102 protein-coding genes and 1 tRNA gene (2 of these 103 running past the window's edge) are annotated in these 115,343 nt (G+C 66.5%); 50 read left to right on the top strand and 53 right to left on the bottom strand.

All coding sequences use genetic code 11. The features are described 5' to 3' along the window. A protein-coding gene (locus BMZ21_RS04855; protein ID WP_091830232.1) for a methyl-accepting chemotaxis protein crosses the window boundary here: on the top strand, positions 1-1,482 show its 3' portion. It extends 1,074 nt beyond the left edge of the window; 1,482 of the gene's 2,556 nt are visible here — the last part of the coding sequence; the start codon falls outside the window, past its left edge; its stop codon occupies positions 1,480-1,482. Between the two features lie 212 nt (positions 1,483-1,694). Continuing rightward, on the top strand, positions 1,695-2,330 hold the full coding sequence (locus BMZ21_RS04860; RefSeq protein ID WP_167561524.1) for a helix-turn-helix domain-containing protein: 636 nt from the start codon (positions 1,695-1,697) through the stop codon (positions 2,328-2,330). Positions 2,331-2,482: 152 nt separating this feature from the next. Here the strand turns inward: BMZ21_RS04860 and BMZ21_RS04865 are convergent, their stop codons facing one another. The 3 genes from BMZ21_RS04865 to BMZ21_RS04875 all read right to left on the bottom strand — a co-directional run bounded on the left by BMZ21_RS04865 (position 2,483) and on the right by BMZ21_RS04875 (position 7,851). Beyond that, entirely contained in the window at positions 2,483-5,665 is a 3,183-nt protein-coding gene (locus tag BMZ21_RS04865) for an efflux RND transporter permease subunit (protein ID WP_091830236.1), read from the bottom strand. Between the two features lie 81 nt (positions 5,666-5,746). Next, positions 5,747-6,964, bottom strand: a complete 1,218-nt coding sequence (locus tag BMZ21_RS04870; RefSeq protein ID WP_091830238.1) for an efflux RND transporter periplasmic adaptor subunit — start codon at positions 6,962-6,964, stop codon at positions 5,747-5,749. A gap of 50 nt (positions 6,965-7,014) precedes the next feature. After that, positions 7,015-7,851: an alpha/beta hydrolase fold domain-containing protein gene (locus BMZ21_RS04875; protein WP_091830240.1), complete on the bottom strand. Its 837-nt coding sequence runs from the start codon at positions 7,849-7,851 to the stop codon at positions 7,015-7,017. Between the two features lie 128 nt (positions 7,852-7,979). Here BMZ21_RS04875 and BMZ21_RS04880 point away from each other — a divergent pair, with 128 nt between their 5' ends. Next, entirely contained in the window at positions 7,980-8,960 is a 981-nt protein-coding gene (locus tag BMZ21_RS04880; RefSeq protein WP_091830242.1) for a LysR family transcriptional regulator, read from the top strand. Between the two features lie 106 nt (positions 8,961-9,066). Beyond that, positions 9,067-10,353, top strand: coding sequence for an amidase (locus BMZ21_RS04885; protein ID WP_091830244.1), 1,287 nt, complete (start codon positions 9,067-9,069; stop codon positions 10,351-10,353). Between the two features lie 9 nt (positions 10,354-10,362). Here BMZ21_RS04885 and pyrC read toward each other — a convergent pair whose 3' ends face one another. Continuing rightward, complete coding sequence (pyrC, locus tag BMZ21_RS04890; protein ID WP_091830246.1) at positions 10,363-11,457, bottom strand: dihydroorotase; 1,095 nt, start codon at positions 11,455-11,457, stop codon at positions 10,363-10,365. A 402-nt stretch (positions 11,458-11,859) separates the two neighbouring features. Between pyrC and BMZ21_RS04895 the strand changes: the two genes are divergently transcribed. After that, positions 11,860-12,570: an orotate phosphoribosyltransferase gene (locus BMZ21_RS04895; protein ID WP_091830248.1), complete on the top strand. Its 711-nt coding sequence runs from the start codon at positions 11,860-11,862 to the stop codon at positions 12,568-12,570. Between the two features lie 31 nt (positions 12,571-12,601). Here BMZ21_RS04895 and BMZ21_RS04900 read toward each other — a convergent pair whose 3' ends face one another. From BMZ21_RS04900 to BMZ21_RS04945, 10 genes are all read right to left on the bottom strand, one after another. Then, a complete protein-coding gene (locus BMZ21_RS04900; RefSeq protein WP_091830250.1) occupies positions 12,602-13,675 on the bottom strand; it encodes an ABC transporter substrate-binding protein in 1,074 nt (357 codons plus the stop codon). Positions 13,676-13,767: 92 nt separating this feature from the next. After that, complete coding sequence (locus tag BMZ21_RS04905; protein ID WP_091830252.1) at positions 13,768-14,556, bottom strand: enoyl-CoA hydratase/isomerase family protein; 789 nt, start codon at positions 14,554-14,556, stop codon at positions 13,768-13,770. A gap of 32 nt (positions 14,557-14,588) precedes the next feature. Next, positions 14,589-15,821, bottom strand: coding sequence for a phenylacetate--CoA ligase family protein (locus BMZ21_RS04910; RefSeq protein WP_091830254.1), 1,233 nt, complete (start codon positions 15,819-15,821; stop codon positions 14,589-14,591). A gap of 7 nt (positions 15,822-15,828) precedes the next feature. Continuing rightward, entirely contained in the window at positions 15,829-16,620 is a 792-nt protein-coding gene (locus BMZ21_RS04915; RefSeq protein ID WP_091830257.1) for an ABC transporter ATP-binding protein, read from the bottom strand. A 52-nt stretch (positions 16,621-16,672) separates the two neighbouring features. Further along, positions 16,673-17,935, bottom strand: a complete 1,263-nt coding sequence (locus tag BMZ21_RS04920; RefSeq protein WP_158673510.1) for an ABC transporter substrate-binding protein — start codon at positions 17,933-17,935, stop codon at positions 16,673-16,675. Positions 17,936-17,972: 37 nt separating this feature from the next. Next, positions 17,973-19,046, bottom strand: coding sequence for a branched-chain amino acid ABC transporter permease (locus BMZ21_RS04925; protein ID WP_091830261.1), 1,074 nt, complete (start codon positions 19,044-19,046; stop codon positions 17,973-17,975). Positions 19,047-19,050: 4 nt separating this feature from the next. Beyond that, on the bottom strand, positions 19,051-19,938 hold the full coding sequence (locus tag BMZ21_RS04930) for a branched-chain amino acid ABC transporter permease (protein WP_091830263.1): 888 nt from the start codon (positions 19,936-19,938) through the stop codon (positions 19,051-19,053). Beyond that, positions 19,938-21,890 carry an AMP-dependent synthetase/ligase gene (locus BMZ21_RS04935; protein WP_091830265.1) on the bottom strand — a complete coding sequence of 651 codons (1,953 nt, stop codon included), beginning with the start codon at positions 21,888-21,890 and terminating at the stop codon, positions 19,938-19,940. Before BMZ21_RS04935 ends, BMZ21_RS04930 begins: the two co-directional genes overlap by 1 nt. Continuing rightward, entirely contained in the window at positions 21,887-22,726 is an 840-nt protein-coding gene (locus BMZ21_RS04940; protein ID WP_091830267.1) for an ABC transporter ATP-binding protein, read from the bottom strand. The genes BMZ21_RS04935 and BMZ21_RS04940 overlap by 4 nt, the downstream gene beginning before the upstream one ends. A 333-nt stretch (positions 22,727-23,059) precedes the next feature. Next, positions 23,060-24,016, bottom strand: a complete 957-nt coding sequence (locus BMZ21_RS04945; protein ID WP_342029021.1) for an NAD(P)H-dependent flavin oxidoreductase — start codon at positions 24,014-24,016, stop codon at positions 23,060-23,062. Positions 24,017-24,347: 331 nt separating this feature from the next. Between BMZ21_RS04945 and BMZ21_RS04950 the strand changes: the two genes are divergently transcribed. Then, positions 24,348-25,082: a TetR/AcrR family transcriptional regulator gene (locus BMZ21_RS04950; RefSeq protein WP_091830271.1), complete on the top strand. Its 735-nt coding sequence runs from the start codon at positions 24,348-24,350 to the stop codon at positions 25,080-25,082. A 9-nt stretch (positions 25,083-25,091) separates the two neighbouring features. Here BMZ21_RS04950 and BMZ21_RS04955 read toward each other — a convergent pair whose 3' ends face one another. Continuing rightward, positions 25,092-25,970 carry an SDR family oxidoreductase gene (locus BMZ21_RS04955; RefSeq protein ID WP_091830273.1) on the bottom strand — a complete coding sequence of 293 codons (879 nt, stop codon included), beginning with the start codon at positions 25,968-25,970 and terminating at the stop codon, positions 25,092-25,094. Next, complete coding sequence (locus BMZ21_RS04960; protein ID WP_091830275.1) at positions 25,963-27,216, bottom strand: acyl-CoA dehydrogenase family protein; 1,254 nt, start codon at positions 27,214-27,216, stop codon at positions 25,963-25,965. The genes BMZ21_RS04955 and BMZ21_RS04960 overlap by 8 nt, the downstream gene beginning before the upstream one ends. 207 nt (positions 27,217-27,423) lie before the next feature. Here BMZ21_RS04960 and BMZ21_RS04965 point away from each other — a divergent pair, with 207 nt between their 5' ends. The 12 genes from BMZ21_RS04965 to BMZ21_RS05020 all read left to right on the top strand — a co-directional run bounded on the left by BMZ21_RS04965 (position 27,424) and on the right by BMZ21_RS05020 (position 40,335). Next, entirely contained in the window at positions 27,424-28,206 is a 783-nt protein-coding gene (locus BMZ21_RS04965) for an enoyl-CoA hydratase-related protein (RefSeq protein WP_091830277.1), read from the top strand. Between the two features lie 5 nt (positions 28,207-28,211). Then, on the top strand, positions 28,212-30,050 hold the full coding sequence (locus BMZ21_RS04970; protein ID WP_091830280.1) for an acyclic terpene utilization AtuA family protein: 1,839 nt from the start codon (positions 28,212-28,214) through the stop codon (positions 30,048-30,050). Continuing rightward, positions 30,047-31,543 carry an acetyl-CoA carboxylase biotin carboxylase subunit gene (locus BMZ21_RS04975; protein WP_208862217.1) on the top strand — a complete coding sequence of 499 codons (1,497 nt, stop codon included), beginning with the start codon at positions 30,047-30,049 and terminating at the stop codon, positions 31,541-31,543. The genes BMZ21_RS04970 and BMZ21_RS04975 overlap by 4 nt, the downstream gene beginning before the upstream one ends. A gap of 2 nt (positions 31,544-31,545) precedes the next feature. Beyond that, positions 31,546-32,046 carry an acyl-CoA carboxylase biotin carboxyl carrier protein subunit gene (locus BMZ21_RS04980; RefSeq protein WP_091830284.1) on the top strand — a complete coding sequence of 167 codons (501 nt, stop codon included), beginning with the start codon at positions 31,546-31,548 and terminating at the stop codon, positions 32,044-32,046. A gap of 4 nt (positions 32,047-32,050) precedes the next feature. Next, positions 32,051-33,658, top strand: a complete 1,608-nt coding sequence (locus BMZ21_RS04985; protein ID WP_091830286.1) for an acyl-CoA carboxylase subunit beta — start codon at positions 32,051-32,053, stop codon at positions 33,656-33,658. A 5-nt stretch (positions 33,659-33,663) separates the two neighbouring features. Continuing rightward, entirely contained in the window at positions 33,664-34,269 is a 606-nt protein-coding gene (locus BMZ21_RS04990) for a 2-hydroxychromene-2-carboxylate isomerase (RefSeq protein WP_091830288.1), read from the top strand. Positions 34,270-34,282: 13 nt separating this feature from the next. Beyond that, entirely contained in the window at positions 34,283-34,966 is a 684-nt protein-coding gene (locus BMZ21_RS04995) for a transglutaminase-like domain-containing protein (protein WP_091830290.1), read from the top strand. Positions 34,967-35,269: 303 nt separating this feature from the next. Next, on the top strand, positions 35,270-37,006 hold the full coding sequence (locus BMZ21_RS05000; RefSeq protein WP_091830292.1) for a Na/Pi cotransporter family protein: 1,737 nt from the start codon (positions 35,270-35,272) through the stop codon (positions 37,004-37,006). Positions 37,007-37,091: 85 nt separating this feature from the next. Next, entirely contained in the window at positions 37,092-38,027 is a 936-nt protein-coding gene (locus BMZ21_RS05005; RefSeq protein WP_091830294.1) for a LysR family transcriptional regulator, read from the top strand. A 145-nt stretch (positions 38,028-38,172) separates the two neighbouring features. Then, complete coding sequence (locus BMZ21_RS05010; RefSeq protein WP_091830632.1) at positions 38,173-38,883, top strand: SDR family NAD(P)-dependent oxidoreductase; 711 nt, start codon at positions 38,173-38,175, stop codon at positions 38,881-38,883. A 29-nt stretch (positions 38,884-38,912) separates the two neighbouring features. Beyond that, positions 38,913-39,143, top strand: coding sequence for a tautomerase family protein (locus BMZ21_RS05015; RefSeq protein ID WP_091830296.1), 231 nt, complete (start codon positions 38,913-38,915; stop codon positions 39,141-39,143). A gap of 130 nt (positions 39,144-39,273) precedes the next feature. Further along, positions 39,274-40,335 (top strand): NAD(P)H-dependent flavin oxidoreductase, encoded by a 1,062-nt coding sequence (locus tag BMZ21_RS05020; protein WP_091830298.1) that lies wholly within the window; start codon positions 39,274-39,276, stop codon positions 40,333-40,335. A gap of 20 nt (positions 40,336-40,355) precedes the next feature. Here the strand turns inward: BMZ21_RS05020 and BMZ21_RS05025 are convergent, their stop codons facing one another. From BMZ21_RS05025 to BMZ21_RS05060, 8 genes are all read right to left on the bottom strand, one after another. Continuing rightward, complete coding sequence (locus tag BMZ21_RS05025; RefSeq protein WP_091830300.1) at positions 40,356-41,045, bottom strand: DUF2161 domain-containing phosphodiesterase; 690 nt, start codon at positions 41,043-41,045, stop codon at positions 40,356-40,358. 78 nt (positions 41,046-41,123) lie between these two features. Beyond that, on the bottom strand, positions 41,124-42,290 hold the full coding sequence (locus BMZ21_RS05030; protein ID WP_091830302.1) for an NAD(P)/FAD-dependent oxidoreductase: 1,167 nt from the start codon (positions 42,288-42,290) through the stop codon (positions 41,124-41,126). A gap of 5 nt (positions 42,291-42,295) precedes the next feature. After that, positions 42,296-43,906, bottom strand: coding sequence for an NAD(P)/FAD-dependent oxidoreductase (locus BMZ21_RS05035; protein WP_091830303.1), 1,611 nt, complete (start codon positions 43,904-43,906; stop codon positions 42,296-42,298). A 114-nt stretch (positions 43,907-44,020) separates the two neighbouring features. Continuing rightward, entirely contained in the window at positions 44,021-44,779 is a 759-nt protein-coding gene (locus BMZ21_RS05040; protein ID WP_425285404.1) for an amino acid ABC transporter ATP-binding protein, read from the bottom strand. Next, complete coding sequence (locus BMZ21_RS05045) at positions 44,776-45,627, bottom strand: amino acid ABC transporter permease (RefSeq protein ID WP_091830307.1); 852 nt, start codon at positions 45,625-45,627, stop codon at positions 44,776-44,778. Before BMZ21_RS05045 ends, BMZ21_RS05040 begins: the two co-directional genes overlap by 4 nt. After that, positions 45,624-46,373, bottom strand: a complete 750-nt coding sequence (locus BMZ21_RS05050) for an amino acid ABC transporter permease (RefSeq protein WP_091830309.1) — start codon at positions 46,371-46,373, stop codon at positions 45,624-45,626. The genes BMZ21_RS05045 and BMZ21_RS05050 overlap by 4 nt, the downstream gene beginning before the upstream one ends. 108 nt (positions 46,374-46,481) lie before the next feature. Next, the gene (locus BMZ21_RS05055) at positions 46,482-47,303 is read right to left on the bottom strand and encodes a transporter substrate-binding domain-containing protein (protein WP_091830311.1); all 822 of its coding nucleotides are present in this window, start codon (positions 47,301-47,303) and stop codon (positions 46,482-46,484) included. An 88-nt stretch (positions 47,304-47,391) separates the two neighbouring features. After that, positions 47,392-48,393, bottom strand: a complete 1,002-nt coding sequence (locus tag BMZ21_RS05060; RefSeq protein ID WP_091830313.1) for a GlxA family transcriptional regulator — start codon at positions 48,391-48,393, stop codon at positions 47,392-47,394. Between the two features lie 55 nt (positions 48,394-48,448). Between BMZ21_RS05060 and BMZ21_RS05065 the strand changes: the two genes are divergently transcribed. The 9 genes from BMZ21_RS05065 (at position 48,449) to BMZ21_RS05105 (ending at position 61,030) form a co-directional block, all read left to right on the top strand. Continuing rightward, positions 48,449-49,699, top strand: a complete 1,251-nt coding sequence (locus tag BMZ21_RS05065; RefSeq protein ID WP_091830635.1) for a sarcosine oxidase subunit beta family protein — start codon at positions 48,449-48,451, stop codon at positions 49,697-49,699. A 21-nt stretch (positions 49,700-49,720) separates the two neighbouring features. Further along, positions 49,721-49,996, top strand: coding sequence for a sarcosine oxidase subunit delta (locus BMZ21_RS05070; protein ID WP_091830315.1), 276 nt, complete (start codon positions 49,721-49,723; stop codon positions 49,994-49,996). Further along, positions 49,993-52,974 carry a sarcosine oxidase subunit alpha family protein gene (locus tag BMZ21_RS05075; RefSeq protein ID WP_091830317.1) on the top strand — a complete coding sequence of 994 codons (2,982 nt, stop codon included), beginning with the start codon at positions 49,993-49,995 and terminating at the stop codon, positions 52,972-52,974. Before BMZ21_RS05070 ends, BMZ21_RS05075 begins: the two co-directional genes overlap by 4 nt. Continuing rightward, on the top strand, positions 52,967-53,599 hold the full coding sequence (locus BMZ21_RS05080) for a sarcosine oxidase subunit gamma (protein ID WP_091830319.1): 633 nt from the start codon (positions 52,967-52,969) through the stop codon (positions 53,597-53,599). The genes BMZ21_RS05075 and BMZ21_RS05080 overlap by 8 nt, the downstream gene beginning before the upstream one ends. 86 nt (positions 53,600-53,685) lie before the next feature. Next, positions 53,686-54,549, top strand: coding sequence for a formyltetrahydrofolate deformylase (purU, locus tag BMZ21_RS05085; protein WP_208862218.1), 864 nt, complete (start codon positions 53,686-53,688; stop codon positions 54,547-54,549). Between the two features lie 253 nt (positions 54,550-54,802). Beyond that, positions 54,803-55,819: an amino acid ABC transporter substrate-binding protein gene (locus BMZ21_RS05090; protein WP_091830639.1), complete on the top strand. Its 1,017-nt coding sequence runs from the start codon at positions 54,803-54,805 to the stop codon at positions 55,817-55,819. Positions 55,820-55,964: 145 nt separating this feature from the next. Next, positions 55,965-56,882, top strand: a complete 918-nt coding sequence (locus BMZ21_RS05095; RefSeq protein WP_091830321.1) for a LysR family transcriptional regulator — start codon at positions 55,965-55,967, stop codon at positions 56,880-56,882. 90 nt (positions 56,883-56,972) lie between these two features. Next, on the top strand, positions 56,973-59,024 hold the full coding sequence (locus tag BMZ21_RS05100) for a hydantoinase/oxoprolinase family protein (protein ID WP_091830324.1): 2,052 nt from the start codon (positions 56,973-56,975) through the stop codon (positions 59,022-59,024). Between the two features lie 2 nt (positions 59,025-59,026). Further along, positions 59,027-61,030 (top strand): hydantoinase B/oxoprolinase family protein, encoded by a 2,004-nt coding sequence (locus BMZ21_RS05105; protein WP_091830326.1) that lies wholly within the window; start codon positions 59,027-59,029, stop codon positions 61,028-61,030. Between the two features lie 9 nt (positions 61,031-61,039). Here BMZ21_RS05105 and BMZ21_RS05110 read toward each other — a convergent pair whose 3' ends face one another. The 4 genes from BMZ21_RS05110 to BMZ21_RS05125 all read right to left on the bottom strand — a co-directional run bounded on the left by BMZ21_RS05110 (position 61,040) and on the right by BMZ21_RS05125 (position 65,351). Further along, complete coding sequence (locus BMZ21_RS05110; protein WP_091830328.1) at positions 61,040-61,753, bottom strand: MOSC domain-containing protein; 714 nt, start codon at positions 61,751-61,753, stop codon at positions 61,040-61,042. Beyond that, on the bottom strand, positions 61,750-62,625 hold the full coding sequence (locus BMZ21_RS05115; RefSeq protein ID WP_091830641.1) for an ABC transporter permease: 876 nt from the start codon (positions 62,623-62,625) through the stop codon (positions 61,750-61,752). The genes BMZ21_RS05110 and BMZ21_RS05115 overlap by 4 nt, the downstream gene beginning before the upstream one ends. Positions 62,626-62,639: 14 nt before the next feature. Beyond that, positions 62,640-63,596 (bottom strand): ABC transporter permease, encoded by a 957-nt coding sequence (locus BMZ21_RS05120; protein WP_091830330.1) that lies wholly within the window; start codon positions 63,594-63,596, stop codon positions 62,640-62,642. Between the two features lie 72 nt (positions 63,597-63,668). Continuing rightward, positions 63,669-65,351 (bottom strand): peptide ABC transporter substrate-binding protein, encoded by a 1,683-nt coding sequence (locus tag BMZ21_RS05125; RefSeq protein WP_091830331.1) that lies wholly within the window; start codon positions 65,349-65,351, stop codon positions 63,669-63,671. Between the two features lie 278 nt (positions 65,352-65,629). On the opposite strand from BMZ21_RS05125, the gene BMZ21_RS05130 reads away from it, so the two are divergent. Together BMZ21_RS05130 and BMZ21_RS05135 are read left to right on the top strand one after the other, a co-directional pair. Continuing rightward, positions 65,630-66,958: an NAD(P)/FAD-dependent oxidoreductase gene (locus tag BMZ21_RS05130; RefSeq protein WP_091830333.1), complete on the top strand. Its 1,329-nt coding sequence runs from the start codon at positions 65,630-65,632 to the stop codon at positions 66,956-66,958. 90 nt (positions 66,959-67,048) lie between these two features. Then, entirely contained in the window at positions 67,049-68,371 is a 1,323-nt protein-coding gene (locus BMZ21_RS05135; RefSeq protein WP_091830335.1) for an NAD(P)/FAD-dependent oxidoreductase, read from the top strand. 143 nt (positions 68,372-68,514) lie between these two features. Here the strand turns inward: BMZ21_RS05135 and argE are convergent, their stop codons facing one another. Next, positions 68,515-69,657: an acetylornithine deacetylase gene (gene argE / locus BMZ21_RS05140; RefSeq protein WP_091830337.1), complete on the bottom strand. Its 1,143-nt coding sequence runs from the start codon at positions 69,655-69,657 to the stop codon at positions 68,515-68,517. A 212-nt stretch (positions 69,658-69,869) separates the two neighbouring features. Here argE and BMZ21_RS05145 point away from each other — a divergent pair, with 212 nt between their 5' ends. Together BMZ21_RS05145 and BMZ21_RS05150 are read left to right on the top strand one after the other, a co-directional pair. Next, positions 69,870-70,538, top strand: coding sequence for a haloacid dehalogenase type II (locus tag BMZ21_RS05145; protein ID WP_091830339.1), 669 nt, complete (start codon positions 69,870-69,872; stop codon positions 70,536-70,538). A 1-nt stretch (position 70,539) separates the two neighbouring features. Next, complete coding sequence (locus tag BMZ21_RS05150) at positions 70,540-72,009, top strand: aldehyde dehydrogenase family protein (RefSeq protein WP_091830341.1); 1,470 nt, start codon at positions 70,540-70,542, stop codon at positions 72,007-72,009. Positions 72,010-72,027: 18 nt separating this feature from the next. On the opposite strand, the gene BMZ21_RS05155 is transcribed toward BMZ21_RS05150, so the two are convergent. Then, positions 72,028-72,981: a LysR family transcriptional regulator gene (locus BMZ21_RS05155; protein WP_091830343.1), complete on the bottom strand. Its 954-nt coding sequence runs from the start codon at positions 72,979-72,981 to the stop codon at positions 72,028-72,030. Between the two features lie 230 nt (positions 72,982-73,211). On the opposite strand from BMZ21_RS05155, the gene BMZ21_RS05160 reads away from it, so the two are divergent. From BMZ21_RS05160 to BMZ21_RS05185, 6 genes are all read left to right on the top strand, one after another. Then, a complete protein-coding gene (locus tag BMZ21_RS05160) occupies positions 73,212-74,297 on the top strand; it encodes an ABC transporter ATP-binding protein (RefSeq protein ID WP_091830345.1) in 1,086 nt (361 codons plus the stop codon). Positions 74,298-74,325: 28 nt separating this feature from the next. Next, positions 74,326-75,030, top strand: a complete 705-nt coding sequence (locus BMZ21_RS05165) for an HAD-IA family hydrolase (RefSeq protein WP_091830348.1) — start codon at positions 74,326-74,328, stop codon at positions 75,028-75,030. Between the two features lie 5 nt (positions 75,031-75,035). Then, the gene (locus BMZ21_RS05170; protein WP_091830350.1) at positions 75,036-76,352 is read left to right on the top strand and encodes an NAD(P)/FAD-dependent oxidoreductase; all 1,317 of its coding nucleotides are present in this window, start codon (positions 75,036-75,038) and stop codon (positions 76,350-76,352) included. Positions 76,353-76,391: 39 nt separating this feature from the next. Beyond that, a complete protein-coding gene (locus BMZ21_RS05175; protein WP_091830352.1) occupies positions 76,392-77,447 on the top strand; it encodes an ABC transporter substrate-binding protein in 1,056 nt (351 codons plus the stop codon). A gap of 105 nt (positions 77,448-77,552) precedes the next feature. Then, positions 77,553-78,422 carry an ABC transporter permease gene (locus BMZ21_RS05180; protein ID WP_244543693.1) on the top strand — a complete coding sequence of 290 codons (870 nt, stop codon included), beginning with the start codon at positions 77,553-77,555 and terminating at the stop codon, positions 78,420-78,422. After that, positions 78,419-79,204, top strand: a complete 786-nt coding sequence (locus BMZ21_RS05185) for an ABC transporter permease (protein WP_091830354.1) — start codon at positions 78,419-78,421, stop codon at positions 79,202-79,204. Before BMZ21_RS05180 ends, BMZ21_RS05185 begins: the two co-directional genes overlap by 4 nt. A gap of 129 nt (positions 79,205-79,333) precedes the next feature. On the opposite strand, the gene BMZ21_RS05190 is transcribed toward BMZ21_RS05185, so the two are convergent. Further along, the gene (locus BMZ21_RS05190; protein WP_091830357.1) at positions 79,334-80,611 is read right to left on the bottom strand and encodes an NAD(P)/FAD-dependent oxidoreductase; all 1,278 of its coding nucleotides are present in this window, start codon (positions 80,609-80,611) and stop codon (positions 79,334-79,336) included. Between the two features lie 179 nt (positions 80,612-80,790). Here BMZ21_RS05190 and BMZ21_RS05195 point away from each other — a divergent pair, with 179 nt between their 5' ends. Continuing rightward, positions 80,791-81,666, top strand: coding sequence for a GNAT family N-acetyltransferase (locus BMZ21_RS05195; protein WP_244543694.1), 876 nt, complete (start codon positions 80,791-80,793; stop codon positions 81,664-81,666). A 6-nt stretch (positions 81,667-81,672) separates the two neighbouring features. Here BMZ21_RS05195 and BMZ21_RS05200 read toward each other — a convergent pair whose 3' ends face one another. The 7 genes from BMZ21_RS05200 to BMZ21_RS05230 form a co-directional block, all read right to left on the bottom strand. Continuing rightward, positions 81,673-82,149, bottom strand: coding sequence for an Lrp/AsnC family transcriptional regulator (locus tag BMZ21_RS05200; protein WP_199777522.1), 477 nt, complete (start codon positions 82,147-82,149; stop codon positions 81,673-81,675). A 117-nt stretch (positions 82,150-82,266) separates the two neighbouring features. Then, positions 82,267-83,661, bottom strand: coding sequence for an aminotransferase class III-fold pyridoxal phosphate-dependent enzyme (locus BMZ21_RS05205; protein WP_091830363.1), 1,395 nt, complete (start codon positions 83,659-83,661; stop codon positions 82,267-82,269). A gap of 9 nt (positions 83,662-83,670) precedes the next feature. Then, positions 83,671-84,114, bottom strand: a complete 444-nt coding sequence (locus tag BMZ21_RS05210; protein ID WP_091830365.1) for a helix-turn-helix domain-containing protein — start codon at positions 84,112-84,114, stop codon at positions 83,671-83,673. Positions 84,115-84,263: 149 nt separating this feature from the next. After that, positions 84,264-85,733, bottom strand: a complete 1,470-nt coding sequence (locus BMZ21_RS05215; RefSeq protein WP_091830367.1) for an NAD-dependent succinate-semialdehyde dehydrogenase — start codon at positions 85,731-85,733, stop codon at positions 84,264-84,266. Positions 85,734-85,745: 12 nt separating this feature from the next. After that, the gene (locus BMZ21_RS05220; protein WP_091830369.1) at positions 85,746-86,672 is read right to left on the bottom strand and encodes a 2-hydroxyacid dehydrogenase; all 927 of its coding nucleotides are present in this window, start codon (positions 86,670-86,672) and stop codon (positions 85,746-85,748) included. 19 nt (positions 86,673-86,691) lie between these two features. Next, complete coding sequence (locus tag BMZ21_RS05225) at positions 86,692-87,588, bottom strand: GNAT family N-acetyltransferase (protein WP_167561525.1); 897 nt, start codon at positions 87,586-87,588, stop codon at positions 86,692-86,694. After that, on the bottom strand, positions 87,585-88,235 hold the full coding sequence (locus tag BMZ21_RS05230) for a cupin domain-containing protein (RefSeq protein ID WP_167561526.1): 651 nt from the start codon (positions 88,233-88,235) through the stop codon (positions 87,585-87,587). The genes BMZ21_RS05225 and BMZ21_RS05230 overlap by 4 nt, the downstream gene beginning before the upstream one ends. 24 nt (positions 88,236-88,259) lie before the next feature. On the opposite strand from BMZ21_RS05230, the gene BMZ21_RS30240 reads away from it, so the two are divergent. Continuing rightward, entirely contained in the window at positions 88,260-88,574 is a 315-nt protein-coding gene (locus BMZ21_RS30240; RefSeq protein WP_167561527.1) for a hypothetical protein, read from the top strand. Positions 88,575-88,675: 101 nt separating this feature from the next. After that, positions 88,676-89,806: an FkbM family methyltransferase gene (locus tag BMZ21_RS05235; protein WP_091830375.1), complete on the top strand. Its 1,131-nt coding sequence runs from the start codon at positions 88,676-88,678 to the stop codon at positions 89,804-89,806. On the opposite strand, the gene BMZ21_RS29840 is transcribed toward BMZ21_RS05235, so the two are convergent. From BMZ21_RS29840 to BMZ21_RS05280, 10 genes are all read right to left on the bottom strand, one after another. Further along, on the bottom strand, positions 89,781-90,230 hold the full coding sequence (locus BMZ21_RS29840) for a hypothetical protein (protein WP_143079650.1): 450 nt from the start codon (positions 90,228-90,230) through the stop codon (positions 89,781-89,783). The two genes, BMZ21_RS05235 and BMZ21_RS29840, sit on opposite strands and share 26 nt — an antisense overlap. 166 nt (positions 90,231-90,396) lie before the next feature. Beyond that, the gene (locus BMZ21_RS05245; RefSeq protein ID WP_167561528.1) at positions 90,397-91,140 is read right to left on the bottom strand and encodes a WbqC family protein; all 744 of its coding nucleotides are present in this window, start codon (positions 91,138-91,140) and stop codon (positions 90,397-90,399) included. Positions 91,141-91,157: 17 nt separating this feature from the next. Then, positions 91,158-92,345: a dTDP-4-amino-4,6-dideoxygalactose transaminase gene (rffA, locus tag BMZ21_RS05250; protein WP_091830381.1), complete on the bottom strand. Its 1,188-nt coding sequence runs from the start codon at positions 92,343-92,345 to the stop codon at positions 91,158-91,160. Between the two features lie 259 nt (positions 92,346-92,604). After that, positions 92,605-92,766: a hypothetical protein gene (locus BMZ21_RS30245; protein WP_167561529.1), complete on the bottom strand. Its 162-nt coding sequence runs from the start codon at positions 92,764-92,766 to the stop codon at positions 92,605-92,607. 303 nt (positions 92,767-93,069) lie between these two features. After that, entirely contained in the window at positions 93,070-94,350 is a 1,281-nt protein-coding gene (locus BMZ21_RS05255; protein ID WP_167561530.1) for a glycosyltransferase, read from the bottom strand. Next, entirely contained in the window at positions 94,347-95,678 is a 1,332-nt protein-coding gene (locus tag BMZ21_RS05260; RefSeq protein ID WP_091830385.1) for a glycosyltransferase family protein, read from the bottom strand. Before BMZ21_RS05260 ends, BMZ21_RS05255 begins: the two co-directional genes overlap by 4 nt. Before the next feature lie 116 nt (positions 95,679-95,794). Beyond that, on the bottom strand, positions 95,795-96,460 hold the full coding sequence (locus BMZ21_RS05265; RefSeq protein ID WP_167561531.1) for a D-glycero-alpha-D-manno-heptose-1,7-bisphosphate 7-phosphatase: 666 nt from the start codon (positions 96,458-96,460) through the stop codon (positions 95,795-95,797). Positions 96,461-96,525: 65 nt separating this feature from the next. Beyond that, entirely contained in the window at positions 96,526-97,581 is a 1,056-nt protein-coding gene (locus BMZ21_RS05270) for a glycosyltransferase family 4 protein (protein WP_167561532.1), read from the bottom strand. 100 nt (positions 97,582-97,681) lie between these two features. After that, on the bottom strand, positions 97,682-98,398 hold the full coding sequence (locus tag BMZ21_RS05275) for a sugar phosphate nucleotidyltransferase (RefSeq protein ID WP_167561533.1): 717 nt from the start codon (positions 98,396-98,398) through the stop codon (positions 97,682-97,684). Between the two features lie 53 nt (positions 98,399-98,451). Beyond that, the gene (locus tag BMZ21_RS05280; RefSeq protein ID WP_244543695.1) at positions 98,452-99,012 is read right to left on the bottom strand and encodes a D-sedoheptulose-7-phosphate isomerase; all 561 of its coding nucleotides are present in this window, start codon (positions 99,010-99,012) and stop codon (positions 98,452-98,454) included. 24 nt (positions 99,013-99,036) lie between these two features. Between BMZ21_RS05280 and BMZ21_RS05285 the strand changes: the two genes are divergently transcribed. From BMZ21_RS05285 to BMZ21_RS05330, 10 genes are all read left to right on the top strand, one after another. Further along, on the top strand, positions 99,037-100,170 hold the full coding sequence (locus BMZ21_RS05285) for an NAD-dependent epimerase/dehydratase family protein (protein ID WP_244543696.1): 1,134 nt from the start codon (positions 99,037-99,039) through the stop codon (positions 100,168-100,170). A gap of 63 nt (positions 100,171-100,233) precedes the next feature. After that, entirely contained in the window at positions 100,234-101,226 is a 993-nt protein-coding gene (locus tag BMZ21_RS05290) for a GHMP family kinase ATP-binding protein (RefSeq protein ID WP_091830397.1), read from the top strand. Between the two features lie 198 nt (positions 101,227-101,424). Continuing rightward, positions 101,425-104,514 carry a glycosyltransferase gene (locus tag BMZ21_RS05295; RefSeq protein WP_091830400.1) on the top strand — a complete coding sequence of 1,030 codons (3,090 nt, stop codon included), beginning with the start codon at positions 101,425-101,427 and terminating at the stop codon, positions 104,512-104,514. A gap of 58 nt (positions 104,515-104,572) precedes the next feature. Beyond that, on the top strand, positions 104,573-105,829 hold the full coding sequence (locus BMZ21_RS05300) for a class I SAM-dependent methyltransferase (protein ID WP_244543697.1): 1,257 nt from the start codon (positions 104,573-104,575) through the stop codon (positions 105,827-105,829). Beyond that, positions 105,826-106,782, top strand: coding sequence for an NAD-dependent epimerase/dehydratase family protein (locus BMZ21_RS05305; RefSeq protein ID WP_091830402.1), 957 nt, complete (start codon positions 105,826-105,828; stop codon positions 106,780-106,782). Before BMZ21_RS05300 ends, BMZ21_RS05305 begins: the two co-directional genes overlap by 4 nt. Continuing rightward, positions 106,766-107,701 (top strand): NAD-dependent epimerase/dehydratase family protein, encoded by a 936-nt coding sequence (locus tag BMZ21_RS05310; protein ID WP_091830404.1) that lies wholly within the window; start codon positions 106,766-106,768, stop codon positions 107,699-107,701. Before BMZ21_RS05305 ends, BMZ21_RS05310 begins: the two co-directional genes overlap by 17 nt. 165 nt (positions 107,702-107,866) lie before the next feature. Continuing rightward, entirely contained in the window at positions 107,867-108,673 is an 807-nt protein-coding gene (locus tag BMZ21_RS05315; protein ID WP_091830406.1) for an ABC transporter permease, read from the top strand. A 3-nt stretch (positions 108,674-108,676) separates the two neighbouring features. Further along, complete coding sequence (locus BMZ21_RS05320) at positions 108,677-109,447, top strand: ABC transporter ATP-binding protein (RefSeq protein ID WP_091830408.1); 771 nt, start codon at positions 108,677-108,679, stop codon at positions 109,445-109,447. Between the two features lie 86 nt (positions 109,448-109,533). After that, the gene (locus tag BMZ21_RS30955; RefSeq protein WP_143079651.1) at positions 109,534-110,253 is read left to right on the top strand and encodes a CatB-related O-acetyltransferase; all 720 of its coding nucleotides are present in this window, start codon (positions 109,534-109,536) and stop codon (positions 110,251-110,253) included. Between the two features lie 163 nt (positions 110,254-110,416). Beyond that, complete coding sequence (locus BMZ21_RS05330; protein WP_091830412.1) at positions 110,417-111,427, top strand: class I SAM-dependent methyltransferase; 1,011 nt, start codon at positions 110,417-110,419, stop codon at positions 111,425-111,427. A 64-nt stretch (positions 111,428-111,491) separates the two neighbouring features. Here BMZ21_RS05330 and BMZ21_RS05335 read toward each other — a convergent pair whose 3' ends face one another. From BMZ21_RS05335 to BMZ21_RS05355, 5 genes are all read right to left on the bottom strand, one after another. Then, positions 111,492-112,607 carry a class I SAM-dependent methyltransferase gene (locus BMZ21_RS05335; protein WP_167561534.1) on the bottom strand — a complete coding sequence of 372 codons (1,116 nt, stop codon included), beginning with the start codon at positions 112,605-112,607 and terminating at the stop codon, positions 111,492-111,494. Positions 112,608-112,884: 277 nt separating this feature from the next. Next, positions 112,885-114,192: an FkbM family methyltransferase gene (locus BMZ21_RS05340; RefSeq protein WP_167561535.1), complete on the bottom strand. Its 1,308-nt coding sequence runs from the start codon at positions 114,190-114,192 to the stop codon at positions 112,885-112,887. A 378-nt stretch (positions 114,193-114,570) separates the two neighbouring features. Then, positions 114,571-114,661 (bottom strand) — tRNA-Ser (locus BMZ21_RS05345). Positions 114,662-114,757: 96 nt separating this feature from the next. Beyond that, a complete protein-coding gene (locus BMZ21_RS05350) occupies positions 114,758-114,958 on the bottom strand; it encodes a hypothetical protein (RefSeq protein WP_091830418.1) in 201 nt (66 codons plus the stop codon). A 156-nt stretch (positions 114,959-115,114) separates the two neighbouring features. Next, on the bottom strand, positions 115,115-115,343 hold the 3' portion of the coding sequence (locus BMZ21_RS05355; RefSeq protein ID WP_091830420.1) for a branched-chain amino acid ABC transporter substrate-binding protein. The gene runs 884 nt beyond the window's last position; only the last 229 of its 1,113 coding nucleotides appear in the window; its start codon lies off the right edge, out of view — the gene reads right to left on this strand; it ends in the stop codon at positions 115,115-115,117.

A 115,343-nucleotide genomic window follows, 5' to 3' on the forward strand; every position in this document is an offset into this window, starting at 1 on the left:
GAGATGGGAGCGCACAGTGCGCTGACCAAGGCGGCCATCGAGACATCGGGAATCAACGTGATGATCACGGATGTCGACGAGCATGTGGCATTCATGAGTCGTGGTTTGCGAACCCTGCTGAGCGAGTTGGAACCCGAATTCCGAGCGGCGGACCCCACTTTTGCGATCGATGGGCTCATCGGTCGCCACATCGATAGCTTCCGTGCGAACGGCAACTTGACGCGCCGATTGCTCACGGAGACGCAAGAAGTGCGGAAGGTCAGCTATTCGGTGGGCGGCCGCTCCATCCATGTCGACATGACATATATCCGCGACAATGTCGGGCAGGTCATCGGGCATACACTCATCTGGTATGACATCACTGCGAACCTTGAGGCCGAGCGGGAGATAGCGGAGCTCGTCGCAGCCGCCGCAACCGGTCATTTCGGCCTGACATTGAGTCTCGATGGCAAGAGCGGGGCCGCCCTCGAGATCGCCCAGGGTCTCAACTCGATCGCAGCCATGATCAATTCCGCAACAGCCGACTTCGCAAGCGCGCTTTCCGCAATGGCAAGGGGCGAACTGACACAGCCGGTCGCGGGGGAATACGCGGGTGTCTTCGGCACGTTGAAATGCGCGATCAACGACACGGTGCAGCGACTAGCTACCATTATCGCAGCCATCCAGGTCAATGCGAACGGAGTCGCCCAGGCTGCCGACGAGATCCGTAACGGCGCCAACGAATTGGCTGCACGAACCGAAGAGCAGGCGGCCGCCCTGGTGGAAACGGCTGCGACGACGGAGGAACTGACGGCCTCGGTCAAGACCAGTTCTACCGCTGCCCACCATGCTGCTGCACGCGCTAGGGAAGCGATGGATCTGGCGCGGAACGGATGGTCGATTGCGGAGGATGCAGTCAACGCGATCGGTCAGATCGAAGCCACGTCTGGGCGGATTACCGACATCACCGCGGTGATAGACCAAATCGCCTTCCAGACCAATCTGCTAGCCTTGAATGCAGCGGTCGAGGCCGCTCGAGCTGGGGATGCCGGCCGCGGGTTCGCCGTCGTGGCGTCGGAAGTACGTAGTTTGGCCCAGCGTTCCAGCGCCGCCGCAAAGGACATAGGCGCACTTCTCAATGCATCGGGCCGCGAAGTCAGTGAAGGAGTGCAACTCGTCAAGGCCGCAGGAGGCGCACTCGACGATATCATGAAGGCGTCCAGCACACTCGCGGATTTGGTTGCATCCATTGCGGACGCAAGCGCCGAGCAGGCAACCGGAATCCATGAAGTAAGCCAGACGATGGAGCACATCGACAGTACGACACAACGGAACGCGGCGCTCGCCGAAGAAAGCCTGGCTGCCGCGACGGAACTATCAGGACAAACGGCCCAATTGCGCCAACTCGTGGCTGGGTTTCGTATCGCCCAGGCACCTGCCTCCCCCAAACAAGCGCAATCGGTGACGACCATGCCAGTCCGCCAACTGCAACGAGTGGTGTGACTCCCCTAACACAAGCGCCATGCAAGCGTAGCGCATTGATGGGATCACGCCGCCTCCTTCACCAATATCAAACTGACTGTTCATTCTGGCATGGACCCTCTATCGTCGTGAGACTCGCATTGCCGGGCACGGTATCGCCCGGCAACATCGACTAAGATGTGGTCCTGCACTCTATGCCTGAAGCAATCATCCCAGTCTTGCGAACGTTTCCGATGTTCGCGGACGCTAAAGAAAGCACTTTACGTGCATTGGTGCCCCACTGCATCTTCCAATCTTTCTCGGCAGGAATAGCGATCAACAAAGTCGGCCAGCCACCGAGCTACATTTATTGCCTGCGCTCCGGATCGGTCGAGGGTTGGGCTAGGCTCAATGCAGCTGAAACCGTGGTCGCTACAGCAAGCGCTCCCATGGTTTTTGAGGTGGCGACCGCGATCCATAATCACCCGACAGTGGTGGCCATCGTGACGAGAGAGCATTGCGAGACGATCGCCATCGAAACGAGCGCCTTCCTGCAAGCGCTCCAAGACGATCAGGCAGTCTGCCATGCCGCACTCGTCCACGCCTCGCGTGTCAGCATGTTGATGATCGATCGTCTATTGGACCACAAGCTTCGCACAGCGGAGGAGCGTCTGGGGCAATGGATCCTGTCCGCCATGAAACCGAACGATAGTTTCACGGTCCAGATCGACTTCTCGAAGCGATCTCTGGCATTGGAGCTCGGCATGTCACCTGCTAACTTGTCGCGGCTCTTCAATGTGCTGCGCGAGCATGGCGTCGAGGTCACCGGTAAGACCATGAAGATCATCGACCTCGCGAAACTGCGCGCCCTCGCCGGAGATTTAAATTAGCCGGGATGCAATTGAGGACCCGCGAACGATGTTCGCCGCACTGCATCAATCGCAGTCCCAAAGCCTCTACCAAATGATATATCGTCTCAATGTCCGGGCGGGTCACGTCCGGGGCAACAACATCGCGCACCCCGCAACCCCGCCCGGCGCCGTTAAGCCGCCTCAGCCATCTCCCCCTTCTCCTCCACCCCATGCTGCCTGAGTGGCTTGTTCCCCGAGAGCTTGCGCATCAGCACGTAGAACACCGGCGTCAGGAAGATGCCGAAGGCGGTGACGCCGATCATGCCGGCGAAGACCGCGATGCCCATGGCCTGGCGCATCTCGGCGCCCGCCCCGGTCGAGAGCACCAACGGCACCACACCCATGACGAAGGCGAGCGAGGTCATCAGGATCGGCCGCAGGCGCAGGCGGCTGGCCTCGATCGCGGCCTCGACCGGCGTGCGCCCCTCGAATTCGAGCTCGCGCGCGAATTCGACGATCAGGATGGCGTTCTTGGCGGATAGTCCGACCAGGACGACGAGGCCGATCTGGGTGAAGACGTTGTTGTCGCCACCGCTCCACCAGACGCCGGCCATCGCCGCGAGCAGGCCCATCGGGATGATCAGCAGGATCGCGACCGGCAGGGTCAGGCTCTCATATTGCGCCGCCAGCACCAGGAAGACGAGCAGGATCGCGACCGGGAAGACCAGGATGGCGGAATTGCCGGCCAGGATCTCCTGATAGGTCAGCTCGGTCCATTCGAAGGCGAAGCCCTTGGGCAGGGTCTCGGCGGCGATCCGGGTGACGGCGTCCTGCGCCTGGCCCGAGGAGAATCCGGGAGCCGGGCCGGCATTGATGTCGGCGCTGAGGAAGCCGTTATAGCGCATGGCGCGTTCGGGGCCGGCATCGGTGCGCACGTTGAGCACGGCCGAGAGCGGGACCATCTCGCCCGAATTCGAGCGGACCTTGAGCTTGCCGATGTCCTCCTGATAGGCGCGGTAAGGGGCGTCGGCCTGGACGCGCACCGTGTAGGTGCGGCCGAACTTGTTGAAGTCGTTCACATAGGACGAGCCCAGATAGATCTGCAGCGTCTCGAAGACATCGGTGACGGGAACGCCGAGCTGGCGCGCCTTGGTGCGGTCGATGTCGGCATAGAGCTGCGGCACGTTGACCTGGAAGCTCGAGAACATGCCGGCGAGCTCGGGCGCCGTCGCGGCCTTGGCCATGAAGGCCTTGGTCGCCTCGTCGAGCGCCTTGTAGCCGAGGCCGGCGCGGTCCTCGATCTGCAGCTTGAAGCCACCGATGGTGCCGAGGCCCTGGACGGGCGGCGGCGGAAACATCGCGATGAACGCCTCCTTGATGCCGGCGAACTCCTTGTTGAGCTGCATGGCGACGGCGTTGCCCGAGAGCGAAGGGTCCTTGCGCTGGTCGAAGGGCTTCAGGCCGACGAAGACGATGCCGGCGTTCGAGGAGTTGGTGAAGCCGTTGATCGACAGGCCGGGGAAGGAGATCGCGTTCTCGACGCCGGGATGCTTCAGCGCGATCGCGTCCATCCTGCGGATGACGTCCTCGGTGCGGTCGAGCGTCGCCGCGTCGGGCAGCTGGGCGAAGCCGACGAGGTACTGCTTGTCCTGGCCCGGCACGAAGCCCGACGGCACCTTCTGGAAGAGCATGACGGTCAGGCCGACGAGGCCGGCGTAGACCACGAGCATCACGGTCTTGCGGCCGAGGATGCGGGTGACGCCGCCGCCATAGGCTTCGGAGCTGCGGTTGAAGAAGCGGTTGAAGCCGCGGAAGAACCAGCCGAACAGGAAGTCCATGCCGCGGGTCAGCGCATCCTTGGGGGCGTCATGGCCGCGCAGCAGCAGCGCCGCGAGCGCCGGCGACAGGGTCAGCGAGTTGATCGCCGAGATCACCGTCGAGATCGCGATGGTGAGCGCGAACTGGCGGTAGAACTGGCCGGTCAGGCCGCTGATAAAGGCGAGCGGGACGAAGACCGCGACGAGGACGAGCGCGATCGCGATGATCGGGCCGGAGACCTCGCGCATCGCCTTGTAGGTGGCTTCGCGCGGCGACAGGCCGTTCTCGATGTTGCGCTCGACATTCTCGACCACGACGATGGCGTCGTCGACGACGATGCCGATCGCCAGCACGAGGCCGAACAGCGAGAGCGCGTTGATCGAGAAGCCGAAGAGGTACATCACCGCGAAGGTGCCGACGACCGAGATCGGCACGGCGACGAGCGGGATGATCGAGGCGCGCCAGGTCTGCAGGAAGACGATGACGACGAGCACGACCAGCGCGATCGCCTCGAGCAGCGTCGAGATCACCGCCTTGATCGAGGCGCGGACGAACTGGGTGGTGTCGTAGACGATCGAGTAGTCCACGCCCTCGGGCATGTTCTGCTTGATCTCGCGCATCGTCTCCTGGACGCGGTCGGCGATGGCGATGGCGTTGGAATTCGGCGCCTGGAAGACCGGCACGGCGACGGCCGACTTGCCGTTGAGCAGCGAGCGCAGCGCGTATTCGGCGGCGCCCAGTTCGATGCGGGAGACGTCCTTCAGGCGCACCACCGCGCCGCTCGCGGCAGTCTTGACGATGATCTCGCCGAACTCCTCCTCGCTGGCGAGGCGGCCCTGCGCATTGACCGAGAGCTGCAAATCGAGCCCCGGCCCGCTCGGCGAAGCGCCGATGACGCCGGCAGCGGCCTGAACGTTCTGGGCCCGGATCTCGCGGACGATGTCGGAGGGCGAGAGGCCGTGCTCGGCAACCTTTTGCGGGTCGAGCCAGACGCGCATCGAATAGTCGCCCGAGCCGAAGAGCTGGACCTGGCCGACGCCGTCGATGCGTGCCAGCCGGTCCTTGACATTGAGGACGGCGTAATTGCGCAGATAGGTCATGTCGTAGCGGCCATTCGGCGAGGTGATGTGCACCACCATCGTCAGGTCCGGCGAGCTCTTGATGGTGGTGACGCCGAGACGGCGCACCTCCTCAGGCAGGCGGGGTTCCGCCTGGGAAACCCGGTTCTGGACCAGCTGCTGGGCCTTGTCCGGATCGGTGCCGAGCTTGAAGGTGACGTTCAGCGTCATCACGCCGTCGGTCGTCGCCTGGCTCGACATATAGAGCATGCCCTCGACGCCGTTGATCTGCTCCTCGATCGGCGTCGCCACGGTCTCGGCGATGACGCGCGGATTGGCGCCGGGATATTGCGCGCGCACCACCACAGTGGGCGGCACGACCTCGGGATATTCCGAGATCGGCAGCGCCCGCAGCGCCAGCAGGCCGGCGAGGAAGATCAGGACGGAGAGGACACCGGCGAAGATAGGCCGGTCGATAAAGAACTTCGAGAGGTTCATGGGGGTGCCCCTTCAAGGCGGCGGCCCCGCCGGTCCCGAAGCGGCCGGCGGGGCGATAGAACTGGGATGGGATCGCGCGCCTTAGCGCTGCGCGAGCTCGGTCGTGGGCTTCTTCAGTTCGGAGCGCTCGGCCATCGGCACCTGCTCGGGGGCGACGGAGGCGCCAGGGCGGATACGCTGCAGGCCGTTGACGACGATCTGCTCGCCCGCTTCCAGCCCGCTGGTGACGATGCGCAGGCCCTCGGCGGCCGTGCCGAGCGTGACCTCGCGCCACTGGGCCTTGTGGTCCTTGCCGACGACGAAGACGAACTTCTTGTTCTGGTCGGTGCCGACAGCCCGCTCGTTGATGACCAGTGCTGGTTCGGACTTGGCCTGGCCCATGCGCAGGCGCACGAACTGGCCGGGCATCAGCGCGCCGTCCTTGTTGTCGAAGATCGCCCGGACGCGGACCGTACCGGTCGCGGCGTCGATGCCGTTGTCGACGAAGTTGAGATGGCCGGAGACCGGCGCGGCCTCGTTCGCCGCAGTCGTCATCTGCACCGGGATGCGCTTGAGGTCGCGCGGCTTGCCGGGCTCGGCCGGCAGCGTCGCCAGCGCCTTCAGCAGCGAGCCCTCATCGGCGTTGAAGCCGGCATAGACCGGATCGACCGAGACCAAAGTCGTCAGCAGCGGCGCATTGGCGCCGGCGGCGACCAAGTTGCCGACGGTGACTTCCAGTCGGCCGATGCGGCCGCCGATGGGGGCGCGGATCTGGGTGTAGTCGAGGTTGAGCCTGGCCGACTGCAGGGCGGCGCGGGCGGCGCGCTCGTTGGCCTGCGCCTCGCGCAGCGCATTCAGCCTGGTGTCGAGGTCGCGCTGCGAGACGTTCTGCGTCGACATCAACTTCTGACCGCGCTCATGCTCGCCCGCGGCAAGCGCGACGCGGGCCTCGGCCGCAAGCAACTGGGCCTGGGCCCGCTCGAATTCGGCCTGGTAGGGCGCCTGGTCGATGCTGACCAGCAGATCGCCCTGCTTGACCAGCGCGCCTTGCGAGAAGTGCACCTGCTCGACGACGCCGGAGACGCGCGAGCGAATCTCGACGCGCTCGATCGCTTCGAGTCGGCCGGAGAACTCGGCCCAGCTGACCAGCGCGCGCTGCTCGACGACCGCGACCGAAACCGGCGTCGCCGGCGGTGCGGCGGGAGCGGTGTCGCCTTGCGCGGTGTTCGAGCCATGGACGGCGGCAGTGAGCGCCGCAAGCGAGACGCCGGCGGTGATGGCAACGCCCAACAGGGCATGACGGACCGTTCCCAGAATCATGGGTTCATTCCTTCGTGGAGAGAGGTTGAAAGAGCGGACGACCGGCGGTTCTAGGACGGTGCGGTCGCGGTGAAGAACTCGCTGACGTGATGACAGGCCGCGCACAGGCAGGAGCCGTCGCGGGGCCCTTCGGCGAAGGCATCCGGCCAGCGGCTCGGGCCGCCGACGATGCGGATGGTGGTGTCGACGCCGGCCGCCTTCAGCCGGTGGGCATAGTTGACGCTCTCGTCGCGCAAGAGGTCGTCTTGGGCGGTGACGATCAGGGCCGGTGCGAGCCCGGTCAGCCTGACGGCATTGACGGGGGCAGCGTAAGGATGCGCCGCCTTTTCGGGCGAGCCGAGATAGGCATGCCAGCCATCGGCCCAGCGGCAGCCGACCGGGCCGGCCTCGGCATTGCGGAAGGAATAGGTGCCGAGGCAGGAATCGAGCATCGGCGAAAACAGGATCTGGCCGGCGAGCGGCGGGCCGTGCCGGTCGCGCGCCATCATGGCGAGGGCTGCGGCCAGGTTGCCGCCGGCCTCCTCGCCCGCCACATAGAGCGGCGCGGTCTTCCCGACCCAGCGCGCCTTGTCGCGGGCGATCTTCTCGAGCGCCGCATAGGAGGCTTCGAGCGCCTGCGGGAAGGGATTGGCGGGTGCGAGCGGATAAGGCAGCGAGATCACGATCGCGCCCGCCTCGGCCAGCGTGGTCGCGACAGCTTCGCCGGACGCAAGCGTGCCGCTGTCGAAGGTACCGCCATGCAGATGGACGACAAGGCCAGCCTCGTCCGGCACGGCAGCCGGCGCATAGAGCCGGCCGGCGAGCTTGTCGCGCCCGACCGCAACGCTCTGCTCGCGCCAGAAGACGGCGCGGCGATAGCGGCTTTCCGGGACGGACGGGACGAGCATGGCGACGGCGCCTGACGAATGTTGCGGTGCATCACGATTTAGGTGATGCTCTCAGCTTAATAAACCGCCGTTCTGCTCCTACATTATTTCCATATGGAAACAATCGACGGACTATCCGGAGCCTCGATATGGACCAGCTCAACGCCATGCGCGCCTTCGTGCGCGTCGTCGAAGTCGGCACCTTCACCCGCGCCGCCGAGCTGCTCGACTTGCCCAAACCGACCGTGACCAAGCTGATCCAGCAGCTCGAAGGGCATCTGCACGCGCAATTGCTCAACCGCACGACGCGGCGCGTCACCGTGACGATGGACGGCGCCGCCTATTACGAACGGGCGCTGCGCGTGCTCGGCGAGATCGACGAGCTCGACCAGAGCATGGCCTCCTCGCAGGCCCGGCCGAGCGGGCGCCTGCGCATCGATGTCAGCGCGTCGTTCGCCACCGACATCATCCTGCCGGCCCTGCCCGGTTTCCTGGCCCGCTATCCCGAAATCCAGGTCGACATGGGCCTGTCCGACCGGCCAGCCGACCTGATCGGCGAGAATCTCGACCTCGCCATCCGTGCCGGCGCGATCGAGGATCAGAGCCTGATCGCCCGCCGCATCGGCGAGATGATGCTGATCACCTGTGCGACGCCGGGCTATCTCGCCAAGCATGGCACGCCGCAGCACCCGCGCGATCTGGAGGACGGCCATCTCGCGATCGGCTATCGCCGGGCCGGCACCAGCCGCATCATGCCCTTCACCTTCGCCAGCCCGAAGGAGACGATCGAGATCCAGGGCGACTATGTCGTCTCCCTGAACGACGGGACCGGCTATGTCGCCGCCGGGCTGGCGGGGCTCGGCGTCATGCAGGTGCCGACGTTCATGGCGATGGCGCACATCGCCTCTGGCCGGCTCGTCCCGATCCTGACCGACTGGTGCACGAAGCCGAAGCCGCTGCACATCATCTATCCGCCGAACCGCCACCTCTCGAACAAGGTCCGCGTCTTTGTCGACTGGCTGGCCGAATTGTTCGCGCGGAACGCGTTGCTTCAGGGCAAGCCGCTGCTGCCCTGCCCTGGCGGCGTCGCCGCGGAGGCGCTCGCTCATCAGTCCGAGCAGGCCGCCTAGCCGCGCAGGTCCGAGATGACGGGCCGGCGGTTCCATCGCATCGCGAACTGGCCTAACCAGAGGCGCCGGCTTTCCGCCGCGTTCCTCAAGCAGCCAGGTCCGCCCGATGTCCCGCAGCGTCCGCGACAAGCTCGAAGCCAATCTCGCCCGCATCGGCGACGGCGCCCCGGTCTTCACAAAGCTTTTGCTCGACACCGCGCGCGCCGAGGCCGACGCCGCCGATCGCCGCCGCGAAGCCGGGCTGCAGTTGAGCGCGATCGACGGCACGATCGTCTCGGTCAAGGACCTGCTCGACGTGAAGGGCGTGACGACCTGGGCCGGCTCCAGCGTGCTGAAGGGCGCAACCGCAGCGGCTCAGGATGCGCCTTCGGTGGCGCGGCTGCGCCGGGCCGGCGCGGTGATCATCGGCAAGACCAACATGACCGAGTTCGCCTTCTCCGGCATCGGCCTCAACACCACCTTCGGCACGCCTGGCAGTGCCGTCGACAAGGCGCGCATCCCGGGCGGCTCCTCGTCCGGCGCGGCGGTCTCGGTGGCGGAAGGCTCGTCGGAGCTGACGGTCGGCACCGATACCGGCGGCTCCTGCCGCATCCCTGCCGCCTTCAACGGCATCACCGGGATGAAGCCGACGCACAAGACGGTTCCCGATGAGGGCTGCTTCCCGCTGGCGCCGAGCCTCGATTCGATAGGCCCGCTGGCCAAGGATGTGGCCGGCTGCGCGCGCCTGCTCTCAGTGCTGGCGGATCGACCCTTCGATCTCGCGGAAGGCCTGTCGCCGGCCCGCATCCGCCTCGGCGTGGCGCGCGGCGGCTTCCTGGCCGAAGCAGCCCCGTCCGTCGCCAAGGCCTATGAGGCGGCGATCGAGCGCGTGACGCGGCTCGGCATCGCGGTCGAGCCGGTCGATCTCGACGGGCTTTGGCAGGAGATGCTGGCAATATGCCCGGTGCCGCTGGTCACGGTCGAGGCAGCGGCGGTGCATCGCGACCTCCTGGAGAGCAAGGCCGAGACTTACGACCGGCGCGTCGCCGCCCGCATCGCCATCGGAGTGCCCTGCAAGGCGACCGACTACATCATCGCCATGGAGAGGCGCCGGGCGCTGATCGGAAGACTCGCCGCCCAGCTCGACGGGCTCGACGGCTTCCTGGCGCCGACCGTGCCGATCGAGGCGCCGACGATCGCCGCGATGGAGGCGGATGACGAGGCCTTCTTCGCGGCCAATCGCCTGATCCTGCGCAACCCGGCCTTCGGCAACCTGTTCGACCTGTGCTCGATCTCGCTGCCGATGCCGCTCGGCGACAAGCTCTCGGGCGGGCTGATGCTGAGCGCCGTCGCAGGCCGGGACCAGCAGCTGCTCAACATCGCCAAGCTGATCGAGCCGGCCGCAGCAGGCTGAGCGGGCGGATCAGCCCCTCACCTCGCCCAGCGACCAGGGCAGCTCCTCGCCGCCTCTGAAAATGACGACGTCCTCCTCGCCGACCGCTACCGTCGGCGAGACCCGGCAGGGCCGCTTCTCCAGCGTGATCGTGCCTTCGTTCAGCGGCAGGCCGTAGAAGCGCGCGCCGTTCTCGGAGGCAAAAGCCTCGAAATGATCGAGCGCGCCCTCCTCGTCGAAGACCTGGACATAGGTCTGCAGGGCGGTGGCGCCGCCGAAGACGCCGGCCGAGCAGCACTCCGCCTGCTTGGCGCTGCGCAGATGCGGGGCCGTGTCGGTGCCGATGAAGAAATTGCCGTCGCCGGCGGTGACCGCCTTGCGCAGAGCGAGACGGTGGCGTTCACGCTTGGCGACCGGCAGGCAATAGAGATGGGGCCTGAGGCCGCCCTGGAAGATCGAGGTGCGGTTGATGATCAGGTGATGCGGCGTCACCGTCGCCGCTGCCCGGCCGGCATGGGCGCGCACCAGTTCGACGGTCTCGGCAGTGGTGACATGCTCGACCACGACCTTCAGGCCCTGATGCCGCTTCAGCAGCGGCAGCATCTCTGTCTCCATGAACACCGCCTCGCGGTCGAAGATGTCGACGGCCGGGTCGGTCGCCTCGCCATGGACGAGGACCGGCATGCCGATCTTTTCCATTCGCTCCAGCACCGGGGCGAGCTTGGGAATGCTGGTGACCCCGTGATGGGAATTGGTCGTCGCGCCCGAGGGATAGAGCTTGGCCGCGGCCCAGACGCCGTCGCGGAAGCCGCGTTCGATCTCATCCGGATGGGTCGAGTCGGTCAGATAGCAGGTCATAAGGGGCGTGAAATCGTTGCCGTCCGGGCGCGCCGCCAGGATGCGCTCGCGATAGGCCGATGCCGCGTCGACCGAGGTGACCGGCGGGACCAGGTTCGGCATGATGATGCCGCGTTTGAACTGCGCGGCGGTGAAGGGCAGCACTGCCTTCAGCATGGCGCCGTCGCGCAGGTGGACATGCCAATCGTCCGGGCGGCGGATTGTCAGTGTCTGCGCCGGGGTGGCAGCCTTGGCCTCGCTGCTGCCGAAGAGTTCCGTGACGCTCATGCCCTGCCCCTGTGCTGACCTGCCCCCAAACGAATCCGCAGGCAGGCCTTACTCTCGTTAAGGACTGCCATAGCCGACGCCATGCCAACTGCGAAGCGCGGGAATCTTCCCGCACCAAAACGCGGGTCGTCCCGGGCGACCGAAGGGAGACCCGGGACCCATTCCGGAGCCTTTCCGATAGAGGTTCCGGAATGGATCCCGGATCTCCGCTTCGCTCCGTCCTGGATGACTCGCGAAGGTGGGATAAGGTCAAGCCCAACGATCTTCCGGGGACAGCGCACGGCAGGGATTGACCTTCACCGGCAACCTGTCGAGAAGAGGCCGTTTGCGAATTCGACACGAGCCGCGCCAACGCCTGCAAACGGCGAAGGCTGGCGCGCGCTGGCCCTGGAGACCAAGACCATGCCCAATCTCTACATGCCGGTCGACCGGGATACCATCGCGCTCGAAGCGGCCAAGATGCTGCTGGAGATCAAGGCAGTCCACTTCTACCAGGACAAGCCCTTCATCTTCACCTCCGGCTGGGCGAGCCCGGTCTATATCGATTGCCGCAAGATCATTTCCTTCCCGCGGCTGCGCTCCTCGCTGATCGACTTCGCCGCGACGACGATCGTGCGTGACATCGGTTATGAATCGATCGACATCGTCGCGGGTGGCGAGACCGCCGGCATTCCCTTCGCCGCCTGGATCTCCGACCGGCTCTCGCTGCCGATGCAGTATGTCCGCAAGAAGCCCAAGGGTTTCGGCCGCAATGCCCAGATCGAGGGCGAGGTTGTCGAGGGCGCGCGCACGCTGCTGGTCGAGGATCTCGCCACCGACGGCGGCAGCAAGGTCAATTTCTGCAAGGCGCTGCGCGACGCCGGCGCCAAGGTCGATCACTGCTTCGTGCTGTTCTACTACGACATCTTCCCGCAGGGGCGCGAGATGATGAAGGAGATCGGCGTCGGCCTGCACTATCTCACCACTTGGTGGGACGTGCTCAAGGTCGCCAAGGCGAGCGGGCATTTCGAGCCCAAGGTGCTGGCCGAGGTCGAGAGCTTCCTGAACGAGCCGGCCAAGTGGTCGGCCGCGCATGGCGGCATCTCGGACTTCAACCAGGCCAAGACCGGCTGATGCACGGCAATTGAGCTGCCTGTACGCGCCCTCAGCCGGCGCTCAGGACGCGAAAACGATCGGGCGCCGCCGGGTCCCGATCGACGACCTGGATCGGCGGCCAGGCCCATTGCCAGACGCTGATGCCCGGCACGCGCGAGAAGCCGATCTGCCCGCGCGTGCCCTCGACCGATACCTCCGACCAGGCCTGCGCCAGACGTCCCGGCTCAGTGCCGTGGGACCGCATCATCGCGGCAAGAACGGCAACCGTGTCGTAGCCCTCGAAGGCGACGAAGGACGGCGCCTGCGCCAGCCGCTGGCGCAGGGCGGCTTCGACTCGCACACCGAGCGGTGGAAGCTGCTCCGGCAGATAGCGTAGGAACGGGATCGCGGCTCCGTCCGTGCCGAGCAGGGCCAGCCATTCGGGCAGCTCGGGCGGCCCTGCCGGCGCACCGATCAGAACGTTGCCGAGGCGCGGATCGCTGCGGATCGCTTTGACGAGCGACACCGCCGGCTCCGGATGGCCGACCAGCAGCAGCAGGCACGTGGCGCCCTGGTCGGCGAGGTGGTCGCAAAGCGCGGCAGGCGTCATCGAGCTCATCTCGAGCTCGATGACGCTCCCCCCGCGTGGCGTGATGCAGTCCTGCAGGATACGTGTTCCGGAGGCCCAGTAGACGCTCGGCACGGTTGCGACGGCGACGTGCCGGTGGCCGGCATCAAGCAGAAAGTCGGCATAGAGCCGCCAGCCGCGCGACTGCGCCGGGGCGATCCGGGCAACCCAGTCCGTCGGCTGCTCGGTGAGCGCATCGAGGACCGCCGAGGAGCAAATGAACGGCAGACACAGCGCATCGGCCCTGGCGGCAGCAGCGCGGGCGACGACGCTGTGGTACTCCCCGACAAGGGCAGAAATCCCCAGGCCAGCCAGTTCATCGACGACGGCCACCGCCTTCTGCGGATCGGCCGCGGTGTCGCGGACCAGCAGCTCGAGCGGCCGTCCGCCGATCCCGCCGGTTGCATTGACGTCGGCGACGGCGAGCTCGAGCCCGGCGAGCAGATGCCGGCCGGCCTCGACCCAGCCGGGCGGCGACAGCGGCGCCAGGGCACCGATCCGGATAGGCATGGTCATGCGGCGGTGTCTCCGGCCAAGGTTTAGGCCGCACTATGCCGGGATCGCGCCCGTGGGCGTCAGTAGCGCAAACGCAGCCCTGTCGCCTGATTTCAGAATTTCGCCGGCCGACGCTCGAAGAAGGCGGCGATGCCCTCGCGAAAGTCCGGCGTGCCGGCATTGGCGACGAAATTCTGTTTCTCCAAATCGAGCTGCGCCTCGAAGGAGCCATGCGTCGCGGCCTGGACCAGCGCCTTGCTCGCGCCTTGCGCACCGACGCTGCCGCGGGCGAGCTTTTCAGCCAGGACGTACGCGGTCTCCATCAGCTCGTCATGCGGCACGATACGGTTGACGAGGCCGAGCTGGAGCGCGGTTTGCGCATTGATCGCCTCGTTGAGCAGCACGAATTCCAGCGCCCGGCGCGGGCCGAGCAACTGCGTCAGCGTCCAGGTGGTGCCGCCATCGGGGCTGGTGCCGAGCTTGGTGTAGGCCGAGAGGAAGCTTGCATCCTCTGCCGCCACCACGAGGTCGCAGGCGAGCGCCAGGCCGACACCACCGCCCGCGACCGGCCCCTGTACCGCGGCGATCACCGGCTGCGGCATCGCCTTGATCAGGCGCATCAGGGTGTGGAAGCGGTCGATCAGCTTCGTTGCTGTCTGCGGCGCGCCAGGCAGATCGGCCTGGAAGCGGGCGAGATCACCGCCTGCCATGAAGGAGCGCCCTGCCCCGGCCAGGATGACGGCGCGGATGGTGCGGTCCGCCGCGAGCCCCGAGAAGGCCGCGACCAGCGCATCGGCCATCGCCTCGTCGAGGACGTTGAGCACCTTGGGACGGTTCATGGTCACGGTCAGGATCGGGCCCTGCCGCTGCGTGATCACAACTTCGCCTGCCGGATCGCTCATCGTCTCATCCTCATCCCTCTGCGCCACCAGCCTCAGCCCGGCGCCCTCGTATCGTCGATGACCTTGCCGTCATTGGGCAATGTCCCTCGTGCCACCAGCTCGACCGTGCCGCTCAGCTTGAACACGTCACGGACGGAGGCCTTCACCGCCTCGGCCAAACCGCCACTCGGTGCGGCAGCCTCGGCCCTGAAGCTCATCGCATCCGTCTCGCCGGCGCGCGACACCACCAGCCGGCAGCGGTCGAGCTCGGGATGCCGCGCCGCGACAGCCGCGACCTGCTCGGGCCGGACGAACATGCCCTTGACCTTGGCCGACTGGTCGGCGCGGCCGAGCCAGCCGCGGATGCGCTGGTTGGTGCGCCCGCAGGGCGATGGTCCCGGCAGCGCCGCAGTGAGATCGCCGACGGCGAAGCGGATCAGTGGTTTCTTCGGATCGAGGATGGTGACGGCGATCTCGCCGACCTCGCCTTCCGCCACCGGCTGCCCGGTGCCCGGCCGCAGGATCTCGACGATGATGTCCTCGTTGAGGACGAGGCCTTCGCGGGCCGGCGTCTCATAGGCGATGATGCCGCATTCGGCAGTGGCATAGCACTGGTAGGCATCGATGCCGCGCGCGCGGACCTCGGCCTGCAGCGAGGGCGGGAAGGCCGCACCGGACACCACCGCCCGTTTCAGGCTGGAAAGGTCGCGCCCGCGCGCCGCGCCGAGATCGAGCAGGATTTTCAGGAAGTCCGGCACGCCGGCATAGAGCGTCGGCCGATAGGCCTCGATCAGGTCGAGCTGCGCGTCGCTGTTGCCCGGCCCGGCCGGGATCACGGCGCAGCCGAGCACGCGCGCCCCGGCATCGAAGCACCAGGCACCGGGCGTCAGGTGATAGGAAAAGGTATTGAGCACAATGTCGCGCCAGCCGGCACCGGTCGCGGCGAGCGCACGGGCGACGCGCCAGGGATCGTCGTCGTGGCTCTCGGGCTCGAAGATCGGTCCCGGCGACATCATCAACCGGCGATAATCGCTCGGGCGGCCAGGCAGAAAACCGCCGAAGGGCGGCTTTGCGCGCTGGGCTGTCGGCAGGTCCGACTTGCGCAGCACCGGCAGGCGGGAGAGCGCCGCCCGATCGGTGACGGCCTTGGGATCGATGCCGCGAAGATGCTTGCGCCAGGCGGGGAGCCGCTGCGCAGCCGCGATCACCTGCGGCAGCCGCCCGAACAGATCGGCCTCGCGGCGTGCGTGCGGGCGGGTCTCCAGGCGATCGTAATGCTTGCCCATGACGGTCTCAGGCGAGCCAGCGCTTGCGGCGCCGGTAGTGCTTGACTGCGTGGTAGTCGACCTTCTGATGGCCGCCGAGATAGGCGTCGGCGACGTCTGGATTGGCGCTCAGCACGGCAGCCTCGCCGCTCATCAGGATGCGGCCGTTCTCGATCAGGTAGCCGTAATGGGCAATCTCCAGCGCTGCCGTGGCGTTCTGCTCGACCAGCAGCACGGCGACGCCGTCGCGCGCGTTGACGTTGCGGACGATGTCGAAGATCTCGTCGACGAGGAAGGGTGCGAGACCAAGGCTCGGCTCGTCGAGCATCAGCAGGCGCGGCTCGGTCATCAGGGCCCGGGCGATCGCCAGCATCTGCTGTTCACCACCGGAAAGGTAGCCGGCCTCGGCCTTGGCCCGCTGGGCAAGGCGCGGGAAGGTCTCGAACATCCGGTCGATGAGCGCCGTGACATGGCCGCGCTCGCGATGCATGGTCGCCGCCGCGATCAGGTTCTCTTTCGGCGTCAGATGGCCGAAGACGCGTCGCCCCTCCAGCACATGGACGATGCCGAGGCGCACGCGATCGGGCGGGTCGACCGACAGGATCGAGCGCCCGTCGAAACTGATCTCGCCGCGCGTGACCGCGCCGCGCTCGGGCTTGAGCAGGCCGGAGATCGACTTCAGCACCGTGCTCTTGCCGGCGCCGTTGGCGCCGAGCACGGCGACAAGCCCCTTCTCGGGCACCTCGATCGAGACGCCGCGCACAGCGAGGAAGACCTGATCGTAGACGATCTCGATATTGTTCAGCGCCAGCAGCGTCATCGGCCCGATCCGAAAAGGGGCGACGCGGAGCGCCCGCGCCGCCCGGACCTCATCATTTCCCGGACTTCTTGAACTCGTCCGAGTTCTTGCGGATCTCCTCCCAGACCACGTCCTGGTTGGCCGAATACCAGTCGGTGATCGGCACGAACTTGGCACCGTCCCATCGCGCGATCCGGCCCATGCCGCCGCCCTGGTGGTCATCCCTGGTGATCGTGGTCGGCGGCAGCAGGCCGTCGGCGGTGAAGTTGGTGATCGAGCGCAGCCCCTCGTTGAGCCAGGGGCCGGTGACCGGCCCGTTCGGCGCCTTCTCGGCCGCCTTGCGCACGCCCTCGACCATCAGCGTCGCCATCTGGACGCCGTAGTTGTAATAGGCCGTGCCGACCTTGTTCTCGGGGCCGGCGCCTTTGCCCTTGCCGACGACGTCCGCGAGGATGTCCTTGATCACCTTGGGCTCGCGGCCGCCGACGCAGGGCTCGACCTTCATCACGCCCTTGGCCGCCTCGCGCCCGACCACGTCCATGTCGGATTCGGACAGCCAGACGCTGCCGGAGACCCGGTCCATCGGCAGGCCGTTGCGGATAGCCTCGGTCAGCGCCACGGTCTGGCCGACGCCGGCGCCCCAGAAGATCACGAAATCGGGCCTGGCCCGGCGCACCTGCGGCCAGATCGCCGACTGGTCGTTGCCCGGCGGCGTATAGGGGAAGGCCGCGAGCTCATAGCCTTCCTTCTTGGCGAGCACGTTGAGGATTGGCAGCGGCTCCTTGCCGAAGGGGGTGTCGATGTGGACGAAGACGATCTTCTTGCCCTTCAGGCTGCCCTTCTCGGTCTTCTTGAACTGCTCGATGATCAGGCCGGCCTGGGTCCAGTAGTTGATCGAGAGCGGCAGCACATAGGGGAAGGCACTGCCGTCGGCCGCGTCGCTGCGGCCGGAATAGGCGGTGATCATGTTGATCTTGTCCTCGAGCGCGCGCGGCACCAGCGCGCGCGCCACCGGGGTCGAGAGCGGGTCGATCAGCACGGCGCCCTCGCGCTTGCCGCGCTCATAGGCCTCGATGGCGCGCGGCAGGTCGTTGGCATGGTCGGTGATGTCAGCGACGATCTTGTAGCCACTGACGCCGCCGCGATCATTGACCAGGGTGAAGTAGTCGCGCTGGCCCTGGTTATATTCCGAGGTCACGAAGGTGTAGATGCGGGTGAAGTCCTGCGGCAGCGAGAAGCGAACGATCTTCTCCTGGGCGAAGACCTGCACCGGCAGGGCGAGCGGCGCGGCCAGCGCGGCCGAGCCGGCGATGAACGAACGGCGATCGAGCGACATCCTGTTTCCTCCAGCCCTGTCGTTGATTGAGGCACCGTCACCGCTGGGCATGGCGGAACGGCCAGACGAGCAAGTAGTTGCGGAAATTGGCGTAGATCTTGGCGAGCCCGAGCGGCTCGTAGAGCAGGAAGCCGATCACCAGCGCGCCATAGGCCATCAGCGGCAGATGGGCGCGCAGGTCGATCGGCAAGGACCAGCCGAAGGTGCCGGCGGCGGCGCCGAGCAGGTTGTTGAGCAGGATTGGCGCGAACAGGATCAGCGCGGTGCCGAAGAACGGGCCGAGCACGCTGCCGAGCCCGCCGACGATGATCATCGCCAGGATCTGGATCGAGAGTTCGATATGGAACTGATCGGGCGAGATCGCGCGCAGATAGGTCACCGCCAGCACCGAGCCGACGACGCCGCCGATGAAGGACGAGACCCAGAAGGCGAGCAGCTTGTAGCGGAAGGTCGAGATGCCGAGGATCTGCGCGGCGTAATCCTTCTCGCGCAGCGCCGCCAGCGCCCGGCCGAAGCTGGTGCGCCGGACATTCAGCATGAACAGCGTGATGACGAAGCAGACGCCGAAAGCGAGGTAATAGGTCGGCAGGTCGCCCTGCAGGGGTATGCCGAGGAAGCTGACCGGCGGCACCTGCAAGGTCGCGAGCGAGCCGCCACTGATCACAGAGGAATGCGAGATGACGAAGTCGACGACGTACTGCATGGCGAGCGTCGCCATGGCCAGGTAGATGCCCTTCATGCGCAGGGCCGCGCCGCCGAACATCGTGCCGATCGTGGCGCTGAGCAGGCCGCCGGCGATCATCGCGATCTCGAGCGGCACGCCGAGACGCACCAGGTGAACCGAGCCATAGGCGCCGATGCCCATCACCGCGCCATAGCCGAGATGGATCTGGCCGGACCAGCCCATCAGCAGGTTGAGGCCGAGCGCGGCCGAGGTCCAGATCAGCCAGGGCAGCAGGTAGCCGGAGACATAGAGCCGGTCGAAGATGAAGGGCGCCGCCAGCAGGATTACGATGACCGCAATGATCAGCCCACGGTCGAAGCCAAGCGGAAAGAGCTGGCGCTCGTCCTGATAGCGCGTATGGCGGATGCCGGCGCGACGATAGAACACGGCGTCAGACCCTCTCGATATGGTGGCGGCCGAACAGGCCGTGCGGCTTGAGCAGCAGCGTCACCAGGATGATCACGGCCGCGACCACGTCGCGCGAGCCGCCGCCGACGAGCGGATCGAGCACGCCGGTCGCGAGGCTCTCGGCGACGCCGACGATGACGCCGGCGACGAGCACACCCGGGATCGAGTCGAGCCCGCCGAGGATGGCGATGGCGAGCGCCTTGATCAGCAGCAGCGAGAGCGACCAGTCGATGCCCTGGGTGCTGCCCCAGAGTACGCCGGCGGCGGTCGCGGATACCGCGGCGAGCCCCCAGGCAACGGCGATCGCCCGCTCGACCCTGATGCCCACCGACCAGGACGCGGTCTGGTCATCGGCGACGGCGCGCATCACCACGCCGAAGCGCGAGTTGAAGAAGAAGAGCGAGAGCAGGATCAGCAGCAGCGAGATCGAGCCGCCGATCATCGTTGAGCGATTGAGCAGGAGCTCGCCGACGAAGAGCGGCTGCTGCGGCAGGCCGATGTCGAGACGCTTCACAGCCGCGCCGAAGATGCCCGGCAATAGGCCACGCAGCATGATCTCGACGCCGAGCGTCAGCATGATCGTCATGATCACCGGCTGGCCGATCATCCGGCGCAGCGCGACGCGCTCCATCAAGAGGCCGAAGCCGAACATGCCGATAAGCGCGGCCGGGATCGCCAGCCACATCGGCAGGCCGACCAGGCTCGCGAGCGCCCAGGTGACGTAGCCGCCGGTCATGGCGATCGCGCCCTGGGCGAGATTGGCGGTGCCGGAGGTCTTGTAGATCAGTACTATGCCGAGCGAGACCAGCGCGTACATCAGGCCGACGAAAACGCCATTGGTCGAGAGTTCCGCGAGCAGGATCCAGTCCATCAGGCGAGGACCTCGCTGATCTTGAGCGTCCGTCGGATCACGCCGCGCTCCCCGTTCTCATAGGCGATGGTGGCGTCGAACACGGTCTCGGTTGCCCCGCTATAGAGCGCCTCGATCAGCGAGGCGTAGGTGGTCTCGATCGTGTTGCGGCGGAGCTTGCGGGTGCGGGTGATCTCGCCGTCGTCGGCGTCGAAATCCTTGTGCAGATTGGAGAAGCGCCGCACGCGCAGGCCATCCGGCTGCGTGCCGTTGACGTGCCGGACCACCTGGCCGATCAGCGCCTGCACCTCGGGCTTCTGCGAGAGCTCCGCATAGGAGGTGTAGGAGATGCCGCGCTCCTCGGCCCAGTGGCCGACCGCGTCGAAATCGATGCAGACGATGGCTGTGAGCTCGTCACGCCCGGCGCCGATCACCGCGACATTGCGAATATAGGGGCTGAACTTCAGCCGGTTCTCGATGAAGTTCGGGATGTAGCGCTCGCCCGAGGCGGTGCGCACGACTTCGCTGACGCGGCCGAGCACGACGAGCTGGCCATCCTCGTCGATGCGCCCGGCATCGCCGGTGTGCAGCCAGCCGTCGGCCAGCGCCTTGGCGCTGCTTTCCGGGTCGTCATAGTAGCCGTCGACCACCGACGAGGAGCGCACCAGGATCTCGCCGCTGTCGTCGATGCGGATCTCGCTGCCCTGCATCGGCCTGCCGACCGTGTGGAGCTTGACCTGCCCTTCCGTCTGCGCCGCCGTCAGCGCGCAGGTCTCGGTCTGGCCGTAGAACTGCTTGAGCTTGATGCCGAGCGCCCGGAAGAACAGGAAGGTGTCCTCGCCCAGCGCCTCGCCGCCGGTGAAGGCCCGCTCGGCGCGTCCTAATCCGAGATGATCGCGCAGCGGCGCATAGACCAATAGGTTGCCGACCGCATCGAGCAGCTTTTCCGACGGCGTCAGCGAACCGCCGGACAGGCGCTTGCGCTCGTAGGCGACGGCGCGCTCCATTACCGTTTCGAACAGCCAGCGCTTGAACGGCGTCGAGTTCTTCATGCCGACCTGGACGCGGGTCAGCATCTGGTCCCAGGCGCGCGGCGCGGCGAGATAGAAGGTCGGCGAGACCTCGCGCAGGTCGCGCATCACCGTCTCTTGCCGCTCGGGGATGTTGATCGTGGCCGCCATCATCATGCCGGCGCCAAGCGTGAAGACGAAATCGCCGACCCAGGCGGTGGGCAGATAGGCGTAGAGCTCCTCGTGCTTGTGGAAATAGCCGCTCGCGCCGGCATTGAGCAGGCCGCCGGTGACGTTGCGGTGGCGCAGCGGGATGCCCTTGGGCAGGCCGGTCGTGCCGGAGGAATGCAGCAGCACCGAGATGTCGTCGGCCTGTGGCTCGTCGACGAAGCGCCGGACGAGACCGGGCTCGCGTGCCAGCCGCTCTCGACCCTTTTTCACGAGCTCATCGAGCGACATCAGCCCGGGCTGATCGTAGCCGTCGAGGCCGCGCTCGTCGTCGTAGAGAATGGTGGCGACGCGCCCGGTCGCATCGCGAAGCTGCAGCAGCTTGTCGACCTGCTCCTGATCCTCGGCGATACCGACCGGCGGCGCGCCATGCCGGGTCGCGACGATCAGTTCCTCGAGCGGCACGTCGGGAAACACCGGCGACGGAAAGGCGCGCAGCATGTTGGCGGCAAGCATGGCGTAGTAGAGCCGCGGGCGGTTGTCGCCGATCACGGTCATCGCGGCACCGGCGACCAGCCCAGCCTCTTCGAGCCCGGCCGCCATGGCGGCGATCTCGTCGAAGACCGCGCGCCAGTCCTGTTCCTGCCAGATGCCATAACGCCGCTCGCGGAAGGCGACCCGGTCGCCGAACTCAGCAGCGTTACGGGCGAGCGCCGCGATCAGCGTCGCCGGCTCGCCATTGGCGGCGACCGGCCAGTGGGCCACTTCACCGATCCTGCCCGATACCGCCGTCATGCCGTGCTCCCGGCCTGGTGGCGCTTGGCGGCGCGCTCGCCGAGATAGGCGCTGACCACGCTCGGATGCGAGATCGCCGCCTGCGGCTCGCCCTCCGAGATCACCTCGCCATAGCTCAGCACGACGACTCGGTCGCAGATCGAGGTCACCACATCCATGTGGTGCTCGATGATCAGGGTGGTGACGCCGCGGGCCTCGCTCGCATCGAGAATGAAGCGGGCGATGTATTCCTTCTCCTCCTGGTTCATGCCGGCCATGGGCTCGTCCAGGATCAGGAGGCGCGGTTCGGCGACGAGGGCGCGCGCCAGTTCGACGCGCTTCTGCAGGCCGAGCGGAATGACCTCGACCGGCTCGTCGCGGATGTCCTGGAGTTGCATGAACTCGATCATCTCTTCGACGACGCGCCGGTGCGCCAGTTCCTCGCGCTCCGCCCACCACCAGTAGAACAGCGCCCCTAGCGCGCTCGGCTTCATATGGGTGTGGCGGCCGATCAGGATGTTGTCGAGGACGCTCATGCCCTTGAACAGGGCCAGATTCTGGAAGGTGCGGGCGACGCCACGGGCGGCGACGCGGTGCGGCTTCAGCGCCGTGATGTCCTCGCCGAACAGGGTCACCTTGCCGGCATTGGGCGGGTAGAAGCCGGTGATCACGTTGACCATGGTGGTCTTGCCCGAGCCGTTCGGACCGACGAGCCCGAGAATCTCGCCCTGGCGAACGTCGAGCGAGACACCCTTCAGCGCCCGCAGGCCGCCGAAGACGCGCTCGATCCCGGTGCAGGACAGCGCGACCGGCGCGCCTGCGGCGCTCGCGGCGTGGCGGTACTGAACCTCATTCATCCGAGGCGCCCGGACCGGCCGGCCGGAAGGCCGCGCGCGACGACCCCAAGCGCGACATCTGCGGGCACCCGGCGCACACAAGGCGCCGCCACGCGAACGGCGTTGACTCCCACGGCATCCTCCCCGGCTGCGCTGGCTTGTTGGCTCGATATGCGTCAGCTCGATACAGCTAATGAATAGAATTCATCTTGTGCTGTCAACTCTTTCGCCGACCGGTGTCCGCTCTGTCGGCAGCTGCGAATTTTCGCACAAGTCCGCCCGAAGTACCCCTTTCGCGCCGACCGACCACACCATTCGACACCTGTCCCCGATCCGCAGCTCAATGAACCCGGCTCAGCCCGCCGGCCGTTCGACCGCCCGGCACGACAGGCGAGCAGCGCCGTCCAGCGCCTCCTCGTATTCATCCGCCAGTCGCCGACAGAGGTCGGCCGCAGCGGGCACATCGCGGATCGTCCCGACACCCTGGCCCGCCGCCCAGATGTCGCGCCAGGCCTTGGCTTCCGTCGTGCCGAAATCATAGCTCGCGGGCTTGCTCAGATCGTCGGGATCGCGCCCGGCCGCCACGATGCTGGGGCGCAGGAAATTGCCGTGCACGCCGCTGATCGCCGGAGTGTAGACGATGTCGGCCGCGGACGCGTCGAGCAGCATGGACCGCAGCGCCGGCGGCGCCATGCTTTCCTGCGTCGCCATGAAACGCGTGCCGAGATAGGCCATGTCCGCCCCCGCCATCCGGGCCGCCGCGACCTGGGCGCCCGTGCTCAGCGCCCCGCCCAGCACCAGCGTGCCGTCAAAGATGCGGCGGATATCGGCCAGCGCCGCGAAGGGATTGAGCGGCCCTGCATGCCCGCCGGCCCCGGCCGAGACGGCGATCAGCCCGTCGACGCCGGCATCAGCCGCCTTGGCGGCAAAGGCGAGGTTGATCACGTCATGGAAGACCAATCCGCCATAGCCATGCACAGCCTTGATCAGGTCGCGGTTGAGACCGAGCGAGGTGATGACCAGCGGCACCTTGCGCTCGATGACGACGGCAAGATCGGCTTCCAGCCGCGGATTGCTGCGGTGGACCACCAGGTTGACGCCGAAAGGTGCGGCATCATCTATGCCGTCGAGCCGGCGCGCGATCTCGTCAAGCCAGTCGGCGAAACCGTGTGTCGTGCGCTGGTTGAGCGCCGGAAAGCTGCCGATGACGCCGTTGCGGCAGCACGAGACGACAAGATCCGGCCCCGAGATCAGGAACATCGGCGCGGCGATGACGGGAACGCGCAGGCGTCCGGCGAAAGCTGCAGGCAAAGGCAAGGATCCCTCCCCTAACAAGGCGACCCTTCCCGGCCCGCGCCCGGTCGCCAATGCAATGAACGCGACTTAGCAGCCCTTCCGCGGGCGTCATCAGCGGCGAAGCCCGGCATGACCATCCAGTCCGGACAGGCAGCAACTACGCCTCGGCCGACCTTCCGGCTTACCTCACGTTCCTGCTTGCGGCGCGATGGTGATGAATGGTATTTATTAGGACAGTATCGGGACGCGACCGAAGCGCCGCGACGAACCGGCGTTGCGCAAACCCCTCGACAGGCTCTACGAGGCCCGCCAGCGCGCTGCCTCTTCGCCTCAGCAAGGATCATCGATGCCGCCCCGCAATGCCCTGAAGCGCCAGGTCAACCGGCTCCCGCCCGAGCGGCGCATCTCCGACATCATGGCCGCGGCCAAGGAGGTCTTCGTCGAGAAAGGCTATAACGACGCGCTGATCACCGACATCGCGCTGCGCGCCGGCGTGGTCGAGGGCAGCATCTACCGCTTCTTCGCCAACAAGCGCGAATTGCTGGTCAAGGTCGTCGAGCACTGGTTCGAGGAGATGCTGCGCGACGATGCCGAGCAGTTCGCCGCGGTGTGCGGCAGCTGGAACCAGATCCGTTTCATCGTCTACACCCACCTCACCTCGATTCACCGCGACCCCGCGCTGTCGCGCCTGATGTTCCAGGAGATCCGGCCGGCACCCGATTATCGCGGCTCGCATCTGTTCGAGCTGAACCGCGCCTACACCAATCGCCTGGTCGACGTGGTCAAGGTCGGCATCGCCGCCGGCGATCTGCGGCCCGAGACCTCGCCGAGCCTGGTGCGCGACCTTGTCTTCGGCTGCATCGAGCATCGCACCTGGGCCTTCCTGCGTGGCGAAGGCGATTTCGACCCGGCCGAGCTGGCTGACGCCATCACCAATCTGGTCCATCACGGCCTCGCGCTCGACGACGAGCCGGCCTCGCCGATAGAGAGCGTGGTCGCCCGGCTGGAGACTGCAACGGCGCGGCTCGAGGCTGCCGCCGGTATCGCTCCGACGAAGCCCTCCTCCGCCTTGCCGCGCTGAGGCCATCACCTAGCTGCCGCTGCTGCCTGGACCATCGAAGAAGGCCGGGCGCGGGATCGTCCAGGTCTCGCCCCAGAGCTGCGCGCCGCCGGCGACATTGAGCACCTCGCCGGTGACATAGGCCGCCGCCGGGCCGCAGAGATATGCACAGGCCTCCGCCACCTCCCAGGTCGTCGCGGTGCGCATCATCGGGTTGGAACGCGGATAGGCCGCGACCTGCGCGGGATCGTAGACGCGCCAGCCCGGCGTCTCGATCGCGCCCGGCGCGATGCAGTTCACCCGGATATCAAGCGGCGCCCATTCCACCGCCAGCGCCTGGGTCAGGCCGACGACGCCGGCGCGCGCCGCGATCGTATGGGCAACGCCATGCAGACCCTGGCGCGTTACCACCACGATCGAGACGATGCTGCCCGGCCGCTTGGCATCGCGCCAGCGCCGCGCCGCCTCCTGCATCATGTACCAGGTACCGTTCAGATTGGTGTCGACGACGGCGTTCCAGCCCTTGGTCGAGAAGTCGATCGCCGCCTGTGGGAACTGGCCGCCGGCGCTGTTGACGAGGATGTCGATGCCCCCGAACTCGGCCGCGATCCAGTCGTGCAGCGCGGTGATCGTGGCGGGATCGCGGACATTCACCGTCCTGCCTGCCGCTTTCAGCCCGGCGGCGCGCATCGCCTGCACCGCCGCCTCCAGCCTGCCCTCGTCACGCCCGGCGATGATGACCTGCGCACCGAGCCGGCCGAGCAGCCAGGCGGTGGCGCGGCCGATGCCGCCGGCGCCGCCGGAGATGAGGACGGTTTTGCCGGCGAAAGCGTCGGGTCCGTAGACCGTCGGCAGCACAGCGAGGTCGGCGTCGTCCAGCCCGAGTTCGCGGGGCTCGGCCTCAGCCATGACGGTCCATCCCCTTCAGCAATTCGCCGGCGATGATCATCTTGCGGACTTCGGTGGTGCCGGCGCCGATCTCCAGCAGCTTGGTGCTGCGGAAGAGACGGTTGATCTCCGATTCCCAGATATAGCCGGCCCCGCCATGGACCTGCACCGCCTTGTCGAGGACATCGTGGCAGGCCTGCGCCGCATACATCACCGAGGCCGCGGTCAGGCGATGGATGTCGCCGCGCCCGCCGCCGCCGACTTCGAGCGGCGCCGCCTCGGCCAAGGTGCGATAGGTGAAGCTGCGCATGGTCTCGACCAGCACATACATCTCGGCCAGCATGGACTGGACCATCTGGAAGGCGCCGATCGGCTTGCCGAACTGCTTGCGCGTCCTGGCGTAGTCGATCGAGAGGTCCAGCGCCCGCTCGGCGACGCCGAGGCAGAGCGGCGAGATCATCGCCCGTTCGAGATCGAGCCCGCTCATCACGATCGCGACGCCCTGGTTCTCGGCGCCGACGAGGTTGGCGGCCGGCACACGGCAATCCTCGAACAGCAGTTCCGCCGTCTGACTGCCGCGATAGCCCATCTTCACCAGCTTCTGCGCCACCTTGAAGCCGGGAAAACCCTTCTCGACGATGAAGGCGGAGATGCCGTGGGCGCCGCGCTCCTTGTCGGTCTTGGCATAGACCAGCAGCACGTCGGCGACCGGGCCGTTGGTGATGTAGATCTTGCTGCCGTCGAGGATGTAATGGTCGCCCTCACGGCGCGCCGTGGTGCGCATCGAGCCGAGCGCGTCCGACCCTGCCCCCGGCTCGGTCAGGCCGAGCGCGCCGATCGTCTTCCCCGAGCAGAGATCGGGCAGATAGCGGCGGCGCTGTTCCTCATTGCCGTTGCGATAGATGTTATTGGCGCAGAGGTTGTCGTGGGCGACGACCGAGAGCGCCATGGCATGGTTCCAGCGGCTGAAGCCCTGCAGGACCAAGCCAGCCTGAAGCAGGTCGAGCCCGGCCCCGCCATATTGCTCGGGGATCGTCGCGCCCAAGAAGCCGTTGGCGCCGATCTGGCGGAAAGCTTCGTCCGGCCACCACTCCTCGTCGTCCATGCGCCGCGACAGCGGATAGAGCTCGGCGCGTGCATAGCGGTCGGCGCCGTCGAGGATGGCGTTCTGCTCCTCGTCGAGGCCGAAGGCGTTGGCGCGGTTGCTACCGGTCACGGCATTCACGTCGATCTCCTCCCTTGCCTCGTCACGCAGCGGTGCGGGCATCGCGCCATTCGGCCGTCGATCTTATTGAGCGCATTTCATCAGCGCCAAACCCAGCTGTCAATGCAGGCCGGATACGGCGAAATCGAATAATCCGTTTGCGCAATTGCTGGCACGATTCAGGTATGGAACGCCTATTGACACAGCAAATGAATTCAAATCATTTATTCAGCGAAGGCTCCTTCAGCGAGCCGCGCAGGGACGGAACCCGTGAGCGAAGAGGTCATCACCCGACGCGAGGGCGCGGCGCTGGTCGTCACGATCAATCGCGAGAGCCGCCGCAACGCCCTGAACGAGGCGGTCGCCGAGGGGATCGTTGCCGCGCTCGACCGGGCCGAGGCCGATTCCGAGGTGCGCGCGGTCATCCTGACCGGCGCTGGCGGCAAGGCCTTCTGCGCTGGCGGCGATCTCAAGCCGAATGCCGACGGAACCCCGTTCACCATCGAGGCCGCCGACCCCCGCCATTACGTCGCCCGCCTGCTGCGCCGGATGGATGCCTGCCGGCTGCCGCTGGTGGCGCGGGTCAACGGCCATGCGCTGGCCGGCGGCTTCGGCCTGATCTGCGCCTGCGATCTGGTGGTGGCGCGCGACGACGCCTTGCTCGGGGTGACCGAGGTCAAGGTCGGGCTCTTCCCGATGATGATCCTGCCCTATCTGATGCGGGTCCTGCCCTATCGCCGGCTGATGGAGTTCTGCCTGACCGGCGAGACCATTCGGGCGGGCGATCCCGAGGCCGGCGCGATCGTCAACTACGCCGTGCCGGCCGATCAGCTCGACGCCAAGACCGCGTGGCTGGTCGGTCGCCTCGTCGACAAGTCGCCGACCGGCATTCGCCTGGGCAAGCAGAGCCTCGCCAAGATCAGGGAGATGTCGACCGACGCGGCGCTCGAATACGCCCAGTTCATGCTGGCGAACATGGCCCGCACCGAGGATGCGCGCGAGGGCTTTGCCGCCTTCGCCGAAAAGCGCCCGCCGGCCTGGACCGGGCGGTGAGCGCCATGGCGGCGACACTGCGCGAGAGCATCCGCATCGGCTGCGGCGCCGGCTTCTGGGGCGACAGCCCGGAAGGGCCGCGACAGCTCGTCCGGCAGGGCGACATCGACTATCTCGTGCTCGACTATCTCGCCGAGATCACCATGTCGCTCCTCGCCCGGATGAAGGCGAAGAACCCGGCGTTCGGCTATGCCACCGACTTCGTCTCTCTGGTGATGAAGCCGCTCGCCCGTGAGATCGCGGAAAAGCGCATCCGCGTCGTCACCAACGCCGGCGGCGTCAACCCGGAAGCCTGCCGGGACGCGCTACTCGCCGCCTTCAGGGAGGTCGGCGTCGAGCTCAAGGTCGCGATCGTCACCGGCGACGATCTCTCGGGCGAAGCCGAGCGGCTGCGCACCCAAGGCATCACCGAGATGTTCTCAGGCGCGCCCTTCCCCGAGCGGACCGCCAGCATCAACGCCTATCTCGGCGCCTTCCCGATCGCGGCGGCGCTGGCAGCCGGCGCCGATATCGTGGTGACGGGGCGCTGCGTCGACTCGGCCGTGGTTCTCGGCCCGCTGATCCATGAATTCGGCTGGGCGCCCGAGGACTACGACAAACTCTCGGCCGGGAGTCTGGCTGGCCACATCCTCGAATGCGGCGCGCAGGCGACCGGCGGCATCGTCACCGACTGGCGCGAGGTCGCCGGCGACTGGGCCGATATGGGCTTTCCCTTCGCCGATTGCCGGGCCGATGGCAGCTTCGAGATCGGCAAGCCCGAGGGAACCGGCGGGCGCGTCGCCCCTTCGACGATCGCCGAGCAGGTCGTCTATGAGGTCGGCGACCCCGCCGCCTATATGCTGCCGGATGTCACTTGCGACTGGTCGCAGGTGCGGCTCGAAGCCGCCGGCCTCGATCGCGTCCGGGTGTCCGGTGCGCGCGGGCGGGCACCGTCCAGCAGCTACAAGGTCAGCGCCACCTATGCCGACGGCTATCGCTGCGCGGCGACGATGATGATCGTCGGCGACGATGCGCCCGAGCGGGCGCAAGCCGTCGCCAAGGCCATTCTCGCCCGCTGCGGCCGCCTGATCCGCGAGGCCGGCTTCCCGGATTTCGCCGAAGCTTCCGTCGAGACGCTCGGCGCCGAGGCGAGCTATGGGGCGCAGAGCCGGGCGCGAGCGACGCGCGAGGTCGTACTCAAGATCGGCGTGCGCCACCCGTCAAAGGAGGCGCTGCAGATCTTCGCCCGCGAAATCTACCCGGCCGCGACCGCGATGGCGCAGAGCCTGACCGGCTTCGCCGGAGGCCGGCCCGAGCCGCAGCCGGTGATCAGGCTGTTCTCCTTCCCGATCGACAAGGCCGAGCTGCAGCCGACGGTGAGTCTCGGCGAGACGCGCCTGCCGGTGCCGGCGCATATCCCCGCGGCGGCCACGAGCGCGCCCTCTCCTGCCAGCGCGAACTCGGACGCCCCGGAGGCACCAACCGGCGAGACCGTCTCCGTCCCGCTCGTCGCCCTCGCCTTCGGCCGCAGCGGCGACAAGGGCGACATCGCCAATATCGGCGTGATCGCGCGCGATGCCGCTTTCCTGCCCTGGCTCCGGCGCGCGCTGACGCCGGAGGCGGTCGGCCAGCATTTCGCGCACTACGTCCAGGGCAAGGTCGAGCGCTTCGACTGGCCGGGCCTGCGCGGATTCAACCTCGTGATGCACCGGGCGCTTGGCGGCGGCGGCATCGCCTCGCTGCGCCATGACCCGCAGGGCAAGGCGATGGCCCAGGTGCTGATGAGCCTGCCGGTGCCCGTCCCTGCCGCCTGGCTCGCGCCAGATGGCCCCCTCCCCGGCTTCACGACCACGGACGACGCATGATGGCTCCGGACGACAACCCGCCGTTCCGCAAGGTGCTGATCGCCAATCGCGGCGAGATCGCCTGCCGGGTGATCCGGACCTTGCGCGAGATGGGCATCGCCTCGGTCGCGATCCACCACCCGGTCGAGGCCCGCGCCCGGCATGCGCGCGAGGCGGATCAGGCGATCGAGATTTCGGGCGAGACGCCGGTCGCCGCCCATCTCGACATCGCCCAGATCGTTGACGCTGCCCGCGCCGTCGGGGCCGATGCGATCCATCCCGGCTATGGCTTCCTCTCCGAGAATGCGCGCTTTGCCAGCGCCGTCGCCGAGGCCGGCCTCACCTTCATCGGCCCGGATGCCGATACGATCGCTCTGATGGGCGACAAGATCTCGGCGCGCCAGTTCGCGGCCGATCATGGCGTGCCTGTCGCGCCGTCGGTGATGCCGACGCAGGATCTCGCCGAATTCACCCGCCAGGCGACAGAAATCGGCTTCCCGCTGTTGATCAAGGCGGCGGCCGGCGGCGGCGGCAAGGGCATGAGCATCGTGCGCTCGGCCGAGGAGCTGGAAGGTGCAGCCCGCCACGCCGCAAGCGAGGCCCAGCGCTATTTTGGCGACGGGCGCGTCTATGCCGAGCTCTTCGTCGAGCAGCCCCGTCATATCGAGGTGCAGGTCTTCGGCGACGGCAAGGGCGGTGCCATCCACCTGTTCGAGCGCGAATGCTCGGTGCAGCGCCGCTTCCAGAAGATCATCGAGGAGGCGCCGGCGGCGAACTTGCCGGCCGGACTGCGGGACGAGATCTGCGCCTCGGCGGTCAGGCTCGCGGCGGCGGCACACTATCGCAATGCCGGCACCGTCGAATACATCCTCGGCGCAGACGGCCGCTTCTTCTTCTTGGAGATGAATACGCGCCTGCAGGTCGAGCATCCCGTCACCGAGATGATCACCGGGCTCGATCTCGTACGCCTGCAGATCGAGATCGCCGCCGGGCACGACCTGTCTTTCGCGCAAGATCAAGTCACTGCCAGCGGCCATGCCATCGAATGCCGGATCTGCGCCGAGGATCCCGAGCGCGACTTCCTGCCGGAGACCGGCACGATCCTGCATCTCGACGCGCCGCAGGCGGCCTATCTGCGATTCGAGAACGCGCTCGATCGCGGCCAGCGCGTCACCGCCGATTTCGACCCGATGCTGGCCAAGCTCGTCGCCCATGGGCCCGACCGGGCCAGCGCGACCCGCCGCAGCATCGCGGCGCTACATGATCTCGCTCTGCTCGGGGTCAAGACCAATATCGACTATCTCGCCCGCGTGCTCGGCCATCCCGCTTTCGCCGCCGGGGAGCTGCATACCGGCTTCGTCACCCAGCACAGGGCGGTGCTCGCCGCCGCCGAGCCGGATGACGCGACGCGCGACAGGGTCCTGATCGCCGCCGCGCTCGGCCTGCGCGATTTCCGCGACCTCATCCTCGGCGTGCCCGAGCCGCACGCCTCGATCGGGCGCTGGAGGAACTGAGCATGGTCCTCAAGCTCGATCTCGCTGGCAGCGTGCATCACGTCACCATCCTCGCGCGCCGGCCGCATCTCGTGCTCTCGATCGACGGTCGCCGGCATGTCGTGGAGCGCCTCGACGAGGCCGGCGACGGCAGCCGGCAATTGACGATCGACGGCGAGCCGATCGCCTTCGTCCGCGCCGGTAGCGCCGACGGCGTCATCGTCCGGCTCGATGGGCGCAGCTTCGCGCTGCGCCGGCTTGATGCGGCGGCCGAAGCCTCGGCAGCCGGCGGCGGTGCCAATGTCGTGCGCGCGCCGATGCCGGGCACGGTCATCGTGATCCACAAGCGCGTCGGCGATCACGTCCAGCGCGGCGAGACCATCGTCACGATCGAAAGCATGAAGCTGCAGATGAAGCTCGATGCGCCGCGCGACGGCGAGATCGCCGAGATCGCGGCGCGCGAGGGCGAAGGCTTCGACAAGGATGCCGTCCTCGCCCGTCTCGCGGCTCCGGCGGAAGGCTGACCCGATGTCCAGACTGCAATCGTCGATCAACACCGCTTCCGCCGATTTCCGCCGCAACGAGGCGCATAACCGCCGCCTCGTCGCCGAGTTCAAGGCGAAGCAGGAGGCGGCGCGTCATAGCCGGCCGCAGCGCGATCTCGATCGGCTCGCCCGCCAGCAGAAGATGCCGCAGCGCAAGCGCATCGAGATGCTGCTCGACCCCGGCACACCCTTCCTGGAGCTGTCCTCGCTCGCGGCCAACATGGCCTATGGCGGGGAATCGCCGTCGGCGAGCTCGATCGTCGGCATCGGCATGGTCTCCGGCCGCGAGGTGATGATCCGCGCCGATGACCCGACGGTGAAGGGCGGCGCCTGGTATCCGCTGACGGTCAAGAAGATCGTCCGCGCCCTCGACATCGCCATGGAGAACCGGCTGCCGGTCGTCCATCTCTGCGATTCCGCCGGCGGCTTCCTCCAGCTCCAGTCGGAGCTGTTTCCGGATCGCTATATGGGCGGACGGATCTTCCGCAATCAGTCGCTGCTGTCGAAGATGGGCGTGAAGCAGCTCGCCCTCGTCTTCGGCCATTGCACCGCCGGAGGCGCCTATATCCCCGGGCTGTCCGACTACAGTGTCATCGTGCGCGGCACCGGCGCGGTCTTCCTCGGTGGCCCGCCTCTGGTGAAGGCGGCGACGGGCGAGGACGTCACGGTCGAGGAGCTCGGCGGCGCCGAGATGCATACCAGCGTCTCCGGCACCTGCGACTACCCCGCCGACAGCGAGGAGCACGCCATCGAGATCGGCCGCGACATCGTCGCGCAATGGGACCGGCTGCCGCGCTGGGAAGCTCAGCGCGAGGCGCCGGAGGAGCCGTTCTACGATCCGGCCGAGATCTACGGGATCGTGCCCGACGACATCAAGAAGGCCTTCGACATGCGCGAGATCATCGCCCGCATCGTCGATGGCAGCCGCTTCCACGAATACAAGCCGAACTACGGGACGACCTTGGTCTGCGGCTTTGCCAATATCTGGGGCTTCAAGGTTGGGATTCTCGCCAATAACGGCGTGCTCTTCAACGATTCTTCGATCAAGGGCGCCCATTTCATCGAGCTCTGCAACCAGAACAGTACGCCGCTGGTCTTCTTGCAGAACATCACCGGCTACATGGTCGGGCGCGAATACGAGCGGCGGGGCATCACCAAGGACGGGGCCAAGATGATCATGGCGCAGAGCTGCTCGCGGGTGCCGAAATTCACGGTGATGTGCAACGGCTCGTTCGGCGCCGGCAATTACGGCATGTGCGGGCGTGCCTTCGACGGGCGCTTCCTGTTCTCCTGGCCGAACCACCAGATCGGCGTGATGGGCGGCGACCAGGCGGCAAACACGCTCGCCGAGGTCAAGGCCAACCAGATGAAGCGCAATGGCGGCGCGGTCGACCAGAGCGAGATCGATCGGCTCTGGGAGGAGACGCGGAGAGCCTATCAGGAGCAGCTCTCGGCCTATCATTCGACCTCGGAACTCTGGGACGATGGCATCATCGACCCGCTCGACACCCGCAATGCGCTCGGCGTGGCGATCTCGGCCTCGCTGAACGCCCCGCTCGGCCCGCCCGGCTACGGCGTCTTCCGGTTCTGATCGCGATGCCGGGAGCGCTACGCCTCTATCTCGATTTCGCCTCGCCCTATTCCTATTTCGCGCTTCGCCCGCTGGCGCGACTGGCGGAAGAGCATGGCCGGGCACTGGAGCTGAGGCCGATCCTGCTCTGGGCGGTGTTCAAGCAGCAGGGCGTCGTCAATCCGCTGGAGAAGCCGGCGCGGCGGCGCTATTTTCTCGAGGACGTGATCCGCTCGGCCGAGTTCTTCGGCCTGCCCTTCCGCATTCCCGAGCCACTGCAGATCTCGGCGCATCTCGCCGGTCGGCTCTACCACGCCTGGACCGCGACAAGGCCGCAGGACGGTTTGCGCCTGGCGAGCGAGATCTTCGAAGCGTTCTTCGCTAAAGGCGAGGAAATCACCGACCCGGCCGTGCTCGCCGCCCTGCCCTGTCTTGCGGACGAGACTCCGGAGACGGTCCGCGCCATGATCGACGGCAGCGAAGGCCGCCAGCGCCTTGGCGAGGCAGTGGATGAAGCGTGCGCGGCCAATATCATCGGCGTGCCGTTCATGACGCTGGACGGCGAAAGCTTCTTCGGCGCCGACCGCCTGCCGCAGATCGCCTGGCGGCTGCAGCATCCGCGCACCGCGTAGACGGGAGAGTGCGATGAGCGACGACAGGCTCGCCGGGGCGCTGAAGGCGACGCCCTTCATCGATGCGAATGCGCCGACGGTCCGCGCCTTTGTCGACCGCCATGCCGGCAGCGGCCCCGATCGCTACCGCGCCGTGCGGCTCTATTACGCCGTCCGCGACGCGATCCCATACGACCTGCGCTATTTCGGGATTGAGCGCGATATCTTCGTCGCCTCGCGCTGCCTGGAGGCGAAGGGCTCGTTCTGCGTGCCCAAGGCGGTGACGCTCGCTGCGGTTTGCCGCGCCGCCTGCATTCCGGCGCGCGTCGGCTTCGCCGATGTGCGCAACCACCTGGCCTCGCCGCGCATCCTCGACCTCATGGGCAGCGACGTCTTCCGCTGGCACGCCTATACGCTGATCCATCTCGAAGGCCGCTGGGTCAAGGCGACGCCGGCCTTCGACCTTGCCTTCAGCGCCCGCTTCGGCGTCGAGCCGCTCGATTTCGACGGCAGCTTGGACTCGATCTTCCAGCCCTTCGATGCGGCCGGCCGGCAGCACATGGACTATGTGCTCGACCGCGGCGATCATGACGAGATGCCGTTCGAAGCCTTTCGCGAGGCGATGCAGGACGCCTATCCGCACCTGATCACGGCGATGGCGGCGGAGCGCGCCGCCCTTGCGGGCAAGGCTCATCCTGAACACGCCCCGGACGCGTGACCATCGCGTCCCGGCCAGCGGGCCCGACCAGTGACCGCAATTCTTCCACACTGACCAGGTAGCCAGACCGCTTCGTCAGCGCGTGTCGTGGACGACCACGCACGCCAATTGCAGGCTCGGTGGATCATAACCGGCCAGCGCGCTTGTGATCGCGCATCGACCGCCTCCTGCTCCGTCGCGCTTGATATGCGTAAGAAGTAGACCATTTCCGCCGTCGACTTTATAAGACGGCTAACGAACTTGGCGGCATAATCAGCCGCTTGACCCTCGCTGATTCCCGCCTGCAGGAGCGCCCACCCCACGATGAACGCCGCAGACAGCACCACGTCCATCCTGATCCACCTCGCCGGCTCGGTGGCGCTGCTGATCTGGGCGGTCAGGCTGGTGCGGACGGGCGCGACGCGGGCTTTCGGCCCCTCGCTGCGGCAAGGCCTCGCCCGCTTCGCCGGCAACCGCGTCTCGGCGATGGCGAGCGGCGCGGTGGTGACGCTGATCCTGCAAAGCTCGACGGCGACGACGCTTTTGCTCTCCTCCTTCGCCGGCCAGGCGCTGATCGGCCTGCCGATGGCCTTCGCCGTGCTGCTCGGCGCCAATGTCGGCACGGCGATGGCCGCCTTTGTGATCTCCTTCGATCTCGGCTGGCTCTGGGGCGCCTGCCTTTCCGTCGGCGTCGCGCTCTACCTCGCCAATGAAGCGATGAACCGCGCCCGCAATATCGGGCGCCTGATCGTCGGTATCGGCCTGATCCTGCTCTCGCTTGCCGAGCTCAAGACCGCCTCGGCGCCGCTGGCGCAATCGCCCGTGTTCCGCTCGGTGTTCGAGGCGCTGGCGAGCGAGCCGCTGCTCGCCGTCGGGATCACCGTCGCGGCGACCTGGCTGACCCATTCCAGTCTCGCGATCGTCCTCCTGATCGCGTCGTTCTGGGCCGGCGGGCTGTTCCCGGCACCGACCGCGCTGATCCTGATCGTGGGTGCCAATCTCGGCAATGCGCTGGTGCCGGTGCTCGACCAGCTCGGCGCGCCCGTGGTGCAGCGCCGCGTCGCGCTCGCCAACCTGCTGACGCGCATGATCATCGCGCTGGTCGTCATCCCTTTCGCCAAGCCGCTCTCCGTCTGGTTCTCGGCGCTGTCGCATGACCCGTCGCGCCTGGCGGTCGAAATCCATCTGGCGCTGAACATCATCGGCGCCATCGCCTTCCTGCCCTTCGTCCAGCCGATCGCGGCACTGGTGACGCGCCTGACCCCGGCCAAGCCCGAAGCCGAGCAGCGCAATCGGCCGCTCTATCTCGACGCCGGCCTGCTCGACAGCCCGCCCGAAGCCCTCGCCAGCGCGATGAGAGAGACGCTGCATCTGGGCGACCGTGTCGGCGCCATGCTGAAGGACCTGCAGGTCCTGCTGGAGCAAGACAAGCTCGCCCTCTCGCGCGAGATCGCGGCCGCCGATGACGGCGTCGACGCGATCCACGAGGCGATCAAGCTCTATCTCGTCAAGCTCTCTCGCCATCCGCTCGGCGAGGAGGACAGCCGACGCCTGTTCGAGATCATTACGGCAACCACCAATCTCGAGCATATCGGCGACATCATCGACAAGAACCTGCGCGAGCTCGCCGAGAAGAAGATCCGCAAGCGCTACCGCTTCTCCGAGGAAGGCCTAGCCGAGATCCGCGATTTCCACAGGCAGGTCAGCCACAGCCTGCAGCTTTCGCTGAACGTGCTGGCCACGCGCGATATCGGCCTCGCCCGCCAGCTCTTCGACGAGAAGAGCGCGATGCGCGTCGCCGAGCGCATGGCGACCGAGAAGCATTACGAACGCCTGCGCAGCGGGGTGACGCAATCGCTCGAGACATCCTCGATCCATCTCGACGTGCTGCGCGACCTGAAGCGCATCCACGGCCACATCACCTCGATCGCCTACCCGATCCTGGAGGCCGCCGACGAGCTCAGGGACACCAGGCTGCGCAGGGCTGGCGAGCAACCGGCCAAGGAGCAGCCCGGCGTGGCTGACGGCTACGGCCTCGCGTTGCCGCAGAAGCCGGCCTGAGACCGGCACGGCCTTGGGCTGGCGCCGCCTGCGCTTGACAGCCTGCCGGTTTGACCGAGCTTAAGGCCCGAGGCTCGGGGGCACCATGGATCGCATCGACGCGATGAAAGTGTTCATCGCCGCTCTGGACGAGGGCAGCCTCGCCGGAGCGGGACGCCTGCTCGGGCGCTCACCGGCCGCCGTCAGCCGGGCCGTCGCTTTTCTCGAACAGCAGGCCGGCGCGCAGCTGTTGCACCGGACGACCCGCTCGATCCGGCTGAGCGAGACCGGCGAGCGTTATGCCAATATCTGCCGCCGCTTGCTTGCGGACCTGCAGGAACTGGAAGCGGTCGGCGCCGGCGAGCAGGCCGCTCCTCGCGGCACCTTGACCATCACCGCGCCGCCGATCAGCGGCGAGGAGATCCTGCGCCCGATCGTCGACGCCTTCATCGCGGCCTTTCCGGCCGTCTCGGTCAACCTCGTCCTGCTCTCGCGTGGCGCGAATCTGGTCGAGGAAGGCATCGATATCGCCTTGCGTATCCTCGACCTGCCGGATTCCGCGATGACCGCCATCCGTGTCGGCGGCGAAGTCCGGACGGTCGTCGCAGCCTCGCCCCGCTATCTCAGCCAGCACCCGCGCATCGACGAGCCGGGAGACCTGGCAAGTCACAGCATCATCGCCTGCACCGATTTCGGGCGCGAGTCCTGGGTCTTCCCGCCGGCGAAGGGGGGCTCCGTATCCCGCTCCGTCCAGTTCAGGCCGCGGCTCACCGTCAACAGCGTCAGGGCGGCTTTGGGCGCTGCGGTCGGCGGGCTCGGCGTCACGCGGCTGTTCACCTACCATGTCGCCGAACGCGTGCAGGACGGCTCGCTCGAGCTCCTGCTGCGGGATGCCGAGCCGCCGCCCCGCCCCGTCAACCTGGTCATGCCGCAGGGCCGCTCGAACGTCCCCAAGGTCCGCGCCTTTCTCGACTTCGCCGTGCCGCGCTTGCGCGCCGACTTCGCGCGGCTCTCGGGCGAATTGGGTGTGAAGCGGTCCTGAACCGCCTATTCTTCCGCGCGGCGGTTGAATGCCTGCCGACCAACGGGCATTCAGCTGCAACGCGAAACACTCCAGATTCCTCGTCATCAGGCCAATGGCCGGGCAGCGGCACATCCGCTCGCTGCCGAAGCAACGAGGATATATCATGAGCAACGAACGGAAGGTCGCCATCGTCACCGGTGCCTCACAGGGCATCGGCGCCGCGCTGGTCAAGGGTTTCCGCGACCGCAATTATCGCGTCGTCGCGACGTCGCGCTCGATCACGCAGGGCAGCGACCCGGACATCCTTGCGGTCCCCGGCGACATCGCCGATCCGGCGACCGCCGAGACAGTCGTCAGGGAGGCGATGGCCCGCTTCGGACGCGTCGACACGCTGGTCAACAATGCCGGCATCTTCATCGCCAAGCCCTTCATCGACTACACGGCCGAGGACTTCCAGGCCAAGATCGCGACCAATCTCGCCGGCTTCTTCCACATCACCCAGCAGGCGGCCCGCGCCATGCTGGCGCAGGGCTCCGGCCACATCGTCAGCATCACCACCAGCCTGACAGACCAGGCCGTCGCGGGCGTCCCGACCGTGCTCGCCAACCTGACCAAGGGCGGCATCAACTCGGCGACCAAGGCGCTGGCGATCGAATACGCCACCCAAGGCATTCGCGTGAACGCAGTCTCGCCGGGCATCATCAAGACGCCGATGCACGCGCCGCAGACGCATGAATTCCTGGCCAATCTGCATCCAGTCAAGCGCTTGGGCGAGGTCAAGGACATCGTCGATGCCGTGCTGTTCCTGGAGAGCGCCCCTTTCGTCACCGGCGAGATCCTGCATGTCGACGGCGGCCAGAGCGCCGGCCACTGACGCAACGCGCAACCCGATAGGAGTTTTCCATGCCGATCGTCACCATCCAGGTCACCCGCGAGGGCTCCGGCCCGGGCCGCACCTCAGTCACGCCTGAGGAGAAGGCCAGGCTCATCGCCGGTGCCAGCCAGCTCCTGCTCGATGTACTGAACAAGCCGCTCGAGGCGACCTTCGTCGTGATCGAGGAGGTCGAGCTCGACAATTGGGGCTGGGGCGGCCTGCCCGTTGCGGACTACCGCAAGCGGCGCGCGGCGCGCTGATCTCGCCGCCAGCGATCTCGAACCCCCTCCGGCCCAATCCTGCACCCCGGATGCGCTGAGCTTCACCTTGCAATCGGCGAGCAGGGCCGGACTCTAGCGCCGACCGGCTCTGCCTCCGCGAGGAACAACCATGACCAGCACCGCACAAGCGCGCCTGCTCGACCTGTTCGGCATCGACCTGCCGATCATCCAGGGACCGATGGCCCTCGCGAGCACGCCCGAAATGGTCATCGCCGTCAGCGAAGCCGGCGGGCTCGGCTCGCTGGCCGGCGCGCAGTACGATGCGGCGGGCCTGCGGGCCGCATTCGACACGGTGCGGGCCGGCACGCGACGGCCGTTCAACGTCAACTTCTTCTGCCACACGCCCCCGGCCGATGACCCGGCCCGTCAGGCTGCCTGGCTCGACCGCCTCGCCGGCCACTATGCCGAGGCCGGGCTCGACCCGAACATGCCGAAGACGCCGAGCGGGCGCACGCCTTTCGACGCAGGCCTGGCGAGCGTGGTGGAAGAGTACCGCCCCGAGATCGTCAGCTTCCATTTCGGCCTGCCAGCGCCCGACCTGTTCGAGCGGGTGAAGCGAACCGGCGCCAGGATCATCGCCTCCGCCACGACCGTGCCCGAGGCGCGCTGGCTCGCGGACCACGGCGTCGACGCGGTCATCGCCATGGGCGCCGAGGCCGGCGGCCATCGCGGCATCTTCCTGAACGACCGGATATCCGAACAGCTCGGGACCTTCGCACTGGTGCCGCAGGTCGTCGATGCCGTGCCGGTCCCGGTCATCGCCGCCGGCGGCGTCACCGACCGGCGCGGGGTGGAGGCTGCTTTTGCGCTCGGAGCGGCGGCCGTCCAGGTCGGCACCGCCTATCTGTTCACGCCCGAGGCCGAGGCCAAGATCTCGCCGATCTACCGCAAGGCGCTCCGCATGACCGAGCGGCCGACCGCGCTCACCAACCTGTTCACCGGCCGGCCGGCGCGCGGCATCGTCAACCGCGCCATGACGGAGCTCGGCCCGATCTCAGAGCTCGCGCCGGCCTTCCCGACCGCCGGCACGGCGCTGGGACCGCTGCGCAGTGCTGCGGAAGCTGCCGGCCGCGACGACTTCACCCTGCTCTGGGCCGGCCAATCCTTCCCGCTCGCCAGGCCGATGTCGGCGGCGGCGCTGACGCGGATGCTCGCGGGGCTGGACGGTTGATGGAGGCCGTTGCGCGCTGCTTAAGCCGATAGCCTACTGCGCTCGGTCTCGACCGGCGGAACGTTCGTGCCCCATAGCGCGAGCGCGCTGCGGCCGGCCTCGGTCAACCCGTAGACGCCGCGCTCGGCACGCTCGAACCAGCCATAGACGTTGCGGTGCAGGATCTTCTGGGCGTCGGGGCATGCCGGCTTGAGGTCGCGCGGGCGCTGGGGCGCCGTGCTCATCGCCGCGGCGCAAGCGAGTGCCTGCTGGCGATAGGCGGTCATGATCGGCCGGCGCGTGCTGCCGCCGGCAGCGGGGTCGCCCTTGCGCCGCCGGTGCTCGTCGACCAGCCGCGAGCGGGCCTTGGCGTTCTTGCGCGGCGTCGGCGCGACCGGCGAGACCAGAACCTCGACGCGCCCCGTGCTGCTGACGCCGAGCAGGCCGAAGCCCAGCCGGCGGCAGAGATTGCGATAGCGCGGATCGCTCTCCCGGCCCTTGCCCCGGGCCGAGAGCTGCGCCGCCAGCCAGATCTCGTCGCCGAGGCGCAGTCGGTCGACGCCCTGCAGGATCAGCTCCAGATTGAAGGCCAGCTTCAGTTCCCCGATCACCACCACCGTTGGATCGCCTTCCCTGAGGCCGACGAGGTCGCAGCGGCCGATCTCACCCTTCACGGCATAGCCGAGTTCCTCGAGGAAGCGCTTGACGGGCGGGTAGAGGGTGGTTTCCACGCGGGGCTCTCCGGACGACTCGCACCATGATGGTAGCAAGACGTTTCGAAGTGCCGAACGCGGACGCCGGAGCCCGTCCTAAGCCGCCACCGCCTCGGTCGCAGCGGTCACCTGCCAGCCCTGCAATTCACGCCAGTTCGGCTCCAGCTCGGCGAAGCGCGCCAGTGCGAAGCTGGAGATGTCGGCGAAGCCGCAGGCCCCGTCGATGACGAGGTCGCGGATCGCCCGCCCGCTCGCGGGCGAGAGGCCGAAGCCGACGCTCGACAGCGTCGCGACCACGACATTGGCCTGCGAGGCGAGCCGGTCGATCACCGGCCGGCCATCCGGCGTGTTCTCGATCACCCCGGCCCAGGAGCGGATGATGCGGGCATGCGACGCCTTCGGCAGTAGTTCGGCAAGCCTCCGGCCCATATGCAGCATCAGCGGCGTGGTTGGCTTAGGCAGCGTGCCCTCCTCCGCCATGGCCAGCCATTCATGCGGCCCGCCACCGTAGGCAAGATTGCCGCGCAGGGTCTGTCGGCCATAGAGCCCGCAGCCGTCGACGCCGCCGAGCGGCATCAGCGGCAGCGGCTCGGTCACGATCATCTCGCAGCGGGCCGACTGCACCGGCACCTCCTGCCCGAGCATGACGGAAAGACGCCCGGTCTGCGGACCGGCGGCGAGCACGAGGCTGTCACAGCCGATCTCACCACGATCGGTCTCGACCGCGACAACCCGGCCGCCCTCGGTCCGGAAGCCGGTGACGGTGGTGTGCTGCAGGATGCGCCCGCCATGGTCCTGCATCGCCCAGGCGTAGCCCTGCAGCGTGCGGTGCGGATTGGCATGACCGCCGAACTTGTAGTGATAGCCGCCGACGACGGTATCGCCTGCCAGCGGCACCAGTTCCTTGGCCTGCTTGACGTCGAGCACCTCGGACTCGAAGCCCTGCCGCGCGGCATTGCGCAAGGCGCGGCCATAGAGCGCCATCTGGTGCTCGCTCGCGGCAAGGCGAACACGCTCGCCCCGGAACTCCGTGGGGTAGCCGAGCAGTTCGTCCATGATCGGCCAGAGCCGCTGCTCCTCGGCGAAGAGCGGCGAATGATGGTGCGAGCAGCCGCCGCCATTGCGGCCGGAGGCCTCCCAGCCGATCAGCCCCTTCTCCAGCACCAGCACGTCGACGCCATCCCGCGCCAGCCACCAGCCTGCGGAGAGGCCGGTGACGCCGCCGCCGACGATGACGACCGAAGCTCCCTTGATCTCGCTCATGACTCTCACTCGCTCGCGACGGGGCCGGTCGCGTCATTGCCAGCGACGGTATAGCGCGCCGGCACCTCCCAGAACGGCACCCATTGCGCATGCATGCCGAACCAGGTGTCCCAGTGCTCGGCCTGCTCGGGCGCCTCGGGAACAAGGGCGGTCATCGCCAGCGGCATCGGCCGGACCGGCGCGCGATAGCCGGCGAGCGGGATCGCCGAGAGCGGCTGCGCCGCGCCGAGCGCCAGCAGGGCTGCGACCTGCTCGCGGCAGCGTCGGCCCTGGCACGGCCCCATGCCGGCGCGGGTCAGGCGCTTGACCTGATCGGGATTGGGCGGGCCCTCGCCGAGCAGCGCCGAGAGCGAGCGGTCATTGCGGCGCTCGTTCTGCCAGTCGAGATAGCGCGGCGGGCGGACTTCCAGGATCTCGCGCGCCGTCACCTCCTCGCATTGGCAGACATGGAACTCGGCCCGGGCCTCGATCACGCTCGCCCTGACCCAGGCGAGACGATAGGCGGAGATGTCATAGTCCGGCACAGGCGGCGCTGCGGCTGCCGTACTGGCGATGTCCTCCCCAAGCGCCACGACAGCGCGGGCCGCCTCCGCCTCTGCGATGGCGCGGTCGCGCGTCTTGGCGGCCCAGAGGCCGGCGCAGTCGCCGACGGCGTAGACATTGGCGAGGCTGGAGCGCTGGCTCGCGTCGAGCACAGGCGCATAGCCGCCGCGCTCGGCCTGGAACGCGACCTTGCAGCCGGCTGCGTCGATCAGGTCGATGACGGGCGTGGCTCCGACCGCCAATACGATGCCGTCGCAGGCGATGGCGCGCTCTTCGCCAACCGGGCGGCCCTCCCCGTCCAGCCTCGCGACGACAGCCGCTTCGACGCCATCGCGGCCGATCGCCTCGCGCACGACATGGCCGGCCAGGATTTCGGTCCCGCCGGCGCGGAGCTTCGCCAGAAAATCCGCGTCGCCGATCGGTTCGGGCGCCTGCTCGACGATGGCGGCGATGGTGACGCCCGCCTCACGCAAGGCGAGCGCGGTGGTCAGGGCCTCCGTGTTCGAACCGAGGACGACGACGGTTCGGGGACCGAAGGCGTCGTAGCGCGTCGCGAGATTGAGCGCGGCGGTGGCGCCCATCACGCCAGGCTTCTCCCAGCCGGGAAAGCCGAGGCCCATGTCGCGGCGGCCGCAGGCAAGGATGACGTGCCGGGCCTGGACGAGGATGCTGCTCTCCTCGTCGGCCAGGCCGGCGACGAGGCCCGGCATCCAGCCGAGCGCCGGACCGTTGGCGTAGAGCCCCCAGCAGGCTGTGCCGAGACGCAGATCGACACCAGCCTCGAAGGCCTCGGCGATCCGCGGCTCGGAGGCGACGAAGGCCTCCATCATGGCGTTGCGGTTGCGGGCGCTGGCGGCCATGCCCTGACCGAAATGCAAGGGGACGTCGTCGCCCATCGTCTTGAACGGCACCGGGTTCTCGTCGACCAGCAAGACGCCAAAGCCCCGCGCCGCCGCGCCGATGGCAGCTTCGAGGCCGGCAGCGCCGGCGCCGACGACGAGGACATCGACACTCTCGGCAATGGCGAGCGGCTTGCCGGTGACGGATTTGGGATCGGGGGCCGGAACGGTCATGGTCTGCGCTTTCGAATGACTGGGCTCATTCTTGGCGCCGGCACCTGGCGGAGCCGGCCGGTTTGCGACATCGACCGGCCGGGACACGACATCCGGGCCGAGGGACCTGCCAGCTCAGAGCACCTGTTCGAGGAAGGCGCGGGTGCGCGTCTCGCGCGGTGCGCCGAAGAACTCGGCCGGCGCCGCATGCTCGACGATGACGCCGCCATCGGTGAAGTAGACGTGATCGGCGACCTCGCGGGCGAAGCCCATCTCATGGGTGACGAGGATGCAGGTCATGCCCTCCGCCGCGAGGTCGCGGATGGTGACGAGCACCTCCTTCTTGGTCTCGGGATCGAGCGCGGCAGTGACCTCGTCGAACAACATCACCTTCGGGTTCATCGCCAGCGAGCGGGCGATGGCGACGCGCTGCTGCTGGCCGCCGGAGAGTTCGCCCGGATAGGCATCGTGCTTGTGCGAGAGCCCGACCTTGGCGAGTAGGCGCCTGGCCCGCTCCCCGACCTCGGCAGGGTCCTGCTTCAGCACATGGATCGGCGCCATCATGACGTTCTGAAGGGCCGTCTTGTGCGGGAAGAGATTGTATTGCTGGAAGACGATGCCGACATCGCGGCGCAGCGCCAGCTTGTCCAAAGCGGGATCGTTGACCTGCCGTCCGGCGACTGTGATCGAGCCCTTGCTGATCGGCACCAGCGCGTTGATGCAGCGCAGCAGCGTCGACTTGCCGGAGCCGGACGGGCCGATGATGCAGACGGTCTCGCCGCGGCGGATGGTGAGGCTGACATCCTTGAGCACCATGAAGGCGCCGAAGGCCTTCTCGACGCCCTCGACGACGACGACCGGCTCGCCGAGTTCATGCCTGGCAGCCATGGTCATCCCTTCACGTTGAAGCGGCGTTCGAGCGCCATGGTCAGGCGCGCGATCGGGTAGCAGTAGGAGAAGAACATCATCAGCAGCATCAGGTACATCGGCAGCATCAGCTCGGGCCGGCTCTCGGCGACGAGGGCCGCACGGGTGATGGTGAGCCCGTCCTGGATGCCGACCACCGAGATCAGCGTCGTCGCCATGGTCAGGATGGCGTAGAGGTTCATCCACGGCGGCAGCATGCGCTTGACCGCCTGCGGCAGGATGATCATCCACATCGTCTGGCGGCGGGTGAAGGCGAGCGCCTCGGCCGATTCCCATTGGCCCGAGGGGATCGAGCGGATGCCGCCGCGCACGATCTCCGAGACATTCGCCGCGACGGGAAGCGCCAGACCGATGATCGCCTTGACCCAGGCCGGGAAGGCGATGGTGACCGGCCCGAGCCTGATCTCGAAGGGCAGTAGGAACATCGCGTAGAACAAGAGCACGAGCCAGGGCGCGTTGCGGAAGAACTGCGTCGCCGCCCATGACGGCTGGCGCATGATGGCCGAGGGCGAGACCTGGCCGATGCCGAACAGCACGCCGACCGCGGTGCCGAGCGCCATGGAGAGGACGCTGATCAGCAGGTTGAACAGGAAGCCCTGGAAGATCAGCGGCGCCCAGCGCAGCAGGATGATGACGGCGCTATCGCGGGCAGTCGGCCCCGTCGTCTGCGCTACCGCGAGCGAGGCGGCGAAGACGATGGCGACGCCGGCTACGAGCCCGGCGCTGAGCATCATCGGTGCAGCGAGCCCGCTCGGCGCGATCGGCGCCGCGCGGAAGGGTTTCAGGACGGGGAGATCGGTCGTGGCGGTCTTCATGGCATGTATCCGGGAATGCGCATGGCCCGCTCCCAGCGATGCATCACCCAGACCAGCACCGCGACGAACAGCACGTAGACCACCAGCAGCACGTTCATCATTTCGCGGACATTGAAGACCTCGGACCATATCTGCGACGCCGCATAGAGCAGCTCGGGCACGCCGATGGCGTAGGCTAGCGTCGTGGTCTTCACGAGGTTGACGAGGTTGTTGTTGAGCGCCGGCAGGCAGATGCGGAAGGCGAGCGGCAGCACTATCTGGCGCCAGAGCTGGAAGCGGGTGTAGCCGAGCGATTCCGCCGCCTCGACCATCGTCTCCGGCACAGCCTCGATGCCGGCGCGGAAGATCTCGACGTTGAAGGCGCCAGCGAAGAGCGAAAAGGCGATGATCGCCCAGCCGGTGCCGCTGACCAGCGGCGACTGCCCGCCGAAACCGTCCGACACCGTCGGCAGCAGGCCGCCGACGGCGAAATAGAAGAAGGAGAGCTGCACCAAGGGCGGCGTATTGCGGAAAAACTGGACGTAACCCCGCACCACGAGCCGGCCGGGCCGCGAATTGCTGCCGGCGACCCAGACGCCGAGCAGTCCGATCGCGAGCGAGGCCAGGATCGAGACGACGCAGATATAGGTCGTCGTCCACAGCCCGGTCAGGAAGCGCGAGCGGTCGAAGGCGTCGTAGAAGATCGAGAAGTTGAGGCCGTGGACCTCGTTCAGGCGCTCGAAGAAAGCGGCGATCATGTCCGACATCTCGGGATGACTAGCAGCGCCATGGTCGAGCCTGACCCGACCATCTCGGAAACCAGAGCACTCTGGTCATGAGATTCTCGGGCCAAGCCCGAGAATGACGCGCCGTGGCTACGAGCCGGCCTTCAGCTTTTTGTTGGTCTCGATCAGATAGGGGCTCTGCTTGATGCCCCATTTGGTCTCGAGCGCCAGTAGCTTGCCGCTCTTGTGCCAGTCGACCGACATGTCCTTGATCAGCTTGCCGAAGGCACCGTCGAGATCGTCGAGGCGCACGCCGATCGCCCAGAGCTGCGGATCCTCCGAGACCAGCGGCATCTCGTAATTCGCCCATTTCGGATCGCCGCCCGAGAGCGTCGAGACGATCAGCGTGTCGTCGAACAGGAAGGCGACGCAGTTGTTGCCGAGCAGCGCATTCAGCCCGTCCGGCACCGAGGGGAACACCACCATCTCCGGCGAATACATCTGCGAGACGCGGCGGTTGTAGTAGGCGCCCTGCACGGCGCAGACCTTGCGGCCCTTGAGGTCTTCCCACTTCTTCAGGCCGGCGCTCTTGGGCGCGAGCACATTGGTGGCCCCCGCATAGTAGTTCGGCTCGATCATGCCGATCTGCTTGCGCCGGTCCTGCGTGTCGCCGAGCGTCGCCAGGATCATGTCGATGCGGCCCTGGCGCAGGAACTCGATGCGGTTGGCGGCGATCACCGGCACCATCTCGAGCTTGACGCCGATCTTGCTCGCGACCTCCTGGGCGAGATCGATCTCGAGGCCGACGATCTTGCCTGACGGATCGAGGAAGCCCCAGGGCTTGTAGTCGTTCTTGACGCCGACGGTGAGGACGCCCTTTTCCTTGATCTTGGCGAGCGTGTCCTGCGCGAAGGCCGGCACGGCGGCAAGCGTGGCGGCGAGTGCGAATGCCAGGGCGGTCAATCGTTTCATCGGTCGCGATCCCCTTGTTTTCTTATGAAGCCCTAGCTTCGGGTGGATCGGCGCATAGATTTGACTGGATGCGACGCTTTCTTGACTCTCAGCGGCGAGCCGGGCGGACCTCCTGCACACGCTCGGCCCGTGGCGGATGGCCGAAGCGCTCGCGATAGCTGCGCGAGAAATGGCTGGCGCTGGCAAAACCACAGGCAAGCGCGGTCTCCAGGATCGAGAGGCTGGTCTGGCGCAGCAGGTCGCGGGCGCGGTCGAGGCGCAAGGCGAGATAGTGCTCGCCGAGCGAGCGGCCGAGATGCTGGCGGAACAGACGCTCGAGCTGGCGTAGCGAGACGTTCGCGAGCCGAGCGAGTCCCTCGCGCGACTCGGGGGTCTCGATGGTCTGCTCCATGCGGGCGATCACGCGCAGGAGCGGCGCATGGGCGATGCCGAGCCGCTCGCGCAGCGGCATGCGCTGCGGCCCCGCCCCTTCCCTGACATGGGTCTGGAGGAACCATTCGCTGACCGCGAGCGCGAGCTCGCTGCCGTGCTCGCGCGCGATCACGGCGTGCAGCATGTCGAGCGGCGCGGTGCCACCGCTGCAGGTCAGGCGGTCGCGGTCGATCTCGTAGAGCGAGCGCCGCAGGTCGAGATCGGGATATTCCTCAAGGAAAGCCGGCGCGTGCTCCCAGTGGATGGTGAAGCGATAGCCGGAGAGCAGATTGGCGCGCGCCAGCAGATAGGGGCCGCCCGAGACGCCGCCGATCTTCACGCCGCGCCGCGCGAGCTGACGCAGCCAGGCGAAGGTCGGCTGGTGATGGAACAAGGCCGGATTGCCGCCGGCGCAGACGAAGAGATAGTCAAGCCTGAGATCGGCGCCGACGCTGGCATCGGCGGCGATGGCGACGCCGTTCGAGGCCGTCGCCGCGGCGCCGTCGATCGAGACATGGCTCCAGCGATAGAGCGGCCGGCCCGAGAGGCGGTTGGCGGCGCGCAGGGGCTCGATCGCCGAGGCGTAAGGCAGCAACGCGAAGTCAGGGATCAGCAGGAAGCCGACATGGGTCGGCGCGCTGTCGTCGCTATCAGGCAATCTGATGTCGCTATCGAGCATGTCGGCGAGCCTATGTCGGTCAATCTCCTGATGACAAGACCGCCCGGACCCAATGATGCGCTATTCCATCTTCTCGCTGCTGTCCCAGACGCTCCGGGGCCACAAGGGCTGGACTCCGGCCTGGCGCGATCCCGCGCCGAAGCCCGAATACGACGTGATCATCATCGGCGGCGGCGGCCATGGCCTGGCGACGGCGCATTACCTCGCCAGCCGGCACGGCATCACCAATGTCGCGGTGCTGGAGAAGGGCTATCTCGGTTCCGGCAATGTCGGCCGCAACACCACGATCATCCGCTCGAACTACCTGCTGCCGGGCAACACCCCGTTCTACGAGCTCTCGATGAAGCTCTGGGAAGGGCTGGAGCAGGACCTCAACTACAACGCCATGGTCAGCCAGCGTGGCGTCTTGAACCTCTACCATTCCGATGCCCAGCGCGACGCCTTCGCCAGGCGCGGCAACGCGATGCGGCTCGCCGGGGTCGATGCCGAACTGCTCGGCACCGAGCAGGTCCGGGCGATGCTGCCCTATCTCGATTTCGACAATGCGCGCTTCCCGATCCAGGGCGGCCTGCTGCAGCGCCGTGGCGGCTCGGCCCGGCACGATGCCGTCGCCTGGGGCTTCGCCCGCGCCGCCGACAGCCGCGGCGTCGACATGATCCAGAACTGCGAGGTCACCGGCATCACCATGTCGGGCGGGCGCGCGATCGGCGTCGAGACCTCGCGCGGGCCGATCCGAGCGAAGAAGATCGCCATGGCGGTCGCCGGGAACTCATCGCGTGTCGCGGCGATGGCGGGAATGCGCCTGCCGATCGAGACCCATGTCCTGCAGGCCTTCGTCTCGGAAGGGCTTAAGCCGCTGATCGACTGCGTCGTCACCTACGGCGCCGGGCATTTCTACATCAGCCAGTCCGACAAGGGCGGCCTCGTCTTCGGCGGCGACATCGACGGGTACAACTCATACGCCCAGCGCGGCAACCTGCCGGTGATCGAGGACGTGATGGAGTCGGCGATGGCGCTGTGGCCCGGCCTCGGCCGGGTGCGGATGCTGCGCCATTGGGGCGGCGTCATGGACATGTCGATGGACGGCTCGCCGATCATCGATACGACGCCGGTCGACGGGCTCTATCTCAATGCGGGCTGGTGCTATGGCGGCTTCAAGGCGACGCCCGCCTCGGGCTTCTGCTTCGCCCATCTGATCGCGACGGGACAGCCGCACGAGGTCGCCACCGCCTACCGGCTCGATCGCTTCGCCACCGGGCGGGTGATCGACGAAAAGGGCGCCGGCGCCCAGCCGAACCTGCACTGACCGCGCGCTGCCGAGGATCCCATGCGCATCACCTGTCCCCATTGCGGCGCGCGCGACGCCCAGGAATTCAGCTATCTCGGCGCCGCCGATCTGCAGCGCCCCGAAGGCATGGCGGCGAGCGAGGCCGCGATGGCCGATTACGTCTACCAGCGCGACAACCCGGCCGGCGTCCATCGCGAGCTCTGGTATCACGGCGCCGGCTGTCATGCCTGGCTGGTGGTGACCCGCGACACCCGCAACCATGCGATCACCGCGGTCGAGCCGGCGAAGGCGCGCAAGGCGGGAGCGGCGGCATGAGCACCCAGCCTTTCCGCCTCGCCTCCGGCGGCCTGATCGATCGCGGTCATCCGCTGGATTTCAGCTTCGACGGCGCCTCCTATCGCGGCTATGCCGGCGACACGCTGGCCTCGGCGCTGCTCGCCAACGGCGTGCGCCTGGTTGGCCGCTCCTTCAAATATCATCGCCCGCGCGGCATCCTCTCGGCCGGGCCAGAGGAGCCGAACGCGCTGGTCGAACTGCGCTCCGGTGCGCGCCGCGAGCCCAACACCCGTGCGACCGTCGTCGAACTGTTCGGCGGGCTGGAGGCGGCGAGCCAGAACCGCTGGCCTTCGCTCGCCTTCGACCTGCTCTCGATCAACGGGCTGATCTCGCCGGCCCTCGTCGCCGGCTTCTACTACAAGACCTTCATGTGGCCGGCCTCCTTCTGGGAAAAGCTCTACGAGCCGCTGATCCGGCGCGCCGCCGGCCTCGGACGCGCCGCCGGAGCGGAAGATCCGGACCATTACGAGAAGGCCTTCGCCTTCTGCGACCTGCTGGTGATCGGCGGCGGGCCGGCCGGTCTCTCCGCTGCGCTGGCAGCCGGGCGCAGCGGCGCCCGCGTGATCCTCTGCGACGAGGATTTCCGGCTCGGTGGACGGCTGCTGGCCGAGCAGCGCGAGATCGACGGCAAGCCAGCCTCCGAATGGCTCGCCGCGACGCTGGCCGAGCTTACAAGCCTGCCGGAGGTGCGGATCATGCCGCGCACCACCGTGTTCGGGCTCTACGATCACGGCATCTACGGCGCGGTCGAGCGCGTCGCCGATCACCTGCCGCAGCCGCCGGCGCATCAGCCACGCCAGCGCGGCTGGCGCATCCATGCCAGGCGGGCGATCCTCGCCGCCGGCGCGCTGGAGCGGCCGATCGTCTTCGCAGGCAATGACCGGCCCGGCGTGATGCTGGCCGGTGCGGTGCGGTCTTACGTCAATCGCCATGGCGTCCTGCCCGGCCGCGAAACCGTGCTGTTCACGGCCGGCGACGATGGCTGGACGACGGCGCGCGATATCGCCGCGGCTGGCGGCAAGGTCGCGGCGATCGTCGATTCCCGCCCCGCCGATCCCGTCCGCAAGGCGCTCGCCGACAAGCTCGGCGCGCGGCTGTTCGCCGGCGGCGCCGTGACGGGCGCGCGTGGCGGGCGGCAGCTCAGCGGCGTCACCATCCGCGATGCCTCGGGCGCGGTGAGCGAATTGTCCTGCGACCTGCTCGCCGTCTCCAATGGCTGGAACCCGACGCTGCACCTGACCTCGCACCAGAACGGCAAGCCGGCCTGGGACGAGAGCCTACAATGTTTCGTGCCGGGAACCGTGCCGGCGGGGCTCACGGTCGCCGGGAGCGCCGCCGGACGCTTCACGCTGGCGCAGGCGCTGGAAGACGGCGCGAGGCTCGGACGCGATGCGGCGACCGAGGTGGGCCTGACCACGCTGCCGGCCGAGCCGACCCCGACGACCGACCCCGAGACAAACGGGCTTTCGCCGGTCTGGCGGGTGTCCGGCGGCAAGGGAAAAGCCTTCGTCGACTACCAGAACGACGTCACCGACAAGGATGTCGAGCTCGCCGCCCGCGAGGGCTTCCGGCCGGTCGAGCATCTCAAGCGCTACATCACGCTTGGCATGGCGACCGACCAGGGCAAGACCTCGAACCTTTCTGGCCTCGCCATCATGGCCGAGCAGACCGGCCGGACGATCCCGCAGACCGGCACCACCACCTTCCGCCCGCCCTATACGCCGGTCGCGATCGGGGCGCTCGCCGGCCATCACCGCGGCAAGGACTTCAGGCCGATCCGGCTCGCGCCGACGCATGACTGGTCGAAGGAGCAAGGTGCCATCTTCGTCGAGAGCGGGCCTTGGCTGCGGGCGCAATACTATCCGCGCTCCGGCGAGACCGACTGGCTGACGACGGTCAACCGCGAGGTCAAAGCGGTGCGCGCCGGCGTCGGCCTCTGCGACGTCTCGACGCTCGGCAAGATCGACATCCAGGGCGCCGACGCCGCCGAGTTTCTGGAACGCGTCTACATCAATGGCTGGAAGGCGCTGCCGGTCGGCAAGGCGCGCTACGGGCTGATGCTGCGCGAGGACGGCTTCGTCATGGACGACGGCACCACCTCGCGCCTCGGCGAGACGCATTTCCTGATGACCACCACCACCGCCAATGCCGGCAAGGTGATGCAGCATCTCGAATTCTGCCATCAGGTGCTGTGGCCGGAGCTGGACGTGCGCATGGTCTCGGTCTCCGAGCAATGGGCGCAGGTCGCCATTGCGGGGCCGAAGGCGCGCGAGACCCTGCGTGGTGTCGTCGACCGCGAGCACGATCTCTCGAACGAGGCCTTCCCCTATCTCGCGGCGCGGGCCGTCACCGTCGGCGGCGGCATCCCGGCGCGGCTCTTTCGCATCTCCTTCTCGGGCGAGCTCGCCTATGAGCTCGCCGTTCCCGCCGACTATGGCGATGCGACGGTGCGGGCGCTGATGCAGGCGGGCGCCCCCTTCGGCATCACGCCCTATGGCACCGAGGCGCTCGGCGTGATGCGCATCGAGAAGGGCCATGTCGCCGGCAACGAGCTCAACGGCCAGACCACGGCGCGCGATCTCGGGCTCGGCAAGATGATGTCGTCGAAGAAGGATTTCGTCGGCCGGCTGATGGCGGGTCGGCAGGCCCTGGTCGAGCCGGACCGGCCTGCCTTCGTCGGCTTCAAGCCGGTCGATCCCTCCCAGCGCCTGCGCGCCGGCGCGCATTTCATCGATATCGGCAAGCCGGGCGTGATGGAGAACGATGAGGGCTACATGACCTCGGTCGCCTACTCCCCGCATCTCGACCACTGGATGGGGCTCGGACTGATCAAGGGCGGAGCTGCCCGCGTCGGCGAGCGCGTGCGCGCCTATGACCCGGTGCGCAATGGCGACGTCGTCGTCGAGATCTGCTCGCCCGTCTTCGTCGATCCCGAAGGAGCCCGCCTCCATGGCTGAGACAGCGCGTTCATGGGCGCCGCGCAGCGCCTGGGCCGGCATCGCGCAGGCCGGGCAGATCGGTGCTGCCGGAGCGGCCGGCGTCACCGCGACCCTGCTCGACGGCTTCGGGCTGGCGACGCTGATCGCCGCGCCGGGCGGGGCCGCGGCCTTGTCGCAAACCGTGGAAGCGCGGCTGGGCATCGCCCTGCCGACGACGCCGAAGATCGTCCCGGGCGCCTCGCATGACGCGATCTGGTCCGGCCCCGATCAATGGCTTCTGCGCGCCAGTACGCGCGAGGGTTCGGGCAGCCTCCTGGAGTCGCTTTCGGCTCAGGCGGCGGTCAGCGACCAGAGCGATGCGCGCGCTGCCCTGCGGCTATCGGGTCCAGATGTGCGCGACGTACTGGCCAAGGGCGTGATGCTCGATCTGCATCCCGCCGCCTTCGCGGTCGGCGATGCCGCCTTGACAAGCATCGCCCATATCGGTGTGCATCTCTGGCGGCTCGCTGACGGGCCGGATGGATCCGCGTTCGAGATCATGGTCGCACGCAGCATGGTGGGAAGCTTCTGGTCCTGGTTCGCCGCCTCCGCGGCCGAATTCGGCTGCCAGATTTCCATCGATCGCTCCACCGGCCGAGGTTGACGGCAGCGCGCCGCGCGCCGTCCCTTCCGCCGACCTTTCCCCATTCTCATTGTTCAGGGACCCGCGCGAGCGGGCCGATCCGTCATATGTCCGATTCTCCGATGATCCTCGCTCTGTCCTGCCCTGATCGGCCGGGCATCGTCGCCGCCGTCTCGACGCTGCTCGCCGAGGCCGGCTGCAACATCCGCGACGCGCAGCAGTTCGACGACCTCGAAATCGGCCGCTTCTTCATGCGGGTGGTGTTCGACCGGCTCGAAGGCGCGCGCAGCGCCGCCGAGATTCAGGGTCTCGTCGACGAACTGGCAGCACGCTTCAAGATGACCGTCTCGCTGCGCGATGCGGCTGCCCGCAAGCGGGTCATGCTGCTGGTCTCGAAATTCGACCATTGCCTGGCCGACCTGATCTACCGCTGGCGCATCGGCGAACTGCCGATGGAGATCACCGCGATCGTCTCGAACCATGCCCGCGAGCACATCGCCTCGACCGATCTCGGCGACCTGCCCTTCCATCACATGCCGGTCAATCGGCAGACCAAGATGGAGCAGGAGGCCGAGCTCTGGCACCTGATCCAGGAGACGCAAAGCGATCTCGTCGTGCTCGCCCGCTACATGCAGGTCCTGTCGGACGGGCTCTCGGCCAAGCTCTCGGGGCGCTGCATCAACATCCACCATTCGTTCCTGCCCGGTTTCAAGGGCGCCAAGCCCTATCATCAGGCGCACGAGCGCGGGGTGAAGCTGATCGGCGCGACCGCGCATTACGTCACCTCCGATCTCGACGAAGGGCCGATCATCGAGCAGGACGTCGAGCGCATCAGCCATCGCGACACGCCGGACGACCTCGTGCGCAAGGGCCGCGACATCGAGCGGCGCGTGCTGGCCCGGGCGGTGCGCTACCACCTGGAAGATCGCGTGCTGCTCAACGGAAAGAAATCCGTCGTCTTCACCGATTGATTTGGAGCCTCGGTGCGGCCGGAGCTTCGCTGTGCGCCAAGCTCCGGCCCAGCCGCTGTCGAAAGCCGGCAGCGGCGCGAGGACCCGCGGCTCATCGAAGCGTTCGCGCAAACCCACGCCCGATACCCTGCCGAGCGGGCACTGCATCACGGCGATTTGTGCGTGTGCGAAGATAGAGAACGGCAGATCGTTCTTGCAGCGAGGCGGCATGTTGGCGGCGGCAGACATCTTCGCCGCAAACAAGGGGACCGCCATGAAGCGCCTACTCGCCGCTGCCCTTCTCTGCGCCTCAGCGACACTCGCGCAGGCCCAGGCTCAGAAATCCACCCTGTCCATCGTCAAGAGCCGCGGCGAACTGATCTGCGGCGTCAGTCCAGGACTCGCCGGCTTCGGCCTGCCGGACGAGAAGGGCGAATGGCATGGCCTCGACGTCGACCTCTGCCGCGCCATCTCGGCTGCCGTCTTCAACGATCCGAAGAAGGTGAAGTTCACGCCGCTCTCGTCCAAGGACCGCTTCACCGCGCTCCAGTCAGGCGAGGTCGACCTCCTGTCGCGCACCAGCACCTGGACGATGGCGCGCGACACCTCGCTCGGCCTGGCCTTCGCCGGCGTCAACTACTATGACGGCCAGGCCTTCCTGGTTCAGAAGAAGCTCGGCGTCGATTCCGCGCTCAAGCTCAACGGCGCGTCGATCTGCCTGCAGCAGGGCACGACGACCGAGCTCAACGTCGCCGACTATTTCCGCCAGAACAACATCAAGTACGAGCCGGTCACCTTCGACAAGGGCGACGAGGCGATCAAGGCCTTCGAATCCGGACGCTGCGACGCCCTCACCGACGATTCCTCGGCGCTCTACGCGCTCAAGCTCAAGCTGGTGAAGCCGGACGATGCGATCGTCCTGCCCGAGCTGATCTCGAAGGAGCCGCTCGGGCCGGTGGTGCGCAGCGCCGACCACGACTGGTTCAACCTGGTGAAATGGGTGCATTTCGCCATGGTGAACGCCGAAGAGCTCGGCGTGACCCAGGCTAATGCCGATCAGCAGCTGAATTCGACCAACCCCGAGATCAGGCGGCTGCTCGGCAAGGACGGCAAGTTCGGCGAGGCGATCGGTCTCACGCCCGACTGGGCCTACCGGATCGTCAAGCAGGTCGGCAATTACGGCGAAGCCTTCGAGCGCAGCGTCGGTGCCGGCTCGGTGCTCAAGATCGCCCGCGGCAAGAACGACCTCTGGAGCAAGGGCGGCCTGCAATACGCCCCGCCGATCCGCTGAGCGGTCACTCCGGCAAAGATCGCGCCGCGCCGGAGCGCCGTGGCGACAGCTGACAGTCGCCGCGGCGGCGCAACTTTCTGATTTTGCGCGAATTCTTGCCGTTCAGCCGATTCCGGCTGAACGGAAAGCGCGCTAGGATCACGCCATGCGTGCCCGCCAGATCGAAGTCTTTCGCATGGTCATGCGCTGCGGCACGCTAACCGGCGCCGCCGAGGCGCTCGCGGTATCGCAGCCGGCGCTCAGCCAGATCCTGCTGCACACCGAGGACGAGCTCGGCTTCAAGCTGTTCCTGCGCGTCAAGGGCCGGCTGATCCCGACGCCGGAAGCCGAGGAGATCTACCCCGAGGTCGAGCGCCTGTTCGGCGACCTTGAAATGCTCAGGCGGCGCACGCGCGATTTGCGCCACGGCAAGGCCGGGCTCGTGCGCCTTGCCGCCTCGGCCCCGCCCTCCCTCTCCTTCGTGCCGGAGGCGCTCCGCCATTTCCGCGCCGCGCATCCGAACACGCGCGTGCGCTCCTATGTCGTGCCGGCCGAGGTCATCCTGACCATGCTCGACCGCGACCAGGCCGGGCTCGGCATCGCCATGATGGACCAGCCGACGCCCTTCATCGAGACCGAGGTGGTCGGCTACACCCGCGTGGTCTGCGTGCTGCCAGCCGGGCATCCTTTGGCCGAGCGCGATGCCGTCGGCCCCGAGGACCTCGATGGCGAGACGCTGATCTCCTATCGCGCCGAGTCGTTGCCGGGACAGCTGCTGCGCGACGCGCTGGCCAAGGAAGGCCTGCCCTTCCGGCCCGAGATGGAGATCGACGTCTCGATCATCGCTCTCGCCTTCGTGCAGCAGGGGCTCGGCGTCGCCGTGGTCGACGGCCTCCTGCCCTGGCACAATTTCCCCGGCCTGGTGACGCGCCCGTTCCGGCCGCATGTCGCCCTGCCGCTCTGCCTGCTCACCAGCACGCGCCGGCCGCTCTCGCGCAGCCATGAGCTGCTGCGCAACCATATCCGTACCGCCTGCCGGCAGCTCGATCTCGACCAGCCTGCGCCCACAGCAACCGAGGCATAAGGCCGGCTTATCCGGCAGCGCGGTTTTGGTGTTGGACCCTCGGGCGCACCGCCGCCAAGACTGGCCTGTCCTTTTACCAACAGGCGCATCATGAGCTGGCGTATCGGCGTCGACATCGGCGGCACCTTCATCGATTTCTGCGCGCTGGAGACCGGCAGCGGCCGCGTCGAAACCATCAAGGTTTTGACGACACCAGACGCCCCGGGCCGTGAGCTCCTCGCCGGGCTCGACCTGCTGAATGAGCGACATGCCGTGCCGCCGCAGGAGATCGTCTCCTTCGTCCACGGCACCACGGTCGGCATCAACACCATCATCCAGCGCAAGGGCAGCCGGCTCGGGCTGATCACCACCGCCGGCTTCGAGGATGTGATCGAGCTCGCGCGCCTGCGCATGCCCGACATGTACTCGCTGTTCTGTGCCCGCCCGGAGCAACTGATCCCCCGCGACCGCGTCTTCGGCGTCGGTGGACGCATCCTCTCCGATGGCAGCATCGCCGAACCGCTCGACCGCGATGCCCTTGCGGAAGCCGTCGCGAAGCTCAGGGCGCGCGGCGTCGATGGCGTGATCGTCTCCTTCCTGCACGCCTATCGCAATCACGCCCATGAAGCCGAAGCCAGGGCGCTGATCGCCGAGCTCGCGCCGGAGCTTTTTGTCTTCAGCACCAGCGAAGTCTGGCCGGTGATCCGTGAATATGAGCGCACCACGACCGCGATCCTGAACGGCTATGTCCATCCGCGTGTCTGCGGCTATCTCGAAGCCCTGGAGGAGGCGCTTTCTTCGCGCGCCGTGCCCGCTGGCCCGATGCTGACCAAGTCGAATGGCGGGGTGATGAACGCCGCCACCGGCAAGCGCGCCTGCGTCAATATGCTGCTCTCAGGCACGGCCTCGGGCGTGATCGGCGCGGCCTATCTCGCCGAGCAGGCCGGCGCCAGGAACATCCTCACCCTCGACATCGGCGGCACCAGCGCCGACCTCGCCCTGATCATCGAGGGCCAGCCGCAATTCGGCACCGGCGAGGTCGTCGGCGACTTCCCGCTCTATGTCCCCAGCGTCTCGGTGACCTCGATCGGCGCCGGCGGCGGCTCGATCGCCTGGGCCGACGCTTTCGGCGTGCTCAAGGTCGGCCCCGAAAGCGCCGGATCGACGCCCGGCCCCGCCTGCTATGGCCGCGGCGGCGCCCGCGCCACCGTCACCGACGCCATGGCGACCTGCGGCTTCCTCGGCCACACCGCCCTCGCCTACGACCAGATCGGCATGCGCCGCGATCTGGCGCAGAAAGTCGTCGGCGAGGTCGCAGCGATGCTCGGCCGCAGCGCCGAGGCCACGGCCGAGGCGATCATCGCCATCGCCGTCTCCGAGATGTTCGTCGAGGTCAACAAGCTCGTCGCCCGCTACGGCGTCGACCTGCGCGACTTCGCGCTGATGCCCTTCGGCGGCGCGGGGCCGATGCTCGGCTGCTTCCTGGCGCGCGAGCTCGGCATTCCGCGCGTGCTCGTGCCGCGCCGCCCCGGCGTCGTCAGCGCGCTCGGCGGGCTGATCGCCGATCTGAAGGGCGATTTCATCCAGAGCGTCTTCGCCGCGGCGGAGCCGGCCTCACTGCCGCAGCTGCGCGCGGCGCTGGCACAGCTCAAGCGCGACGGGCTCGCCTGGATCCGCGAGGACCAGCGCTTTACCGGCCCCGTCGTCGAAGCCTTGAGCGCCGACATGCGCTATCATGGTCAGTCCTTCGAGATCGAGGTGCAACTCGCCGAGGGCTGGCTCGCCGAGGGCGATCTCGCGGCCATATGCGCGGCTTTCCATCGCCAGCACCTTGCCATCTACGACTTCAACGACGAGGCGGCCGAGGTCCAGATCGTCAATCTGCGCCTCGTCGTCACCGGCGCGACGCCGCGGCCGGAACTCGCCCCCGCTAGCGAGGCGGTCGACGAGGTGGCGGTCCCGGCGCGCTCCATCACGGTCTGGCTCGACGGCGCCGAGCGCGAGATCGCGCTCTTCCACCGCGAGGCGCTGCGCTGCGGCCAGCATTTCTCCGGCCCGGCCGTGGTGGCGCAGGAGGACACCACGATCTGCATACCCGCCGGTTTCGAGGCGAAGGTCGATGCCTTCCTCAACCTGCATCTCATCCTGCGCGAGGGAGCCTGATCATGGTCGACAAGGTCACCCTGCAGGTCCTGGCCAATCATTGCCGGGCCGCGGCCGAGAACATGGCCTACACGCTCTACCGCACGGCCCATTCCACCTTCGTCAAGGAGACGGAGGACTTCACGGTGATGGTGATGGACCGCACCGGGCGCGTCGTCGCCGTGCCGATGGACCTCGGCGCGACCTGGTATCCGGGCATGAACTACAACCGCGCCATCGAGATGGTACCGGAGTATCGCCCGGGCGACATCGCCTTCACCAACGACCCCTATAGCGGCTATCTCGCCACCCACGCGCCCGACACGCATCTGTGGAAGCCGATCTTCCACGAAGGCGAGATCGTCTGCTTCGTCGGGGGCCATGTCCACAACACCGACATGGGCGGGGCGGTGCCGGCGAGCCTGTCGCGCTCGCTCACCGAGATCCATCAGGAGGGCATCCGCTTTCCGCCGATGACGCTGATGCGCGACGGCGCCTTCGACGAGACGGTGCTGCGCATCATGATGATGAATGTGCGCAAGCCGGCGCTCAACATGGGCGACCTCAAGGCGCTGGCCGGCGCGCTCAACACCGGCGAGCGCAAGATCCAGGCGATGGTCGCCAAGTTCGGTGCGAAGGGCTTCATGGACGGCCTCGACGGGCTGATGGACTATGCCGAGCATCAGGCCCGCGAGATCCTTCGCTCGATCCCCGACGGCGAGTACGCCTTCTCAGACTATGCCGACGAGGACAGCGTCGACGGCAATCCCTGCCGGCTGGCGCTGACGCTGACGATCAAGGGCGACGAGGCGATCCTCGACTTCACCGGATCGGACCCGCAGCTCGGCTCCTCGCTCAACGTCCCGACCGGCTCCGACCCGCGCCATACGCTGCTGCTCGTCGGCGTCTACTACGTGCTCTACACGCTGAACCCGCAGCTGCTGCTCAATTCCGGCCTGACCCGGCCATTCACCTGCATCGCGCCGGAAGGGACGGTGCTGAACCCGTCCTTTCCGGCGGCGGTCGGCATGCGCAGCCTGACCTGCGCTAGGCTGCGCAGCCTGATCTTCGGGGCGTTCAGCCTCGCCGCGCCGGAGCGCCTGCCGGCAGCGCCGGCCGGCTCCAGCTCGATCGTCAACGTGATGACGACGGACGAGACCACGCATCGCAGCGTCATCGCGGCGATCAATCCGGTGGTCGGTGGCGGTGGCGGCATGCCGCATCGCGACGGGCCGAACGGCTCTGGCGCCGACGCCGCCTATCTCAAGAACACGCCGATCGAGATCACCGAGACCGAGGTGCCGATCCGCTTCATGCGCTACGGGCTGCAGCCGGATTCAGGCGGCGCCGGGCGCTGGCGCGGCGGCCTCGCCACGGTGATGGAGTTCAAGGTCTTCTCGCCGAACTCGCGCATCACCGTGCGCAACCGCGACCGCTCGCATTTCCGGCCGTGGGGCACGCTCGGCGGGCTCTCCGCCGAAACCTCGAACTTCATCATCAATCCCGGCCGCCCAAACGAGCGCATCCTCGGCAATACCGACATCGCCATCGCCGAGCCAGGCGACGTGATCCACATCCATTCGCCAGGCGGCGGCGGGCGCGGCTCGCCCTTGGAGCGCGAGCCGGAACGGGTGCTGCTCGATGTCGAGCGCGGCTATGTCAGCCCAGGCGCGGCGCGGGAGCTCTATGGCGTGGTGATCGAGGGGGACGCCGTCGATCACGAGGCGACGGCGGCCCTGCGGGCAGAGCTGAAGACGCGCGCCCACAGCACGCATTTCCATTTCGGCCCCGAGCGGGACGCGTTCGAGCAGGTCTGGACGGCAGAGAACTATGCCGCGCTGACGCGGCTGCTGGCCGCTTTACCGGTCCACTGGCGCTTCTTCACCAAGACCAAGCTCTTCGCTGTGATGCGCAACGCTGCCGGCAAGCTCGATCTTGCGGCGGCCTTCGCCATCGTCCGGTGGGACTATCCGCAGATCCCGGAGGTCGGGCAGGACGCGCCCGCGATCGCGCAGGCGGCCGAATAGCCGCCGGCCTCAGCCGACGGTGACGGTCGCGCCGGTCGCGATCTCGCCGGGCGTCACCACGTCGCAATAGATGCCGAAATTGCGCTCGTGGCGCTTGACCACCGTCCGAAGGATTTCGACGTCCTGGGGCAGGCCCTCCTGCGCGATCGTGATGAAGCCGCAGCGCCCGCAAGGCTCGCGTCCGCGCAGCACGACGTCCCCGATCCTGATCTCGCGCCCGATCCAGCCATGCTCCGGGATGGCTTCGAGGTCATCGGGCCAATCAACGAGGATGTTCGGCCGGAAGCGGCGGGCATCGATGACGCTGCCGGGCAGTTCCCGTTCGAGGCTGCGGATCGCAGCGCTGGTGACGAGATGGATCGGCGCATGCTCGTAGCGCGGCCTGAATCCGCCTGAACCGAAAGCGTCGAACGGCTTGAGCACCGGCATGAAGCCGAAGGCCTGCGACAGGCCTTCCAGCAGCTCCGCATCCCGCGGCCCCACCCAGCGCTCGCCATCGAGCGACAGGGCGACGCCCTCCTGCACGGCTTTGGCATGAGCGCGCGGCACGCCGATGAAGTGCTTCTCGCGCCCCGGCGAGGCGATGCGGCCGGTGGCTGCGTCGAGCAGTCCCCAGATCCGGTCACCCACAACACCCGCGGCGTGTATGTGGAGCTGGTCCAGCCGCTCGCCGGCCATCGAGCTGACGGGATAGCGCCAGAGTTCGGCAACCTTTCCCGTCACTGACCATCCATCCGCGGATCGAGCGCGTCGCGTAGGCCGTCGCCGATGAAGTTGAAGCTGGTGACGGCAAGCGTGATCGCGGCGCCGGGGATGATGGCGAGCCAGGGCGCGCTGGTGAGATAGCTCTGGGCGCTTTCGAGCATGTTGCCCCAGCTCGGCGTCGGCGGCTGGATGCCGAAGCCGAGGAAGGAGATGTAGCTCTCCGCCAGGATCGCATGGGCGACGTTGAGCGTCGCCGCGACGACGATCGGCGCGATCGCGTTCGGCAGGAGCTCGCGGATCATGATGCGCCGGTTGCTCGCGCCGAAGGAGACGGCGGCCTGCGCGAATTCGCGCGTCTTCAGCGAGCGGATCTGCGCCTCGACCACGCGGGCGACCTCCATCCAGGAGGTCATCGCGATCAGGAGGATGATCGACGGCACCGAAGGCGAGATCAGCGCCGAGATCGCCAGCAGCAGGAAGATCGAGGGGAAGCACAGCATCGCATCGACGAAGCGCATCAGCGCGGCGCCGAGCGCTCCCTCGTAGAAGCCCGCGACCATGCCGACGACGATGCCGATCGCCATCGCGATCGCCATGGCCGAGAAGCCGACCGCCAGCGAGATCCGCCCGGCCATCAGTAGGCGCGCGAGGATGTCGCGCCCGAGCGGGTCGGTGCCGAGCACATGCGGGCCGGAGAAGGGCGCTGCGAAGCGGTTGCGGATGTCGATGAAGGTGTCGGTATAGGGCAGCAGCCAGGGGCCGACGATGCAGGCGAGCGTCAGGAAGATGATCGTCGCCGCGCCGAAAACTGCGAGCTTGTGACGCCTGAAGCGCTTGAAGCCGGGGCGGTGCCACAGTCCAGGCGGAGGCAGGGCGAGCGGTTCCGCCATCGCGTTGAGGTTGCTCATCGCCCGCTCCTCGAAATGCGCGGATCGGCGATGCCGTAGAGCAGGTCGGCGAGCAGGGATCCCAGCAGCACCAGCACGGCGGTGAACATCAGGATGCCCATGACGACCGGGTAGTCGCGATAGCTGATCGAATCGAGGAAGAGCCGGCCCATGCCCGGCCAGGTGAAGACCGTCTCGGTCACCAAAGCGCCCGAGAGCAGCGTCGGCACATGCAGGCCGGTGATAGTGATCATCGGCAGCAGCGCATTGCGCAGGGCATGGCGCATCAGGATCTGGCGCTCCGGCACGCCCTTGGCGCGGGCGGTGCGGATATAATCCTGGTTGACCACCTCAAGCATGGAAGAGCGCATGTAGCGGCTCCAGACTGCGGTCGAGACCAGCGCCAGCACGATGCAGGGCCCGATCAGGTGATGCACCTGGTTGAGGAAGGAGCCGTCGCCCATGGTGTAGCGGTTGCCCGCCGGCAGCCAGCCGAGCCCGACGGAGAAGACGTAGATCACGACGAGGCCGAACCAGAAGGTCGGGATCGAGAGCGCGATCATCGCGCCGATGGTGGCGAGCGAGTCGAACAGCGAATAGCGCCGGATCGCGCCGAGGATGCCGACCCAGGCGCCGATCACCATGGCGAGCAGCGTCGAGGTCAGCATCAGCTCCAGCGTTGCCCCCAGATGCGAGGCGATGATGTGCAGCACCGGCTGCTGGTCGCGATAGGATACGCCCCAATCGCCCGAGAGCATGCGCCAGAGCCATTCGACATATTGCACCGGCAGCGGCCGGTTGAGGCCGAGCTGCTCGGCGATGCGGTCGAGATCGGCCTGGGTCATGTCGCCGCCGGCGGCGAACTGCGACATCGGCCCGCCCGGCGCCAGATGCAGGATGGCGAAGCCGATCATTGAGACGATCAGCAGCAGGAGCAGCGACTGCCCGAGCCGGCGCAGGAGGAAGGCGATCATGGCGCGCTCCTCCCGGCCGGCGCCGGCATCATGCCGGCGCGTTTGACATCGCTCATCACGTCACGCACCACGTCACTTGGCCCAGTACCACTGGCCCATGTTCCAGGTGTTCTGCCTGGCGTTGATGTTGGGCTGGTAGCCGATCAGCCCCTCCTTGTAGCCCTCGACCGGCGCGTACTGGTAGATCGGCAGGATCGGCAGCTCCTCGCGCACCAGCACCTGCAGCTTCTGGTAGATCTCCTTGCGCTTGGCCGTGTCGAAGGTTTCCTGGCCGGCCTTCATCAGCGCGTCGGCCTCGGCGTTCTGCCACTGCATCTGGTTAGCGCCGTTGCCGCTCTTGGCCGGGATCGCGTCCGAGCCGAAGCGATGCGCCGGATCGGGATCGATCACCGTGCGGAAGGCGGTGCCGACCAGCAGCGACTGGAACTTGGAGCGGGTATAGAATTCGCCCCAGATCACGGCGGCGGGCATGTTGTTGATCGCCATCTTGATGCCGATCTGCTGCCAGTCCTGCTGCATCAACTGCTGGCACTGCTCGCGCAGGGCCGCGCCCGTCGTGGTCGAGACCGCGAACTCCAGCGGCACGCCGTTCTTCATTCGCACGCCGGAGCCGGAGCGCTTCCAGCCGGCATCGTCGAGGATCTTGCCGGCGAGTGCGGGATCATAGACCTGCTTGGGCAGGTTCGGGTCGTAAGCCCAGGATTCCTGCGGCATGAAGGATTCGGTCGGGATGTGCAGGCCGTAGAAGACGATGTCGATGATCGCCTGCTTGTTGATCGAGGCATAGAGCGCCTTGCGCACCGCCTTGTCGGACAGAGCGGGATGCTCGAGGTTCGGCATCAGCACCTCGAGCGAGGCGCTCGGAATCTTCACCACCTTGCGTCCGGGCAGCTTGACCGCCTCGGCGTAAAAATTGGCGGGGATGCCGGTGCCGATGATCAGGTCGACCTGGCCAGTGCGGAACTGGGCATAGAGCGCGGTCTGGTCCGGCACGTATTTCAGCACCGCCTTCTCGAGATACGGCCCCTTGCCGTGGTATTTCTCGTTGGCGACGAGCTGGATGTTGTCGCCCGGCGTGCGCGTGCCCCATTTGAACGGGCCGGTGCCGACCGGCGCGCCGTTGAACGGCGCCGTGTTCGGATCGGCCGCCTTCTCCAGCAGGTGCTTGGGCACGATGAAGGTGTTGGAGAGCAACGCGAGATAGGGCGCATACGCCTTCTCCATGCGCCAGGAGATCTCCAGCGGGCCGGTGACCTTGATGTCCTTGACCAGCGAATGGCCGACGCGGGTGCGCGCCTTGAAGCCCGGCGCGTTGATCAGCTCGAGCGTATACTTGACGTCCTCGGCGGTGAACGGCGCCCCGTCATGCCAGGTGATGCCCTCGCGCAGCTTGACCTTCCAGGCGAGACCGCCTTCGGAAATGCCGCCATTGGCCTCGCTCGGTACTTCGACGGCGAGGTCTGGGACCAGCGAACCGTCGGGCTGGGCCAGCCACATCGTATTGAAGACCTGCATCCAGACGGTCTCGTCAACCTCGATGCCGGGCATCAGCGGGTTGAAAGCGGTCGGCTCCTGCGACAGGCCAACCACGACCTGGCCGCTCGGCTTGGCGGGTGGCGGCGGAGGCGCCTTGCCCTGGGCGCGGGCGCCCAGGCCGGAAGCGGCGAGGATGCCGCCGGCGCCGAGCGCCAGGACCTCGCGGCGATGCAGGGCAGGCAGAGCAAGGCCGGACGCCTTCGTGGACGGCTTGTTCATCGTTGATCCCCTCGTTGTCGGCGGCCTTGCATGGCCGTTACGCGGTGCCGCCTTTTGGCTGACGGTCGGCCGCATCGGCCGCCCGTTGTCGGCCCGCCTCATGATAGGCAGCAGGCGACCCGCGATGGTCCCCGTCCTTTGCCGGGACAACCAAAACAATCTGCCGAATCGCACCCGTCCTTTGGCATAGGGTTCCAGACGGTTCGGGCTTGAATATCGGCCTCCCGATCCCGGTCCGCGCCGCCGGCACGACCGCCCTCCGCCAAGGACCATGCCGCATGTCGCCACCGGTCAACCGCGTCCACAGCGACGAAGCCCTGCCCGCCGCAGCCGACATCGTGGTCATCGGCGGCGGCATCGCCGGCGTAACCGCGGCCTATCACCTGGCGAAGAAAGGCCATTCGGTCGCGCTGGTCGAGAAAGGCTATGTCGCCGGCGAGCAGTCGAGCCGCAACTGGGGCTGGTGCCGCCAGCAGAACCGCGATCTGCGCGAACTGCCATTGGCAATGCGTGCCGTCGAGATGTGGAACGGGCTCTCCGAAGAGGTCGGTGCCGATGTCGGCTTCCGCCGCAGCGGCCTGACCTATCTGACGACGCGCCAGTCCGATCTCGATGCCTGGGAGGGCTGGGGCGAGAAGGCCCGGCAATACCAGATGCAGACACGCATGCTGAGCGCCGAGGAAGCCAGGGCGATGGCGCCGCATGCCAAGGGTGAGTGGATCGGCGGCGTGCATTCACCCACCGACGGTCGCGCCGAGCCGGCCATGGCCGTTCCCGCCATCGCCGAGGCCGCACGCAGGCTTGGCGTCACCATCCATCAGGATTGCGCGGCGCGCGGCCTCGAAACCGCGGCAGGCCGCGTCTCCGGCGTCGTCACCGAGAAGGGCACGATCAAGACCTCGACGGTGCTACTCTCCGGCGGCGTCTGGACGGCGATGTTCGCCCGCCATCACGGCATCCGCATGCCGCTCGCCGGCATCAAGTCGACCTCGTTCTTCACAGGACCTGCGCCGGAAATCACCACGGGAGGCATCTCGACCCCCGATCTCACCATTCGCCGCCGGGTCGATGGCGGCTTCACCGTCGGCATCAGCGGGCGCGGCCTGCTCGAGCTCTCACCGCACGGCATGCTCAACGCCCAGCCGTTCTGGCGCACCTTCAAGAAGCGCCACAAGCTGCTGACGATCCGGGCCGGCAAGTCCTTCTTCTTCGGGCCGGAAGCGCTGATGCGCTGGAGCAACGATACGATCTCGCCCTTCGAGAAGATGCGGACCTATGACCCGCCGCCGCAGGAGGAACTGATCACCTTCGCCAAGAAGCGGCTGGGCGAGGTCTTTCCGCAGCTCGCGACGGTCGAGATCAAGCACAAATATGGCGGGCTGATCGACTTCACGCCCGATTGGGTGCCGGTGATCTCCGCGGTCGACAAGCTGCCGGGCCTGCATGTCTCGGCCGGCTTCAGCGGCCATGGCTTCGGCATCGGCCCGGCGGCGGGGCGGCTCGCGGCCGATATCGTCGCCGGCGATGCCCCGATCGTCGACCCCACCCCCTACCGCTACAGCCGCCTCGTCGATGGCACCGATCTCGGCGAGCCCGGCCTGATGTGACGCAAGCCTCTGCCCCAACCACATAGTCCCGCCTCAGCGGGACATCCCGCGCCGTGCCGCTTCGTGGCAAGGCCGCCTCCGGAGCCATTCATGCCAGTGACCATCGAACGCATCGCCAGCAGCGAGGCGCTGCCCGCCGCCGCGGATGTCGTCGTCATCGGCGGCGGCATCGTCGGCGCGGCGGCGGCCTATTATTTGGCACGGCGTGGCCGCTCGGTGGCTCTGGTCGAGAAGGGCGTGGTCGGCGGCGAGCAGTCGAGCCGCAACTGGGGCTGGTGCCGCAAGCAGAACCGCGACGCCCGCGAATTGCCGCTCGCCATCCGCGCCATGGAACTCTGGGAGACGCTCAGCGAAGAGCTCGGCCGCGACAGCGGTTTTCGCCGCTGCGGCCTGGTCTATGCCACCAACGACCCTGCGCAGCTGGCGCAATGGGAGCGCTGGCGCGAGACGGCGAAGGCTTTCGGCGTCGAGACGACGATGCTTACCGGAGCAGAGACCGCGGCGATGACTGCCGCCAGTGGTCGGAGCTGGCTCGGCGGCCTGCATTCCGTCACCGACGGCAAGGCCGAGCCGGCGCTCGCAGCGCCGCTGATGGCTGACGGCGCCCGCCGTGCTGGCGCCAGCGTGCATCAGGGTTGCGCCGCGCGTGGGCTCGACGTCAGCAATGACGCGGTCACCGGCGTCGTCACCGAGAAGGGTACGATCCGCACGAACGCGGTCATCCTCGCCGGCGGCGCCTGGGCCTCGGCCTTCTGCCGCCATCAGGGCATCGCCTTCCCGCAGGCGAGCATTCGCGCGACCAGCCTGCGGACCGAGGCCGCGCCGGAGTTCCTCGACGCATTCTATACCCCCGAGATCGCGCTGACGCGGCGCCTCGACGGCAGCTACACGATCGCGATCAGCGGCAAGGGCACGCTCGAGATCACGCCACAGGGCCTGCGCTATGCCCGGGACTTCCTGCCGATGTTCATCAAGCGGCTGAAGGCGGTCGAGCTCGGCATCAGCTCCTCCTTCTTCAAGGGGCCGGAGGCCTTAGGCAGCTGGAAGCTCGACGAGGTCACGCCCTTCGAGACGATCCGCGTGCTCGATCCGGCGCCGAGCCGACGTGCGATGGCGACCCTGCTGGAGCGTGCCCACGCCATGTTTCCGGCCCTGAAGAGCGTCGCCGTACGCGAAAGCTGGGGCGCCTATATCGATTCCACGCCGGACGCCGTGCCGGTGATCTCGCCGGTCGCCGGCCTCTCGGGCTTCGTGCTGGCCGCCGGCTTCAGCGGCCACGGCTTCGGCCTCGGTCCTGCGGCCGGTCATCTCGCGGCCGACCTCGCAACCGGCGACACGCCGATCGTCGATCCGCGTCCGTTCAGGCATTCGCGCCTCGTCGACGGCTCGCGCGGTGCGATCGGCGAGTTCTGAGCCTCATTCAGACACACAGCCCTCATCCTGAGGAGCGCTCATAGAGCGCGTCTCGAAGGATGTTTCAGGAGGCTCCAGAACCATCTGGACCATCCTTCGAGACGCCGCTACGCGGCTCCTCAGGATGAGGGCTGAGGATATTTTCAGCCGAGCCGCTCGGCGACACCAGCGATCATCGCCATCGCTCCGGCGAGTTCGGCCTCGGTGATGTACTCTTCCGGCTTGTGGGCGCGGTCGACATCGCCTGGCCCGCAGACGATCGCGGCGATGCCGGCGCGCTGGAACATCCCGGCCTCGGTGCCATAGCTGACCGCTGCCTGGCGCGCCTGGCCCGATACCGCCTCGGTGAAGGCGACCAGCGGATCGTTCTCGTCGAGGGCGAGCGGCGGGTAGTCGCTCATAGTCTCGAAGCTGAACGCGACCTTGTGCCCGGTCACAGCAGCCTCGCGCGCGATCCGCTCGGCGACACCAGGCAGGAAGCCGAGCAGCGCGGCAGGCTCCTGCCCGGCGATGGCACGGGCCTCGACCTCGAATACGCATTGCGCCGGAACGATGTTGATGCCGGTGCCGCCCCTGATCACGCCGACCTGGATCGTCGAATAGGGCGGTGCGAAAGCCTCGGCAAAAGGTCCCTGCGACGCATGGCGCAGGGCCTCGTCATGGATCGCGGTGATGAGACCAGCGGCGTAGTGGATCGCGTTGTCGCCGAGATCGGTGCGCGAGGAATGCCCGGCCTTGCCATCGACCGTGACGCGCTTTGCGATCTTGCCCTTATGAGCCAGCACAGGCCGCAAGCCGCTTGGCTCGCCGACGATGCAGCCGAGCACCGGCGGGCACAGCTCCGGCAGTCGCGCGATCAGATGGCGCACGCCGACGCAACCGACCTCCTCGTCATAGGACAGCGCGATGTGCACCGGCCGCGCCAGCCTCTTGGCGACGAGGGCGGGAACGCTCGCCAGCACGCAGGCTGCGAAGCCCTTCATGTCGACAGCGCCGCGCCCGATCAGCCGCTCGCCGTCGCGCCGCAGCTTGAAGGGGTCGCCGACCCAGCCCTCCGGCGCCGCCGGTACCACGTCGAGATGGGCCGAGAGGATGATACCGCCTTCGACCTTGGGCCCGATCGTCGCGAACAGGTTGGCGCGGTCCCCCTCCGGTCCCGGCACGATCACGCTGTCGACGCCATGGCCGGCGAGATAGGCGCGGACATGCTCGATGATCGCCCCGTTCGGGGTGCGGCAGACGGAGGGAAAGCCGACGAGATCGGCGAGAACGGTTTCGACGGTCATGGGATTCGCTGGAGGGTTGATTCAGCCGACCTTCGGAGAGGCGAGCGGGCCTGTCCATCCTGCCCCGACAGCCGCAGCAATCCATGCCGAAGCAACCCGATTCATCGGCAGAATATTCGGTCATGGCGTTCGATTTCCGCCTCCCTCCCCGCGGTCGCGCTCTAGCCTCTTCCTAACGGCAGAGAGCCGTCGCAACGAGCAAGGGCGAGACGATGAGCAGTTTCCGGCCGAAATTCATCACCTTCGACTGCTATGGCACGCTGATCTATTTCGAGATGGCTCCGGCCGCCCGTCGCGCCTATGCCGACCGCCTGTCGCCCGAGCAGCTGGACGCGTTCTGCGACGCCTTCTCGAACTATCGTCTGGATGAGGTGCTCGGCGCCTGGAAGCCCTATCAGGACGTCGTCCGCAATGCGGTGGCGCGGACCTGCAAGCTCCTCGGCATCCCCTACGATCCGGCCGACGCCCAGCGCATCATCGACGAGATCCCGAGCTGGGGCCCGCATCCCGATGTGCCGGCCGGCCTCGCCAAGGTCGCCAAGGAGATCCCGCTCGTCATCCTCTCCAACTCGATGACCGACCTGATCCCGCATTCGGTCGCCAAGCTGGGCGCGCCCTTCCACGCCGCCTATACCGCGCAGGAAGCGCAGGCCTACAAGCCTCGTATGCCCGCCTTCGAATACATGTTCGACATGCTCGGCTGCGGCCCGGAGGACGTGATGCATTGCTCGTCGAGCTTCCGCTACGACCAGATGACCGCCTATGACATGAAGATCGCCCGCCGCGTCTTCGTCAATCGCGGCCACGAGCCGTCGAATCCCTATTACAGCACGCATGAGATCAAGGACATCGGCGGCCTGCCGGCTCTGGTCGGGCTCTGACATGTCCGGTGATTTCGACCCGGCCGCGATCCAGGTCACGGCCGGGCATTTCATCGCCGGCGCGGCGATCGGCGGCGGCGAGACGATTCCCGTCGCTCGTCCGTCCGATCTCGTCGACTATGCCGAGATCCCGATCGCCGACGGCGGCATGGTCGACCGGGCCGTCGGCAGCGCGCATGCAGCGGTCGCTGCCAGCGGCTGGGCGACGAGGCCGCCGCGCGAGCGGGCCCGCATCCTGAGGCGCTGGGCCGAGCTCATCGAAGCGAACGCCGAGGAACTCGGTCGGATCGAAGCCGTCGGGTCGACGCGGCCGATCTCGCAGGCCGTCACCGGCGACGTCGCAGCCACGGCCGACGGCATCCGCTTCTTCGCCGAATGGGCCGACAAGCTCGGCGGCGAGGTCGCGGCGACGCGCAGCGACAATCTCGGCCTGATCGTCTCCGAGCCCTATGGCGTCGTCGGTGCGATCGCGCCCTGGAACGTGCCTCTCAGCACCGCCTCATGGAAGCTCGGTCCGGCGCTGGCGGCGGGCAATGCCATCGTGCTGAAACCGTCGGAACTGACGCCGTTTTCCGCCGTGAGGCTGGCGCAGCTCGCGATCGAGGCAGGCATGCCGGCCGGCATCTTCAACGTCGTCCAGGGCACTGGCGTTACAGGCGATGCGCTGACGCGCCATCCGGGCATCGGCAAGATCTCGTTCACCGGATCGACCCGGACCGGCGCGGCGATCATGAGGGCCGCAGCCGAGAGCGGCATCAAGCCGGTGACGCTCGAGCTCGGCGGCAAGAGCCCGCAGCTCGTCTTCGCCGATGCCGATCTGGAGAAGGCGGCGACCTGCATCGCCGGCTCGATCCTGGCGAATTCCGGCCAGGGCTGTGTCGCCGGCTCGCGGGTGATCGTGCAACGCCCGATCGCCGACGCCCTGATCGAGCTGTTGACGATGAAGCTTCCCCAGATCAGGCCGGGCCACACCTGGAAAGCCGCGACCGATTTCGGCCCGATCATCTCGGACGCCCAGGCTCGCCGGATCGATCGCATCGTCACCGCCAGCCGCGAGCAAGGCGGCGAAGTCCTGCTCGGCGGCGGCCTGATGGCCGGCTATGGCGGCGCCTACTACCAGCCGACGATCATCGCGAACGTGACCGCCGACAACGCGGCGGTGCGCGAGGAGATCTTCGGCCCTGTCCTGACCCTTCAGCTATTCGACACGGAGGAAGAAGGCTTCGCCCTCGCCGACCATCCCGAATACGGGCTCGCCGCCGGCGTCTACACACGCGATCTCGGCCGCGGCCTGCGCGCAGTGCGCCAGCTGCAGGCCGGCACTGTCTGGGTCAACCGCTACAGCCGCACGCTCGACTTCATCCTGCCGACCGGCGGCTACAAGAGCTCGGGCATCGGCAAGGACCTCGGCCGCCAGGCGGTCGAGCAGAACCTGCGCCACAAGACGGTGCTGATCGACATCGCGAGCTGACGGCGCCGCGCGGCTTCGTCAGCCATAGCAGGCCTGCTTCAGACCGAGGCCGGGATGAAGCGCGTCGATCGCCTCGATCTCGGCCCTGAGCTCCGCCCCGATCCAGTCCCGGATCTCGCGGACGACCGGGCTCGGCGGGCGGTTGCGCGGCGTCAGCAGCACGCAGTTGCGCTCACCGCGCGTCAGCCGATCGCTCGCCGGTACCAGTGCGCCCGATCTCAGCGCATGTGAGACGACGGTGATCCAGCCGAAGGCGACGCCCTGGCCGAGCAGCGCCGCCTGCACCACCACGGCATAGTCCGAGAAGCTCAGCGTCTTGACCGGCCCCGGCCGGCCGGTGGCGAAGGGCGGATAGCGCTCGGCCCAGTCGAGCGCGGAATCGGTCAGGTTGATGATCGTGTTGCCCTCGCCCGCCGCCCCGTCTTCGGGCTTGGCCTGTCGGTAGCCGGGGCTGCAGATCGGCAGCATCGTCTCGCGCATCACCATCGCCTCGGCCGGCACCGCCTCGTCGCCATCGAGGAAGCGCATGCCGAGATCGACATTGTCGACCTGGCCGCGCAGCGAGCCGGCGATCATCTGGAAACGCAGATCGACCGAGGGAAACCGACGCTGGAAGTGATCCATGCGGGGCATCAGCCAATGCGTGGTGAAGGCGGAGGAGACCGAGATCGTCACCGTCTCCTTGCCGCCGCGCAGCTGCTCGACCTCGCGCAGGCCCGCTTCGATGCTGCGGAAGCCATCGGCGACGCGGCGATAGAGCACTTCGCCCTCCGCCGTCAGGATCGCCCCCTTCCCACCTCTCTCGAACAGGCGCAGGCCGAGATAGCTCTCGAAACGCGACAACATGCGGCTGACCGCCGGCTGGGTGACGTTCAGCTCCTCGGCGGCGCGGGTGAAGCTGCCGCTGCGCGCCGCCGCCTCGAAGACGAAGAGCGCATTGCTCGACGAGACCATGCGGCGCAGCTCTGACATTACACCAGGTTATGCTTCGCCTGATTATTTGGCAATTGCGACAGGGGACCGAAATCCCGTTTCATGAACCGATCGAATACGGCTTGCGGTGACGGCCCGGCAGAGGTCCGCACCGCCGAGCAGCACCAGCGCCGGAACGGATCGCCATAAGACCAGCTTATGGCCCGTCCCAAAAACGGTCTTTGCCTGCGCAGTGCCGCGATGTCGCTGTATCCGGACGGGAGAGTGCCATGGCCAACATAGGCGGCGAGCGCGTCGAGATCAGATCAGCGAGCAAGCATTACGGCGCGGTGCGCGCGCTCGACGACGTCTCGCTCGACATCGCACCGCAGGAATTTGTCTCGCTGCTCGGCCCGTCCGGCTCGGGCAAGACCACCCTGCTCGGCATCCTCGGCGGCTTCATCCAGCCGTCCGGCGGCTCGGTCCATCTCGGCGGCCGCGACGTCACCTATACGCCGCCGCACAAGCGCGACATCGGCATCGTCTTCCAGAACTACGCGCTGTTTCCGCATATGAGTGTCGGCGAGAACGTCGCCTTCCCCTTGCGAGCGCGGCGCCTGCCCAAGTCGACCTATGCCGAGAAGGTCCGCGGCGCGCTCGCCATGGTCGACCTCGCCGGCTACGAGGAGCGCGGCATCGCCCAGCTCTCCGGCGGCCAGCGCCAGCGCGTCGCGCTCGCCCGCGCCATGATCTTCGAGCCGCGCCTGATCCTGATGGACGAGCCGCTCTCGGCGCTCGACAAGCAACTGCGCGAAAACATGCAGATCGAATTGCGCCAGCTGCACAGGCGGCTGGGCGCGACGATCATCTACGTCACCCACGACCAGCGCGAGGCGCTGACGATGAGCGACCGCGTCGCCATCCTGAAGGACGGCAAGCTGGTCCAGATCGACAGGCCCGAGCGCCTTCACGACCACCCGGCCAACGCCTTCGTCGCCAGCTTCATTGGTGAGGCGACGCTGCTGCCGGTCGAGCGCGCCGGCGCGGACAGCGTCTCGCTCGCCGGCACGGTGCTGAAGAGCGCCCGCCCGATCGCTGCGAATGGCGAGCTCGTGCTGGCGATCCAGACCGAGAAGCTGCTGGTCGAGGACGGTTCCGGCAGTCCCGAGCGCAACCGGCTCGAAGGCCGCGTCACCGATGTCGTCTTCCAGGGCGAGAGCCTGCGCGTCTTCCTCGCGCTCGACGACGGCACGGCCTTAAGCCTGCGCCAGCCCAGCCATTACGAGGCCGCCCGTCGGATCCCGCCGGTCGGCGAACGCCTCGCCGTCAGCCTCCACCCGCAGGACACGATCATCGTGCCGAAGACCGGCGCCTGAGCCCTTCCTCCAGCAGAGACGCAAGACCATGGCCCTCAGCGATTTCAAGGTTCTCACATTCGATGTCGTCGGCACGCTGATCGACTTCGAGACCGGCGTCCTCGGCGCGGTGCGCCGCATCGGCGGGCCGGCAGCGGCCAAGCTTGGCGACGACGAGATCTTCGCGCCCTACCTCAAGGGCCGCGAGCTGCACCATGAGCGCTCCAGCGAGGTGATGAAGCTGGTCTACATCCACCTCGCCAAGGAGCTGGGCCTGCCCGCCGACGAGGGCTCGGCTGATGCCTTCCAATACGCGATCCTGCAGCATCCGGCCTTCCCGGACTCGGTCGAGGCGCTGGCGAGGCTGCGCAAGCATTTCCGCCTGGTCGCGATGACCAATGCCGACCGGCCGAGTTTCGCGTTCTATTCGCAGACGCTTGGCAACCCGTTCCATGACAGCGTCACCGCCGACGAGGCGCTCGACCCCAAGCCTGATCCCCGGTACTTCGCCTATAATCGCGGTCGGCAATCGGCCTTCGGCTACAAGCAGGAGGAGATCCTCCACGTCGCGCAGAGCCAGTACCACGACATCCGCGTCGCCAAATCGCTCGGCTATGCCACCTGCTGGATCGAGCGGCGACAGGGCCAGAAGGGCTTCGGCGGCACACCGGCGGTGCCCGAGATCACCAAACCCGATTATCACTTCCCGACGCTGAAGGCGCTTGCCGACGCGGTCGAGGCCGACCGGGCCTGACGCGCATGACGGCCGCGCCGACATCCTGGCAGGCCCTCGACGCCGCGCCATCGCTCTGGCGGGCGACGGCGTCGCCTCTGCAGGCGTTGCCGCCGCTCGCCGGCGACGCGCTGGCGGATGTCGTGATCATCGGTGCCGGCTATACCGGGCTCTCGGCCGCCCATCATCTTGCCGCCAGCGGCCTTGCGCCTGTCGTACTCGAAGCGAACGAGCCCGGCTGGGGTGCGAGCGGGCGCAATGGCGGCGTCATCACCGCCAAGTTCCGCCTGTCCTTCCCAGCCATCGCCGCCTCCCACGGCCGGGGCATGGCCAAGCGCATGTACGACATCGCCCATGAGGCGACCGATATCGTCGCCGAACTGGTCGACGCCCATGGCATCACGGACGCCGGCTTGACCCGCGCCGGCCAGGTCAAGGCAGCCCACAACCACGAGACGCTGGCCTACGCGGTGAAGGAAGCTGATTGGCTCCGCGCCGAACTCGGCGACACCACGATGACCGTGCTCGATGCCGGGCAGGTGCGCGAGGAGACCGGTTCGGCCGGCTTCGTCGGCGGCGTGCTCAATGCCGGCTCGGGCGGAATCCATCCGCTCAACTATCTGCGCGGGCTTGCCCGCGGCGTGACCGCGCAGGGCATCCCCGTCCATAGCCGGACGCCGGCGCTCGGCCTCAGGCGCGAAGCGGACGGCGTGCTGGTCGAGACACCCCGCGGCACGGTGCGGGCGAAGCAGGCGATCATCGCCACCAACGGCTATTCCGACCTGACGCCCGCAACCCGCGACTACCAGCGCACGCTGATCCCGTTCCGCAGCGCGATCATCGCGACCGAAAAACTCTCGCCGAACCTCGCCGCCAGCGTGATGCCGACGGGCCGGACCTATAGCGAGACCAAGCGGATGATGCGCTGGTTCCGCATGGTCGACGGCCGGATCGTCTTCGGCGGCCGTGGCGCCTTCGGCAAGACCGATTCCGCCTCGGCCTTCGCCGCCCTGCACAAGGCGATGGTCGGCATCTTCCCTCAGGTCGCCGATGTGCCGCTGGCCTATTCCTGGTCCGGCCTCGTCGCGATGACGCTCGATTCCGTGCCGCATGTCGGCCGCGTCGATGACCGGGTCATGGTCGCCATGGGCTACAACGGCGCCGGTGTCGCCATGTCCAGCCTGATGGGGCGCTATCTCGCCGCCTTTGCGCGCGGCGAACGCCCCGATGTCGGGCTGCTGGACGTCGGCCGCATGCGGCCCGTGCCCTTCTACGCGCTTCGAGAACCGGCGGTCCGTGCGGTCGCCGGCTGGTACCAGTTTCTGGACGCGATCGGACGGTAGGCCTCGAAGCTCCGATCCAAAACAACAGGGGAACAGGACATGGCCAAGAGCTTGAACTTCCGGACGACCTGCGCCGTCGCAGGCTTCTCCCTCGCGCTGCTCGGCTCCGCCAGCGCGGCCGAGCAGATCATGTTCGTCTCGCAGGGCGGCGCCTACCAGAAGGCGCAGACCATCGCGATCCTCGATCCCGCCGCCAAGAAGCTCGGCATCACCATCAACCAGGACAGCGTGCCCGACGCCTGGCCGATCATGCGCTCGCAGGTCGCCACCGGTAAGCCGACCTGGGACGTCGTCGACGTCGCCACCAATTTCTGCCTGCGCGGCGGCGAGCAGGGCATCGTCGAGAAGCTCGACTTCAGCAAGATCCCGAACGCCGCGGCGATGCCGGCCGAGTATCGCAGTGACTGGTCGGTGGCCTACGAGTTCTATTCGAGCGTGCTCGGCTACAACCAGAAGAAATTCCCGGACGCGGCCTCGGCGCCCAAGACATGGGCCGACTTCTGGGACGTGAAGAAGTTCCCGGGCCGCCGCTCGCTGCGCAACCACCCGCTCGCCACGCTGGAAGCGGCGCTGATGGCAGACGGCGTCGCTCCCGACAAGCTCTACCCGCTCGACTTCGAGCGCGCCTTCAAGAAGCTCGAAGAGATCAAGCCGAACATCACGGTATGGTGGACCTCCGGCGCCCAGTCGGCGCAACTCCTCAATGACGGCGAGGTCGACATGGTGATGGCCTGGAACGGCCGCATCAGCGCGCTGACCAAGGAGGGCGCCAAGGTCGCCTACACCTACAACCAGGGCATCCTGCAGAGCACCTCGCTCTGCGTGCTCAAGGGCGCGCCGAACCTGCCGACCGCGATCAAGTTCCTGAACGAGGCGGTCGATCCCGTGCATCAGGCCAACCTGCCGCTGCATATCGACTACGGCCCGGCCAACCCGAAGGCCTACGACACCAAGGTCATCTCCGAGGCGCGGGTCAAGGAACTGCCGAGCGCGCCGGAGAACGCCAAGGTCCAGGCGCTGATGTCCTATGCCTGGTGGACCTCGCCGGCCGGCGAAGCCGCCGAGAAGCGCTGGCTGCAGTTCATGCAGAAGTGAGCAGCCTCGCCGTCATGCTCGGGCTTGTCCCGAGCATCTCTTGCAGGAGATTCTCGGGTCTGCGCTGCGCTTCGCCCGAGAATGACGTCTAGAAGGGACCGCAACGTGACCACCAGCGCGATCGATCCATCCCTCCGTCATCAGCGCCGCGAGCAGGCGCTGATGACTCTGCTCGCGGCTCCGGCCGTGCTGGTGATCGTCGCGCTGGTGGTGATCCCGGTCGGCTGGCTGGCGGCCCAATCGATCTACGACAACGGCTTCACGCTGGAGCACTACCGGCGCATCTTCACGGAGGAGGTCTACTGGCGCAGCTTCGCCCTGACCTTCCGCATCGCCCTGATGGTGACGCTCCTCACCTTGCTGCTTGGCTACCCGGTCGCCTATGCGGCAGCCCATGCGAGGCGGCCCTGGAACGTCTTGATCCTGGCCTGCGTGATGCTGCCGTTCTGGACCAGCGTCCTGGTGCGCGCCTATGCCTGGCTCGTGCTGCTGCAGCGCACCGGCGTCGCCAACCAGTTGCTCGAACGTTTCGGCCTGATCACCGAGCCGCTGGCGATGGTCCACAACGAGCTCGGCACGGTGATCGCGACCGTGCACATCCTGCTGCCCTTCATGGTCCTGCCGCTCTATTCGACCATGCAGAAGATCCCGCGCGAGCTGATGCTCGCCGGCGCCAGCCTCGGCGGCGGCCCGCTCTACAGCTTCCTGCGCATCTTCCTGCCGCTGTCGCTGCCGGGCGTCGTCGCCGGGCTCACCCTCGTCTTCGTGCTGACGCTCGGCTTCTACATCACGCCCGAGCTGCTCGGCGGGGGGCGCACCGTGATGATCTCGATGGTGGTGAGCCGCAATGTCGAGCTCTACGCGCAATGGGGTGCGGCAAGCGCCGTCGGCGTCGTGCTCCTCGCCTGCGTGCTCGCGATCTTCGCTGCGGTCGGCCGCATCATCCCGCTCGACAAGATGCTGGGGCAGAAATGAAAACCTCGCTGCTGCCGCGCCTCGCCTTCGGCCTCATCATCGGGCTCGTCCTGATCTACCTGATGCTGCCGGTACTGATCATCGTGCCGATGTCGTTCTCGAGCACGCGCTTCCTGACCTTCCCGCCGCCGGCGCTCTCGCTGCGCTGGTATGCCGAGTATTTCGGCAATCCGAACTGGATGCAGGGCACGCGGATGAGCCTGATGCTCGGCGTGCTGACCGTGCTGATCGCGACGCCTCTGGGCACCGCCGCGGCCTATGCGATCAGCAATGCCCAGAACCGGCTGATGCGCTCGTTGCACATGGTGCTGATGCTGCCGCTGATCGTACCGATCATCATCGTCGCGATCGGCATCTTCTTCGTCTACGCCAAGCTCGGCCTGATCCAGACGCTGACCGGGCTGGTGCTCGCCAATGTCATGCTCGGCCTGCCCTATGTGATCACCTCTGTCGTCGCCGGGCTGCAGAGCTTCGACAAGACGCAGGAAATGGTGGCGCGCAGCCTCGGCATGAACCGCCTGCGGGCGTTCCTGACCGTGACCCTGCCGCAGATCAAGGCCAGCGTCTTCGCCGGCGCCGTCTTCGCCTTCATCTCGGCGATCGACGAGACGATCATCGCGCTGTTCGTCTCCGGCGGTCAGTACCAGACCCTGACCAAGCGCATGTTCACCGCCCTGCGCGACGAGATCGACCCGACCATCGCCTCGATCTCGACCCTGCTGACGGCGGCCTCCTTCCTGCTCGTCCTGCTGGCCATGAGCGGGCAGAAGAAGGAGGCGTAGGGACGCACCCGTCATGCTCGGGCTTGACCCGAGCATTGCAGCCCGGAAGAGGCGCCGACCAACGCCTTCCCGTCATGAGATTCTCGGGTCTTGCTCCGCTCCGCCCGAGAATGACGGCCCTGGCCAGACTCAGTGGCGCCAATCCTGGTAGCGGTAATACATCCCGACAAAAGGCAGGAACCAGGGCGGGCCGAAATGGCCGGGCACCGCCGGCCAACCCAGCCCGGCGAAGGGGTTCGCCTTGACGTCCCCGCCCATTACCTTCGCCATCGCCTGCCCCATATGCACCGACATCTGGGTGCCGTGGCCGCTATAGCCGAGCGCGTGGAAGACGCCGTCGCGCTCGCCGGCGCGCGGCAGCCGGTCGGCGGTCATATCGACGAGACCGCCCCAGCAATAGTCGATGCGCGTATCGGCGAGCTCCGGAAAGAGCTCCAGCATGCGCGCCCGCAGGATCGCACCGCTCTTGGCGTCCGAAGCCGGGCTCGACAGCGCAAAGCGCGCCCGCCCGCCGAAGATCAGCCGGTTGTCCGGGGTGAGCCGGAAATAGTTGCCGATGTTCTTGGTCGTCGTCGCCGTCCGCCGTGTCGGCATGATCGCCGCGGCCCGCTCCGGCGAGAGTGGCTCGGTCGCGATGATGAAGCTGCCGACCGGCACGATGCGCCGCCGGAGCCAGGCGAAGGGCCCCCGGCGCGAGGTGCCGGTCGCGAGCAGCACCTGCCCCGCCTCCAGCATGCCGCGGCTGGTGACGACGCGATGGGCCTGGCCGTTCAGCCGCTCGAGCCCGGTCACTGCCGCGTTCTCATGGATTGCCGCGCCATTTCGCGCCGCCGCCTCGGCGAGGCCGACGCCGAAGCGGCCCATATGCATATGGGCGCTGCGTGGATAGACGAGGCCACCGAAGAAGCCGTCGGTGCCGATCTCGCGCCGAATCTCGGACGGCGACACCACGGCCAGGTCCGGCTCGACCGTGCGTCGCAGCAGGGCCGCGCTCTTCTCCAGCTTGGCGAAGTGCTCCGGCTTGGCCGCGAGCTTGATCTTGCCGGTGCGGATGAAATCGCAATCGATCGCCTCGCGCGCCACCAGCGCCTCGACGGTGTCGACGGCGTTGTCGAAGGCGCGATAGAGCGCGACCGCCCTCTCCTCGCCGAGGCTGGCGGCAAGGCTGCCGAGATCATGTGCGAGGCCGTTATTGCAATGCCCGCCATTGCGTCCGGAGGCCTCGCCGATCACGCGCCCGGCCTCCAGCACCGCGACACTCGCCCCCGACTTCGCCAAGGCGAGCGCAGCCGACAGGCCGGTGAAGCCGCCGCCGACGATGGCGACATCGACCTTGCCGGCGATCGGGGCCGTGGAGCCGCCGGTGAATCCCGGCGCCGTCGCGAGCCAATAAGGTTCGAGCTTCATGGAAGACAGGGCCTCAATGCTTCGGACAGGAAGACAGGGATGGTATTCCGCCGGACAGGTCGGCTCCGACCGTCGAGAATACCGCCTTGCTGCACAGGTTCTTGGACAATTTTGCAGTTCTCCGTAGCCCGGCGCCTGCCTATAGTCGCCCGGCATTGCGACGAACGAGGCCTGCAACGGTGGCTCACGGAACGGCTCGGCGCCGGCTCGACTACGAGCTCGCCATCAGGCCGATGACAGAAGCGGATATCTCCCAGGCGCACCAGCTCTCCGTCGGTGTCAGCTGGCCGCATCGGCCGGAGGACTGGCGCTTCGTGCTGGAGGTCGGGCACGGCTTCGTCGCCTGCGACGCGATCGACCGGGCGCTCGCATCGGCGATGTGGTGGCCCTATGGGCCGCATTTCGCCACGATCGGCATGGTCATCACCTCGCCGCGCCTGCAGATGCAGGGCGCCGGCCGGCGGCTGATGGATACGATCTTCGAACAGGCCGGCGAGCGCGATCTCAGACTCAATGCGACGCGGGCCGGCTACCGGCTCTACCGCTCGCTTGATTTCCAGCCGATCGGCCGCATCTTCCAGCATCAGGGCCGCGCGCAGGCACCGGCCGGCGCTGCGCCCGACGAAGTCACCGTCCGGCCCGCGACAGCCGCCGATGGCGACGCGATCGCCCAACTCGACGCCGACGCCTATGGAGCCGATCGCTCGCGCGTCATCGCCGCGCTGATGAAGCTGGCGACCGGGACGGTGATCGAGCGCGACGGCACTGTCGTCGGCTTTGCGCTCTGCCGCCGCTTCGGCCGTGGCCATGTCGTCGGCCCGATCGTCGCCGAGAGCGACGAGGCGGCCATCGCGCTGCTGCGGCCGTATGTCATCGCCCATGACGGGCAGTTCCTGCGCGTCGACACCGCCCAGGAACAGGGCAGGTTCGGCGGCTTCCTCGAAGAATGCGGCATGACCGTCTACGACACCGTGACCACGATGGTCAGGGGTCACAATCACGGGCCGCGCGGCGCGGCGCGGACCTTCGGGCTCGTCACCCAGGCGCTCGGCTGACGCCGGTCAGATGTCGAACAGCACCGGCAGCGGATAGCCGGGCTTCTGGATCGGCGACTTGATCACGATGTAGCTGAAATATTTGGAGATGCCGATATTGCGGTCGAGCAGCGTCTCGATCAGCGATTGGTAGTGCGTGAGACCGCGCGTGACGAACTTGACGAGGTAATCGTAGCCGCCGCTGACGAGATGGCATTCGACGACCTCGTCGACGCGCCGAAGCGCCATCTCGAAGCGGATGAAGTATTCCTTGGTGTGGTCGGTCAGGGTGATCTCGGTGAAGACGGTGATCGTCTCGCCGAGCTTCTGCAGATTGATGGTCGCGCCGTAGCCGGAGATGAAGCCGGCCTGCTCCAGCCGCTTGACCCGCAGCAGGCAGGGGCTCGGCGACAGGCCCACCGCATCGGCCAGATTGACGTTCGTGATCCTGCCGTTGTTCTGCAGCTCGATCAGGATCTTCATGTCGATGCGGTCGAGCCGCACGCCCGGTGTCACGACGAAGGCCTCTTGTCCTGGATGCCTCTTGCGGAACCGGGCCTGCGGAGCGAGCCCGGACCGGCATCAGACTAATCGTTTGATACGGTCCGGGCCAAGCAGGGATCATGCCGCCTTTGCGGTTTTCAACGCCGCCGCGACCTCGGGCAGCGCCATGACATCGTCGAGCGTCTTGCGCAGCCGGGAGATGATCAGGTCGATCTCGGCCTCGCTGCAGCACAGCGGCGGCGCCAGTCCGATGATGTCGTCGGCGAAAGCGCGGAAGATGACGCCATTGGCATAGCCGCGCGCGAAGAGATGGTCGGGCAGCTTCGCCTCGCGCGGCAGCTTCTCTTTCGTCACCTTGTCGGCGACGAGCTCGATACCGGCGAGCAGGCCGCGCGCCCTGACCTCGCCGACGAGCGGGTGATCGGCAAGCGTCGCCAGGCGCTCCTCGAAATAAGCGCCGACCCGCTGGCCGTTGGCGAGGATACCGCCCTCTTCGTAGAGGCGCAGCACTTCGAGCGCGACGGCGGCGCTGACCGGATGGCCGGAATAGGTGTAGCCATGGCCGACCGGCCCGCCGGCCGGGGCGTTGTCGGCGATGGCGCGATAGACCGTCTCGCCGATGGCGAGCGCGCCGAGCGGCGCATAGCCCGAGGTCAGGCCCTTCGCCATCGTCATCATGTCAGGCACGACGCCTTCCGCCTCGCAGGCGAACATCGGGCCGGTACGGCCGAAGCCGGTGATGACCTCGTCGGCGACGAAGAGGATGTCGAGCTCGGCCGCCGTCTCGCGCATCGCCCTGAGCCAGCCCTTCGGCGGCACGATGACGCCGCCCGAACCGATCACCGGCTCGCAGAAGAAGGCGGCGACGTTCTCGGCGCCGAGCTCCGCGACCTTGGCGCGCAGCGAAGCGACGCTGGCCGCGATCACCGCCGCGTCGCCCGAGCCGGTCGGGTTGCGATAGGCATAGGGTGGGGTGACGTAGTGATGCACATGCGCCGGAAAATCGAAGCCCGCATGGAAGGCCGGCAGCGCCGTGACGCCGGCGCCGGTCGAACTCGAGCCGTGGTAACCGCGCTCGAGCGAGAGGATCGCCTTCTTCGTCGGCCGGCCGGTGACGTTGTAGTAGAACTGGATCAGCCGCAGCGCGCTGTCGACCGCATCCGAGCCGCCCAACGAGAAATAGATGTGATCGAGATCGCCCGGGGTCAGCTCGGCGAGCTTTGCGGCGAGGCGGATCGTCGGCTCGCTGCCGAAGCTGAAATAGCCGGTGGCATAGGGCAGTTCGCGCATCTGGCGGGCCGCCGCCTCGACGATGCTCTCGTGACCATAGCCGACATTGACGCACCACAGTCCGGCGAAGCCGTCGATCAGCTCATGGCCGTCGGCATCGGTGATGAAGGCGCCCTTGGCAGACTTCATCACGGTGACGCCGCGCTTCTCATGGCCGGCCCAGTTGGCGACCGGATGGACCCAATGGCGGCGGTCGAGGGCTTCGAGGGAGTTGACGGTCATGGCGGAACCTCAGGCAGGGCGTGAAGACGAAACGGGAGAAAAGGTGGAGCGCGCCGGATAGCCGATCCGGCCGGCCCGCATCGGCGGCGATTGCACCAGCTCGCGCAGATAGCGGCCGGGCGTCACGCCGTAGACGCTCTTGAAATGGCGCGAGAGATGACTCTGGTCGAAGAAGCCGGCCTCCAGCGCCGCCTGCGCGGCCGGGACGCCGTCAACGAGAAGACCCCGCGCATAGCGCACGCGCTCACGGCAGACGAAGCGATGCGGCGTCAACCCGACCTGGCGCCGGAAGACGGTGACGAAACGGCAGACGCTGAGGCCGGCCAGCGCCGCGAGGTCGTCGAGATAGAGAGCCTCGGTGAAATGCCGTTCGATATGGCTCAGCGCCCGCCGGATGCCGGGGCTCGCCGGCTCCGCCGCGCGGGCGGCAGGGCTTGAAACAGACTGGAGCATGGACCGCTTCGTCCTCCGCTGACGGCGATAGCGCCTGTCTGGAAGGCTAGGAGCGGCCGGCTGGACTGTGCGGCGGGTTTGATGCGCCGCTTTGGTATCCCCTGCCCTATTCGGTGGCAGGATCGGCAGATCGTGCTTTGCCCTGCGGATCAGGCGGATTTCAGCCCGCCGATATGGAAGCTCTTCAGCTCCAGATACTCCTCGATTCCGGTCGCGCCGCCCTCGCGGCCGATGCCGGACTGCTTGATGCCGCCGAAGGGCGCCACCTCCATCGAGACCGAGCCGGTGTTGAGGCCGACCATGCCGAATTCGAGCCGCTCGCCGACACGCCAGGAGCGGTTGAGGTTCTCGGTATAGAAATAAGCCGCGAGCCCATATGGCGTGCCGTTGGCGATCTCGATCGCCTCGTCCTCGTGCCTGAAGCGGAACAGCGGCGCGACCGGGCCGAAGGTCTCCTCATTGGCGAGGCGCATGCGCGTGGATGCGCCGGTCAGCACCGTCGGCACCACGAAGCGGGAGCCGTCGACCTCGCCCTGAGCTGCGGCGAAGCGCGTTGCACCGAGCGAGAGCGCATCGTCGAGATGGGCATGGACCTTCTCGACCGCCGCCGCGTTGATCAGCGGACCGATGGTGACGCCCTCCTGCCGCCCGTCGCCGACCCGCATCGCCGCCACCGCCTTGGCGAGGCGATCGGCGAAGGCGTCGTGGATGCCGTCCTGCACCAGGATGCGGTTGGCACAGACGCAGGTCTGGCCGGCATTGCGGAACTTGCTGGCGATGGCGCCGGCGACGGCGGCGTCGAGATCGGCGTCATCGAAGACGATGAAGGGCGCGTTGCCGCCGAGTTCCAGGCTCAAGCGCTTCAGCGTGTCCGAGCATTGCCGCATCAAGAGCGCGCCGACGCGGGTCGATCCGGTGAAGGAGAGCTTGCGAACGACAGGGTTCTGCGTCAGCGCCGCGCCGACGCCCTGCGGCAGCCCGGTGACGATGTTGATCACGCCGGGCGGGAAACCGGCGCGCTCAGCCAGCACACCGAGCGCCAGCGCCGAAAAGGGCGTCAGCTCCGAGGGTTTCACCACGATCGGGCAACCGGCCGCGAGCGCCGGCGCGCATTTGCGGGTGATCATCGCATTGGGGAAGTTCCAGGGCGTGATCGCGGCGGAGACGCCGACCGGCTCTTTCAGGATGAGAATGCGCCGATCGGCGGTCGGCGCCGGCACGGTGCCCCCATAGACGCGGCGCGCCTCCTCGGCGAACCACTTGATGAAGCCGGCACCGTACAGGACTTCGCCCTCGGCCTCCGCCAGGGGCTTGCCCTGCTCGGCCGTCATGATGCGGGCGAGGTCCTTGCGGTGCTCCAGCACGAGATCGTGCCAGCGCTCGAGCAGGGCGGCCCGCTCGGCCGCAGGCCGTGCCTTCCAGGCCGGGAACGCAGCTTCGGCGGCGGCGATCGCTGCGTTGGCCTCGGCCTCGCCGCAGGCCGGAATCGAGCCGATCTCGACGCCTGTCGCCGGATCGCGCACCGCCAGTTCCTCACCGGAGGCAGCGCCGACCCACTCGCCGCCGATCAGGGCACGGCCGACGAGAAGGCTGGGATCTTCGAGAGCGACAGTCGACATGGCAAGCCTCGTTCAGTAGCCGCGATCGCGGTCGATCAGGCCGATCAGGGGTTCGCCCGCCTGGTGGCGCCGCAGGTTGTCGAGGACGATGTCGAGCGAGGCCTCGGAGCGCGAGCGGCTGGCGATATGCGGGGTGAGCAGCACCTTGGGATGGTTCCAGAGCGGATGACATTCCGGCAGCGGCTCCGGCTCGCAGACATCCAGGACCGCTGCCGCGAGATGGTCGCTGTCCAAAGCAGCCAGCAGCGCGTCCTGGTCGAGATGGCCGCCGCGGCCGGCATTGACGATCATCGCGCCCTGCGGCAACTGCGCGAAGAGCTCGGCGCCGAGCAGGCCGCGCGTCGCATCGGTCAATGGCAGCAGGCAGACCAGGATGTCGGTGCGGGCGAGGAAGGCGGGCAACTCGGCATCGCCAGCGAAGGTCTCGATGCCTTCGACCTCATGCCGCGAGCGGCTCCAGCCGGCGACGCCGAAGCCGAATTCGGCAAGCTTCAGCGCGCAGGCCTTGCCGAGCATGCCGAGGCCGAGGACACCGACGCGACGCTCGGTGGCCGGCCTGATCCGCAGCGGCCGCCAGGCCTCTTCCCGCTGGGCGGCGATGTAGGGAATGAGGTCGCGATGCAGGGCCAGCACCGACATGGTGACGTATTCGACCATGCTGTCGACGAGGCCGGGCTCGATCATCCGCACGATCGGCAAATGCGGGGGGATGTCGGCCAGATTCAACTGGTCGACGCCGGCGCCGACCGAGACGAGCAATTCGAGATTGGGAAACTGGCCGAGCAGATCGTCCGGCGGGAGCCAGGCGGCGAGATAGCGGATCTCGGCGGGATCGCCGACATCCGGCCAGATCCGGAACGGCAGCTCCGGCGCCTTCTCTGCCAGCAGCCGCGTCCATTCCTCGGCGCGGGCGGCATCCGATTTGAGCAGCAGCGTCATCGCATCGACCTCGCGGATATCAACCGAGCGCCTGGGTGACCAGGGCGTGGAGGCGCGCCGGTCCGGATGCGACCGGCAGATCGCCGCGCACCATTGCGGTGACATCGCCAGCGGGCGCAAGACCATGCTGGACCAGCCAGTCGCCCAGCCCGGAGCCGAGCGGCAGATCGACCCGGATGAACTGCCCTGCCCGGCCGTGCAGCCAGCAGGCGATCAAAGTGCGCGCATCCATCTCGTCTGCAGCCACGACCGGGCCAACCACCTTGCCGCGACCGAAGTCGCGCAGGATGCTGAACCCGACGGGCTGCCCGGCCTGCTCCAGCAACAGGCATTCGCCGCATTTCAGCAGCGCCGCCAGGACCGGCCCGCGTTCCAGGCCGGTCGCCTCTCGATCGAGCCGTTCGAGCATCGCCAGGTCGCCCGGGCTGCCTAGGCGTAGCCGCTTGCCAAGCGTGGGCGCGGGCTCAGCAACGACCAGCGCATGCCCATGGTACTGTCGCACGCCGCCGCCCCAGCTCCGGAAGCCGAGGCGGACATAGAGCGGCGCACCGGCGACGGTGGCGTTGAGCATCAGCGAACGCTGCCCGGCCTGTGCGAGCAGCTCCTGCATCAGGCGCTTGCCGATCCCGGCCCCCTGCTGCTCGGGCGCGACGATGATCATCCCGACCGTCGCATGGCTCTCGCCATAGGGCCACCACTGGCCGGTAGCGACGAGCTCTCCGTTGCGCTCCGCGACCAGACCGTGGCCGAGGCCGATCACGAACTCCCAGTCCTCACGGCGATGCGGCCAGCCGACGTAGCGCGACAGCTCTGCGCAGGACGCCGCATCGTCGATACGGATTGCCCGCAGCGTCAGCGCGTCCGAAGCCGCGATCCCGGTCATGCCCGTGCCGGCGGCGGACGCCAGGGAGCTCACGCGCCGACCTCCTGGACGACATAGACCTTGGCGATGTGCTCTTCGCTGTCCCAGGCGCATGGCGTGCCCTGCGCGACAAACACGCTCTCGCCCGCCGCGATCCGGACCGGGCGCCCGTCCTCCCCAGTCAGGGTGACGCTGCCGACGAGGATATGCATCAGCTCGTTGACCGGCTGCGGACGCAGGACGCGCCGATACGGCGTCGAATCCCAGATGCCGGCCCGCAGGCGCGCCGTCTCGTCGGTGAAGGCGTTGAAGCTGCGGCACTGCGGCACCGGCCCTTCGAGAAGGTTGGCTGGCGGCGGCGACGAGGGCGCTAGCGGCGCATCGGCCGGCAGCTCCGTCACGCCGGGCGCTGCGGAAGCTGCTCCGGTGCCGGCGCAGGAGACCCAGCTCGTGCCGGGTGTCGCCTCGATGCGCAAAGCCGTGCCGCGCGCGATCACGATGCTCTCGCCGACCTGGAGCGTGTGCCTGCCGCCGTCAGCGAGCGTCAGATCGAGACGCCCCGACCGGACGACGATCACCTCCGTGTGCCGGAAGGCCGCGCTGTCGAGGATGCCGGAAAACGTGACGCGCCCCACCGCCAGGTCCTGCGGCCCGCTCCAGACGGTCTCCCGGCCGGCGCCGAACGGATCGTCTTTGGACAATGGCCCGGCGCCGGAGGCGGAGGCATGAGCGGCGAAAACAATCGGAAAGGTCGGCATGAACGGTCCATCCAGCATGATGGTGCTGAGCTAGGCCGTTTCCCAGCCGCCGGATTGGAGGAAATTCGCGGGACGAGCGATCGGCATCGCGCAGCAGGCAGCGCTGCATCGCGCTTTCGCCGCGTGGCTCAAGAAGCGGACATTGGCGGTGGCTGGATCCTGGCCCAACCGGGCGCGGCTGTCCTCTTGGCCGCGAGCTTTGTCGGTGACCGCCGGACTGTGCTTGCGCTTGAACGTCAGGATGGCGGCGCGCGTCTCGCCATCGGCGCTAAATTACGCTAGCGGATGACCTAGCGAAAGCAGTACCGCTTGCACGTCGCAAATGTTCATGGTGAGTGTCCTCGAAAGACTCGTCGCAGTGGATTAGGGGCCCGCGTCAAGAAATGCTCGGAAAACTGAAGCACATGGTCGTTTTGGCTCTCCCGCCGCTGCGCCGAGTCAAACTGCAGCGCGATCAGCTGTTAGCCGAGCGCCGCGAGATGGAACTGCGGCGCGACCAGTTGGTGGCCGAGCACCGCGAGATGGAACTGCAGCGCGATCAGCTGCTGGGGGAAAAGCGTGAACGGCTGGCCGAACGCGTTGAGTTGGAGAATCGGCTTCGTGACGAGAGTGGCAGTGCGTTCATTTCAGTTTTCCGCTTTTTGAAACCGACGCTTCAACCTGGCGACGCCGCAACAAGCGAGCAGCGGACGGCAGTCGCTCAGGAATTAGGGTGGCGTGCGATAGCCTTCGGTGCGGTGTCGGCAATCGAAGCGTCCGATGAGGCATGGTTCCGTGTCGAATTGAACGGCGTGCCTGTAGTGCTGCCGCGCTATACGCTCATGACGATGAGGCACTGCGTGCATCTCGATCACGCTGGTCATATACGTCTCCTGGTAGAGACCGATCACTGGCAACGCATGCGCGCACTGATCGAGCCTGGCACCCTGTTTCTGGATGTCGGAGCGGCAACGGGCGCCATGACCGTCCCCTATTCGATCACTGTTCCCGAAGGCGCAACACTAGTCGCCTTCGAGCCCTCCCGACGAGCTATGCGGCACCTGCGAGAAACCCTCGTTCGAAATGGCGGCTCTTCACGCGTGAATTTGGTCGCTGCTGCAGTCTCGGATATGCAAGGCGAGGCGGAGTTTTTTGAACAACCTGAAGATCCGACGGGAGAAGTGCCCTTCCTGCCGGAATCATCACGACTTGGACAGCGCGACGATGCGTTCCTAAGCAAAGCAGAAGCGTATTCGGTCGATGTCATCACACTCGACGGACTAGCCGGAAATCTCAATTTCGCCGACCGCTCCAGAATTGTTATCAAGATCGACGTCGAAGGTTACGAAGTCGAGGTCCTCAAAGGAGCAACCAAGCTTCTTACGGATCATCCCAACGTATTCATTTCCACGGATATTCACAATAAGCCCGGCTCAGCGGAATTAACAGGCCCGGATGTCGTATCGTTTCTATCGAACATCGGCTATAAAATCGAGACGCATGGGCACGTCATCTTCGCCCAAAAGGGCAGTTAGAGCATATTCGAGCGAAGTAGGCACCGGCTCGCGCGAAGACAATGCTCTCACTCTTCGACGCGAGCCGTACCAGCACCGCAAACTCCCACAACCTGTAATCCTGGAGCAATGCGACCTGCCGCCCATAGCGGCTCAGGCAATTGGCCGGCATGGTGAGGGGATCGGCATAGAACAGATGCGGCTGACGTTTGTCGGGATCGGATGATAGCGTCAGCACGTTGAAATCGAATCCCTTCGTGCTGCCGCTCGCACTTTGATCGATCGTCTCGTCGACGTAGCCGACCCAGCCGGCCGGGTCAGTGCCGCGCCGCACATTCAGGATGCCGCTGGCGAGGCCGCAATCGCATGCCTCCGGCGCGGCGGCACCGAGGTGCCAGCATCGGTCGTCCCCTTCGCCATGCATCTGACGGGCGGCTACGATCATGCCGGGCGCGATATCACACCCAACATTGCGCCCATGATGGCGAGCTTGTCGCAAGACGGTGAGAGGAAATCGCCGTAGCCGCAGCCCAGATCAAGGAAGAAGCATCGGGATCATGCTCGATCAGCCTCAGTCATCCCCGCCTGACGTTTCGTTGGGCCTCACCGGATCACGCGGCGTGGCTTCGATCCTGGAATGTGGCACGCGTCGCTTCAAAGCCCAGATTCAGCAATGGATCGATAATCGACACTGCCGGCACGAAATCCCCCCAGAGCTGCCGGTATGGGATCAGACTGTTGGCATAGTCCATCCATTCGACCTCAAGACCGGCATCCTGAAATCGCGCTTCGTCGAGATAGCTGCGCGCGGACGGCCCGGATAGGTAGGATGTCCCCCCCGCCGCCTTGGCCAGGTCGATCAGTCGCTGGGTCGGATCGGCAGCGTCGAGGCTTGCGCGCGCGATGAGGTCGACATCCACCAGAAGCGGCGTCTTGATCTCGAGTGCTTCGCACAGGGCACGGGTCAGATGCTGATTGACCGCCGACAGAGAGTTCTGGTGCGCAATCGCGGCAAAGGCATCGGCCAAGATGGGGTAGACCGCATCATAAGCCTCGGCCCGACGGTAGGCACCTTGAATGCTGCGCAGGTGCGTGGCCGCCCAGTTCGGGTCATTGATGATGACGGAATCGATCGAGGCGTGAAAATTGCCCTTCTGCTTCACCGGGATCGACAGCCAGGACGAGCCGTTCGGCGTCTTGATGGCGTTGCGCGTTCGCCAGTCGCGGCGCGTAAACTGGACGCTGTCGAGAAATACGAACACGTCGCAGCGACCGATCATGTCAAAATATCCCCGCCAGGGAATATAGCTCGACTGGATGATGCCGACGCGACAGCCTTTCGATGGTGCAGCCATGGCGGAGCTCGGCATGATCAGGATTTTTGCCCGAAGAAGCCACTGATCGTGTCGACGATGCGGTTTACGTCGTCAGCGGTGAGCTCAAGATAGAGCGGCAGCCGCAGCAGCGAATTGCTGACGGAATCGGTCACGGCCAGATCACCATCGGTCCGGCCGAACTTGCGGCCAGCCGGTGCCGAATGCAGCGGGATATAGTGAAACACGGCGTTGATATCATGGGCCGCCAGATGCTTGATGAGTGCGGCCCGCGTAGGCTCGTCCTTGAGCAAGAGCCAGAAGATGTGGCCATTGGCATCGGTCCCTGTCGCCTCGGGAATCACGATATCGCCGCGCTTGGCCAGCAACTGCAGGTGCTCACGATAGAGATCGTACAGGGCGCGGCGGCGGGCACAGATGGCCTCGACATGCTCGAGCTGCGCGAAAAGAAACGCACTGACGATCTCGCCCGGGCAGTAGGACGATCCGATATCCTGCCATGTGTACTTGTCGACCTGGCCGCGGAAAAACCGGCTGCGATCGGTGCCTTTCTCGCGAATGATCTCGGCGCGCTCCAGAAAGCGCTCATTGTTGACGATCAGCGCGCCGCCCTCACCGGAGATGACGTTCTTGGTTTCGTGGAACGACAGGCAGCCCAGATCGCCAATGGTTCCCAATGCCCGCCCCTTGTAGAAAGACAGGTGCGCCTGCGCGGCATCCTCAACGACGAGCAGCTTGTGGCGCGCGGCGATGGCGAGAATCGTGTCCATCTCACAAGCGAGGCCGGCATAATGCACCGGCACGACGGCACGTGTCCTGGGCGTGATGGCGGCTTCGATCAGGTTTTCGTTGATGTTCAGCGTGTCCCGCCTGATGTCGACGAAGACAGGCGTGGCGCCGCGCAGCACGAAGGCCGTCGCCGTTGCCGAAAACGTGAAGGACGGCATGATCACTTCGTCGCCCGGTCCGACACCTGACAACATGGCCGCCATCTCGAGCGCCGCCGTGCAGGAATGCGTCATCAAGGCGCGGCGCGCGGGCAGATGCTGCTCGAGCCACTTCTCGCAACGCTGCATGAAGGGGCCCCCGCCCGCAATCGTTCCATTTGCGATTGCCTCGGCTATATAGCCCAGCTCATTGCCGACGATAGCGGGGCGCCCGAATGGGATCTTGGATGTGGCAGCGCGGGCGCGATATGGCTCGGCAAAAGCGGACTTGTTATTCATCTTGCTGCTCTCTCGGTACTTTTTGCCGCTTTGACAGGCAGATAGCATAACGTCCGGCTATGTCGCGCGGAAACCCTGCCGATAGAAACCCTGCTGATTGGCTGAGCCACCACTGACGGGCCCACGCATGTCTAGAACGATTGAAGAAGCGATTTCAACGTTGACCAGCCTGGGCGGCGACGCCGTCAGCGCCAGGCGATTGAGCGCTGGGGCACCCTGCCTGCGCCCCAGATCAGGCTGATCTGTGATCTGGCCGATTTCATCTTCTTTCTGGCCTGGTGTTTCGACGATTCCAGCTTCCGGCAAAGAGCGCGCTATCGACTGTGAAGGCAACGATCTCGTATTCGCTATCACGATCGAAATAGAAGGCGACGACCTCCGCGATCTGGCCAGTACCGAAAACGACCAGCTTGCGTCTCATCGCATTCCCCCTCCAGTGTGCGACAAAGGCGCAAGCTCATCATCGGCGAAGCGGCATTCGTGGCATCGATCGCGCTCATGCCAAGGAAAATCATCTGATCCGTTCCACGCATCGATGACTGTCAGACTGGACTGTCTTTCGGCGACCATCCTGGATCCTCGAACGCGATCATCCTGTGGGCGCCGAATGCCACGCTGATCTCGGCTCAGGATGTCGATCGCTTCGACGATGGTCTGTTGTCCGGGTCGGGGTGAGTAGGTACCCGCCATAGTCGCTCCTGGCGAGCGCCTTGGCATCGCCCGTTCAGCGAGAAACCGAGGCAAAGGCCTTCGCCAGGGCCTCGCCGAGCGACTGTCCGCGCGCCAGACGTTTCAGCTTCGCCCGGTTCCGTTCGAGATGTTCGGGGCTTTCGAGGAGTTCGAGTATCTGGTTGGCCCAGCTTTGGTCGAACGGGGGCGGATGGGCGAGATCCGCGGCGTCTCCCAACCCGCGCAGGCCAACGGGCGTGGCGAGAACCGGCTTGTCCATGCCAATGGCTTCCAGCGTCTTGATCGAGATTCCGGTGCCGGTGAGTAGCGGCACGATCACGAGACGGGCCGCATCGTAAAGTGGCCTCAGATCCCGGACTCGTCCGACGATGTGGAGACCGGGAAGCGGGGCGAGGTCGAGATGCTGCCCGACGGCGCCGGCAATGACGAGATTGATGCCGCGAGCGGACAGGAAAGGACCGAAGCAATCGCGCACGAACGCGGTGATGCCTTCCCGGTTGGGACCATGCGCGCCGCCGACGAACAGAAGGTCGACAGCCTGGCTGCCCTCTAGGGAGGCTGTCGCTGGAGTTTGTGCCGCAGCCCGCGCCTCCGGGCCGGATGCGGCAAGCGCATCCGCGAGGTGCAACGGTCGAAGCTGAAGCGCGGCCGCGACATCCCTGGAGAGCCTCACGGGGATGCCGACAAGACACGGGTGCTCCGGCGCCGCGAGCGTGATCCGCTCTGCTTCCTCGGCGTTCAGCGCGATTCTGCCGCGATCCTCCCGCAGGATCTGCGCGATGGCGGGCGATGGTGCCGTGTCGATCCAGTCATGGAGGATGAGCAGCTGCCGTTCCGGGGGCGCCAGATCGTTGGCCACCGATATGCCCGACAAATAATTGCAGATGACGAAATCGGTCTCGTTTCGCAACCCGAGCCGGATAGCTTGCGTATCGAGCACGTCCGAGGTCGCAAGATCGGTATCCAGGGACCAGTCTTGCCGCAGGACAGCGATCGCGAGCCGCAGGATCGCGCTCCACCGGCGGGGGCGTCGCCAGCCCAGCCCAACCACGGTGATCTTGTCGAAGCCAAGTGCCCGCGCCTGCGAAAGCGCCTGTTCGGCTTGCTCGGAGCGCCAGCTTCGCAAAGGCGACAGGCTCGGCGCGGTCAGCACGAGATGGCTGGCATAGCCTTGCTCGGCCAGCCATTCATGTTGCTGGCGGAGGACTTCTGCGGCTCCCGCCGCATCGCGCAGATGCTGCGCGGGAAATATGATGGCGACCCTGGCGCGGGGCTTTCCTGGCGCGGGCGATTCGCTGAGACCGATCTCCGTCACGTATCCCGGCCAGCCGTTTCGAGCGCGTTCTTCAGGATGCCGACGAGATTCGAGCCATTGTGGAAGGCGCGCCATGCCGGAGCGTTTCGCACCGCAGCCTCCGAAAGGGCGTCGAAGGACCGGATCGCGGTCGCAACGGCCTGGCCCAAGTGCTTCGGGGTATCGAACTGGACATTGGTTCCGGCGGGCGCAGTGTCCGACAGCCAGGTGCGGGATGGGATCACGACCGGCTTTCCGGCTGCGATCGCCTGCACAAGGATGCCCGAGCTGCGGTTGCGATAGTTCTGGGCGTCATAAGGCAGGATGACGATATCGGCATCCGACAGCAGCGTATTGAACTCGTCGACGGCGAGCACCTGTGTCAGCAGCTCGACCTGAGTGGTCGGATATCGCTTTAAGGCAGCGCGCGCTCGGGCGATGACATCGTCCTCCAGACTCATGGCGGCATTGGATTGAGCGACTAGCCTGGCCGTCCGCCCGTCGATCAGCGTCTCGCCGAGCTCGCTCATGAGCTGCGGCAGATGATCGTATCCCTTTTCGACGCGGGCATCGCCGACATAGGTCAGCCGGAGCGGGCCGGCTTGGCGCGACCGGCCGACCGGGTGACCTGCGGGAGCGGGATAGGGAACGGGCAGCACCCGGAAGAGCAGATCGGGTGCCATCTCGCCATACTGCCGGGCCAGCCCCGCGCTGTCCGTATAGAACGCGATGCGCCGGGCCAGCGCGGGTGCGGCGGCGAGGCGCTCGAACGCGCCCGGCGCCCCGCCCCACGGGCCCGAGCGGATGCCGGGCTCATCGGCGTCGCGCCGTAGCACGACATGCAGCATCGGTCCGCCTTCGACAGTCGCGAATGCTGCCATGGCCGAATGCAGCTCGGACATGTTGATCGTGTGAATCAGGACATGGTCCTGCGATCCGAAGCCTTGGGCATCGAGATATCGCCCAAGTTCAGCGCCGAAAGCCGGCAGGGGCATCGTCTTTGCTGGCAAGGTTGCTCCTTGCCTGGCCCTCAGGCGACCGAGCACCGAGACGCCCACCCGGATGAGCGGCGCGCGCAGCGATATCGGGAGCTTCTGCAACAGGCCGCGCGCAAGCTGGACGCTCCTGGACCGATCGACGCTGTAATAGGTCTGCGTGAACCAGGGCGTTGCCGGCATGTCGCCGAAAAGCGCCTGGTCCTTGAAGCTCGCATGGGCCAGCACGGAGGCCGACAGGCCATGCTCAGCCGCGCTGTCACCGACCGCGAGATCATATTCGAAGTGATGGCCGACCATGTCGCGAAGCGACTGGTCGACGATCAGGAGGCGGGCTTTGCCCTTCAGGGACATCGGCGAAGGCCTATTGAACCGGAGCGCACTTCGGGCGCGCAACTGGAAACAACTCCAGATTGTTCCCCATTCGCAAATTCACATTGGAGCATGGCATGTCGCGGAACTCGGAATTTCTATCCAAGTCGATGATCGTGCAGAAGTTCGCCAATAGCGATGCCGGCGTTGTCGCGCACGGCGGCAGCAAACGTGCCGTCCAGAAACGGCGCCCGCAACAAGGGCATCGATCGGGCTTCGGCTTCGCCATGCCCAGTCTTGACCAGGAAACCGCCGGCCAAACCAGCTTTCAACCCGGCCTCAAGATCCGAAACCTTGTCGCCGACGATCCAGGACCGGCCCAGATCAATGCCGTGGCGCTCGGAAGCATAGTCGAGCATGCCGCAATTCGGCTTCCGCCAGGCATGGTCCGCTACGGCAAGGGGGCCCGCTCCGACCCCGTGATAGCCGCAGGCCAGAACGACGTCCAAGCTCGCCCCGGCCGCAGCCAGCGCGGCGACGATGGCTGATTGGACCTTGGCGAAATCCTCCCAGCCGTAATATCCGCGCGCAATCCCGGCCTGATTCGTCACGACGATCACGGGAATCTCGCGGGCATTGGCCTTGGCGATAGCCTCCGCGACGCCGGGAATCATGACCATGTCCTCGGCGCGCGAAAGATAGTGGGTTTCCTCGACGATGACGCCGTCGCGATCGAGAAACAGCGCCGGTCGTCCCGCGAGTTCACGCCGCGTCGGGCTTTCGGCCCAAAGCCCGACGCCGTCGATCAATCCCTCGAAACTCACTATGCGATTCCTGCTGCCGGATTTTCGTACATAGTCTGTGGAAAGCGCCGCGTCATGCGTCTGAATCAAGCGGTCGCTTTGGCGAGAATGGCTGGCCACGCGTTGAAGGCCAGCTCGGCCCGGGCAAAAGCGGCCGTCGATGCCGAGCGCGCAGCGTAGGTGTCGCGGTTGTCGAGACAATCGGCGACCGTTGCTGCGATCGCCTCGGGAGTCGCAGCCGCTGCGATCCAGCCCGCCGCACCGTAACCGATCTGCTCGGCGAGAGCGCCCGACGGCGTCACCAGGCTCGGCATCGCGCCATAGAGCGCCTCCGCCACGGAGCCGGACTGGCTGGCGTCGCGATAGGGGCAGAGCATGATGTCATGGCTGTCGATCAACTCTTCGACCTCGGCTTCCTCGAAAGGTCTCAGGCGCGTGAGATCGACCTGCGGCATACCGCCGAACCAGCGTTGCACCTGCTCTCGCTCGGGACCGTCGCCGGCAATGGTCAGCCGCCAGTCTGTTCGCTGTGAAAGCTGTGAAAGCGCCTGCGCCAACAGGTCGAGGCCCTTGTAGGGCAGCAGCCGCCCCATGAACAGGAGACGCAGCGGTCCTTCCGGGTTCGGACGTCCGCCGCGTCGCGGCTCCCGCGCCAACATGTGGAGCGGCACGACATCGATCGCGTCAGCGGGCAGTTCCGGGTGAAGCTCACGCATGCGCGCTGCGACGCCTTGCGACATCGCCACGACCGCATGCGCCTGGCCGACCAGCCAGCGCTGCGTCGCGCGCTGATAGGCCGGCGCGAAATCGCCGGAGTGGGGCTCCGCGTCGTGGACGACATAGACCAGCCGGCCCCCCAGGGCTCTGACAAGCAAGGCCAGCGGGCACGCCAGGGCGAAGTTCATCGGGATGATGACCACCTTGGGGCGGTGACGCAGCAGCGCGGCGAGCAATTGGCCTGCACGCCGGGGCGCCGCCAGCAAAAGCCCCAATTTGGCGCGATGTCCCGCCGCCCCGCCAACGGTGAAGACACGGTGGCCGCGCTGGCGCGCCGCATCGACGAAATCGCTTTGCGCATGCATCAACAGCGCGACCGCTCCGGCGCCGTAGGCGTCGGAGAGGCGGTCCGCGATCCGCATCATCACGCGCGATCCCGCCCCGCCTGTACCCCAATACCAGATAGCGCTCTTCATCCCGGCCTTTTCGGGGGCGTCGCCGGCCACGCGTCCGGCTGTGCCCTTCTCAACAGGGTGCCAAATGGGCGAGATGGGTCGTGACGAAGTCATTGGCACGCATCATCGCTTCGGGAGTGCCGATGTCGATGAAGGGCGCTTGCGCGCAATGCACGACCTGGAGATTGCGGCCGGCCGCGAGCATCTCCGGAATCAGGTCCCGCTCGAGACTCGAGGCTCCCTGCCGTCGCAGCGGCATCAGCGCGGCTTTGCGAAACAGATAGATGCCGCTGTTGACGTAGCCGGTACCAGGCTGCTTCTCGCGAAACCGCACCAGCTTGCCGTCGTCGTCGCTGTCGAGGCTGCCATAGGCCGACGTGTCCGGCACATGGACGCCGATCAGTCCGCCATCGACCCCTGGCACGAGCCGCAAGGCCAGCAACCGGTCGATGCCGGTCATGCAGACCCCGTCGCCGTTGGCGACGAGAATCCAGTCGCTGGCTTCGTCGAGACAGTTCAGCAGCCCACCGCCGGTGCCCAGCGCCTCACGCTCCTGGACGCTGATGCGCCGGCAGCCGGGAAACGCGTCGCCGCGGCACCAGTCGTCGATCTGACTGCCCTTGTATCCGGTGGAATAGACGAAGGAACGCAGTCCCGCAGCTGCCAGATAGAGGGTCAGCCAATCCAGGAAGGGCCGGCCGGCCACCGGGATCAGAGGTTTCGGAACATCCGGAAAGAGCGAGCGGATACGGGTGCCTTGCCCGCCGGCCAGGACGACGGCGGTCACATCGTCGATCGGCGCGTTCTGGGCGGCGCTCTGTTGCGGAAGGGAGGGCAGCGTCAGCGTCCCATCGTGGCGGTTTCAACGTGCTCGCAGATATAGTGGTACAGGACGATGTGGACCTGCTGGATCAGCGGCGTTGAACGCGACGGCACGTCGATCAGGACGTCGCTATGGGCGGCCATGGCGCCGCCCCCTTGTCCGGTCAGGGCGACCGTCTTCATGCCGAGAGCGCGGGCAGTCTCGAACGCTTTGACGATGTTGGCGGAATTACCGGACGTGCTGATGCCGAGGACAACGCCTCCCTCTTGCCCGTACGCCTCGACCTGGCGGGAGAACACGGTCTCGAAGGAATAATCGTTCGACCAAGCGGTCAGGACGCTCGGGTTGCTCGACAGGCAGATGCAGTTCAGGGCCTTGCGCTCTTTCAAGAAGCGGCCGACCAGTTCGCCGGTGATGTGCATCGCGTCCGAAGCCGAGCCGCCATTGCCGCAGACGAGCAGCGGCTTGCCAGCGGAGAGCGCTTCGCTGATGATCGCGACGGCCGCGTCGGCGCGGGCGATGCCGGGGTGGGTTTCGCTGGCCGCTATGACACGGCGCGACTCTTCCAGATAGGACAATATACTCAAGATTTGAGCTTTCGCGTGGGCCCCGAATACGGCCGGTCCGCCGGGCAGGCGTGGTTTAATCGGCCTTCGACCGCAGCGTCAAGGGGAGCGCGGCGACGGCGGCGGAAGGGGTTGTGGTGCTTTCCCAGTTTGTCTAAAGAGCCACTGCTCGCCATACGCTTCCAGAAACAATGGCGGCCCGAAACGATTCCGAGCGGGGCTTTTTTCAAGATGGCACAGCGTATTCTGGTGACCGGTGCAGCCGGCTACATTGGCTGCATCCTGATACCCGATCTGCTTCGCGAGGGGCACCAGGTCATTGCGCTCGATACCTATAACCGCAACGACACCGTGCTGGCCCAGCTTTGTGCCGATCCCAATTTCGAGCCGGTGCGGGGCGACGCCCGCGACGAGTCCGTGATGAAGTCGCTGGTCGCGCGCGCCGACGTGGTGATTCCGCTCGCTGCATTAGTTGGTGCACCGCTGTGCAAGCAGGATCCGATCGGCGCGGTGACGACCAATCTCGATGCCGTGCGCTTGGCCGTGAAGCTCCTCAGCCCAAGCCAGCGGATCGTCTATCCGACGACGAACTCGGGTTATGGGGTCGGCACCAAGGGCGAGATGTGCACCGAGGAGACGCCGCTCAACCCGATCTCGCTCTACGGGACGACGAAGTGCGATGCGGAGAAGGCCGTTCTCGACAACGGCAACGGCATCACCTTGCGCCTCGCCACGGTGTTCGGCATGGCGCCGCGCATGCGCGTCGATCTGCTCGTTAACGATTTCACCTATCGTGCGGTCACCGACCGTGCCGTCGTGATCTTCGAGGGTAATTTCAAGCGCAACTACATTCATGTGCGCGACGTCTCGAAGGCGTTTCGTCACATGCTGGCGAATTACGACAAGCTCAACAACAACGCTTTCAACGTCGGCCTGTCCGATGCGAACCTGTCGAAGCTGGAGCTCTGCGAGCGCATCAAGCGCTTCATCCCCGAGTTCTCCTATCTGGAATCGCCGATCGGTGAGGATCCGGACAAGCGCGACTACATTGTCTCGAACGCCAAGATCGAAGCTTCGGGCTGGAGCCCGGACCATTCGCTGGACGCCGGCATCCAGGAGCTGATCCGCGGCTATCGCATGATCCGGAACAGCAAATTCTCGAACGTCTGATCTCGGGGCCTCGGGACAAGGCGCCTCCCGCATGGAGGCGCGCCGCCGTGCCAGGAACGCACAATGCTCATCACCTCGCGAACCCCATTGCGCGTCAGTTTCTTCGGCGGCGGCACCGACTATCCCGAGTACTTTTCCCGTTTTCCGGGCGCGGTCGTCGGTATGGCGATCAATAAGTATATCTATATCAGCGCGCTGCGTCTCGCGACCTTTATCGATTACAAGTATCGACTGAGCTACAGCCGCCTGGAAAATACAACCCGGATCGAGGATATTCAGCATCCGGTCATTCGCGAGGTGTTGAAGTACTATAAGGTCGACGAGGCACTCGATATGAGTGTGATTGCCGATCTTCCGGCCAGCAGCGGCCTCGGAAGCTCGTCGGCCTTCACGGTCGGCTTGATCAATCTGGTCAAGGCACTGAAGGCCGAGCAGATGACCCGGCTCGATCTGGGGCTTGCCGCCATCCACGCCGAGCGCGAGCTGCTCAGCGACAGCGTCGGTGTCCAGGACCAGCTGCATGCGGCCTTCGGCGGGCTCAACCGCTTCGATTTCGTCGATGGCCGGATTCGCATATCGCCCGTCCAGATGCATTCCGACAGTCAGAACATGCTGCTGTCCTCCCTCGTCCTGATCTATACGGGCATCCAGCGTTCGGCCTCGGCCACGGTGAAGGAGCAGATCGAGGCGACGCGCGAGCGCAAGGTCGACCGCGAGCTCGGTGAGCTTCTGGCGTTGACAACGCAGGCGGTCGAGGTGCTCGAAGGCTCCGATCCGGAGCGGATGCTCGCGACGTTCGGCGCCATGATGCACGAGGGCTGGATGATCAAGCGCAGCCTTTCGACCAAGGTTTCGACGCCCGAGATCAACGAACTCTATGATGCCGCGATCGAGGCCGGAGCCTATGGCGGCAAGCTCTGCGGAGCGGGCGGGGGTGGCTTCCTGCTGATGGTCATTCCGCCCGAGCGCAGGGCCGCGTTCAACGAGAGAATGCAGAAGGCGTTCCTGATCCCGATCGACATGGACAGGCAGGGTTCGGCGATCCTGCAAAACTGACCGCCCCCCGCCGGGCCACGCCGTGTATGGCGGCCGCGGCGAGTTTGGCCGGCACTCATCCTTCGGCCGCCGGGCTTGCATTGTCGCGAGAGGCGCGTCACAAGGCCCGGCGTCCGGAATGGGGCTGCCGGCGCCGTCCGATGTCACTCAGCCTGTCCGGGCATATCTGCCCAATGCTGTAAAAGTGAAGCGAGCGGAATGACAAGGCGCGAGACAGTCGAGGTTGGTCAGGCGATCACGCCAGCGTTCCAGACGCTGCCAGGGCGTGGTCAGCGCGTGCTCATCGTCGAAAGCGACCTGTACGACACCGTCGGCGGTGGTCAGTCGGCCTACCGCAAGCTGATCCAGCAGCGTCCGGACAACACATACTTCTATTTTCTCAGACGTGAGCCCGCCGATGCGCCACGCCCGGCCAATGCCATCGGGATACGCTACGAGCAGTTCCATACGGGTGATATGAAACTGCTGCCGTCGGAAGTTCAGCACTTCTACTGGAGCTATCTCAACGCGTGGCATTACGCGTCCTCGGTCCAGCGCAGCCTGGGCAACACAGCCTTCGATGTCGTCGACACGCCTGACTACGACACGGTCGGTCTGTTCATCAGCGGGGCGCTGGAGGCGCAGGGCATTCGCGTCGGGGTCCATGCCCTGGCTTTGCACGGAACGATCTCGAGCGCTTTGTCCGACATCTGGCCGCACGGCTCCATTCCGAGCCGCAAGCAGGCCGAGTTGCGGGCGAGGGAGCATCTCCAGTTCCGCAGTGCCGATGTCCGCTACGCGCTGAGCGAGGCTTACGCAGAGGAATGGCACGCCCGGTCCGGCATCGCATCGCGCCTGATCGATCCGCTTCATATCACGGGCGGGCTGGCGCCGGTCATGGCTCCGCGCAATGGTAGGCGGCCGGACGTCGCATTCATCGGCCGCCGCGAGCGCCGCAAGGGGCCGGATCTCTTCGCTGACATCGTCTGGTGCCTGGATCCGGCATCGTTCAACAAGGCGATGGTGATCGGATCGGAGTCGACCGGCGGCAGCGGCATCGGCTCGCAGCCGACGCTCGACATGATGAAGCGGCTGCGCCAGATCGATCTCGACTACGAACAGCACAGAACTCCGGCCGATTTGACGCAGTTGTTCCTCGATCGAAGTGTCGTGGTGCTGCCGTCCCGCTACGACCAATTCAACCTGGTCGCGCTGGAAGCCCTGCGTCTCGGCTGCCCGACATTCGTTTCAGGTCGCGCGGGTGCTGCCCAGTGGCTCGGCAAGCACCATCCGGCCCTCTCCGAACTGGTGATCGACATCGATTGCAGCCGTTCCGCGGCGGCGCGCATTCGCGCGGGCCTGGACGACTACGACGGCTTGCGCGAGCGGGTCGTCGCCTCTCTCAGCAAGGCTCCGTCGAAAGTCGACACCGCCGATCTTGCCGCAATGTATGAGCCGTTCGGCCCACGCGATCAGTCCGCGATCCAGAGTGTCGCCGAAATCCGTCATCGCTTCGACAGCTTCAACAAACCGCGCCGGCCCAACGAGAACGGGGTCGTCTATCGGACGAAGCGCGCAGTGGGCCGAAATCTGTCGCCCGGTGCCAAGGCGAGCTTGCGCCAGGTCAAGGCCCAGTTGCGGACCGTCAAGGGTGCGCTGCGGGAGGCCCGGCAGTGGCGGCCATCATTGCGGCCCGTGTACAAGGTCTTGAGCAACAACCTGGTCAAGCATCGTGGTCTCGAGCAGTCGAGCGTCGCGCAGATCCGGTCGGCGGCGGCCGTCGAAGCGACACGCGCCCAGTTGCTGACGCTTCCCGAGCGATCCCGGAAGGAAGTCACGCACAAGCTCGAACGGGTCTCGGCCGAGCTCGGCCATATCCGTGTCGCGCGCGTCCAGGTCTTCCGCGACATGGCCCGTCTGGAGCGCAAGCGCGACAACGACGTCATCGCCGCGACCTACTGTTTGCGCGCCATGCGCTGGATGGGGGGCGACAAGTTCGGTGATCTGGACTTCGTGACCGGAGCGCTGCGCAGCGCCGGCTATCTGCGCGAGGCCGAAGCTGCCGAGGCGATGTTCGCGCCCGGAGACGACGTCTTCGAGCGTTCGCGCGCGCTGCTGGACGAGCAATACCGCCGCAATCTCTCCAAGCCGGATCTGCCGCTGGCCATTCTCGACGACCTCCGGCCGGCTGACGGCGCCCCGCGCGTTTCGGTCATCGTCTCGCTCTATAATGCGGAGACCAAGCTACGGACGCTGCTGGACAATATCGCGGCCCAGTCCTACGCCCGGGAGGGCCGCGTCGAGGTCGTGCTGGTCGACAGCAACTCGCCGACGCGGGAATACGACGTCTTCAAGGCCTATGCGGCTCAGAGCGCGCTCCCGATCGTCTTCGCCCGCTCGGCCGCGCGCGAGACCATCCAGGCCGCCTGGAACCGCGGCATCAAGCTTGCGCGTGCTCCCTATCTCACCTTCCTCGGTGCCGACGAGGGCATGCATCCGGATTGCCTTGCCGAATTGGCCAAGGCGCTGGATGCCAATCCGCAAGTCGACTGGGCCATGGCGGATTCGATCGTGACCGAAGTCGACAAGGCCGGCGTCTTCGACCATGACGTGATGGTCTATGATCGGACGGGCTACAATCCCGGCCTGGTCAGGCTCGAGACCTGCTATCTCAGCTGGGTCGCGGGGCTCTATCGCAAGAGCATCCACGACCGCTTCGGCTATTACGACGAGAATTTCCGGGCTGCCGGCGACACCGAGTTCAAGGGCCGGCTGCTGACCCATATCAAGACGCTGCACGTGCCGAAGCGTCTCGGGGTCTTCAACAACTATCCGGAGGAGCGGACCACGCAGAACCCGCGCGCCGAGATCGAGGATCTCCGCGCCTGGTACCTGCACCGCACGGAGGCGGGCGTCGCCTATAGCTACGACGCCCATCCGGTGGCGGAAGCCGTGGAGCTTTTTCGCCAGTCCCTGAGCTATCGCAAATCGTTCTGCGGGCATTACAGCACCGATTTCGATCTCGCCTCCGCGACGGCCGCCTATCTGCAGCGGCGCGGCGAGACCCCGGATTTCGCCCGCGCGGCGCAGCATGCCAGCGGCCGCCTGCTCTCCGCCGTGGAGAGAATGGATGCTCTCGACCTGCAACTGCGCCGGCGCGTTCGCCAGTGGGGCACGCTACGTACTCTGCTCGACGCTAAGGGCTGGCAAAGCGAAGACCGTGCCGCGCTTGGCCTCGCTCAGACCCCGCACTACGACATCTTCAATGACAACCGCCACGAGCAGCATTGGTGGTCCTGGAGCACTTGATTCCGCCCGAAGACGGAGCGGAAAGTTATGAATCGCATGAATGGATGAAGCTAGACCGATGACGAAACTAGGAATCGCCTGCCGCAGCTGTGGGTCGACCGATGTCGAGATGTTTCTGGATCTTGGTGACCAGCCGCATTGCAATCGCCTGATTCCGCCGGCGCTCGCCGGCCAGCGCGAGCCCTATTATCCGCTTCGGGTCGGCTTCTGCCGGGCCTGCACCCTTGTTCAGATCGACCATACGATCCCCAAGGAGAGCATGTTCACCGACTATCCTTATGTCTCCGGCACGACCAAGACGCTGGTGGCGCATTTCAAGGAGACGGCTGAGCGGCTGACCGCGACCTATGGGCTGAAGCCCGGCGAACTGGTCGTCGACATCGGCTCCAATGATGGTTCCTGGCTGGCCCAATACCAGCCGCTGGGGCTGCGCGTGCTCGGCATCGACCCGGCGGCCAATGTCGTCGAGCTGGCGCTGAAGCGCGGCGTGCCGACCTGGGCCCGGTTCTTCAACGAGACCACGGCCGAGGAGATCGTGGCGAAGGAAGGCAAGGCGTCGCTCGTCACCGCCGCCGGCGTGTTCTTCCATCTCGAGGAGCTGCACAGCGTCATCAAGGGCGTGAAGAAGCTTCTCACCGACGATGGCGTCTTCGTCGTGCAGGCGATCTATCTCGGCGGCATGCTCGAGAACCTTGCCTTCGATCAGGTCTATCACGAGCATCTCGTCTATTACACGCTGCGATCCATCGAGGCGCTCTTCGCCCAGCACGGGCTCGAAGTCTTCGAGGCGGGCGTCGTCGACATCCATGGCGGCTCGCTGGAGATCCATGTCGCGCCGAAGGGCAAGCGCCCGGTCGGCAAGTCGGTCATCGCCATGCGCGAAGACGAGGCGGCCAAGAAGTTCGGCGAGTTCGAGACCTACGAGGCCTTCGCGAACAATGTCTGGAAGCTGCGCGACGAACTCGTCGCCCTGCTCAAGCGCTACAAGGGCGAAGGCAAGAGCGTCTACGCCTATGGTGCGCCGGCCAAAGGCGCGACCCTGGTCAACAGCTTCGGTATCGGCCCCGAGCTCGTGCAGCAGGCGACCGAGAAGAACCCGATGAAGGTCGGCTACATGATGCCGGGATCGCGCATCCCGATCATCGCCGAGGGCGAGAAGCGGCCGGATGCCTATCTGGTGCTCGCCTGGAACTTCCTGTCGGAGTTCATCGCCAAGGAGCAGGCCTATTTCGCAGATGGCGGCGAGTTCATCGTCCCCGTGCCGAAGCTGCAGGTGATCGGCAAAGACGCTCTGAAAGACCAAGCGGCGTCATGAGCACCCTGCCCGCCGCCGTCGTGCTGTTCGGCGCGAGCGGCTTCGTCGGCCGCCATATCGCTCAGGCGCTCGCTGGCCGCGTCGAGACGCTGATCGGAGTGACCGGGCAATCGCGCTCGGTTCCCGGCTGCAGCCGCGTCGTCCCGCTTGCGGAGCTGTCCTCGCTGCCGGAACTGCCAGCCGACACGGCGGTGATCCATGTCGGCGCGTTTCGCTACGATTCGAGCCGTTTCGACCTGGCTCAGAGCGACATCGTCCTGAACAATGTCGACCTGAATACGCGCGTCTACCATTTCTGCGCAGAGCGGAAGATCCGTGAAGTTCGCCTCGCCAGCTCGGTCGCCGTCTACGAGGCCGGCTTGCCGGTCATGGACGATGCGGTTCCCGTCGACCTGAATGCCGCGCCCAATGCCAACGAGGCGTTCTACGCCTGGTCGAAACGCTGGGCCGAGATTCTCGCGGGCCTCTATGCGCAGCGCTTCGGCGTCAACAGCGTCGTCTTCCGTCTCTCGAATCCCTATGGCGCCTATGACAGCGTGACGCTGACCAAGGCCCATGTCGCGCCGGCCTTCGTGATGAAGGCGCTGAACGACGATCCGGTCTTCGCGATCAAGGGCGATCCCATGGTCGAGCGGGACTTCACCTATGTCGGCGACGTCGCCGAGGCGTTCGTGCGGTCCCTGGCCTGGCGCGGGCGCAACGAAACCTACAATCTCTGCACCGGCGCCACGACGACGCTGCAGACGCTGGCCGAGACAGTGCTGAGGGTCGCGGGCTCCACGAAGCCGATCGAGGCCGGCGCACCGGGCGCCTTCGGTCCTGCCAAGCGGATCTCGACATCCCAGCGTGTCCGGGAAGCCCTCGGGCTGGAATTCACCACCCTCGAGGCGGGCATGAAGCCGACCGTGGAATGGTATCGCGAGGAGTGGCTGCGCCATGGCTTCAAGTCCTAGGGATGATCTCACCATCATTCTCGGCAGCGACGGCTTCCTCGGTCGCAATTTCGCGCGCTACATGGGCGAGCGTGGCCTGCCCTTTCACGCGATCGGCCGAGATGCCGGCGATTTGAGCGACCCAGCCGTTTCGCAGCGTGTTTTCGCCGAAGCGCCGAAGGCCGCCCGGATTCTCCATCTGGTCACGCGCCAGCGCACCGGGCAGATTCAATACGGCATCCAGGGCGAGCTGATCGCGATCAACGCCCGCATCCATCTGAACGTCCTCGAGGCCTGGCGGCTGCACCAGCCCCAGGCCAAGCTGATCTCGACCGGCAGCTCCTGCGCGTTTCCGGAAAGCGACAAGCCGATCGTCGAAGGCGAGTTCCAGTCGGGGCCGATGCATCCCAGCGTGCGCGGCTATGGCCTGGCCAAGCAGCTTCTGGCCGTCGGCAGCGAAACCTACGCCTCGCAATACGGCCTTCGCTATCTCCATCTGTTCCTGGCCACGGTCTATGGCCCGCAGGATCACAAGGCGCCCGAACGGACGCATTTCATGACGGGCATGATCGACCGGGCCGTGAAGGAGATGCGCGGCGGCGCGACGGCGTTCACGGTCTGGGGCGAGCCCGACACGGTACGCGACCTGCTTTATGTCGACGACCAGATCGAGGCGATCTTCGCCGCCGATGCGACGTTCGACAATCAGATGCTGAACTGCTCGTCGAACGCCCCCGTGACGATCGACCAGTCGGCCCGGGCGGTGGTCGAGGCGCTTGGCTGGCAGGCTGAGATCACCTATCCGCCAGGAACCTTCAAGGGCGCGTCCTACAAGACGCTGGATGCCGGCCTGTTCCTCGGCAAGACCGGCTGGAAGCCCAAGACCTCGCTCGTCGAAGGCGTGCGCAAGGTGCTCGCCAGCGACTACGGGCTCGGCTAGAGACACGCCCGCGTACCGCAGCTGCCCGCTCTGGACAGACTCGGCCGTTCCATGCTTGAAGGCCGGCATATCGAGCGAACTGGACGAGGCTTCGGGCTCCGGGACATGGAGGGCTCGCCTTAAGCGGCCGACGGACGGCCGAGACGAACACTGGCTCATGATGTGATGGAACGGCGCAGCTACCCGACGCTCAACGCTTTGGCTCTCGCGGATCTCGCGGCGTCCCTGCGCTCGACATCCTTCTGGATGACCCTGGCGTGGAGCGACATCCTCCAGCGCTATCGCGGTTCGCTGATCGGGCCGTTCTGGCTGACGATCAGCTCCGGCGTGTTCATCTTCGGGCTCGGTCCGCTCTACGCGTCACTGTTCAACCTCGAAATAAAGAAATACCTGCCTTTCATGGCGGTAGGCTTGCTGATCTGGGGCTTCCTGACGGGCGTCATCAACGAATCCTGCCGCGCGATGCTCGACAACGCTTCGGTGATGAAGCAGGTCAAGCTGCCTCGAACCTTGTTCATTTTCCAGATCGTTGCGCGAAATTTCATTATTTTCCTGCATACGCTACCTGTTTACATTATTGTATTCTGGTATTGCGATCTGCACCTAAGCGCCAATATGCTGCTGGTCTTCCCCGGCGCGATCCTGTTGCTCCTCAACATGTTCTGGATAGCGCTTTTCCTGTCGATCGTTTGCGCGCGGTTTCGCGACGTCACGCAGATTGTCGGGAGCATCATCCAGCTCAGCTTCTTCGTGACGCCGATCATCTGGAATCCTGCGACCCAGCATGCGCCGTCCTGGGTGGTCGACCTGAACCCGTTCTACGCATTGATCCAGCTGCTGCGGGCGCCGTTGCTGTCCGAGCTGATCAGCTGGAAGGTCGCCGCGATGGCGCTGCTGTGCCTGGTCGTGGGAGGGGCGGCGACTACCTGGCTGTTCGTGCGTGCGCGTAAGCAGATTGTCTACTGGATCTGACCAATGTCCCTTGTGCAGCTCGAGCAGTTGTCGATCGAATTCCCGATCATGCATGCCGGCCATCGGTCCTTCAAGAAAACGGTGCTCGCGCGCGCGACCGGGGGCAAGATCCTGACGGGCGCACGCGCCGCGCCGGTCGTACGCGCCCTGTCGGACATCACCGTCGACATGGCGGCGGGTGATCGCGTCGCGCTGATCGGCCCGAACGGGGCCGGCAAGACCACGCTGTTGCGCGCGATCGCGGAGATCTACGAGCCGACGCGCGGTTCGGTCTATACGGAAGGCCGGGTCATGGCCCTGCTCGACCTCAGCCTCGGCATGAACCACGACATCAGCGGGCGCGAAAACATCCGTCTGCGCGGCCGCTATCTCGGCATGACCGCCCAGGAGATCGATGCGCTCGCCCCGGAGATCGCCGAATTTACCGAACTCGGCGACTATCTCGACATGCCGACGCGGACCTATTCCTCCGGCATGCTGCTGCGGCTGGCCTTCGCCATCGCCACCGCCATCGAGCCCGACATCCTGCTCCTCGACGAATGGATGATGGCGGGCGACGCGACGTTCGTGACCAAGGCGCGCAATCGCATGGAGCGCTTCGTGGAGCGTTCCAAGATCCTGGTCCTCGCATCACATTCGGAAGAGATCATCCGGCAATGGTGCAACAAGGCGATGTTCATGAAGGGCGGTGAACTGATCGGCTATGGCGACGTCGGAGAGATGTGCGCCCTCTACCGGCAGGAAGTCGATCGTCCGGACGCTATCGCCATCTGATCCCTCTTATTCGGGTCGCGAGGTTTCCTGCCTGTTCCGGTGAGCCGCCCCGGACAGGGTCGCAAGGCACACTTGGAAGGGCCTTCGTGAGCATCTTGACGTCCATTGCGCGGAGGTTGCGCCGGCTAGCCGGCCTTCCCGTCATCCTGACGGCCTCGGGGCGCCTCGTCCTGGAAACGCCTTCGCGCTTGAGGGCATACGATATCGACGTCGAAGGCGACTGCGAAATCGGCATGTTCAGCTATGTCAACGGCTCGCTCAAGCTCGCGCGCGCACGCATCGGCCGCTTCTGCTCGATAGGCGAAGACGTGGTCATCAATCCCGGCAACCACCCGGTCAACTTCGTATCGACCCATCCCTTCGCCAGCGATCCGAGCGGCATCGCGGCCGGCATGGCCGATTTCCCGCCCTATCAGGCCATTGCGGTCACCGAACTGGTCGGCGAACGCGATGTGCGCGACGAGCGGGTCGTCATCGGTCATGACGTTTGGATCGGGACGCGGGCGATCATCCTTGGCGGCGTCACCATCGGCCATGGCGCAGTGATCGCCGCTGGTGCCGTGGTCACCGGGAATGTCGAACCCTATGCGATCGTGGCGGGGGTGCCTGCACGTCACCTGCGCTACAGGCTGCCCCAGGACCAATGCGAGGCTCTGCTGGAGCTGGCATGGTGGGAGTGGGATCTGGGTGCATTGGGACCGGTACGCGACTATTCGCGCGTACAGGATTTCATAGACCGACTTCGCCGCGGGATTGCCGATGGCTCAATCCGCCGCGCCGAGACAGGTACGGTGATATTCGATTGAACCCGGTCAGGCTGCGGCCCGTCCGACAGGCGAAGGAAGCGGCCGAAAGGGGTGGACTTGCCTTCGGCTGCATCGCGGGTTAACTCGCCGCGACAGAAGCGTCCCGGCCCTATCGTCAACTGGCGTCGGCGATGATCCGCTATCGCTTGAAAAGGCTTCCTCCATGCGTCAGTTCCTGAAGGCTGCGGCCCTCGCCATTCCTGAAGTCCGCCGCCTCTACAGCGAACGTGACCAGGCCCGAGCCGAGCTGGAGAGCGCTCGCTCCGAGCTGGCGCTCCTGCGGAGCGGCGCGACGGCGCAACCGGGCCAATCGACGTCCGGCCTCCAGATCCTCGAGGGAACACCCTATTCTCGCTACGGTGTGCCGATCGAATACCTTCCCTCGCGCGACTTCGCACCGCGCTGGGGTTACAGCCAGCCGCGTATTCCCTCGCTCGACAGCTGGTTCCGCGCCCATGCCAGCGATTTCAACGCCTTCCTCGGATCGATGCGCGAGCTTGCGCCACAGCTCGCGCGTGTTCCCCTGGAGTTCGACGAGGCGAAGCTGCCGCTTCCGGCCTGGGGCGGCGTGCCTTATTGCGCCTTCGACGCCTTGACGCTCTACACCATGATCCGGACCCACAAGCCAAAGCGCTATCTGGAGATCGGCTCGGGGATCACGACCTGCTTCGCGAAGCTGGCCGTGCAGGACGGAGCGCTTTCCACCAAGATCACCTCGATCGACCCGGAACCGCGAGCCAAGATCGACGCGATCTGCGACGAGATCGTCCGCTACGGGCTCGAGACCTGCGACCTGTCGGTGTTCGACGTGCTCGAGGCCGGCGACATCCTGTTCTTCGACGGCTCGCACCGCACCTTCATGAACTCGGACGTGACGGTGTTCTTCATCGACATACTGCCGCGCATAAAGCCGGGCGTGATCGTGCACATCCACGACATCGCCCTGCCCTGGGACTACGACACCTACTTCAAGAACTGGTACTGGAACGAGGCCTATATGCTGGCGGTCTACATGATGGGCAACCAGCACCGCATCACGCCGCTGATGCCGACCGGCTATATCTGCCGCGACGGCGCCTTCGAGAGCGAACTGGCTAATCCCTTCATCGACCTCGGCAAATACAATGATGGCTGGCGCGGCGGCGGCGCCATGTGGTTCACCCACAAGGCGTGATCCTGCGCCTGGGAAAGCCTACACCGCTTTTGTAGTCGGGCTGCGTCGAACCGGTCCGACTACATTATTTTCTGCACACCATAAGATCCTGGAACCAATAGCGGTCATCCGGGGAGACAATGTCCAGTACATTGAAATATCGCCCCCAGTACTTGCGGGCGACCTCCTGCTTGAAGAACACCTGGCTCACGGCTATGTCGCCGGAGAGCAGGAAGTCGACGTCCATCTCCTTCGCCTGGAATATCCGCGGGGAGATGGCCGCTTTGACCCAGTCGAGTTCCTGGTTGGCGTGATAGAAGCTCCAGGCTCTCTCGGCATGAATAGTCTGCAAGAGAAGGCCTCCGGGCTTTAGAACTCTCCGAAGCTCCAGCAACCAGAAGTCCCAGTGATATTTGATATGGGTGAAGACGCTCATCCCGTAGATGACGTCAATCGAATTGTCCTCGAACGGTAGCTTGGGAAACACCGATCCGACATAGACGCAGATGTCGTCGGGCCAGTTCTGACGCAGCCATTCGACGTGGTCGGCTTGAACGTCGCAGCCGATCATCGACCAGCCGAGTTCGTTCCTTTGCTTGTTGAAGTGCCTGAGCACACGGCCGGTCGCACAGCCGAATTCCATGATGGTGGCGTTTTCGCTCAGCCCGAGATGTTTCTCGATCTGCTCCAGATAGATCGCCTGATGATTCCGACCCGTCGCGAGGTACTCGCCATTGTCGGCCGAATACCCTCCACGCATGCCAGGCGGCGGCAGAGGCAACTCCTCGCCCGCGACGAGCACCGCAGGGCCGCCGAAATCCGGCGGGAGTGTGTCCCAGAGATAATCGAGCGGCTGATGAAAAGCGAAGCGCGGCATGACCGTGTATTCGGAACGGGTCATGGTCAGCGTTCGATTGATGATTGCATGCTCGCGGGCGACTTCGTGAGCGGCTAGAGCCGCGCGGATATCGACCAATGAAATCGGGTCGTCCGTCGGAGCTGCATCCGGAATCGATTGCCCGAACTCCGCCGAGATTTGCCTAACGACCGAAGAGGCGACCTGCCGCGCCTCGCTTTTGGCGACCTGTTGTGCCTCGCTCCTCGCGACCTGTTGCGCCTCGTTCCTCGCGACCTGTTGCGCCTCGTTCCTCGCAATCTGCTGGATCTTAAGTACGAACCAGCGTTTGAGACGCCGCAGCATATCCCACCCCTCCCGGCGCGCTGCGCCTGCAAACATCATTCTGTCAGCGGGCCAGCGCCAGCATCATGTAAGCCTATTCACGCTGCGCCCGGCCATTCCAAGTTTGCGTCGCAAATCCGGCCGTCAGCTTGGTCGAGCCCGAATGGGCATGAATGTCGAAGGGCGGGATCGGCCTGCAACGCTTCAGCATCCCGCGGGCGCCCGGCAGGACCTCGCCCTCGAAGCTCCTAGCCCCGACTGGCGACGATCCTGCCCAAGGCAGCTATACAGCCGGTCCCTAGAACACGACCGGCGGCTGCATTCCGTCGAAGCCGGCATAACGATAGATGGTCGCGCCGTTCCAGCGGAAGCTTGGATCGCTGCCCCGGATGAACTCGATATAGGGTGTCACCTGCCCCGCGACCCGCAGGTTGAAGGCCCATTCGCGATAGGTCTCCGCCATCAGCGCCGTATAGGTGTGATAGCGCTGGACGCGGCCGCGGTCCGTGTCGATGCCGGCGAATATCTCGTTGTCGCGGCCGCTGGCCGTGAACTCCGTCCGGCAGACATAGCGCCCGGCCGGCAGGTCGAGCGGCTTCTTGAGCGACAGATTGCCGCCGGGCGCAATCCCGAACATGTCCGGCGTCAGACGCGCGATCTCGACCGGTTCGCCAGCGTTGTAGTAGCGATCGTCGGCAGCCTGGCTCTCATGGATGAACAGGATGTTGGCGATGCTGATGCCCGCGTCGAAATCGGCGGCCGAGCGGATGCGCCGGTAATTCGACAGATCGACTGCGACATAGCCGGCCTTGGCGAGCAGCTCGTGGCAGCTCATGTCGCTGGGGCTCTGCTCCAGGATGAGGAGCGGCTTGCCCTCGGCCAAAATCCTGGTGGCCCCCTTGAGAGCGTCGAGTTCGGCGCCTTCGATATCCATCTTGATGATGCGGGGCATCAGACCCGTCGCCGCGACGAAATCGTCGAGTGCCAGCGTCTCGACCCGATAGCTCGCACCGCCCTCGGCTCCGAGATCGTTGTAGATGGAGTCGTTGAGGTGGTCGCCGGGATAGAGCGTCACGACCTCGTTCGAGGTGTGGTAGACCGCCCGGTAGTAGAGCGAGACGTTGGTGTAGCCGCCCTGGACGAGATTGTAGTGCGTCTTGTTGATGATGCGCGGCGAGGCCTCGAAGGCGCAGACAATGCCGCGCGGACCGACATGCCGCGACATGATCGCGGCCAGCGCGCCCGCGTTGGCGCCGACGTCAAAGGCGATGTCGCCAGGCTTGCAGTAGTCCCGCAAGGCGATCTGCACCATCGCCTCCCAGAAGTTCGGCTCCCAGAACTGAGGTATGGGAAAGCTGTTGGCGGCTTCATGCATGGGCGTCGTTCCGGATGAATTGGATTCGATGGAGCTCGGGGGGATGTCCAGCGCGTTCTGCACGAGCCCCGCGCCCGCGGACGAGCCTCCCGGCCGTTGCGGCAACTGCCGGATCAGATTGGCGATCTGGCCGAGCTTGTCGTCCATGGCGTTCAGCCGCGCCATGGTGTGGTTGTATCCGAAGGCACGACGCAAATTGTTGATTGCCGCAGATTTGAGATCACTCGGCATGTTTCGTCTCCAGCCTCCAAATAGCTTCGCCCACTTGCCGCAAGAGCCGAGGCGGGACATCCATCAAGGTCATCTGCCGAATCTTCTATCTCTCGCCGGGAAGATTGCGCGCACGTTTTTCGGAGCCTGACCGCAGATTTCCAGATTTTTCAGCTGTATTGCATGTCGAGGCCAGGATCGCTGTGCCTGCGGCGCCACAGTCTGACCAAGAGTCAGGGTGTGCATCAGCCAACAACGAGCCCTGCATCGGCCTGATTGCCCCGGGTGTCGCCAGCAGGACCTGCGGCATCGCCGCAGCAGTGTCCGCCCCCAAACATATCCCCAAACCCGCGAGTCGCAGCCGGGAAAACTACTATAGTTCAGACAGATAGGGGGTAGTGGCGGAGACGGAGGGATTCGAACCCTCGATACCCTTGTGGGGTATGCTCATTTAGCAAACGAGTGCCTTCAGCCTCTCGGCCACGTCTCCGTTGGAAGGCTCTATGCCCGATCGCGACCCGCTTTGACAAGCCGTCAGGATACGCGATCGACAGTCATCCCGCAGATTGCCGCGATCCGGGCCATTTCAATGCCCACGGGCGCGGTCGATGCCCTCGATCCAGGCCATAGCCTCGTCGAGCGTCGGGAACACGGGCCCCGGCATCCGGGCATCCTCGGCCTCGCTCAGGCCGAAGCGGATGCCGTAGCCGTCGGCCTCGCGCCGGATCGCGATCAGCGACGGCCTGGCGAGAGGCTGCATGGCGGCAATGGTGTCGGCGGCTGTCATGGGCAATTCCCGTTCGGTCGCCGGAGAAAACGGCCCAGCGCCTGAACGGTTCCCGAACGGCGCGTTCAGGGACGCACAGCGCTTCGCTCACTTCCAAATGAAAAGGGCCCGCGGCACGCCGCAGGCCCCTTCCCTCGCCTCTTGGAGGCGCGTTCGTCAGTCGGCCGCGACGATCTTGCCGGCTTCCCACTTGTACATGGCGAAGCTCGGCGAGCTCAGATCGCCGGTCTTGCCATAGGTCAGCGTACCGATCGCGGTCTTGACCTCGAGCCCAGCCTTCAGGGCCTTGGCCACCGCATCCGCCTTGGCGTCTTTGCCGACCTTCTCGATGCCGGCCTTGAGCACTTCGACAGCGGCGTAGGCGTTGAGCGTGAAGGCCTCCGGC

Origin of the sequence: Allobosea lupini, assembly GCF_900109525.1 — a bacterium.
In the GTDB taxonomy this organism is placed as follows: Bacteria; Pseudomonadota; Alphaproteobacteria; order Rhizobiales; family Beijerinckiaceae; genus Allobosea; species Allobosea lupini.

Bases quoted from the DNA above. Each gene is read 5' to 3' on its own strand.
- BMZ21_RS05335 (WP_167561534.1), bottom strand. From the start codon at position 112,607: ATGCTGCGGCGTCTCAAACGCTGGTTCGTACTTAAGATCCAGCAGATT.
- BMZ21_RS05070 (WP_091830315.1), top strand. From the start codon at position 49,721: ATGCGCATCACCTGTCCCCATTGCGGCGCGCGCGACGCCCAGGAATTC.
- BMZ21_RS05295 (WP_091830400.1), top strand. From the start codon at position 101,425: ATGACAAGGCGCGAGACAGTCGAGGTTGGTCAGGCGATCACGCCAGCG.
- BMZ21_RS05020 (WP_091830298.1), top strand. From the start codon at position 39,274: ATGACCAGCACCGCACAAGCGCGCCTGCTCGACCTGTTCGGCATCGAC.
- BMZ21_RS05175 (WP_091830352.1), top strand. From the start codon at position 76,392: ATGGCCAAGAGCTTGAACTTCCGGACGACCTGCGCCGTCGCAGGCTTC.
- BMZ21_RS05040 (WP_425285404.1), bottom strand. From the start codon at position 44,779: ATGACCATGGCTGCCAGGCATGAACTCGGCGAGCCGGTCGTCGTCGTC.
- BMZ21_RS05215 (WP_091830367.1), bottom strand. From the start codon at position 85,733: ATGTCGACTGTCGCTCTCGAAGATCCCAGCCTTCTCGTCGGCCGTGCC.
- BMZ21_RS04860 (WP_167561524.1), top strand. From the start codon at position 1,695: ATGTTCGCGGACGCTAAAGAAAGCACTTTACGTGCATTGGTGCCCCAC.
- BMZ21_RS05100 (WP_091830324.1), top strand. From the start codon at position 56,973: ATGAGCTGGCGTATCGGCGTCGACATCGGCGGCACCTTCATCGATTTC.
- BMZ21_RS04905 (WP_091830252.1), bottom strand. From the start codon at position 14,556: ATGAGCGATCCGGCAGGCGAAGTTGTGATCACGCAGCGGCAGGGCCCG.
- BMZ21_RS04915 (WP_091830257.1), bottom strand. From the start codon at position 16,620: ATGACGCTGCTGGCGCTGAACAATATCGAGATCGTCTACGATCAGGTC.
- BMZ21_RS05090 (WP_091830639.1), top strand. From the start codon at position 54,803: ATGAAGCGCCTACTCGCCGCTGCCCTTCTCTGCGCCTCAGCGACACTC.
- BMZ21_RS30245 (WP_167561529.1), bottom strand. From the start codon at position 92,766: ATGAGACGCAAGCTGGTCGTTTTCGGTACTGGCCAGATCGCGGAGGTC.
- BMZ21_RS04865 (WP_091830236.1), bottom strand. From the start codon at position 5,665: ATGAACCTCTCGAAGTTCTTTATCGACCGGCCTATCTTCGCCGGTGTC.
- purU (WP_208862218.1), top strand. From the start codon at position 53,686: ATGTCCGATTCTCCGATGATCCTCGCTCTGTCCTGCCCTGATCGGCCG.
- BMZ21_RS05190 (WP_091830357.1), bottom strand. From the start codon at position 80,611: ATGAAGCTCGAACCTTATTGGCTCGCGACGGCGCCGGGATTCACCGGC.
- BMZ21_RS05210 (WP_091830365.1), bottom strand. From the start codon at position 84,114: ATGCTCCAGTCTGTTTCAAGCCCTGCCGCCCGCGCGGCGGAGCCGGCG.
- BMZ21_RS05030 (WP_091830302.1), bottom strand. From the start codon at position 42,290: ATGAGCGAGATCAAGGGAGCTTCGGTCGTCATCGTCGGCGGCGGCGTC.
- BMZ21_RS05155 (WP_091830343.1), bottom strand. From the start codon at position 72,981: ATGTCAGAGCTGCGCCGCATGGTCTCGTCGAGCAATGCGCTCTTCGTC.
- BMZ21_RS04920 (WP_158673510.1), bottom strand. From the start codon at position 17,935: ATGTCGCTCGATCGCCGTTCGTTCATCGCCGGCTCGGCCGCGCTGGCC.
- BMZ21_RS05260 (WP_091830385.1), bottom strand. From the start codon at position 95,678: ATGTCCCTGAAGGGCAAAGCCCGCCTCCTGATCGTCGACCAGTCGCTT.
- BMZ21_RS04985 (WP_091830286.1), top strand. From the start codon at position 32,051: ATGTCCAGACTGCAATCGTCGATCAACACCGCTTCCGCCGATTTCCGC.
- argE (WP_091830337.1), bottom strand. From the start codon at position 69,657: ATGACCGTCGAAACCGTTCTCGCCGATCTCGTCGGCTTTCCCTCCGTC.
- BMZ21_RS04950 (WP_091830271.1), top strand. From the start codon at position 24,348: ATGCCGCCCCGCAATGCCCTGAAGCGCCAGGTCAACCGGCTCCCGCCC.
- BMZ21_RS05035 (WP_091830303.1), bottom strand. From the start codon at position 43,906: ATGACCGTTCCGGCCCCCGATCCCAAATCCGTCACCGGCAAGCCGCTC.
- BMZ21_RS05060 (WP_091830313.1), bottom strand. From the start codon at position 48,393: ATGCTCGATAGCGACATCAGATTGCCTGATAGCGACGACAGCGCGCCG.
- BMZ21_RS04870 (WP_091830238.1), bottom strand. From the start codon at position 6,964: ATGATTCTGGGAACGGTCCGTCATGCCCTGTTGGGCGTTGCCATCACC.
- BMZ21_RS04990 (WP_091830288.1), top strand. From the start codon at position 33,664: ATGCCGGGAGCGCTACGCCTCTATCTCGATTTCGCCTCGCCCTATTCC.
- BMZ21_RS05340 (WP_167561535.1), bottom strand. From the start codon at position 114,192: ATGCCGAGTGATCTCAAATCTGCGGCAATCAACAATTTGCGTCGTGCC.
- BMZ21_RS30240 (WP_167561527.1), top strand. From the start codon at position 88,260: ATGAGCGGCGAAAACAATCGGAAAGGTCGGCATGAACGGTCCATCCAG.
- BMZ21_RS05050 (WP_091830309.1), bottom strand. From the start codon at position 46,373: ATGTCGGACATGATCGCCGCTTTCTTCGAGCGCCTGAACGAGGTCCAC.
- BMZ21_RS05245 (WP_167561528.1), bottom strand. From the start codon at position 91,140: ATGGCTGCACCATCGAAAGGCTGTCGCGTCGGCATCATCCAGTCGAGC.
- BMZ21_RS05080 (WP_091830319.1), top strand. From the start codon at position 52,967: ATGGCTGAGACAGCGCGTTCATGGGCGCCGCGCAGCGCCTGGGCCGGC.
- BMZ21_RS05170 (WP_091830350.1), top strand. From the start codon at position 75,036: ATGACGGCCGCGCCGACATCCTGGCAGGCCCTCGACGCCGCGCCATCG.
- BMZ21_RS05150 (WP_091830341.1), top strand. From the start codon at position 70,540: ATGTCCGGTGATTTCGACCCGGCCGCGATCCAGGTCACGGCCGGGCAT.
- pyrC (WP_091830246.1), bottom strand. From the start codon at position 11,457: ATGAGCGTCACGGAACTCTTCGGCAGCAGCGAGGCCAAGGCTGCCACC.
- BMZ21_RS04980 (WP_091830284.1), top strand. From the start codon at position 31,546: ATGGTCCTCAAGCTCGATCTCGCTGGCAGCGTGCATCACGTCACCATC.
- BMZ21_RS05125 (WP_091830331.1), bottom strand. From the start codon at position 65,351: ATGAACAAGCCGTCCACGAAGGCGTCCGGCCTTGCTCTGCCTGCCCTG.
- BMZ21_RS04875 (WP_091830240.1), bottom strand. From the start codon at position 7,851: ATGCTCGTCCCGTCCGTCCCGGAAAGCCGCTATCGCCGCGCCGTCTTC.
- BMZ21_RS04930 (WP_091830263.1), bottom strand. From the start codon at position 19,938: ATGGACTGGATCCTGCTCGCGGAACTCTCGACCAATGGCGTTTTCGTC.
- BMZ21_RS05315 (WP_091830406.1), top strand. From the start codon at position 107,867: ATGGAACGGCGCAGCTACCCGACGCTCAACGCTTTGGCTCTCGCGGAT.
- BMZ21_RS05290 (WP_091830397.1), top strand. From the start codon at position 100,234: ATGCTCATCACCTCGCGAACCCCATTGCGCGTCAGTTTCTTCGGCGGC.
- BMZ21_RS04975 (WP_208862217.1), top strand. From the start codon at position 30,047: ATGATGGCTCCGGACGACAACCCGCCGTTCCGCAAGGTGCTGATCGCC.
- BMZ21_RS04895 (WP_091830248.1), top strand. From the start codon at position 11,860: ATGCCCAATCTCTACATGCCGGTCGACCGGGATACCATCGCGCTCGAA.
- BMZ21_RS04940 (WP_091830267.1), bottom strand. From the start codon at position 22,726: ATGAATGAGGTTCAGTACCGCCACGCCGCGAGCGCCGCAGGCGCGCCG.
- BMZ21_RS05320 (WP_091830408.1), top strand. From the start codon at position 108,677: ATGTCCCTTGTGCAGCTCGAGCAGTTGTCGATCGAATTCCCGATCATG.
- BMZ21_RS05045 (WP_091830307.1), bottom strand. From the start codon at position 45,627: ATGAAGACCGCCACGACCGATCTCCCCGTCCTGAAACCCTTCCGCGCG.
- BMZ21_RS05160 (WP_091830345.1), top strand. From the start codon at position 73,212: ATGGCCAACATAGGCGGCGAGCGCGTCGAGATCAGATCAGCGAGCAAG.
- BMZ21_RS05235 (WP_091830375.1), top strand. From the start codon at position 88,676: ATGCTCGGAAAACTGAAGCACATGGTCGTTTTGGCTCTCCCGCCGCTG.
- BMZ21_RS05135 (WP_091830335.1), top strand. From the start codon at position 67,049: ATGCCAGTGACCATCGAACGCATCGCCAGCAGCGAGGCGCTGCCCGCC.
- BMZ21_RS05300 (WP_244543697.1), top strand. From the start codon at position 104,573: ATGACGAAACTAGGAATCGCCTGCCGCAGCTGTGGGTCGACCGATGTC.
- BMZ21_RS04880 (WP_091830242.1), top strand. From the start codon at position 7,980: ATGGACCAGCTCAACGCCATGCGCGCCTTCGTGCGCGTCGTCGAAGTC.
- BMZ21_RS05205 (WP_091830363.1), bottom strand. From the start codon at position 83,661: ATGACCGTCAACTCCCTCGAAGCCCTCGACCGCCGCCATTGGGTCCAT.
- BMZ21_RS05065 (WP_091830635.1), top strand. From the start codon at position 48,449: ATGCGCTATTCCATCTTCTCGCTGCTGTCCCAGACGCTCCGGGGCCAC.
- rffA (WP_091830381.1), bottom strand. From the start codon at position 92,345: ATGAATAACAAGTCCGCTTTTGCCGAGCCATATCGCGCCCGCGCTGCC.
- BMZ21_RS05055 (WP_091830311.1), bottom strand. From the start codon at position 47,303: ATGAAACGATTGACCGCCCTGGCATTCGCACTCGCCGCCACGCTTGCC.
- BMZ21_RS29840 (WP_143079650.1), bottom strand. From the start codon at position 90,230: ATGATCGTAGCCGCCCGTCAGATGCATGGCGAAGGGGACGACCGATGC.
- BMZ21_RS05310 (WP_091830404.1), top strand. From the start codon at position 106,766: ATGGCTTCAAGTCCTAGGGATGATCTCACCATCATTCTCGGCAGCGAC.
- BMZ21_RS05000 (WP_091830292.1), top strand. From the start codon at position 35,270: ATGAACGCCGCAGACAGCACCACGTCCATCCTGATCCACCTCGCCGGC.
- BMZ21_RS04910 (WP_091830254.1), bottom strand. From the start codon at position 15,821: ATGGGCAAGCATTACGATCGCCTGGAGACCCGCCCGCACGCACGCCGC.
- BMZ21_RS05330 (WP_091830412.1), top strand. From the start codon at position 110,417: ATGCGTCAGTTCCTGAAGGCTGCGGCCCTCGCCATTCCTGAAGTCCGC.
- BMZ21_RS05095 (WP_091830321.1), top strand. From the start codon at position 55,965: ATGCGTGCCCGCCAGATCGAAGTCTTTCGCATGGTCATGCGCTGCGGC.
- BMZ21_RS04885 (WP_091830244.1), top strand. From the start codon at position 9,067: ATGTCCCGCAGCGTCCGCGACAAGCTCGAAGCCAATCTCGCCCGCATC.
- BMZ21_RS04935 (WP_091830265.1), bottom strand. From the start codon at position 21,890: ATGACGGCGGTATCGGGCAGGATCGGTGAAGTGGCCCACTGGCCGGTC.
- BMZ21_RS04955 (WP_091830273.1), bottom strand. From the start codon at position 25,970: ATGGCTGAGGCCGAGCCCCGCGAACTCGGGCTGGACGACGCCGACCTC.
- BMZ21_RS05350 (WP_091830418.1), bottom strand. From the start codon at position 114,958: ATGACAGCCGCCGACACCATTGCCGCCATGCAGCCTCTCGCCAGGCCG.
- BMZ21_RS04900 (WP_091830250.1), bottom strand. From the start codon at position 13,675: ATGACCATGCCTATCCGGATCGGTGCCCTGGCGCCGCTGTCGCCGCCC.
- BMZ21_RS05115 (WP_091830641.1), bottom strand. From the start codon at position 62,625: ATGGCGGAACCGCTCGCCCTGCCTCCGCCTGGACTGTGGCACCGCCCC.
- BMZ21_RS05145 (WP_091830339.1), top strand. From the start codon at position 69,870: ATGAGCAGTTTCCGGCCGAAATTCATCACCTTCGACTGCTATGGCACG.
- BMZ21_RS04995 (WP_091830290.1), top strand. From the start codon at position 34,283: ATGAGCGACGACAGGCTCGCCGGGGCGCTGAAGGCGACGCCCTTCATC.
- BMZ21_RS05220 (WP_091830369.1), bottom strand. From the start codon at position 86,672: ATGACGCTGCTGCTCAAATCGGATGCCGCCCGCGCCGAGGAATGGACG.
- BMZ21_RS05130 (WP_091830333.1), top strand. From the start codon at position 65,630: ATGTCGCCACCGGTCAACCGCGTCCACAGCGACGAAGCCCTGCCCGCC.
- BMZ21_RS05075 (WP_091830317.1), top strand. From the start codon at position 49,993: ATGAGCACCCAGCCTTTCCGCCTCGCCTCCGGCGGCCTGATCGATCGC.
- BMZ21_RS05185 (WP_091830354.1), top strand. From the start codon at position 78,419: ATGAAAACCTCGCTGCTGCCGCGCCTCGCCTTCGGCCTCATCATCGGG.
- BMZ21_RS05120 (WP_091830330.1), bottom strand. From the start codon at position 63,596: ATGATCGCCTTCCTCCTGCGCCGGCTCGGGCAGTCGCTGCTCCTGCTG.
- BMZ21_RS04960 (WP_091830275.1), bottom strand. From the start codon at position 27,216: ATGCCCGCACCGCTGCGTGACGAGGCAAGGGAGGAGATCGACGTGAAT.
- BMZ21_RS05015 (WP_091830296.1), top strand. From the start codon at position 38,913: ATGCCGATCGTCACCATCCAGGTCACCCGCGAGGGCTCCGGCCCGGGC.
- BMZ21_RS05270 (WP_167561532.1), bottom strand. From the start codon at position 97,581: ATGATGCGGATCGCGGACCGCCTCTCCGACGCCTACGGCGCCGGAGCG.
- BMZ21_RS05105 (WP_091830326.1), top strand. From the start codon at position 59,027: ATGGTCGACAAGGTCACCCTGCAGGTCCTGGCCAATCATTGCCGGGCC.
- BMZ21_RS05305 (WP_091830402.1), top strand. From the start codon at position 105,826: ATGAGCACCCTGCCCGCCGCCGTCGTGCTGTTCGGCGCGAGCGGCTTC.
- BMZ21_RS05165 (WP_091830348.1), top strand. From the start codon at position 74,326: ATGGCCCTCAGCGATTTCAAGGTTCTCACATTCGATGTCGTCGGCACG.
- BMZ21_RS05005 (WP_091830294.1), top strand. From the start codon at position 37,092: ATGGATCGCATCGACGCGATGAAAGTGTTCATCGCCGCTCTGGACGAG.
- BMZ21_RS05010 (WP_091830632.1), top strand. From the start codon at position 38,173: ATGAGCAACGAACGGAAGGTCGCCATCGTCACCGGTGCCTCACAGGGC.
- BMZ21_RS04970 (WP_091830280.1), top strand. From the start codon at position 28,212: ATGGCGGCGACACTGCGCGAGAGCATCCGCATCGGCTGCGGCGCCGGC.